Annotated in this window: 114 protein-coding genes and 3 tRNA genes (1 of these 117 cut by a window edge); 90 read left to right on the forward strand and 27 right to left on the reverse strand. The window is 65.3% G+C overall.

What is annotated here, in order from left to right; translation table 11 throughout:
- Together trpE and ACO2Q4_RS02985 are read left to right on the forward strand one after the other, a co-directional pair.
- A protein-coding gene (gene trpE, locus ACO2Q4_RS02980; RefSeq protein WP_423317181.1) for an anthranilate synthase component I crosses the window boundary here: on the forward strand, positions 1–283 show its 3' end. The gene continues 1220 nt to the left of window position 1, outside the view; 283 of the gene's 1503 nt are visible here — the last part of the coding sequence; its start codon lies off the left edge, out of view; the stop codon is at positions 281–283.
- A 95-nt stretch (positions 284–378) separates the two neighbouring features.
- Complete coding sequence (locus ACO2Q4_RS02985) at positions 379–1590, forward strand: MFS transporter (RefSeq protein ID WP_423317183.1); 1212 nt, start codon at positions 379–381, stop codon at positions 1588–1590.
- A gap of 76 nt (positions 1591–1666) precedes the next feature.
- On the opposite strand, the gene gpt is transcribed toward ACO2Q4_RS02985, so the two are convergent.
- Genes gpt through fabI form a run of 3 tightly spaced genes read right to left on the reverse strand, consistent with a single transcriptional unit; the run spans position 1667 to position 3620 of the window.
- Positions 1667–2167, reverse strand: coding sequence for a xanthine phosphoribosyltransferase (gene gpt / locus ACO2Q4_RS02990; RefSeq protein ID WP_311760113.1), 501 nt, complete (start codon positions 2165–2167; stop codon positions 1667–1669).
- Positions 2168–2180: 13 nt separating this feature from the next.
- Positions 2181–2783, reverse strand: coding sequence for a LysE family translocator (locus tag ACO2Q4_RS02995; RefSeq protein WP_311760112.1), 603 nt, complete (start codon positions 2781–2783; stop codon positions 2181–2183).
- A gap of 9 nt (positions 2784–2792) precedes the next feature.
- Positions 2793–3620: an enoyl-ACP reductase FabI gene (fabI, locus tag ACO2Q4_RS03000; protein ID WP_311760111.1), complete on the reverse strand. Its 828-nt coding sequence runs from the start codon at positions 3618–3620 to the stop codon at positions 2793–2795.
- Between the two features lie 82 nt (positions 3621–3702).
- Here fabI and pdxH point away from each other — a divergent pair, with 82 nt between their 5' ends.
- On the forward strand, positions 3703–4365 hold the full coding sequence (gene pdxH / locus ACO2Q4_RS03005; RefSeq protein ID WP_311760110.1) for a pyridoxamine 5'-phosphate oxidase: 663 nt from the start codon (positions 3703–3705) through the stop codon (positions 4363–4365).
- A 101-nt stretch (positions 4366–4466) separates the two neighbouring features.
- On the opposite strand, the gene ACO2Q4_RS03010 is transcribed toward pdxH, so the two are convergent.
- Positions 4467–4625, reverse strand: a complete 159-nt coding sequence (locus tag ACO2Q4_RS03010; protein WP_423317187.1) for a hypothetical protein — start codon at positions 4623–4625, stop codon at positions 4467–4469.
- Here ACO2Q4_RS03010 and ACO2Q4_RS03015 point away from each other — a divergent pair.
- The 6 genes from ACO2Q4_RS03015 (at position 4587) to ptsP (ending at position 10874) form a co-directional block, all read left to right on the forward strand.
- Positions 4587–5102 (forward strand): cold-shock protein, encoded by a 516-nt coding sequence (locus ACO2Q4_RS03015; protein ID WP_423317189.1) that lies wholly within the window; start codon positions 4587–4589, stop codon positions 5100–5102. The genes ACO2Q4_RS03010 and ACO2Q4_RS03015 overlap by 39 nt on opposite strands.
- Positions 5099–5596 carry a DUF192 domain-containing protein gene (locus tag ACO2Q4_RS03020; protein ID WP_423317191.1) on the forward strand — a complete coding sequence of 166 codons (498 nt, stop codon included), beginning with the start codon at positions 5099–5101 and terminating at the stop codon, positions 5594–5596. The genes ACO2Q4_RS03015 and ACO2Q4_RS03020 overlap by 4 nt, the downstream gene beginning before the upstream one ends.
- A gap of 57 nt (positions 5597–5653) precedes the next feature.
- A tRNA-Pro gene (locus tag ACO2Q4_RS03025) sits at positions 5654–5730 on the forward strand.
- A 204-nt stretch (positions 5731–5934) separates the two neighbouring features.
- Positions 5935–7089 (forward strand): Hint domain-containing protein, encoded by a 1155-nt coding sequence (locus ACO2Q4_RS03030; protein ID WP_423317193.1) that lies wholly within the window; start codon positions 5935–5937, stop codon positions 7087–7089.
- A gap of 255 nt (positions 7090–7344) precedes the next feature.
- On the forward strand, positions 7345–8601 hold the full coding sequence (locus ACO2Q4_RS03035; RefSeq protein WP_311760106.1) for an aspartate kinase: 1257 nt from the start codon (positions 7345–7347) through the stop codon (positions 8599–8601).
- A gap of 29 nt (positions 8602–8630) precedes the next feature.
- Complete coding sequence (ptsP, locus tag ACO2Q4_RS03040) at positions 8631–10874, forward strand: phosphoenolpyruvate--protein phosphotransferase (RefSeq protein ID WP_423317195.1); 2244 nt, start codon at positions 8631–8633, stop codon at positions 10872–10874.
- 208 nt (positions 10875–11082) lie between these two features.
- On the opposite strand, the gene ACO2Q4_RS03045 is transcribed toward ptsP, so the two are convergent.
- Positions 11083–11159 (reverse strand) — tRNA-Arg (locus tag ACO2Q4_RS03045).
- 93 nt (positions 11160–11252) lie between these two features.
- Complete coding sequence (locus ACO2Q4_RS03050) at positions 11253–12683, reverse strand: sensor histidine kinase (protein WP_311760104.1); 1431 nt, start codon at positions 12681–12683, stop codon at positions 11253–11255.
- Between the two features lie 242 nt (positions 12684–12925).
- On the opposite strand from ACO2Q4_RS03050, the gene rpmH reads away from it, so the two are divergent.
- From rpmH to ACO2Q4_RS03100, 10 genes are all read left to right on the forward strand, one after another.
- Entirely contained in the window at positions 12926–13063 is a 138-nt protein-coding gene (rpmH, locus tag ACO2Q4_RS03055) for a 50S ribosomal protein L34 (RefSeq protein ID WP_017998233.1), read from the forward strand.
- Between the two features lie 29 nt (positions 13064–13092).
- Entirely contained in the window at positions 13093–13548 is a 456-nt protein-coding gene (gene rnpA, locus ACO2Q4_RS03060; protein WP_423317198.1) for a ribonuclease P protein component, read from the forward strand.
- Positions 13545–13781 carry a membrane protein insertion efficiency factor YidD gene (gene yidD, locus ACO2Q4_RS03065; RefSeq protein WP_311760102.1) on the forward strand — a complete coding sequence of 79 codons (237 nt, stop codon included), beginning with the start codon at positions 13545–13547 and terminating at the stop codon, positions 13779–13781. The genes rnpA and yidD overlap by 4 nt, the downstream gene beginning before the upstream one ends.
- A gap of 59 nt (positions 13782–13840) precedes the next feature.
- Complete coding sequence (gene ttcA / locus ACO2Q4_RS03070) at positions 13841–14740, forward strand: tRNA 2-thiocytidine(32) synthetase TtcA (protein ID WP_423317200.1); 900 nt, start codon at positions 13841–13843, stop codon at positions 14738–14740.
- A 58-nt stretch (positions 14741–14798) separates the two neighbouring features.
- Positions 14799–15665, forward strand: coding sequence for an EAL domain-containing protein (locus ACO2Q4_RS03075; RefSeq protein ID WP_423317202.1), 867 nt, complete (start codon positions 14799–14801; stop codon positions 15663–15665).
- 184 nt (positions 15666–15849) lie between these two features.
- Positions 15850–17751 (forward strand): membrane protein insertase YidC, encoded by a 1902-nt coding sequence (gene yidC / locus ACO2Q4_RS03080; RefSeq protein WP_395135026.1) that lies wholly within the window; start codon positions 15850–15852, stop codon positions 17749–17751.
- Positions 17748–18512, forward strand: coding sequence for an MOSC domain-containing protein (locus ACO2Q4_RS03085; protein ID WP_423317204.1), 765 nt, complete (start codon positions 17748–17750; stop codon positions 18510–18512). Before yidC ends, ACO2Q4_RS03085 begins: the two co-directional genes overlap by 4 nt.
- Complete coding sequence (yihA, locus tag ACO2Q4_RS03090; protein ID WP_311760097.1) at positions 18509–19159, forward strand: ribosome biogenesis GTP-binding protein YihA/YsxC; 651 nt, start codon at positions 18509–18511, stop codon at positions 19157–19159. Before ACO2Q4_RS03085 ends, yihA begins: the two co-directional genes overlap by 4 nt.
- 92 nt (positions 19160–19251) lie before the next feature.
- Positions 19252–20151: an acetylglutamate kinase gene (argB, locus tag ACO2Q4_RS03095; protein ID WP_311760169.1), complete on the forward strand. Its 900-nt coding sequence runs from the start codon at positions 19252–19254 to the stop codon at positions 20149–20151.
- Positions 20152–20239: 88 nt separating this feature from the next.
- A complete protein-coding gene (locus tag ACO2Q4_RS03100; RefSeq protein ID WP_311760096.1) occupies positions 20240–20758 on the forward strand; it encodes a SixA phosphatase family protein in 519 nt (172 codons plus the stop codon).
- Between the two features lie 100 nt (positions 20759–20858).
- Here ACO2Q4_RS03100 and ACO2Q4_RS03105 read toward each other — a convergent pair.
- Positions 20859–20935: transfer RNA gene (locus ACO2Q4_RS03105), tRNA-Met, on the reverse strand.
- Between the two features lie 237 nt (positions 20936–21172).
- The gene (gene gltX / locus ACO2Q4_RS03110; RefSeq protein ID WP_423317207.1) at positions 21173–22498 is read right to left on the reverse strand and encodes a glutamate--tRNA ligase; all 1326 of its coding nucleotides are present in this window, start codon (positions 22496–22498) and stop codon (positions 21173–21175) included.
- A 77-nt stretch (positions 22499–22575) separates the two neighbouring features.
- On the opposite strand from gltX, the gene ACO2Q4_RS03115 reads away from it, so the two are divergent.
- The 6 genes from ACO2Q4_RS03115 to ACO2Q4_RS03140 all read left to right on the forward strand — a co-directional run bounded on the left by ACO2Q4_RS03115 (position 22576) and on the right by ACO2Q4_RS03140 (position 27522).
- Positions 22576–22983: a metallopeptidase family protein gene (locus ACO2Q4_RS03115; protein ID WP_311760094.1), complete on the forward strand. Its 408-nt coding sequence runs from the start codon at positions 22576–22578 to the stop codon at positions 22981–22983.
- A gap of 94 nt (positions 22984–23077) precedes the next feature.
- Positions 23078–23509: a hypothetical protein gene (locus ACO2Q4_RS03120; protein ID WP_395135029.1), complete on the forward strand. Its 432-nt coding sequence runs from the start codon at positions 23078–23080 to the stop codon at positions 23507–23509.
- 35 nt (positions 23510–23544) lie between these two features.
- Entirely contained in the window at positions 23545–24522 is a 978-nt protein-coding gene (locus ACO2Q4_RS03125; protein WP_423317209.1) for a copper chaperone PCu(A)C, read from the forward strand.
- The gene (locus tag ACO2Q4_RS03130; RefSeq protein WP_311760091.1) at positions 24509–25123 is read left to right on the forward strand and encodes an SCO family protein; all 615 of its coding nucleotides are present in this window, start codon (positions 24509–24511) and stop codon (positions 25121–25123) included. The genes ACO2Q4_RS03125 and ACO2Q4_RS03130 overlap by 14 nt, the downstream gene beginning before the upstream one ends.
- Positions 25124–25417: 294 nt before the next feature.
- Positions 25418–26707 carry a PQQ-dependent sugar dehydrogenase gene (locus tag ACO2Q4_RS03135; RefSeq protein WP_423317211.1) on the forward strand — a complete coding sequence of 430 codons (1290 nt, stop codon included), beginning with the start codon at positions 25418–25420 and terminating at the stop codon, positions 26705–26707.
- 110 nt (positions 26708–26817) lie between these two features.
- Positions 26818–27522: a DNA alkylation repair protein gene (locus tag ACO2Q4_RS03140; protein WP_423317212.1), complete on the forward strand. Its 705-nt coding sequence runs from the start codon at positions 26818–26820 to the stop codon at positions 27520–27522.
- On the opposite strand, the gene ACO2Q4_RS03145 is transcribed toward ACO2Q4_RS03140, so the two are convergent.
- Positions 27510–28043, reverse strand: a complete 534-nt coding sequence (locus ACO2Q4_RS03145; protein WP_395135032.1) for a hypothetical protein — start codon at positions 28041–28043, stop codon at positions 27510–27512. The two genes, ACO2Q4_RS03140 and ACO2Q4_RS03145, sit on opposite strands and share 13 nt — an antisense overlap.
- Before the next feature lie 152 nt (positions 28044–28195).
- Between ACO2Q4_RS03145 and moaA the strand changes: the two genes are divergently transcribed.
- Positions 28196–29203, forward strand: coding sequence for a GTP 3',8-cyclase MoaA (moaA, locus tag ACO2Q4_RS03150; RefSeq protein ID WP_311760087.1), 1008 nt, complete (start codon positions 28196–28198; stop codon positions 29201–29203).
- On the opposite strand, the gene ACO2Q4_RS03155 is transcribed toward moaA, so the two are convergent.
- A complete protein-coding gene (locus tag ACO2Q4_RS03155; protein ID WP_423317215.1) occupies positions 29204–29704 on the reverse strand; it encodes a molybdopterin-dependent oxidoreductase in 501 nt (166 codons plus the stop codon). It abuts the gene before it with no gap.
- A 137-nt stretch (positions 29705–29841) separates the two neighbouring features.
- Between ACO2Q4_RS03155 and uvrA the strand changes: the two genes are divergently transcribed.
- From uvrA to aroA, 28 genes are all read left to right on the forward strand, one after another.
- Complete coding sequence (gene uvrA / locus ACO2Q4_RS03160) at positions 29842–32706, forward strand: excinuclease ABC subunit UvrA (RefSeq protein ID WP_423317217.1); 2865 nt, start codon at positions 29842–29844, stop codon at positions 32704–32706.
- Complete coding sequence (locus tag ACO2Q4_RS03165; protein WP_423317219.1) at positions 32703–33077, forward strand: DUF4260 domain-containing protein; 375 nt, start codon at positions 32703–32705, stop codon at positions 33075–33077. The genes uvrA and ACO2Q4_RS03165 overlap by 4 nt, the downstream gene beginning before the upstream one ends.
- Positions 33078–33272: 195 nt before the next feature.
- Complete coding sequence (locus tag ACO2Q4_RS03170; protein WP_311760083.1) at positions 33273–33638, forward strand: NADH-quinone oxidoreductase subunit A; 366 nt, start codon at positions 33273–33275, stop codon at positions 33636–33638.
- The gene (locus tag ACO2Q4_RS03175; RefSeq protein WP_172645167.1) at positions 33629–34162 is read left to right on the forward strand and encodes a NuoB/complex I 20 kDa subunit family protein; all 534 of its coding nucleotides are present in this window, start codon (positions 33629–33631) and stop codon (positions 34160–34162) included. The genes ACO2Q4_RS03170 and ACO2Q4_RS03175 overlap by 10 nt, the downstream gene beginning before the upstream one ends.
- A gap of 3 nt (positions 34163–34165) precedes the next feature.
- Positions 34166–34783 carry an NADH-quinone oxidoreductase subunit C gene (locus ACO2Q4_RS03180; RefSeq protein WP_311760082.1) on the forward strand — a complete coding sequence of 206 codons (618 nt, stop codon included), beginning with the start codon at positions 34166–34168 and terminating at the stop codon, positions 34781–34783.
- Positions 34784–34835: 52 nt separating this feature from the next.
- Positions 34836–36074: an NADH-quinone oxidoreductase subunit D gene (locus ACO2Q4_RS03185; protein WP_311760081.1), complete on the forward strand. Its 1239-nt coding sequence runs from the start codon at positions 34836–34838 to the stop codon at positions 36072–36074.
- Positions 36074–36817 (forward strand): NADH-quinone oxidoreductase subunit NuoE, encoded by a 744-nt coding sequence (nuoE, locus tag ACO2Q4_RS03190; RefSeq protein WP_311760080.1) that lies wholly within the window; start codon positions 36074–36076, stop codon positions 36815–36817. The genes ACO2Q4_RS03185 and nuoE overlap by 1 nt, the downstream gene beginning before the upstream one ends.
- 25 nt (positions 36818–36842) lie before the next feature.
- The gene (locus tag ACO2Q4_RS03195; protein WP_423317222.1) at positions 36843–37613 is read left to right on the forward strand and encodes a hypothetical protein; all 771 of its coding nucleotides are present in this window, start codon (positions 36843–36845) and stop codon (positions 37611–37613) included.
- The gene (locus tag ACO2Q4_RS03200; protein WP_311760078.1) at positions 37613–37867 is read left to right on the forward strand and encodes a DUF5337 domain-containing protein; all 255 of its coding nucleotides are present in this window, start codon (positions 37613–37615) and stop codon (positions 37865–37867) included. The genes ACO2Q4_RS03195 and ACO2Q4_RS03200 overlap by 1 nt, the downstream gene beginning before the upstream one ends.
- A 16-nt stretch (positions 37868–37883) precedes the next feature.
- Positions 37884–39179: an NADH-quinone oxidoreductase subunit NuoF gene (nuoF, locus tag ACO2Q4_RS03205; RefSeq protein WP_311760077.1), complete on the forward strand. Its 1296-nt coding sequence runs from the start codon at positions 37884–37886 to the stop codon at positions 39177–39179.
- A 174-nt stretch (positions 39180–39353) separates the two neighbouring features.
- On the forward strand, positions 39354–39758 hold the full coding sequence (locus tag ACO2Q4_RS03210) for a DUF5333 domain-containing protein (protein ID WP_395135037.1): 405 nt from the start codon (positions 39354–39356) through the stop codon (positions 39756–39758).
- Positions 39759–39766: 8 nt separating this feature from the next.
- A complete protein-coding gene (locus ACO2Q4_RS03215; RefSeq protein ID WP_311760075.1) occupies positions 39767–40201 on the forward strand; it encodes a hypothetical protein in 435 nt (144 codons plus the stop codon).
- A 139-nt stretch (positions 40202–40340) separates the two neighbouring features.
- Positions 40341–42359 carry an NADH-quinone oxidoreductase subunit NuoG gene (nuoG, locus tag ACO2Q4_RS03220; RefSeq protein ID WP_423317225.1) on the forward strand — a complete coding sequence of 673 codons (2019 nt, stop codon included), beginning with the start codon at positions 40341–40343 and terminating at the stop codon, positions 42357–42359.
- A gap of 7 nt (positions 42360–42366) precedes the next feature.
- Positions 42367–43143 (forward strand): hypothetical protein, encoded by a 777-nt coding sequence (locus ACO2Q4_RS03225; RefSeq protein WP_311760073.1) that lies wholly within the window; start codon positions 42367–42369, stop codon positions 43141–43143.
- Positions 43144–43161: 18 nt separating this feature from the next.
- Positions 43162–44199: an NADH-quinone oxidoreductase subunit NuoH gene (nuoH, locus tag ACO2Q4_RS03230; RefSeq protein WP_311760072.1), complete on the forward strand. Its 1038-nt coding sequence runs from the start codon at positions 43162–43164 to the stop codon at positions 44197–44199.
- Positions 44200–44202: 3 nt separating this feature from the next.
- On the forward strand, positions 44203–44385 hold the full coding sequence (locus ACO2Q4_RS03235; protein WP_311760071.1) for a hypothetical protein: 183 nt from the start codon (positions 44203–44205) through the stop codon (positions 44383–44385).
- Complete coding sequence (gene nuoI / locus ACO2Q4_RS03240; RefSeq protein ID WP_011748524.1) at positions 44385–44876, forward strand: NADH-quinone oxidoreductase subunit NuoI; 492 nt, start codon at positions 44385–44387, stop codon at positions 44874–44876. Before ACO2Q4_RS03235 ends, nuoI begins: the two co-directional genes overlap by 1 nt.
- Positions 44873–45277 (forward strand): carboxymuconolactone decarboxylase family protein, encoded by a 405-nt coding sequence (locus tag ACO2Q4_RS03245; RefSeq protein WP_311760070.1) that lies wholly within the window; start codon positions 44873–44875, stop codon positions 45275–45277. Before nuoI ends, ACO2Q4_RS03245 begins: the two co-directional genes overlap by 4 nt.
- Positions 45274–45876: an NADH-quinone oxidoreductase subunit J gene (locus ACO2Q4_RS03250; protein WP_311760069.1), complete on the forward strand. Its 603-nt coding sequence runs from the start codon at positions 45274–45276 to the stop codon at positions 45874–45876. The genes ACO2Q4_RS03245 and ACO2Q4_RS03250 overlap by 4 nt, the downstream gene beginning before the upstream one ends.
- A gap of 100 nt (positions 45877–45976) precedes the next feature.
- Positions 45977–46282: an NADH-quinone oxidoreductase subunit NuoK gene (gene nuoK / locus ACO2Q4_RS03255; protein ID WP_155064184.1), complete on the forward strand. Its 306-nt coding sequence runs from the start codon at positions 45977–45979 to the stop codon at positions 46280–46282.
- Positions 46283–46288: 6 nt separating this feature from the next.
- Positions 46289–48436: an NADH-quinone oxidoreductase subunit L gene (nuoL, locus tag ACO2Q4_RS03260; RefSeq protein WP_423317230.1), complete on the forward strand. Its 2148-nt coding sequence runs from the start codon at positions 46289–46291 to the stop codon at positions 48434–48436.
- A 1-nt stretch (position 48437) separates the two neighbouring features.
- The gene (locus ACO2Q4_RS03265) at positions 48438–49979 is read left to right on the forward strand and encodes an NADH-quinone oxidoreductase subunit M (RefSeq protein ID WP_311760067.1); all 1542 of its coding nucleotides are present in this window, start codon (positions 48438–48440) and stop codon (positions 49977–49979) included.
- 9 nt (positions 49980–49988) lie between these two features.
- Positions 49989–51491 (forward strand): NADH-quinone oxidoreductase subunit NuoN, encoded by a 1503-nt coding sequence (gene nuoN, locus ACO2Q4_RS03270; RefSeq protein ID WP_311760066.1) that lies wholly within the window; start codon positions 49989–49991, stop codon positions 51489–51491.
- Complete coding sequence (locus tag ACO2Q4_RS03275; RefSeq protein ID WP_423317232.1) at positions 51484–52242, forward strand: biotin--[acetyl-CoA-carboxylase] ligase; 759 nt, start codon at positions 51484–51486, stop codon at positions 52240–52242. The genes nuoN and ACO2Q4_RS03275 overlap by 8 nt, the downstream gene beginning before the upstream one ends.
- 3 nt (positions 52243–52245) lie before the next feature.
- On the forward strand, positions 52246–53025 hold the full coding sequence (locus ACO2Q4_RS03280; protein ID WP_311760064.1) for a type III pantothenate kinase: 780 nt from the start codon (positions 52246–52248) through the stop codon (positions 53023–53025).
- A complete protein-coding gene (locus tag ACO2Q4_RS03285) occupies positions 53018–54694 on the forward strand; it encodes a ribonuclease J (RefSeq protein WP_311760063.1) in 1677 nt (558 codons plus the stop codon). Before ACO2Q4_RS03280 ends, ACO2Q4_RS03285 begins: the two co-directional genes overlap by 8 nt.
- Before the next feature lie 36 nt (positions 54695–54730).
- Positions 54731–55432, forward strand: coding sequence for a tRNA (guanosine(46)-N7)-methyltransferase TrmB (gene trmB, locus ACO2Q4_RS03290; RefSeq protein WP_423317235.1), 702 nt, complete (start codon positions 54731–54733; stop codon positions 55430–55432).
- Positions 55433–55487: 55 nt separating this feature from the next.
- On the forward strand, positions 55488–56819 hold the full coding sequence (gene aroA / locus ACO2Q4_RS03295) for a 3-phosphoshikimate 1-carboxyvinyltransferase (RefSeq protein ID WP_423317236.1): 1332 nt from the start codon (positions 55488–55490) through the stop codon (positions 56817–56819).
- A gap of 83 nt (positions 56820–56902) precedes the next feature.
- Here aroA and ACO2Q4_RS03300 read toward each other — a convergent pair whose 3' ends face one another.
- The gene (locus tag ACO2Q4_RS03300; RefSeq protein WP_423317238.1) at positions 56903–58807 is read right to left on the reverse strand and encodes a propionyl-CoA synthetase; all 1905 of its coding nucleotides are present in this window, start codon (positions 58805–58807) and stop codon (positions 56903–56905) included.
- Positions 58808–58926: 119 nt separating this feature from the next.
- A complete protein-coding gene (locus ACO2Q4_RS03305; protein ID WP_395135043.1) occupies positions 58927–61206 on the reverse strand; it encodes an NADP-dependent malic enzyme in 2280 nt (759 codons plus the stop codon).
- Positions 61207–61352: 146 nt separating this feature from the next.
- Here ACO2Q4_RS03305 and ACO2Q4_RS03310 point away from each other — a divergent pair, with 146 nt between their 5' ends.
- From ACO2Q4_RS03310 to ACO2Q4_RS03335, 6 genes are all read left to right on the forward strand, one after another.
- On the forward strand, positions 61353–61748 hold the full coding sequence (locus ACO2Q4_RS03310) for a cytidine deaminase (RefSeq protein WP_311760058.1): 396 nt from the start codon (positions 61353–61355) through the stop codon (positions 61746–61748).
- Positions 61745–63028, forward strand: coding sequence for a thymidine phosphorylase (locus ACO2Q4_RS03315; RefSeq protein ID WP_423317240.1), 1284 nt, complete (start codon positions 61745–61747; stop codon positions 63026–63028). The genes ACO2Q4_RS03310 and ACO2Q4_RS03315 overlap by 4 nt, the downstream gene beginning before the upstream one ends.
- A complete protein-coding gene (locus ACO2Q4_RS03320; RefSeq protein ID WP_423317242.1) occupies positions 63025–64218 on the forward strand; it encodes a phosphopentomutase in 1194 nt (397 codons plus the stop codon). Before ACO2Q4_RS03315 ends, ACO2Q4_RS03320 begins: the two co-directional genes overlap by 4 nt.
- Positions 64215–65183: an adenosine deaminase gene (locus tag ACO2Q4_RS03325; protein WP_423317244.1), complete on the forward strand. Its 969-nt coding sequence runs from the start codon at positions 64215–64217 to the stop codon at positions 65181–65183. The genes ACO2Q4_RS03320 and ACO2Q4_RS03325 overlap by 4 nt, the downstream gene beginning before the upstream one ends.
- Positions 65180–65815 (forward strand): uracil phosphoribosyltransferase, encoded by a 636-nt coding sequence (upp, locus tag ACO2Q4_RS03330; protein ID WP_311760054.1) that lies wholly within the window; start codon positions 65180–65182, stop codon positions 65813–65815. The genes ACO2Q4_RS03325 and upp overlap by 4 nt, the downstream gene beginning before the upstream one ends.
- Before the next feature lie 96 nt (positions 65816–65911).
- On the forward strand, positions 65912–66880 hold the full coding sequence (locus ACO2Q4_RS03335; RefSeq protein WP_423317246.1) for an SPOR domain-containing protein: 969 nt from the start codon (positions 65912–65914) through the stop codon (positions 66878–66880).
- Positions 66881–66889: 9 nt separating this feature from the next.
- On the opposite strand, the gene ACO2Q4_RS03340 is transcribed toward ACO2Q4_RS03335, so the two are convergent.
- The 3 genes from ACO2Q4_RS03340 to ACO2Q4_RS03350 all read right to left on the reverse strand — a co-directional run bounded on the left by ACO2Q4_RS03340 (position 66890) and on the right by ACO2Q4_RS03350 (position 70127).
- Positions 66890–67909 carry a hypothetical protein gene (locus ACO2Q4_RS03340; RefSeq protein ID WP_423317248.1) on the reverse strand — a complete coding sequence of 340 codons (1020 nt, stop codon included), beginning with the start codon at positions 67907–67909 and terminating at the stop codon, positions 66890–66892.
- Positions 67910–68117: 208 nt separating this feature from the next.
- A complete protein-coding gene (gene rpoH / locus ACO2Q4_RS03345) occupies positions 68118–69023 on the reverse strand; it encodes an RNA polymerase sigma factor RpoH (RefSeq protein WP_311760051.1) in 906 nt (301 codons plus the stop codon).
- 45 nt (positions 69024–69068) lie between these two features.
- Positions 69069–70127 (reverse strand): pseudouridine synthase, encoded by a 1059-nt coding sequence (locus ACO2Q4_RS03350; protein WP_423317251.1) that lies wholly within the window; start codon positions 70125–70127, stop codon positions 69069–69071.
- On the opposite strand from ACO2Q4_RS03350, the gene ACO2Q4_RS03355 reads away from it, so the two are divergent.
- Positions 70126–70440 carry a DUF6476 family protein gene (locus ACO2Q4_RS03355; RefSeq protein WP_311760049.1) on the forward strand — a complete coding sequence of 105 codons (315 nt, stop codon included), beginning with the start codon at positions 70126–70128 and terminating at the stop codon, positions 70438–70440. The two genes, ACO2Q4_RS03350 and ACO2Q4_RS03355, sit on opposite strands and share 2 nt — an antisense overlap.
- On the opposite strand, the gene ACO2Q4_RS03360 is transcribed toward ACO2Q4_RS03355, so the two are convergent.
- A complete protein-coding gene (locus ACO2Q4_RS03360; protein ID WP_311760048.1) occupies positions 70416–70682 on the reverse strand; it encodes an accessory factor UbiK family protein in 267 nt (88 codons plus the stop codon). The genes ACO2Q4_RS03355 and ACO2Q4_RS03360 overlap by 25 nt on opposite strands.
- Positions 70683–70804: 122 nt before the next feature.
- Between ACO2Q4_RS03360 and lgt the strand changes: the two genes are divergently transcribed.
- From lgt to ACO2Q4_RS03385, 5 genes are all read left to right on the forward strand, one after another.
- The gene (gene lgt, locus ACO2Q4_RS03365) at positions 70805–71695 is read left to right on the forward strand and encodes a prolipoprotein diacylglyceryl transferase (protein ID WP_423317253.1); all 891 of its coding nucleotides are present in this window, start codon (positions 70805–70807) and stop codon (positions 71693–71695) included.
- Positions 71692–72750: a class I SAM-dependent methyltransferase gene (locus tag ACO2Q4_RS03370; protein WP_423317255.1), complete on the forward strand. Its 1059-nt coding sequence runs from the start codon at positions 71692–71694 to the stop codon at positions 72748–72750. The genes lgt and ACO2Q4_RS03370 overlap by 4 nt, the downstream gene beginning before the upstream one ends.
- Positions 72734–73498, forward strand: coding sequence for a peptidoglycan editing factor PgeF (pgeF, locus tag ACO2Q4_RS03375; RefSeq protein ID WP_395135051.1), 765 nt, complete (start codon positions 72734–72736; stop codon positions 73496–73498). Before ACO2Q4_RS03370 ends, pgeF begins: the two co-directional genes overlap by 17 nt.
- 73 nt (positions 73499–73571) lie before the next feature.
- Positions 73572–74390 (forward strand): hypothetical protein, encoded by an 819-nt coding sequence (locus ACO2Q4_RS03380; protein WP_423317258.1) that lies wholly within the window; start codon positions 73572–73574, stop codon positions 74388–74390.
- Positions 74387–75394 carry a hypothetical protein gene (locus ACO2Q4_RS03385; RefSeq protein ID WP_423317260.1) on the forward strand — a complete coding sequence of 336 codons (1008 nt, stop codon included), beginning with the start codon at positions 74387–74389 and terminating at the stop codon, positions 75392–75394. Before ACO2Q4_RS03380 ends, ACO2Q4_RS03385 begins: the two co-directional genes overlap by 4 nt.
- Here ACO2Q4_RS03385 and ACO2Q4_RS03390 read toward each other — a convergent pair.
- Positions 75391–75891, reverse strand: coding sequence for an Lrp/AsnC family transcriptional regulator (locus tag ACO2Q4_RS03390; RefSeq protein WP_311760042.1), 501 nt, complete (start codon positions 75889–75891; stop codon positions 75391–75393). The genes ACO2Q4_RS03385 and ACO2Q4_RS03390 overlap by 4 nt on opposite strands.
- A gap of 164 nt (positions 75892–76055) precedes the next feature.
- On the opposite strand from ACO2Q4_RS03390, the gene trxB reads away from it, so the two are divergent.
- The 5 genes from trxB to ACO2Q4_RS03415 all read left to right on the forward strand — a co-directional run bounded on the left by trxB (position 76056) and on the right by ACO2Q4_RS03415 (position 81039).
- Positions 76056–77075: a thioredoxin-disulfide reductase gene (gene trxB, locus ACO2Q4_RS03395; protein WP_311760041.1), complete on the forward strand. Its 1020-nt coding sequence runs from the start codon at positions 76056–76058 to the stop codon at positions 77073–77075.
- Positions 77076–77141: 66 nt separating this feature from the next.
- Positions 77142–78851 carry a bifunctional sulfate adenylyltransferase/adenylylsulfate kinase gene (locus tag ACO2Q4_RS03400; RefSeq protein WP_423317263.1) on the forward strand — a complete coding sequence of 570 codons (1710 nt, stop codon included), beginning with the start codon at positions 77142–77144 and terminating at the stop codon, positions 78849–78851.
- A 90-nt stretch (positions 78852–78941) separates the two neighbouring features.
- Complete coding sequence (locus ACO2Q4_RS03405) at positions 78942–79721, forward strand: hypothetical protein (protein WP_311760039.1); 780 nt, start codon at positions 78942–78944, stop codon at positions 79719–79721.
- Positions 79718–80527: a glycosyltransferase family 2 protein gene (locus ACO2Q4_RS03410; RefSeq protein WP_423317265.1), complete on the forward strand. Its 810-nt coding sequence runs from the start codon at positions 79718–79720 to the stop codon at positions 80525–80527. Before ACO2Q4_RS03405 ends, ACO2Q4_RS03410 begins: the two co-directional genes overlap by 4 nt.
- 80 nt (positions 80528–80607) lie before the next feature.
- The gene (locus ACO2Q4_RS03415) at positions 80608–81039 is read left to right on the forward strand and encodes a hypothetical protein (RefSeq protein ID WP_395135058.1); all 432 of its coding nucleotides are present in this window, start codon (positions 80608–80610) and stop codon (positions 81037–81039) included.
- A 51-nt stretch (positions 81040–81090) separates the two neighbouring features.
- Here the strand turns inward: ACO2Q4_RS03415 and ACO2Q4_RS03420 are convergent, their stop codons facing one another.
- Positions 81091–81327: a DUF1150 family protein gene (locus ACO2Q4_RS03420; protein ID WP_423317267.1), complete on the reverse strand. Its 237-nt coding sequence runs from the start codon at positions 81325–81327 to the stop codon at positions 81091–81093.
- A gap of 13 nt (positions 81328–81340) precedes the next feature.
- A complete protein-coding gene (locus tag ACO2Q4_RS03425; protein ID WP_311760035.1) occupies positions 81341–81751 on the reverse strand; it encodes an Hsp20 family protein in 411 nt (136 codons plus the stop codon).
- 185 nt (positions 81752–81936) lie between these two features.
- Between ACO2Q4_RS03425 and ACO2Q4_RS03430 the strand changes: the two genes are divergently transcribed.
- From ACO2Q4_RS03430 to ACO2Q4_RS03440, 3 genes are all read left to right on the forward strand, one after another.
- Positions 81937–82155, forward strand: a complete 219-nt coding sequence (locus ACO2Q4_RS03430; protein WP_311760034.1) for a YdcH family protein — start codon at positions 81937–81939, stop codon at positions 82153–82155.
- 74 nt (positions 82156–82229) lie between these two features.
- Positions 82230–82715, forward strand: coding sequence for a 5-(carboxyamino)imidazole ribonucleotide mutase (purE, locus tag ACO2Q4_RS03435; RefSeq protein ID WP_311760033.1), 486 nt, complete (start codon positions 82230–82232; stop codon positions 82713–82715).
- Complete coding sequence (locus tag ACO2Q4_RS03440) at positions 82708–83751, forward strand: 5-(carboxyamino)imidazole ribonucleotide synthase (RefSeq protein ID WP_395135060.1); 1044 nt, start codon at positions 82708–82710, stop codon at positions 83749–83751. Before purE ends, ACO2Q4_RS03440 begins: the two co-directional genes overlap by 8 nt.
- On the opposite strand, the gene cobD is transcribed toward ACO2Q4_RS03440, so the two are convergent.
- The gene (cobD, locus tag ACO2Q4_RS03445) at positions 83735–84712 is read right to left on the reverse strand and encodes a threonine-phosphate decarboxylase CobD (protein WP_423317270.1); all 978 of its coding nucleotides are present in this window, start codon (positions 84710–84712) and stop codon (positions 83735–83737) included. The genes ACO2Q4_RS03440 and cobD overlap by 17 nt on opposite strands.
- 191 nt (positions 84713–84903) lie before the next feature.
- On the opposite strand from cobD, the gene ACO2Q4_RS03450 reads away from it, so the two are divergent.
- From ACO2Q4_RS03450 to ACO2Q4_RS03470, 5 genes are read left to right on the forward strand one after another with little or no spacing between them, the layout of a single operon-like run.
- The gene (locus ACO2Q4_RS03450) at positions 84904–85407 is read left to right on the forward strand and encodes a YbjN domain-containing protein (RefSeq protein ID WP_311760030.1); all 504 of its coding nucleotides are present in this window, start codon (positions 84904–84906) and stop codon (positions 85405–85407) included.
- Between the two features lie 47 nt (positions 85408–85454).
- The gene (gene proC, locus ACO2Q4_RS03455; RefSeq protein WP_423317272.1) at positions 85455–86261 is read left to right on the forward strand and encodes a pyrroline-5-carboxylate reductase; all 807 of its coding nucleotides are present in this window, start codon (positions 85455–85457) and stop codon (positions 86259–86261) included.
- Positions 86258–86620 carry a tRNA-binding protein gene (locus ACO2Q4_RS03460; protein WP_395135063.1) on the forward strand — a complete coding sequence of 121 codons (363 nt, stop codon included), beginning with the start codon at positions 86258–86260 and terminating at the stop codon, positions 86618–86620. Before proC ends, ACO2Q4_RS03460 begins: the two co-directional genes overlap by 4 nt.
- Complete coding sequence (locus tag ACO2Q4_RS03465) at positions 86620–87570, forward strand: 2-hydroxyacid dehydrogenase (protein ID WP_311760027.1); 951 nt, start codon at positions 86620–86622, stop codon at positions 87568–87570. The genes ACO2Q4_RS03460 and ACO2Q4_RS03465 overlap by 1 nt, the downstream gene beginning before the upstream one ends.
- Complete coding sequence (locus tag ACO2Q4_RS03470; RefSeq protein ID WP_423317275.1) at positions 87570–88796, forward strand: glycerate kinase type-2 family protein; 1227 nt, start codon at positions 87570–87572, stop codon at positions 88794–88796. Before ACO2Q4_RS03465 ends, ACO2Q4_RS03470 begins: the two co-directional genes overlap by 1 nt.
- Before the next feature lie 2 nt (positions 88797–88798).
- On the opposite strand, the gene ACO2Q4_RS03475 is transcribed toward ACO2Q4_RS03470, so the two are convergent.
- The gene (locus tag ACO2Q4_RS03475) at positions 88799–89950 is read right to left on the reverse strand and encodes an alkylphosphonate utilization protein (protein WP_423317277.1); all 1152 of its coding nucleotides are present in this window, start codon (positions 89948–89950) and stop codon (positions 88799–88801) included.
- Between the two features lie 155 nt (positions 89951–90105).
- Between ACO2Q4_RS03475 and ACO2Q4_RS03480 the strand changes: the two genes are divergently transcribed.
- Positions 90106–91071, forward strand: a complete 966-nt coding sequence (locus ACO2Q4_RS03480) for a magnesium transporter CorA family protein (protein ID WP_311760024.1) — start codon at positions 90106–90108, stop codon at positions 91069–91071.
- Here ACO2Q4_RS03480 and ACO2Q4_RS03485 read toward each other — a convergent pair.
- Complete coding sequence (locus ACO2Q4_RS03485) at positions 91049–91747, reverse strand: DUF1045 domain-containing protein (protein ID WP_423317279.1); 699 nt, start codon at positions 91745–91747, stop codon at positions 91049–91051. The genes ACO2Q4_RS03480 and ACO2Q4_RS03485 overlap by 23 nt on opposite strands.
- A gap of 111 nt (positions 91748–91858) precedes the next feature.
- On the opposite strand from ACO2Q4_RS03485, the gene ACO2Q4_RS03490 reads away from it, so the two are divergent.
- Positions 91859–92920, forward strand: a complete 1062-nt coding sequence (locus tag ACO2Q4_RS03490) for a DUF475 domain-containing protein (RefSeq protein ID WP_423317281.1) — start codon at positions 91859–91861, stop codon at positions 92918–92920.
- Between the two features lie 76 nt (positions 92921–92996).
- On the opposite strand, the gene ACO2Q4_RS03495 is transcribed toward ACO2Q4_RS03490, so the two are convergent.
- The 5 genes from ACO2Q4_RS03495 to cobS form a co-directional block, all read right to left on the reverse strand.
- Positions 92997–94811 (reverse strand): aminopeptidase P family protein, encoded by a 1815-nt coding sequence (locus tag ACO2Q4_RS03495; RefSeq protein WP_423317283.1) that lies wholly within the window; start codon positions 94809–94811, stop codon positions 92997–92999.
- Positions 94812–94832: 21 nt separating this feature from the next.
- Positions 94833–96098, reverse strand: a complete 1266-nt coding sequence (epsE, locus tag ACO2Q4_RS03500; protein WP_311760021.1) for an exopolysaccharide biosynthesis GT4 family glycosyltransferase EpsE — start codon at positions 96096–96098, stop codon at positions 94833–94835.
- 87 nt (positions 96099–96185) lie between these two features.
- Complete coding sequence (gene cobT, locus ACO2Q4_RS03505; protein ID WP_311760020.1) at positions 96186–98054, reverse strand: cobaltochelatase subunit CobT; 1869 nt, start codon at positions 98052–98054, stop codon at positions 96186–96188.
- Positions 98055–98058: 4 nt separating this feature from the next.
- Entirely contained in the window at positions 98059–98475 is a 417-nt protein-coding gene (locus ACO2Q4_RS03510) for a hypothetical protein (protein ID WP_395135069.1), read from the reverse strand.
- Entirely contained in the window at positions 98475–99449 is a 975-nt protein-coding gene (cobS, locus tag ACO2Q4_RS03515) for a cobaltochelatase subunit CobS (protein WP_311760019.1), read from the reverse strand. Before cobS ends, ACO2Q4_RS03510 begins: the two co-directional genes overlap by 1 nt.
- A 157-nt stretch (positions 99450–99606) precedes the next feature.
- Here cobS and ACO2Q4_RS03520 point away from each other — a divergent pair, with 157 nt between their 5' ends.
- From ACO2Q4_RS03520 to ACO2Q4_RS03560, 9 genes are all read left to right on the forward strand, one after another.
- The gene (locus tag ACO2Q4_RS03520; RefSeq protein WP_395135070.1) at positions 99607–100161 is read left to right on the forward strand and encodes a sigma-70 family RNA polymerase sigma factor; all 555 of its coding nucleotides are present in this window, start codon (positions 99607–99609) and stop codon (positions 100159–100161) included.
- Positions 100158–100895, forward strand: coding sequence for an anti-sigma factor (locus tag ACO2Q4_RS03525; protein ID WP_423317286.1), 738 nt, complete (start codon positions 100158–100160; stop codon positions 100893–100895). The genes ACO2Q4_RS03520 and ACO2Q4_RS03525 overlap by 4 nt, the downstream gene beginning before the upstream one ends.
- A gap of 107 nt (positions 100896–101002) precedes the next feature.
- Positions 101003–101974 carry a DUF808 domain-containing protein gene (locus tag ACO2Q4_RS03530; RefSeq protein WP_311760016.1) on the forward strand — a complete coding sequence of 324 codons (972 nt, stop codon included), beginning with the start codon at positions 101003–101005 and terminating at the stop codon, positions 101972–101974.
- An 89-nt stretch (positions 101975–102063) separates the two neighbouring features.
- Entirely contained in the window at positions 102064–103443 is a 1380-nt protein-coding gene (locus ACO2Q4_RS03535; RefSeq protein ID WP_423317288.1) for an FAD-binding oxidoreductase, read from the forward strand.
- 29 nt (positions 103444–103472) lie between these two features.
- Positions 103473–104156, forward strand: a complete 684-nt coding sequence (locus ACO2Q4_RS03540; protein ID WP_423317290.1) for an alpha/beta fold hydrolase — start codon at positions 103473–103475, stop codon at positions 104154–104156.
- Between the two features lie 232 nt (positions 104157–104388).
- Positions 104389–105174 (forward strand): glycoside hydrolase family 25 protein, encoded by a 786-nt coding sequence (locus ACO2Q4_RS03545; RefSeq protein WP_311760167.1) that lies wholly within the window; start codon positions 104389–104391, stop codon positions 105172–105174.
- The gene (locus tag ACO2Q4_RS03550; protein ID WP_423317292.1) at positions 105150–105806 is read left to right on the forward strand and encodes a type II CAAX prenyl endopeptidase Rce1 family protein; all 657 of its coding nucleotides are present in this window, start codon (positions 105150–105152) and stop codon (positions 105804–105806) included. Before ACO2Q4_RS03545 ends, ACO2Q4_RS03550 begins: the two co-directional genes overlap by 25 nt.
- A gap of 61 nt (positions 105807–105867) precedes the next feature.
- Entirely contained in the window at positions 105868–107643 is a 1776-nt protein-coding gene (gene aspS / locus ACO2Q4_RS03555) for an aspartate--tRNA ligase (protein ID WP_311760012.1), read from the forward strand.
- A 151-nt stretch (positions 107644–107794) separates the two neighbouring features.
- Positions 107795–108788, forward strand: a 994-nt coding sequence (locus ACO2Q4_RS03560; RefSeq protein ID WP_423317294.1) for a DUF1800 family protein, incomplete at its 3' end; no start/stop codon positions are given.

Here is a 108788-nt window from a genome sequence, read left to right on the forward strand (position 1 = left end):
CGCGCCGAAAGTCCGGGCGATGGAGATCATCGACGAGCTGGAGCCGGAAAAGCGCGGCGTCTATGCGGGTGGCGTGGGCTATTTTGCCGCGAATGGCGAGATGGACATGTGCATCGCGCTGCGCACCGGCGTCATCAAGGATCACACCCTTTATATCCAGGCGGGCGGCGGCGTCGTCTATGACAGCGACCCCGAGGCCGAATTCGTCGAGACCGAGAACAAGAGCCGTGCGCTGAAGCGGGCGGCCGAGGAAGCGGCGCGGTTCGTGCGCGGCAACGGCTAGCGACCGGGGTGGGAAGGCGTGGGGGCGGAGCGCGCCCCTGGCCGTCCCGCCCGACATGCCCTGCTTGCGCGTAACCCAGTCAAAGGGGCCCGGAGATGCAGAATGCTTCGCAGGGGCCCGTGGCGCCCGGTCGCCCGCGCCCCGCGATCCCGGCCACGGTCTGGATGCTGGGCGTCGTCAGCCTGCTGATGGATGTCTCGTCCGAGATGATCAACACCCTGCTACCGCTGTACCTGGCGGGCGGGCTGGGCGTTTCGGCGCTGGCGATCGGCTTCATCGAGGGTCTGTCCGTCGCCATCGCGACCGTCACCAAGTTCCTGTCGGGCGTTCTGTCGGACTGGAGCCGCCGCGCCAAGCCGCTGGCCGTGCTGGGATACGGTCTTGGCGCGTTGTCGCGGCTGATCTTTCCGATGGCGGTGACGCTTGACCAGATCGTGCTGGCCAAGGCGATGGACCGCGTCGGCAAGGGCATCCGGGGCACCCCGCGAGACGCCATCGTCGCGGCGGTGACCCCGCCCGGGATCCGCGGCGCAAGCTTTGGTCTTCGCAAGTCGTTGGACACGGTCGGCGGATTTGTCGGGCCGCTGATCGCGGTCGGCGCGATGCTCCTGCTGGCGGGGGATATCGCCCGCGTCTTCTGGATCGCCACGATCCCCGCAGTGCTGGCGGTGGTGGTCCTGATCCTTGGCGTCCGGGAACCCGAGGGCGAGCGCGACGTGAAGCGGCCGGACTTCCGTCTTGCCGATGCGTTCCGGCTGAACCGGGCTGTCTGGGTGGTGATCGCGCTTGCCTCGGTCATCATGCTGGCGCGCTTCAGCGAGGCATTCGTGCTGCTGAAATCACTTGAGGCGGGCTTCTCTCCGGCTTGGGTGCCGCTGTCGATGGTGGTGATGCACGCGGTCTATGGCCTGACGGCCTGGCCGGTCGGCGTCATGTCCGACAGGATCGGAACTGGGGGGCTGCTGCTGGTCAGCCTGGGCTTTCTGCTGGGCGCGCATCTGGTGTTGGCCTTCGCGGGAACTGTCTGGATCTTTCTGCTGGGCACGGTGCTTTGGGGCCTGCACATGGGATTTTCGCAGGGACTTCTGGGCGCGATGATCGCGGGCGCAACGCCCGATGCCTTGAAGGGCAGTGCATTCGGCACCTTCAACCTGGTGACGGGCGTGGCCGTCCTGATCGGGAATACCGCTGCGGGATGGCTGTGGCAAAGCGCGGGTTCGGCGATGCCCTTTCTGGTCGGGGCGGGGTTGACCCTTGCCGCCATGACCTGCATCGCCATCGGCCGGCATAGATTTTTCCGCACCTGAAGAAGCGGCGGGCTCGCCAAATGAAAAACCCCGGCCGGGCCGGGGTTTTGGCGCGTTCCGGCAGTGCCGGGGTGGATCAATCTTCGCCGCGATAGGGCTGGACGTATTGCAGCGCCATGTCCCAGGGGAAGAAGATCCAGGTGTCCTGGCTGACCTCGGTCACATAGGTCTGGACCATCGGCCGGCCTTTGGGCTTGGCATAGACGGTGGCGAAATGCGCCTTGGGATATAGCTTGCGCACATGCTCCAGCGTGCGGCCGGAATCGACCAGATCGTCGATGACCAGGATGCCGTCGCCATCGCCCATCAGGTCGTGGTCCGGGGCCTTCAGGACCTGGATTTCGCCCTGTCCAGCCTCGGTCCCCACGCCTTTGTAGGATTTGACCGAGATCGTGTCGATGGTCCGCACGTCCAGTTCCCGCGCGACGATCATCGCGGGGACCAGCCCGCCGCGGGTAATCGCCAAGATGGCGCGCCATTCCCGGCCATCCAGCCGCCATGCCAGCGCGCGCGCATCGCGGTGCATCTGGTCCCAGCTGATATGAAACCCGCGTTCATGAGGCAGGCGGTCGTTCATTTACTCGATCCTTTCAGTGCTTCACGATCAACATCAGGCCCAGCAACGTCATGGCGACGGCCGCGGCCCGGTCGATCCAGAATTTCGCGCCAAAATAGCGCCTGCGCATGGCCGCTGTCGACATCAGAACGGCAACCGACGCATACCAGAACAGCTCGGTCGCAAGACAGATCGCATAGATCAATGCCTGACGCTGCGGCGCCAGCGGCTCGGGAAACACGCTCAGGATCAGGGCGGCGTAAAACAGCGCTGGCTTGGGGTTCGACAGGTTCAGCGCGATCCCGCTGCGAAAGCCCCGCTTTGTCCCCGATGCGGCATCTGGCAGCGGCTGGGTCGATGCCCGCCACAGGCCCCAGGCGAACCACAGCAGATAGCAGCCGCCGAAGATCTTCATGGTGACGAAAAGCTGAGGATGCAGTCGGAACACCACCGCCAGGCCCGCCAGCGCGAAGATGCACCACAGCGAGGCGCCGGCGGCCAACCCCAGCGCATAGGGCAGGGCACGGCCACGGCCATGCGCGAAGGCGGTCTGAACCGTCGCGATCATGGCCGGGCCGGGCGACAGGATCGCCAGCGTAAGCGCGGATACAAGCGCGATGACCTGCTCGACGCTCATGATGCCGGATCAGTCTTTTTTCGTCGTGGCGATATCGGGTGCGTCGACGGCCTTCATGCCGACGACATGATAGCCGGCGTCGACGTGATGGGTCTCACCCGTCACGCCCGAGCCCAGATCCGACAGCAGGTACAGGGCGGACTTGCCGACCTCATCCTGGGTCACGTTGCGACGCAGCGGCGAATTCAGCTCGTTCCATTTCAGGATATAGCGGAAATCGCCGATGCCCGAGGCCGCGAGCGTCTTGATCGGACCGGCCGAGATGCCGTTCACGCGGATGCCGTCCTTGCCCAGATCCTCGGCCAGGTAGCGGACGCTGGCCTCCAGCGCGGCCTTGGCGACTCCCATGACGTTATAGTGCGGCATGACGCGCTCTGCGCCGTAATAGGTCAGGGTGACCATGCTGCCGCCATTCGTCATCATCGCGGCAGCGCGGCGTGCCACGGCGGTGAAGGAATAGACCGAGATGTCCATGGTCATCAGGAAATTGTCGCGTGTGGTATCGGCATAGCGCCCGCGCAGTTGATCCTTGTCGGAAAAACCGATGGCGTGGACGATGAAGTCGATACTGTCCCAACGCTCGGCGATCGTCGAGAACAGGCCATCGATCGACGCCTCGTCCGAGACGTCGCATTCGGCCAGAAGGTCCGATCCGACCTGAGCAGCCAACGGCTCGACTCGGCGCTTCAGCGCCTCGCCCTGATACGAAAACGCCAGCTCGGCGCCGTGGTCCGCCAACGCCTTGGCAATGCCCCAGGCAATGGACTTGTCATTGGCGAGACCCATGATGAGGCCGCGACGGCCTTTCATCAGCCCCATACCGGCTTCACTTGACATGATGCTGCCCCTCGCGCTTCTTCGATTTTGGCAGGATTAGGACAACTGCAAGGGGGCATCAAGTGTCGGCAATCGCAACGCCATGACGGACAGGACCGGAATCTTCGCGGGGGACGACCCCTTCGACATCGCGCGAGCATGGCTCGAGGAGGCTGTGCGAACCGAACCGAACGACCCCAACGCCATCGCTTTGGCCACCGTGGACGGAGATGGCCTGCCCGATGTCCGCATGGTGCTGCTGAAGGATATCGAGGGGCAGGGTGCCGATGGCGCCTTCGTCTTCTACACCAATTTCGAAAGTGCCAAGGGCCTTCAGATCGACGAGACGGGCGTCGCCGCCTTCGTCATGCACTGGAAGTCGCTGCGCCGGCAGATCCGGGTGCGGGGCCATGTCTCGCGCGTCGAATCCGAGGTTGCTGATGCCTATTATGCCTCGCGCGCCTTGCAGTCGCGGATCGGTGCCTGGGCCTCGCATCAAAGCCGTCCGCTGGAAAGCCGGGCCGCGCTGATGGCCGAGGTCGCAAAGCAGGGGATCAATCTTGGGTTGCGCCCGCGGCGTCCGGATCATTGGGGCGGCTACCGGATTCGGCCTGTCCAGATCGAGTTCTGGGCCGACGGCGCGTTCCGCCTTCACGACCGCTTTCAGTGGCGCAGGCGCAATTCTGCCAAGGAAGGCAGCAACATGGTCGGCGGATCTGCGTCAGCGGGGGAAACTTTGTGGAGCGTCCGGCGTCTTAGCCCTTGATGCGGAAGATCGTTTTATCCATGGTATGGAAAACCTGACTGATTACTGAGCCGGTCCGTCCAGTTCATCCCTGCGTTGTCAAGGCATGAAGGCGGAACGGTTTAGCCATTGGCCGGCTTGTCACTTGGGGATAAGTAAGCGAAATGACTGATAACGACGATCAGCAGCGGGAAGTCGCCGGGGTCGTGAAATGGTTCGACGGCAGCAAGGGCTTCGGATTTTTGACCGATCCCGATGGCGGCGCCGATATTCTGCTTCATGCCAACGTCCTGCGCAATTTTGGCCAGAGCTCGGTGGCGGAAGGCGCGCATGTCCGCGCCATGGTGCAGAAGACCCCGCGCGGCATTCAGGCTGTCGAGATCCTCGCGATCGACGCCCCCGCAAGCGAACCGATGCCCGCCATAGCCGATCTTTGCTCGGCCACGCCCGAAGAGGTCGCTCGCCTTCCCCTGCTGCCGGCCCGCGTGAAGTGGTTCGACAAGGCCAAAGGGTTCGGATTTGCAAATATCTTCGAGCAGAAGGCCGATGTCTTCCTGCATGTCGAGGTGCTGCGTCATTCGGGCTTTTCCGATCTGGCCGTGGGTGAAGCGATCGCCATTCGTGTCGTTGATGGCCGCCGTGGGTTGATGGCCGCGCAGATCCTCTCCTGGGAAAGAGCAGTGACAGAGGCGCGTGGTACACAACCGGGGGGGGCGGCCGCGCTCGCTAAACTGCGGCTGGTTGCGGGCGCGGTATGAAATGGCAGGCCGCAGCTGTTGTTCTGATCTTCACGACATCCACGAGTGCAGGTTTCGCCGCCTCGCTTGACTGTGCCGAAGACAAGGCCGTTTTTCTGGGGGGTGATTCCCCGGTCCAGGTTTCGGTCGAAATCGCTGACGACCCCGACGAGCGGGCGCAGGGACTGATGTTCCGCAAGAGCCTGCCACAAGGGCATGGGATGCTGTTCGTCTATGAGCATCCCCAGCCCGTCAACTTCTGGATGCGCAATACGCTGATTCCTCTGGACATGATCTTCATCGACCAGAGGGGCGAAGTGCGTCATGTCCACCCCATGGCCCGCCCGCTGGACGAGACCTCGATCTCGGGCGCTGCAATCGGTGACCCCGCACCGGATAGGCTTATGGTCCTTGAGGTCGCCGGAGGAGAGGCCGCGCGTCTGGGACTGCGGCCGGGCATGGTATTGGCCCATCCCCGCGTCCCATCTGCCGACGCAATCGCCCACTGCAACTGAATCCGGTTCGTTTTCCCCTTCCCCCCGCCAAGACGAGCGGTTAGACAACCCGTGGTCCGGGGCGTAGCGCAGCCTGGTAGCGCGACGGTTTTGGGTACCGTAGGCCGGAGGTTCGAATCCTCTCGCCCCGACCAGATTTTACCCTGATTGCCACACTAGCCGACCGTGCCGTCACAGGCGCTCACGGATGGCATTCGGACTGGGCACCTGCAAACGGTTTCAGCATATTCCACCCAATCACGATCGGCGGACTGCCGCGATGGCTGGCATGTTTTCGTTTACGGCTGGTCAGGCGCTCACTAGCATCTCACGCAGGAGTGAATCGAGAGGAGTGTGCGATGGCAACCTTAACATTCGATACCGACACGATTGCGACGGGCAACAACGTCGGCGGTGGGTTGGAGGTCTCCTCCCTTCCCATCAACGATTTTCTGGCCAGCCAGGGGATCACGGATACATCGAATGCAGAATTCATCCTGGAGATTCCGGACGAAGATCTGGAATACTCGGACGTTACCGGAGACGGCAACCCTGAATACTGGGTGCCCAGCGGTACCCAGCCGACGGCCATGTATATCGACGTGGATGGCGATGGGACGCCGGAATATCAGGTTGTTGATCCGAACAACAACTCGCCCATGACGCGTGATGGCCAGAGCGGCGCGCACATGGCCAAGATCAACCAAAGCTTGAACGTCTACACCTACCCCTATGATCCGGATAATCCGGGCACGCCGTTGGGCACCACGGGCGGGAACATGTATTTCGCGACCGACGGCCAGCCCTTTACCGAGGGCGAGATCCGGCCGGTGGTCGACGATACGACCGGTGACGACAACCAGCTTATCATGGACGCCACCATCGTCTGCTTTACCCGCGGGACACTGATCGCGACGCCCACGGGACCGCGCAAGGTCGAGGATCTGCAGGTTGGCGACCTTGTCGAGACGCTGGATCACGGGCCGCAGCCGATCCGCTGGATCGCCTCACGCAAGATCGACGGGGGATCCCTGGATCTGCGCCCCGAACTTCGCCCGATCCGCATCCCTGCGGGTGCCTTGGGCAAGGGCTATCCTCAGCAGGATCTGCTGGTATCGCCGCAGCATCGAATCGCGCTTGCCTCCTCGGTCATCGAAGGGTTGTTCGGCGAAGACGAAGTGCTGGTTTCCGCCAAGATGCTGATCGGGCACCGCGGCATCGCGGCGGAAGCGGCTTCCGAGGTCGAGTATTTCCACTTCATCCTGGACCAGCACGAGCTTGTCTGGGCGAATGGGGCGCTGACGGAAACCATGCTGGCCGGTCCCATGGCGCTGAAGGCGCTGGGGGCAGAGCAGTGCCGCGAGCTTGCGTTGATCTTCCCTGAAATCGCGATGCCCGGTTTTGTGCCCACGCCTGCGCGACGGGTTTTGAAGCGGCACGAAAACAAGAAGGCCCTGCGCCAGCACGACGCAAGTGGCGAGAGCCTTTATGAAAGGAAGGCCGTGGCGGTCTGATCGCGGCCGCCAGCCCGTGCCCGCCGCATGGGGCAGGGGATCGGTGACATGCGGCGCCCGGTCGTGTCTGGGCGCTGCATCCCCGGCGCGACGGATGGCTGCGTAGCGTTGCGGCCCCGTCCGCCAGCGGACGCCATTCTTCGCGCCGCGGTAAAGCTTGGCCAAATCCGCGGACAAGTCCTTTCCGCCCTTGCCCTTTCCCGGCGCGCCCCCTAGAACGCGCCCCTGAAATCCTGTGGCTGCTGGGGGCATGGAATGCCGCTTCTGGTAATGAAATTCGGCGGCACTTCGGTGGCCGACCTGAACCGCATCAAGAATGCCGCGATGAAGGTCAAGCGCGAGGTTGAACGCGGCTATGACGTCATCGTCATCGTCAGTGCCATGTCCGGCAAGACGAATGAGCTAGTCGGCTGGGTCGAGGCGACCTCTCCGCTGTTCGATGCGCGCGAATACGACGCCGTTGTCGCCTCGGGCGAGAATGTGACGGCGGGGCTCATGTCACTGACCTTGCAGGAAATGGACGTGCCCGCACGCTCCTGGCAGGGCTGGCAGGTGCCGATCAACACGACGTCGCAGCATTCTTCGGCGCGTTTCGTGGACATTCCGCGCAAGAACATCGACACGAAATTCGCCGAGGGCATGAAGGTTGCCGTGGTCGCGGGCTTCCAGGGCATCTCGCCCGAGGGACGCATCACCACGCTGGGCCGGGGCGGTTCGGACACGACCGCCGTGGCCTTTGCGGCCGCCTTCGGGGCCGAGCGTTGCGATATCTATACCGACGTGGACGGGGTCTATACCACCGATCCGCGCATCGCCTCGAAGGCGCGTAAGCTTGAGAGGATCGCTTTCGAGGAAATGCTGGAACTGGCCAGCCTGGGCGCCAAGGTCCTTCAGACCCGCTCGGTCGAGCTGGCGATGCGCTACAAGGTCCGCCTGCGGGTGCTGTCGTCCTTTGAGGATACGGACGAAACCAGCGGCACTCTGATCTGCGATGAGGATGAAATCATGGAATCGAAAGTCGTCAGCGGCGTCGCCTCTTCCCGAGAGGAGGCCAAGATCACCCTGGTCACGGTCGAGGACAAGCCGGGCATTTCTGCCGCGATCTTCGCACCGCTGGCAGAACTGGGTGTGAACGTGGACATGATCGTCCAGAACATCTCGGAAAAGGATTACGAGGATCACCCCGGCGCGGTGACCGACATGACCTTTTCCTGCCCGGTGAACCAGGTCGCCCGCGCCCGCAAGGCGATGGAGGATGCCAAGGCCGCCGGCCACATCGCCTATGACGACCTGGTCGTCGATACCGAGGTCGCCAAGGTTTCGGTCGTGGGCATCGGGATGCGCAGCCATGCCGGGGTCGCCGCGCGCATGTTCAAGGCGCTTGCCGACGAGAACATCAACATCAAGGTGATCTCCACCAGCGAGATCAAGATTTCGGTGTTGATCGACCGCAAATATATGGAACTCGCGGTTCAGGCGCTGCATGATGCCTTCGAACTGGAACAGGCCTGAGTGAGCTTCGGGCCGTGATCGGAGGATCCGTGCCCGAACGCAAGGACAGCGACTCGCGCAAGCTGCTGCTGCGGTTGCGCGAGATTTTGGCGGCTCCGGGCGATGGCCAGGACCGCCTTGACAGGATCACCCATCACATCGCGGATTCGATGGGGACGCAGGTCTGCTCGATCTATCTGTTCCGCGATTCCGAAACGCTTGAGCTTTGCTCGACCGAGGGTCTGAAGGCGGCATCCGTTCACCAGACCCGCCTGCGCCTGGGAGAGGGGCTGGTCGGCCGCGTTGCCCGCTATGGCCGCCCGCTGAACACTGCCGACGCGCCTTCGGAACCCGGTTTCCGTTATATGCCCGAGACCGGCGAAGAGGTCTATTCCAGCTTCCTTGGCGTTCCGATCCAGCGCGTGGGCGAAAAGGTCGGCGTGCTGGTCGTGCAGTCCCGTGACGCCCGCCTGTTCAGCGAGGACGAGGTCTATGGCCTGGAAGTCGTCGCGATGGTTCTGGCCGAGATGGCCGAGCTTGGCGCCTTTCTGGGCAGCCAGTCCGACAGCATGCCCCTGCGCCATCGTTTCCCGGTCCTGTTCCGCGGCACCACCGGACAAGAGGGTGCGGCCGAAGGGCGCGTCTGGCTGCACGAGCCGCGCGTGGTCGTGACCAATCCGGTCGGAGAGGATCCGCAAAAGGAAAGGGCGCGGTTGGGCGAAGGCGTCGCCATGCTGCGGACCACCGTGGATTCGTTGCTGGCCGGAAATCAGATGGGATCGGGCGACAGCGCCGAGGTTCTTGAAACTTATCGCATGTTTGCCAATTCGCGCAGCTGGCTGCGCCGGATGGAGGAGGCCATCGATCTTGGCCTGTCGGCCGAAGCGGCGGTCGAGAAAGAGCAGAGCCAGGCTCGTGCGCGATTGGAAAGCGCTGCCGATCCCTATCTGCGCGACCGCCTGCATGATCTGGACGACCTCTCCAACCGCCTGCTGCGCATCCTGACGGGGCAGGGCAAGGACACCGGCGCCGAGATGCCCGAGAACCCGATTCTCGTTGCGCGCAATATCGGACCTGCCGAGCTTCTGGATTATGGCCGCAAGCTGCGTGGCGTCGTGCTTGAGGAGGGATCGGTTGGCAGCCATGCCGCCATCGTCGCCCGCGCGCTGTCGATTCCGCTTGTCATCCATGCCGAACGCATCACGACCGAGGCGCTGAACGGTGATCAGATCCTGGTGGATGGCGACATGGGCGTCGTTCACCTGCGCCCCGAGGAAACCGTCGCCAATGCCTTCCGCGACAAGATGGCGATGCAGGCCGAGGCGCAGCAGCGCTATGCCGGTCTGCGCGATCTGCCCGCGACCGCGCGCTGCGGGACGACGATCCAGCTTTACATGAATGCTGGCCTGATGGCCGACCTGCCCAGCCTGGAAAGTTCGGGTGCCGAGGGTGTGGGGCTGTTCCGCACCGAGCTTCAGTTCCTGGCCCGGACCCGCGTTCCGCGCCGGGGCGAGCTTGCCTCGCTTTACACCAAGGTCTTGGACAACGCGCAGGGCAAGCCGGTGATGTTCAGGACGCTGGACATCGGCTCGGACAAGGTCCTGCCCTATATGAAGCCGCAGGATGAGCCGAATCCGGCCATGGGCTGGCGTGCGATCCGCGTCGGGCTGGACAAGCGGGGCGTGCTGCGGATGCAGCTGCAGGCCCTCATACGCGCCTCTGCGGGGCGGCCGCTGCATGTCATGTTCCCATTCATCACCGAGATGGGCGAGTTCGAGGAAGCCCATCGCCTGCTGATGGAGCAGATCGCCCGCGAACAGCGACTTGGACATGCCATGCCAACCGATGTTCGCGTCGGCGCGATGCTGGAAACCCCGTCTCTGGCCTTCGCGCCGAAGAAATTCTTCGAGATGTGCGATTTCATCTCGGTCGGTGGCAACGACCTGAAGCAGTTCTTCTTTGCGGCCGATCGCGAGAATGAGCGTGTCCGCCGCCGCTATGATTCGCTCAACATTACCTTCATCAGCCTGCTCGAGCAGATTCTCCAGCGCTGCAACGATGCGCGTGTCCCGGTGTCGTTCTGTGGAGAGGATGCCGGCCGCCCGATCGAGGCAGTGACCTTTGCCGCGCTGGGATTCCGCAGATTGTCGATGCGCCCGGCCTCGATCGGTCCCGTAAAGCACCTGATCCGCCGCGTGGATCTGGGCGAATTGAGGCAGGTGATCGACGACGCGCGCGAACAGGGCGAGACGAACCTGCGCCACTGCGTCACTGACTGGCTGGCCCGGCAATAGGCTGCCCCCCAACGGCAAAGGCCTCAGTGGCCCTTCCAGGCCCCGCTGAAGGGTTCTGTGCGCATTTCTGCTGACCTCCAGTCAAATCCACCCCGAGGCGCGGACGCCCCCGGACGGTTTTGTCGATCTGCCGGAACTGCTTGAAGCCAAACAGCAAAACGCCGAGCCTTGCTGTGCAAGGCTCGGCGTTTTTGCCGGTTTAGTCTAATGGCGGACCCGGAGCGATTCGAACGCCCGACCCCCAGATTCGTAGTCTGGTGCTCTATCCAGCTGAGCTACGGGTCCGCTGTGAGGCGGTTATCTAGAGACAGTGGCGGGGGGGTGCAAGGGCGAAAATGCAGTTTCTGGAAATTTGGTGTGAAAAACTTTTCCACAAGCTCATTCGACCAATTCTCCGGGTATGATCGACACCCCCGCCAGCTCGCGCGGCAGCTTCAGGCAGAACTGGCTGCCATCTTCGTCACTGCGCAGCAGCTCCAGACGGCCTCCGTGATTCCTGACGAGGTCGGCGGCGATGGCAAGGCCAAGCCCCGTGCCGCCCTTGCGGGATCCGCCCGAAAAAGGCTGGAACAGGTGATCGCGTGCCTTCTGCGGCAGACCGGGGCCGGTATCGCCGACTCGGATGAACCATTCCGCTTCGTCCTCGCCCGCGCCGATCTCGATGGTGCCGGGGCGGCGCGTCGCTTCGATCGCCTGCCGGGCGTTGCGCACAAGGTTCGACAGGACGCGGAACAACTGGTCGCGGTCGGCGCGGATCACCAGTCCGGCCGGCACGTCGGTCAGGAACTCGATCGGCTCGGCGCCGTCGATTCGGTCGGCGGCGAGCGCCTCGGCCTCGGTCACCTCGGCGACAAGGTTGGCCAGGTTGAACCGGGACAAGGATGGCGCCGGTTCCTCGGCCTTGCCGAAGGCCAGCGTCGTTTCGCACAGGTTCACCGCGCGGCTGATCGAGTTCACAAGCTTCGGGGCGGCGCGGCGCACGGCCGGGTCCGCGCTTGTCTCAAGCCGGTCCGCGAAGATCTGCGAGGTGGTCAGGATATTGCGCAGGTCGTGGCTGATCCTTGCGACGGCCTGGCCAAGCTGGGCCAGCCGCTCTTTCTGCTTCAGGGCCGAGGTCACGGTTCGTTGCATGGCGGCCAGAGCGGTCTCGGCCTCGTTCAGCTCGGCCAACCGCGCGGTGGGCGTGATGATCGAGCGCGCATCCTCGGGCGCGTTGGCATAGGCGGTCATGTGGTTGATGACGCGCCGGATCGGGACCAGCAGCATCCGCTGCGCCGCGACGTTCAGCAGCAAGGCCGTCAGGATCGAGAACGCGGCCGAGATCAGCAGCAGGCGCAACCCGTAATCGATCATCTCGCGGCGCAGAAGCTGCGTATCCATCGTGATTTCGATCAGTTGTCCGGCCTGGTTCACCGGCGCTCCGATCACCCGGATCACCCGCTTCTGGCGATCGGCAAGCTGCGCCATCGCGTCCCGCGCTGAGGTCCAGAAGGGTTGTTCGCGCAGGTCATAGGTGGCGGCGATGGGGCCGGGGATGGGCGAGGACAGCACGAGTTGGCGCACGTCGTTGCGCCGCAGCACCACGTTGAACACGCCCGCATTCTCAAGCAGCTCGGATTCCAGGTCCGAGGCAAGCGACTCATCCGTCGCCAGAAGCGCAAGACTGGCGATCTGCGCCCGCTCAAGGCGCGATTCCAGAAAATCCAGGCGATAGTTCGCAAGTGCCGGCAAAAGGATCAGCAGTTCAGCCAGAACCACGAAGATCCCCGTCAGAAGTGCGAATCGCCCGGAAAGGGTATTCAGGGACATGTTAACCTTTTATATTCCACCCTCGTCCGCGGCGTTCGCGACGCAGCACAAGGTTGCATCGCCTGTGTTCAAACATGCGTGACCGGGTGCTGGTTCCCGGCGACAGCACCCTGCGACGAATTGTCGGCATTGTGGTTGACTCGGGCTCGGGCTCCGACTATGCACCGGGCCTCGAATAGACCGGCGCGTCTTGCGTGGGCCGATTGCCCATACCCTGACACGCCCTGACCCGGAGTTACAAGATGTCGAAACGCACCTACCAGCCGTCGAACCTGGTTCGCGCCCGCCGTCACGGCTTCCGCGCGCGCATGGCGACCAAGGGCGGCCGCCGCGTCCTGAACGCGCGCCGCGCCAAGGGCCGCAAGTCGCTCAGCGCGTAAGCTTCGCGCCGCAAGGCGTGAGCGAACGGATGGAGCGAGCAGCCGAAGACGCCGCCGCTGACCGGAACGCCCCGACGGGGCAACCGGACAGGGCGGCTTCCGGCATTTCCGGGGATGTGAAACCCCCGAAGCCGGAGATCCTGCGCAAGCGGGCGGATTTCCTGCGCGCCGCCTCGGCCCGCCGTCAGGGCGCGCCGGGCTTTCTGCTGCAGGCCCGCCAGCGCGGGGAGGGCGAACCGCAGGACGTGGTTCGCATCGGCTTCACCTGCTCGAAGAAGATTGGCAATGCCGTGTTCCGCAACCGGGCCAAGCGCCGGCTGCGGGCCTTGGCACATGAAATCCTGCCGGGGCGTGCGCGTCCGGGCTGGGATTATGTGCTGGTGGGGCGTCCGGGCGCCACGATCGAGCGCGACTTCGCCGACCTTCTGCGTGAACTGGAAGAGGCCCTGACGCGCGTCCATTTGCAGGGTCGGGACCGGAAATGACCCCCTTGGCCCGCATCGTTGCCTTGCCGGTCCGCGCCTATCGGCTGGTGGCCAGTCCGTGGGTCGGTCATGGCTGCCGTTTTCAGCCGACCTGCTCGGCCTATGCGCTTGAGGCGCTGGAACGGCACGGCGCGATCAGGGGCAGCTGGCTGACATTGCGCCGGATCGGACGCTGCCACCCATGGGGCGGGCAGGGCTATGACCCGGTGCCGGGCAGCGAAGCGCAGGACTGACGCCGGGCGTCACTCGTGATATGAACCGGCGCGACAGCGCCAAGATCAGGATCTGACCGATGCGGGACGAACTCGACGCCCAGGACGATACTCTGGAAGACATCCACCCGCTGTTCCGGGGCGCGCCTTCCTCGACCGAGTTTCGCAAGCTGAGGAAGCGTCTTGTGCGCGAAACCCGCGCCGCGATCGAAACCTATGACATGGTGCGTCCCGGCGACCGCTGGCTGGTCTGCCTGTCGGGTGGCAAGGACAGCTATACGCTGCTGGCGGTCCTGCATGAGCTGAAATGGCGCGGCCTGCTGCCCGTCGAGTTGCTGGCCTGCAATCTTGATCAGGGCCAGCCCGGCTTTCCGGCGACGGTGCTGCCCGAATTCCTGACTGACCGTCAGGTGGCACACCGTATCGAATACCAGGACACCTATTCCATCGTGAAGGAAAAGGTGCCCGAGGGGCGGACCTATTGCGCGCTGTGTTCCCGCCTGCGCCGCGGGAACCTGTATCGGATCGCGCGTGAAGAGGGCTGCCAGGCGATCGTCCTGGGCCATCACCGCGACGACATCCTGGAAACCTTCTTCATGAACCTGTTCCACGGCGGCAGGCTGGCGACGATGCCGCCGAAGCTGCTGAACGAAGAAGGTGACCTGAACGTGCTGCGTCCGCTGGCCTTCATCGCCGAGGCGGATTGCGAGCGGTTCTCGCGCGCGATGAACTATCCCGTCATTCCCTGCGACCTGTGCGGCAGCCAGGAGGGCCTGCAGCGGATGCAGGTCAAGAAGTTGCTGGACGAATGGGAAAGCCGCAGCCCCGGCCGGCGGCAGGTCATGTTCCGCGCGCTGATGAATGTGCGCCCTTCGCACCTGCCGGATCCAAAGCTGTTCGACTTCACCTCGCTGATCCCGGGTATGTCGGATTTTAAGGATAAATCCCCGACGGATATTCCCGTTCTGCGGGAACGTTAACCGAACGGGAAGTTCGCCCGGCCTAGGCTTTTCCCGTGATCGACGATTCGGGGGCGGCATGGGTTACGCGGCAAGGGCACTGGCGCAGCTTGGGGCGCTTTTCCGTCCTGGACGGCGCAAGGGGACGAGTGATCCCGCGAACCCGCCCCGGTTCGGGCCCGACCAGATCGATCTGCAGTTTGAGCCGCAGCTTTGCTGCGATACCGGCCGCGTGAGCGGGTTGCGGCTCCTGCCGCAGTTCCGGCAGGTGGACGGGCGTGTGCATGGGCTGGCAGAGGTCGCGCCGATCCTGACAGACGAAGCGCTTAGCGATTGCATCATGGCCGGGCTCAGGCTGGCGCTTGTCGCGCTGCGCCGGTGGGACCGGTTGGGTGTCGGGCCTGACGTGTTGACCCTGGCGCTGCCCGACCGCGCGCTTGCCGATGCCTTTCTGATGCAGGAACTCGTCTGGGAACTGGACCGCAAATGTGTCGAGCCCGCGCGGATCGAGGTCGAGTTTGCCGAAACCGGGGATGACCAGGCTGCACGGGGCCATGTGCTGGAAGGGGTGCGTATCCTGGCCCGTGCGGGATGCCGCATCGCGATAGGAGAGTTCGGGACGGGCAGTGCCGGTCCCTCGGTCCTGCGCAGCCTGCCCATCCACCGGGTTCGCATCGGGCGCTTGTTCGTTGCCGGATGTGACCGCGATGGTGCGCAGCAGCGCATGATCCTGGCCTTGCTGGCGCTGGCCGAACATCTGGGGCTGGACAGTCTGGCCGATGGCGTCGTCTCGGTCGAGGAGCGCTCGTTTCTGACCCAGATCGGGTTCGGGGCGGTGCAGGGGATGGGCGTCCTGCCGGTGATGGCGGCACCCGCGATTGACGACATCCTGCTGGGGCAGCGTGAGCGCGCGCCCTTGCCCGCGCACCTGTTGCGTATCGGCTGAAGCAGGAACGTCGCGTCCCGATCCCGTGAACCCGCCCCCTTGGTCAGCGCCCTGCACAAGACATAATCGCGCGGGACGTGGTGGAAAGCGGGGATTCGGCCAAATTCCCTTGACCTTTGGCGGTCGCTTCTGTTGAAGCGGCCCGAACCCGTTGGGGTCGTGGACGACGAAGGGCTGAACCGGAATGGAAGACAACAACCGCAATCTCATCCTGGCGATGGTGCTTTCGGCCCTCGTCATTCTCGTCTGGTCGGTCTTCTTCGCCCCCGAACCGCCACCACCGGCGCCTGAAACCGCGCAAACCCAGGTTGCCGAGGGTCAGGCCCCCGGCGCAGCGGCACCCGGCGCTGCCGGGCAGGTCGCGGGCAGCCCGGCGCTTGCCGGCGCGAATGGCGCCTCGACCGATCCCTCGGCCCAGGCTGCGCGCCTGCCGATCGAATCGCCCTCGCTGAAAGGGACGATCTCGCTGGCTGGCGGTCGCATCGACGACCTGGAGCTGACCGGCTATCACGAGACGCTGGACCCGAACTCGCCCTATGTCCGGCTGCTGTCGCCGACCACGGGCGCAAAGGCCCAGCCCGAGGGCACGCCGCTCGCGCCGGGCGGGGCCGTGGCTCCGGTCCAGCAGAAGCCCTATTACGCCGTCTATGGCTGGATGCCCGCCGCCGGGACCGATCCCGCGCTGGTGCCGGGCCCGGCCACTGTCTGGCAGATCGAATCGGGCGACACCCTGTCGCCGGGCAAGCCGGTCACGCTGCGCTGGGACAACGGCGCGGGCCAGATCTTCCGCCGCACCTATGCGCTGGACGACAAGTTCCTGTTCACCGTCACCCAGTCGCTGGAGAATACCGGCAGCGCCCCCTTTGCCGCTGCGCCCTATGGCATCTTGGCCCGTCATGGCCGCCCGGACACCCAGAACTATTATGTTCTGCACGAAGGCGCGGTCGGCATGACCGACGGCAAGCTGCTGGAAAAGAAATACAAGGACATGGCGAAGCTTGATTCTGCCGAGGGCGAAGGCCCGTCGCAGCGGATCGACGTCGCCGAGAACGGCTGGATCGGCTTTACCGACAAGTACTGGATGACGACGCTGGCGCCCGCGCCCGGCACGCCCTTTACCGCCGTCGTGAAATACGCCCCCGGCGTCGACATCTACCAGGCCGAGACGCGGATGGCGGTGCAGACCGTCGCCCCCGGCGCGACCGGCACCTCGTCGAGCTACCTGTTCGCTGGGGCGAAGGTCTGGGAAACCATCAAGGGCTACCAGGAGAACCCCGGCATCGACCGTTTCGTCGACTCGATCGACTGGGGCTGGTTCTATTTCCTGACCAAGCCGATCTTCCGCCTGCTGCACTGGCTGCACGGCTTCATCGGCAACATGGGCTGGTCGATCATCGGCTTGACCTTCATCCTGAAGCTGCTGGTCTTCCCGCTGGCGCGCAAATCCTACATCTCGATGGCGAAGATGAAGGAACTGCAGCCCCAGATGGAGGCGATCAAAGAGCGTACCGGCGACGACCGGATGAAGTACCAGAAAGAGGTCATGGAGCTTTACAAGCGCGAGAAGGTGAACCCCGCCGCGGGCTGCCTTCCGGTGCTGCTGCAGATCCCGATCTTCTTCTCGCTCTACAAGGTGATCTTCGTCACGATCGAACTGCGCCACTCGTCCTGGATCGGCTGGATCCATGACCTGTCCGCGCCCGATCCGACCAGCCTGTGGAACCTGTTCGGGCTGATGCCTTGGGCCACGCCCGGTGCCGGCAGCTTCCTGCACAGCTTCACCCTGCCGATCCTTGCGATCCTTCTGGGGATCTCGATGTGGATGCAGCAGAAGCTGAACCCGGCCCCCGCCGACCCGGCGCAGAAGATGATCTTCGCCTGGATGCCCTGGATCTTCATGTTCATGCTGGGCGGCTTCGCCTCGGGTCTGGTGCTGTACTGGATCACCAACAACACGATCACGATCGTGCAGCAGTACACGATCATGTCGATGCACGGCCACCGGCCCGACCTGTTCGGCAATATCAGGTCGAGTCTGCCGTCGCGGTCCAAGAAGGCCGGTGACAAGCCGAAAGGCGGCAAATGACAGGCCACATCGCCCGGATCCGTCGCTATCCGATCAAGTCGATCGGGGGCGAGGACCTGACCGGCGCGTCGCTTTCCGCGGCGCGGCGGCTGCCGGGGGACCGGGTCTGGGCGGTGCTGACCGAATCCGGGGAAAGGCACGCGGGCGAAGGCCCGCAGCCCGAACGCTGGCTGCCCAAATCCTGCTTCCTGCGCGGCGTGGCCTCGGCCACGCTGCAAGCCGTTTCGGGGGGCTGGGGGCAGGGTGCGCCCGAAGGACCGATCCGCCTGACCCATCCCGACCGGACCGAGCTTAGCTTCGATCCCGAATCCGAAGGCGCGCGGCTGATCGAGTGGTTGCGTCCGCTTTGGCCGGAGGACAAACCCGCGCCCACGCGGCTGGTGCGCGGCCCGACCGGTTGGACCGACGTGAACCAGCCCTGGCTGTCGATCCTGTCGCTGTCCAGCCTGCGCGATCTGGAATCCCGGATGGGCCAGCCGCTGGGGGTGGAACGCTGGCGGGCGAATCTGTGGGTCGACGGGTGGGAGCCCTTTGCCGAGCAGGACATGATCGGCCGTATCCTGACCATCGGCGATGTCGAGTTGCGCGTGACCGAAGCCATCGGCCGCTGCGCCGCGACCAGCGCCAATACCGAAACCGGCCATCCTGATTGCGACATGCCCGCGGCGCTTGCCGGGCAGTTCGGTCATCAGAATTTCGGCGTCTATGCCGAGGTGGTCACGGGCGGCCAGATCGCCCTCAACGACGAGATCCGCGCATGAAGGTTTCCTTTCCCGTCGCCCCCGAACCCGATCCCGAAGTGGCCGAGGCCGCGCGCAAGCTGTTTGCCGGGCCGGTCGACTTCCTCAAGGGCGTCGTCGCGATGGACGGGCTGCCGCCCGCCGATCGCCCCGAGGTCTGCTTTGCGGGCCGTTCGAACGTGGGCAAATCCAGCCTCATCAATGCGCTGACCGGCAGGAACGGGCTTGCCCGCGCCTCGAATACGCCGGGCCGCACGCAAGAGGTGAACTATTTCACCCTGGGCGAGAAATCCTATCTGGTCGACCTTCCGGGCTATGGCTTCGCCAAGGCCCCCGTCGCGGTCGTCGCCAAATGGCAGGCGCTTCTGAAGAAATATCTGTCGGGCCGTCCGACCCTGCGCCGCGCCTTTGCGCTGATCGACTCGCGCCACGGCGTCAAGGACGTCGATCACGAGATCATGAAGCTTCTGGACCGCGCGGCCGTGCCGTTCCAGGTCGTGTTGACCAAGGCCGACAAGATCGGTGCCCAGGCGATGGACGCGACCATCGCCCAGGTCGAGGAAGCGCTGCAGAAACACCCCGCCGCCTATCCCGAGTTGATCGTGACCAGTTCGGACAAGGGGCAGGGGATTGCCACGCTTCGCGCGATCATCGCCGGGCTTGACTAAGACGTGAGCGCCAGGCTCGGGTCTGGACCTTGGGGGGATGTGGTCCTAGGGTCCGGGACCGAGAACAGGGGCTCCTGATGAGAAAGCAAAACATGAACCGTGACTGGATCGCCACCGCACGCACCCTTTCGGAGGCGCTGCCCTATATGCAGCGCTATTCCGGCGCGGTCGTCGTGGTGAAATTCGGTGGCAATGCCATGGGCGATGACGAGGCCATGGCCGAATTCGCCCGCGACATCGTCCTGATGCGTCAGGTTGGCATCCATCCGGTCGTGGTCCATGGCGGCGGCCCGATGATCAACGAGCTTCTGGGCAAGCTGGGCATTGAAAGCCGCTTCGTCCGCGGCAAGCGCGTCACCACCCGCGAGACTGTCGAGGTGGTCGAGATGGTGCTGTCGGGCCTTGTGAACAAGCGCATCGTGCAGGCGATCAACGACGCCGGGGGCCGCGCCGTCGGCATCTCGGGCAAGGACGACGATCTGATGGTCTGCGAGGCGGACGATCCCGAACTGGGCTTCGTCGGTCGGCCGGTCGAAATGAACGTCCAGATCATCCGCGACCTCTACAATGCCGGGCTGATCCCCGTCATCGCCCCTGTGGCGACCGGGATGGAGGATAACGAGACCTTCAACGTCAACGGCGACACCGCTGCGGGCGCGATCGCCGGTGCCCTGAAGGCCGACCGGCTGCTGCTGTTGACCGACGTATCGGGCGTCAAGGACGCGTCTGGCGAGGTTCTGACCCAGATGCATCCCGATCAGGTCCGCGCGATGATCGCCGACGGCACCATCGCGGGCGGCATGATCCCCAAGACCGAGACGGCGCTGAAGGCGGTCGAAGAGGGCGTGCGCGCCGTGGTTATCCTGGACGGTCGCGTGCCCAATGCCTCGCTGCTGGAGCTTTTCACCGAGCATGGAGCGGGTTCGCTGATCCGCTCGACCGAGCCGCGGGTGAAGCCGCGCGGGTTGCGCCAGGGCGGCAGCGGACTGTAATTTCCGTATTCCCAAACGAGCGCTTGCCCGGCCGCCGAAAGCTGTGGCAGGCTCGCCTCACACAATCTCTGGCCGCAAAGGCATATGCATGACTCCGCTTGGATACTGCCGGTTGATCCTGACCCGTCATGCCAAGTCGTCTTGGGACGATCCGGCGCAGGATGACCATGACCGGCCATTGAATGATCGGGGCCGGCGGTCGGCACGCGCCCTGGGGGACTGGCTGGCAAGCCGCGGCTATGAGCCCGAGGAAGTCTTGTGTTCGACCTCGACGCGGACGCGCGAGACGTGGGAACGGGTGGCCGTGGCGCCGCTTGAGGTGCGGCCCAATCTGCGCTTCGAACACGGGCTTTATCACGCCTCTCCGGAAGAGATGCTGTCGATCCTGCGCTCGGCCCAGGCGTCGACGGTGATGATGCTGGGTCATAATCCCGGCATCGCCCAGTTCGCGGCCCAGCTTCCGGCACGTGCGCCGCTTGACCCCGACTTCCGCCGTTATCCGACTTCGGCGACGCTGGTGGTCGATTTTCAGGTCGACCACTGGTCGAAGGTCCAGCCGGGACAGGGCAGCGTCCTTGACTTCGTGCGGCTGGACGGCAGGGACTAGACCGCAGCGGGCACTCCGTCTTCCCAACATTGCAGCAGAAAAGCGAAACAGGCCGGTCCCGAAGGACCGGCCTGTTTCGCGTTTTCCCTGAAGGGGGAAATGGTAGCGGAGGAGGGATTTGAACCCCCGACACAAGGATTATGATTCCTCTGCTCTAACCAGCTGAGCTACTCCGCCACGGAGTGCGCGCTAACTACGGCGAGTGGCGGGAAGCGTCAAGGGCATTCGCGACACTTTTTTCGCCGCGGCGCAATTCCTTGTGGATAGTTGTCAAATGATCCGATCGCTTCATGGAGCGCGCGAAAAAGGACCCTTGTTCATAGGTCGATCAGGATGTGAGCAGCGGGGCTGTGGGCAAAGAAAAAGGGGCGAACCAGCGGCCCGCCCCCTTTCCTTGTAGTCATCATCCCGGCGTCAGGCGCGGGCGCGGACGACCTGCAGCAGCGGCATCACGTCCGACATGTCCGGGCCATGGGCCTGACCAGTCAGCGCCTTGCGCAGCGGCATGAACAGCCCCTTGCCCTTGCGGCCGGTCGCTTCCTTCACCGCGGTGGTGAACTCGCTCCAGGTCGTGTCGGAATAGGGCGGCGGCGGCAGCAGGGTCATCGCCTGCGCAATGAAATCGGCGTCCTCGGGATCGATCTGCGGTTCCGCACCCTTCGAGAAGATCTCCCACCAGCCGGCAAGATCGTCGAGCTTGGTGATGTTCTGCGACGCCACGCGCCAGAACCGTTCGGCCTGGTCGGCGGGAACGCCAAGCGCCGCGATGCGGTCCTTGACCTCGGCGAAGGGGCGGGACTGGTTCGCTTCGCGGGTCAGCGGCCACAGGTCTTCGGCGTCGAACTTGGTGGGCGAGGCCCCGAACTGCGACAGTTCGAACCCTTCGGCCAGCTCGTCCAGCGACATGCGCAGCTCAACCGGCTGCGAGGAACCCAGACGCGCCATCAGCGACAGCAGCGCCTCGGGCGCAACGCCGTTCTCGCGCAGATCCTTGATCGCCAGCACGCCAAGGCGCTTCGACAGTTCCTCGCCCTGTGCGCCCGTCAGCAGGCTGTGATGCGCAAAGGCCGGGGGCGTGCCCCCCAGCGACTTGATGATCTGGATCTGGGTCGCGGTATTGGTGACGTGGTCCGCGCCGCGCACGATATGGGTGACGCCCATGTCGGTGTCATCGACCGAACTGGCAAAGGTGTAAAGCACCTGGCCATCCGCGCGGATCAGCACCGGGTCCGAGACCGAGGCCGCATCGATCGAGATGTCGCCCAGGATGCCGTCCGGCCATTCGATGCGTTCCTGGTCCAGCAGGAAGCGCCAGTAACCGTCGCGGCCCTCGGCGCGCAGCTTCGCGATCTCGTCAGCGGAAAGGTTCAGCCCGGCGCGGTCATAGACCGGGGGCTTGCCCATGTTCAGCTGCTTCTTACGCTTCAGGTCCAGCTCGGTCGGGGTCTCGAAGACCTCGTAAAGGCGGTTTGCAGCGCGCAGGCCATCGGCGGCCTCGGCATATCGGTCCAGACGGTCGGACTGGCGTTCGATCCGGTCCCAGGTCAGGCCGAGCCATTCCAGATCGCGCTGGATGCCGTCTGCATATTCCTGTTTCGACCTTTCGCGGTCGGTATCGTCCAGCCGAAGGATGAAGGTCCCACCGCTTTTGCGCGCGATCAGATAGTTCATCAACGCGGTGCGGAGGTTGCCGACATGGATATGGCCGGTGGGGGAGGGAGCGAAGCGGGTGGTTGTCATCGGAGGTCTCCTGTCGGCTTCGCTCTTTCACAAACTGTGGTTTTTGTCCATATCGGGACCAAAGACGAGGTTAGCCGATGCTTGACTGGAAGAACGCCGAATCCCCCGACGCCACCGTGATCGAGGAGCTGGCTCGAGAGGCGATCGCGGGCCTGCCCCCGGAATTCGCCGGTCCCGCGGCCCAGGTCGTCCTGCGGATCCAGGATTTCGCATCCGAGGAGTTCCTGGACGAGCTGGAGATCGACGACCCGTTGGAATTGACGGGCCTCTATGACGGCGTGCCCATGACCGAAAAATCGGCCAGCGACCCGCAACATTTCCCGGACACGGTCTGGCTTTTCCGGCGTGCCATCCTGGATGAATGGGCCAGCCGCGGGAATGTGAGTCTGGGGGCGCTGGTCTCCCATATCGTCGTTCACGAATTCGCCCATCATTTCGGATGGTCGGACGCCGATATCGCCGCCATCGACCGCTGGTGGGAATAATCCCGCGCGCGGACCGGTTGGTGCGACAATCGTATACCTTTCCATGGCGGTGTTTTTCTGGCAGCAGGTGGCGATCCAAGGGGCAGGGACAGGGATGAGGAACGGCCGCACCCGCATAGCACGAACCAACGCGTGGCGCCTGCCGGTGCTGCGTGCGGTCGCGCTGGCGCTGCTGTGGCCCTTTGCCTGTTTCTCGCTGGTGCAGGCCGATACGATGCTGGCCAGCGACGCGAATGGCCGGATCACAATGATCCTGTGCGGCAGCGACCTGCCCGTCGACATGGCGGTCGCGCCGGATGGCACCGTCTTTCCAGTCTCGGAACTGGATCGCCATCGAGAACTTGCCCTGCATGGGGCCTGTGATTGGGCACCCCATGCGCAGGCGCTGCACGATTCCGCGCCCGCTGCCCTACCGGCGCCGGTGGCGCTGGTCCATCCGTTCGATCCCGGCAGGACACCGCGCGGCCCGGCCGTGTCGCTGGCCCCGCTGCCGCCGGTGGCAAGGGGGCCGCCCGCATCCGTCTGATGATCCCAAATCTCTTTCATCGAATGGATGCCCAAATGAAGACTCATATCCTTGCTGCTTTGGCTGGCGGCGCGCTGCTTTTGACCTCGGCCCCCGTTCTGGCCCATGCCGGGCTGGAAAAAACCGAGGCGCCTGCCGGCTCGACCTACAAGGCCGTCATCAAGATCGGTCACGGCTGCGACGGCAAGCCGACCAAGACCCTGCGCGTCAAGATCCCCGACGGGTTCTATGACGCGAAGCCGATGCCCAAGCCCGGCTGGCAACTGAAGACCGTGACCGGGGATTATGCCCGGCCCTTCGACAATCACGGCACCGAGATGCGCAAGGGCGTGCGCGAAATCGTCTGGTCGGGCGGCGAGTTGCCGGATGAATGGTATGACGAATTCGTGTTCCGCGGCACTGTCGGTCCGGAACTCGTTGCCGGCAGCACGATCTATTTCCCGACGATCCAGGAATGCGGCAGCGCGCGCGAGGCTTGGATCGACGTCACCGGATCGGACGAGGCCAAGAATCCGGCCCCGGCGCTGATGGTGACAGAGGCCAAAGGCGGCGGTCATGGCCATCACGCGGCGGCAGCGGAAACAGTCCCGGTCGCCGCGGGCCATGATGTGCAACTGGGCGATCTGTCCATCACCCAGCCCTATTCGCGGGCCACGGCCCCGAAGGCCCCCGTCGGGGGAGGTTACCTGACGGTGACGAATGCGGGTCAGTCCGACGATCGGCTGGTCTCGGCCACCTCTCCGTTGGCTGGCAAGGTCGAGATCCACGAGATGACGATGGATGGTGACGTGATGCGGATGCGCCCCCTGACGGATGGCCTGCCCTTGCCCGCAGGCGCCAGCGTCGAGATGAAGCCCGGTGGCACCCATCTGATGCTGATGGAGCTGAAGCAGCCCTTGGCCGAAGGCGACAGCGTGCCCGTGACGCTGACGTTCGAAAAGGCTGGCACGGTCGAGCTTCAGCTTCCGGTCGGCCCGATGAATGCCAAGGGGGATGGTCATGGCCAGCACTGATCCCCGCTCGCTGCGTCCGCTGCGCATCGTTCTTTGGGTGCTGGTCGCGGTCGCGGCGTTTGCCTTGGCATGGTTCCAGCTGATCTCTCCACGCCTGCAGGTCCTGTCCGAATCGGGCACCGACAACATGGGCCGGGGCGAGTATCAGCTGATTGCCAGCGACGGCTCGACGTTTACGCAGGACAGCCTGAAGGGGCAGCCCTCGGCAGTGTTCTTCGGCTTCACCCATTGCCCCGATGTCTGCCCGACCACGCTGGGCGAGGTCGCGGGCTGGCAGGAAGAGGTTGCGAAGAAGGGGCAGAGCCTGCGGGTCTTTTTCGTCACCGTCGATCCCGAACGCGACACGCCCGAAGTGATCAAGGACTACGTCTCGTGGGTGCCGGGCGTGATCGGCGTCAGCGGCTCGCCCGAAGAGGTCGGCAAGGCGATCAAGGCGTTCCGCGTCTATGCCCGCAAGGTTCCTGGCGAGAACGGTGATTACAGCATGGACCATTCGGCCATGACCCTGCTGTTCGACAAGGATGGCCGCTATTCCGGCTTGATCGGGTATCAGGAAGCGCCCGAGCGCGTGCAGGCAAACCTGGCGAAGCTGGTGGAATGAACTGGAAATGCCGATGCCGGGCCCGATGGTCCGGTATCGGCACATGCGCGATCCTGGCTTGACCTGGCTTGCGGCTGGGACGGGCGGGGATGCGGGGTGGAAAAGGCTGGCTGGCGTCGTCGCTGGCTCGCGTTCCTGGACCCGAGGTAGGGACGACGCCGCGGCATGTCAAGAAAGAACATGCAAATCAAATAGTTGATCAATTTGCTTGGATTTACCCCCGGGTGTTTTCCCCGGGGCCTTGACCCTTGGCCGTGCATGGCTAGCTTGGCGCAAACAAGCGGAGGGCCGGAGATGGATCTGATGGCAAAGGCGACGGCTGCGGTCGGCGCGATCATGGTGGCGCTGCGGCGCAAGGATTCTCCGCAGAAGCCGGCCTTCGGCGCCAGCCCCGCGATTCCGGTGGCGAAGCAGCAAGGCATCATGACGCTGAAAATGCCGACCGGGCGCGGTTGGGCGCCGGGCCAGACGCCAGTCGCGGCACCGGGGCTGAAGGTCAATGCCTTCGCCACGGAACTGAAACACCCGCGCTGGATCGAGGTTCTGCCGAATGGCGACGTGCTGGTTGCCGAGGCATTGCAGGCGGACCGCAAGCCGCGCTCGCTGATGGATCATGCGATGATCTCGACCATGCGCCGTGCGCGCGCGGTCGGTGTCAGCGCGAACCGCGTGACCCTGTGGCGCGACAAGGATGGCGACGGCGTGGCCGAGCATCGCGAGGTCTTTGTCGAGAACCAGAACCAGCCCTTTGGCATGGCGCTGGTGGGCGACACCTTTTATCTGGGCAATACCGACGGGATCGTTGCCTTTCCCTATGACCACGCCTCGGCGCGGTTGACGGGTGCGGGCAAGCGGCTGGTCGAGTTCAAGCCCGGCGGTCACTGGACCCGCAGCCTGATCGCGTCGAGCGATGGCAAGCGGATCTATGCGGGTGTCGGTTCGCAAAGCAATATCGGGGATGAGGGCATGGCGGCCGAAGAAGGCCGCGCCGCGATCTGGGAGCTGGACTTGGAAAGCGGCAAGGCCCGGATCTTTGCCGGAGGCCTGCGCAATCCCGTGGGTCTGGCATGGGAGCCGCAGACGGACGCGCTGTGGACGGTGGTGAACGAGCGCGACGGGCTGGGTGACGAAACGCCGCCCGACTACCTGACTTCGGTGCGCGACGGCGGGTTCTATGGCTGGCCCTATTGCTATTGGGGCAAGACGGTCGATGACCGGGTCGCGCAGGACCCGCGTCTGGTGGCCAGCGCGCTGCAACCGGATTACGCGCTGGGCGGGCACACTGCCTCGCTGGGGCTGTGCTGGATGCCTGCGGGCACGCTGCCCGGATTCCCAGACGGTATGGTGATCGGCCAGCACGGTTCGTGGAATCGTTCGATCCTCAGCGGCTACAAGCTGATCTTCGTGCCCTTCGCGGACGGCAAGCCCTGCGGCCCGTCGCGGGACATCCTGTCGGGATTCCTGTCCGAAGATGAAAAGGTCTCGTATGGCCGCCCGGTTGGGGTGGCGGTCGGGCCGGACGGCAAGTCGCTGCTGATGGCCGACGATGTCGGCGATGTGATCTGGCGGGTTACAGGCGCCTGATTTCTGCGCCTTGGGGAGCCTTCGGTCGGGCGCGACGTTGCGCCCGGCGTTGACATTTGCCGTCGCAGGGAATTTCAGGCAGGTTCCGACCGGGCACCAAGGAGGCAACGATGACGGAACTGCAGCAGATTGCCGAATTGCGCGCATTGGGCGATGAAACCAAGGCGGCCGAGATGGCGGCCTATCACAAGGCGCCGCGTGTCTATCTTGGCGTCGCGGTGCCGACAATCGACGAACTTGCGCGCACCTGGCGGGCCGATCTGGACGTGGCCGGGCGGGTCGCGCTGGCAAGCGCCCTGTGGGACAGCGACATTCACGAGGCGCGGGTTGCCGCATCCAAGCTGCTGGTGCAGGCCCGCATTCGCCCCGATGACGAGGTATGGCGGCTCATCGCCTCATGGGTGCCGCAATTCGATGCCTGGGCGATCGCGGATCACGCGATGAAGGCGGGTGAGCGGCGGCTGCTGGCCGATCCCGACCGCCTGGACGAGGTAGAAACGTGGCTGGATCACCCCGTCTTCTGGGTGCGCCGCGCGGCGCTGGTCGGCACCTTGCCCTGGACGCGCCTGCGCAACCCCAAGCCCGCCGATCTGGCGCGGCGCGAGCGCGTCCTTGGCTGGCTGGAGCGCCTGGCGGACGACCGCCAGCCGTTTATCCAGAAAGCCATCGGCTGGTGGCTGCGCGACTTGTCGAAGCACGATCCGCAGCGCGTCACCGAATGGCTGGATGCCCACGGCGCGCGCCTGAAGCCCTTTGCCCGGCGCGAGGCCGGGCGCTGGATCAAGAAGCGGGAAAACCCGGCTCAGCCTTCGTAAACCTCAATCTCGGGCAGGTCGGTCAGGCTGACGCCAAGCATCTGCAGCGCCGGAAGCGAGACCTGGCTTCCGCCGCTGGCCGGACCGCCCAGGGGGATCAACCGCACATTCGCCGATTTCCCATTGGCCGGGTTCACGATCCGGCCACCGGTTTCGGTCTTCACCAGCGGTGTCTTGATCCAGAAGCCCGATTCCGAAGGATCGCCCAGCGACGCGATGGTCACGCCCAGCTTGCGGCCCGCCGTTGCGGGGGCCGCGGCCCTGGCCTGTTCCGCGCCGGTGGTGGTGTCGAGCTGCGCGACGCTTTGCGCACCGCCCACGCCGATGCTTGAGACGCCCACCGTCTTGCCCGAACTGCGCGGCGCGGTCGCCCCGGCGATGGCCGCGGATTCGGTCGTGACACCGATATCATCCGCCGCAGTTCCGCCCGAACCGGGGCGCCGGGCGCTGTCCCCCTGGTTGCAAGCCGCAAGGGCCAGGGTCATCAGGATGCCGCAGAAGCGCAGGAACGGCTTGGTCATGGTCGATGGCCCCCGTCAATCGTCGTTGAAATCCCGAAAAAGGCTAGCCTTTCGACCGCCGCCCTGTCCACCGCAACCCATCAACTTGGTTGCAACACCGTTAACCGATCGGCCGGGTTGTGCCGATACGACCCCGTGCCTATCTTGTGGCCATGGACGCGCATACCCCCCTGATCGACCCCTTTGCCCGACCGATCACCTATCTTCGGGTCTCGGTCACGGACCGCTGCGATTTCCGCTGTACCTATTGCATGACCGAGCACATGCAGTTCCTGCCCAAGCGTGACCTTCTGACGCTGGAGGAACTGGATCGGCTGTGTTCAGCCTTTGTCGGACTGGGCGTGCGTAAGCTGCGCATCACGGGCGGCGAGCCTTTGGTCCGGCGCGGCGTCATGGAGTTCTTCCGCGCCATGTCCCGCCATCTGGGGCGGGGGCTGGATGAGCTGACACTGACCACCAATGGCAGCCAGCTTGCGCGTTTCGCCGATGAGCTTGCGGCCTGCGGTGTGCGGCGGGTCAATGTCTCGCTCGATACACTGGATGCCGAGCGTTTCGGCCGCATCACCCGGTGGGGGCGGCTTCAGCAGGTGATGGAGGGCATCGAGGCCGCGACGGCCGCCGGGCTGCGCGTCAAGATCAACACCGTCGCCCTGAAGGGTTTCAACGAGGATGAGCTTTTCCCCTTGCTGGACTGGTGCGCGCGGAACGACCATGACCTGACCTTCATCGAGGTCATGCCGATGGGCGACATGGAGGAAACCGACCGGTTGGGCCAATATTGGCCGCTTTCCGATTTGAGCCGGAAGCTGGAGGACAGATTCACCCTGACTCCGCTGGCCGAGCGCACCGGTGGTCCTGCGCGCTATGTCCGGATCGAGGAAACCGGGCAGAAAGTCGGCTTCATCACGCCGCTTACGCATAATTTCTGTGAAAGCTGCAACCGCGTCCGCGTCACCTGCACCGGCGAGCTGTTCATGTGCCTGGGGCAGGAGGATCGCGCCGACCTGCGCGCGCCGCTGCGCGCCAGCGAAGACGACGCCGCCCTTGTCGCGGCGATCCGCGACGCGATTACGCGCAAGCCCAAGGGGCATGATTTCGACTATTCGCGTCAACAGGTCGCGGGGCAGATGAGCCGCCACATGAGCCATACCGGCGGCTGATCAGCGCCAGTCCAGCGTGGTGATGTCCTTGATGTGACGCGCACCGCGCAGATCGCCCGGAACCACCATGCGCAAGCCGTCGGGAATCGGCGCGCCATTCATCTCATAGGCCAGCAGGATCGGGCGGTTGCCGAAATCGGGGGCAATCTCTCCGATCGAGAAGGCGACCTGATGACCGTCGCCCGCCGTCACCAGCAGGACATGGCGAAGCGCCGTCTTGTGGTCCTGATCCAGAATGCCCTCGGCTTGCAGCAGATCCCACAGCAATACGCCCTTGTAGACGCCCGCTTCGATTCCCTTCGAACTGCGATAGGCCGTCGTGGCCTCGGTCGGGGGCAGGGCGGCAAGCATGGTCGCGGTCAGGTTCACGACCTTGCCATCCGGCCCGTTCAACACGGCCTGTTCCGCCGCCCAGGCACTGCCCGCCCAAGGGACCCCCGCAAGGGTCAGGGCGAGCAGGCCGGGGAGGAACGCGCGGATTCGATGTGTCTGACGGTGCATAACGAAACGCTAGCAGAAGCCCACGGGCCGGGCAACAGGTTTGCGAAGAGCGAAAATGTTCCCGAGTTGTTCCGGTTTGGGTTGCCATTTCCCGTGTGATGCCTATCTCATTCGCTTGGCGGAATCAGGACGTGACGATGGAACAGAAGTTCATCGAGGTTCGCGGCGCGCGCGAACACAATCTGAAGAACGTGGACATGGACATCCCGCGCGACAAGCTGGTGGTGATCACCGGTCTGTCGGGCAGCGGCAAGTCCAGCCTGGCATTCGACACGATCTATGCCGAAGGGCAAAGGCGCTATGTCGAAAGCCTGTCTGCCTATGCGCGCCAGTTCCTGGACATGATGGGCAAGCCGGACGTGGACCATATCAGCGGTCTTTCCCCGGCGATCTCCATCGAGCAGAAGACGACGTCCAAGAACCCGCGCTCGACCGTGGGCACGGTGACAGAGATCTATGACTATCTGCGGCTTCTGTTTGCGCGCGCGGGCACCCCTTATTCACCCGCGACCGGCCTGCCGATCGAGGCGCAGCAGGTGCAGGACATGGTCGACCGCGTCATGGAAATGGCCGATGGCACGCGCGCCTATCTGCTGGCCCCGATCGTTCGCGACCGCAAGGGCGAGTACAAGAAGGAATTCCTTGAGCTGCGCAAGCAGGGCTTCCAGCGCGTCAAGGTGAATGGCGAGTTCCATGAACTGGACGAGCCGCCGACCCTCGACAAGAAATTCCGCCACAATATCGACGTCGTCGTTGACCGGATCGTCGTGCGCGAGGGGATGGAGACTCGGCTGGCCGACAGTTTCCGCACTGCGCTTGATCTGGCCGATGGGATTGCGTTGCTGGAAACCGCACCCTCGGAGGGGGAGGGCGAGCCCGAGCGCATCACCTTCAGCGAGAATTTTGCCTGTCCGGTTTCGGGTTTCACCATCCCCGAGATCGAGCCGCGGCTGTTTTCCTTCAACGCGCCCTTCGGGGCTTGCCCCGCTTGCGATGGGCTGGGGGTCGAACTGTTCTTCGACGAACGGTTGATCGTGCCGGATCAGGCGCTTTCCGTCGCGCAGGGTGCACTTGCTCCCTGGGCCAAGTCGAAATCGGCATATCTGACGCAGACCATCAATGCGCTGGCCAAGCATTACGGGTTTGACCGCAAGACTCCGTGGAAGGATCTGTCCGAGAATGTGCAGCAGATGTTCCTGCGCGGCTCGGGCGACGACGAGATTCCCTTCCGTTTCGACGACGCGGGGCGCGTCTATGAGGTCACCCGCCAGTTCGAGGGGATCATCCCGAACATGGAGCGACGCCTGCGCGAAAGTGATTCGTCCTGGGTGCGCGAGGAGTTCGAGAAGTATCAGAACAACCGCCCCTGCGGCGTCTGCGAAGGGTTTCGCCTGAAACCCGAGGCGTTGGCGGTGAAGATCGCGGGCGCCCATATCGGTAATGTCACCCAGCTTTCCATCCGCGAAGCGCTGGCCTGGGTCGAGAGTGCGCCGAACCACCTGACGAAGCAGAAGAATGAAATCGCCCACGCCATTCTCAAGGAAATCCGCGAGCGGCTGGGTTTCCTGGTGAATGTGGGGCTGGATTACCTGACCTTGTCGCGGGCTGCGGGCACGCTGTCGGGCGGGGAAAGCCAGCGTATCCGGCTGGCAAGCCAGATCGGCAGCGGGCTGACCGGCGTGCTTTATGTGCTGGACGAACCCTCGATCGGGCTGCACCAGCGCGATAACGACCGCCTTCTGGCCACGCTGAAGGGGCTGCGCGACCAAGGCAACTCGGTTCTGGTGGTCGAGCACGACGAGGATGCGATCCGCCATGCAGATTACGTCTTCGACATGGGGCCGGGCGCGGGCGTGCATGGTGGCGCGGTGGTCGCCAAGGGAACGCCGGCCGAAATCGCTTCGAACGCGGACAGTCTGACGGGGCAATACCTGTCCGGCATGCGCGAAATCCATGTCCCGGACGAGCGTCGCAAGGGCAAGGGCAAGTCGATCAAGGTGGTCGGCGCGACCGGCAACAACCTGAAGAACGTCACCGCCGAATTCCCGCTGGGCAAGTTCGTCTGCGTCACCGGCGTCTCAGGTGGCGGCAAGTCGACCCTGACGATCGAGACGCTGTTCAAGACCGCCAGCCTGCGCCTGAACGGCGCGCGCCAGACACCCGCCCCCTGCGAGACGATCAAGGGGCTGGAGTTGCTGGACAAGGTGATCGACATCGACCAGCGCCCGATCGGACGGACGCCGCGGTCGAATCCCGCGACCTATACCGGCGCCTATACACATATTCGCGATTGGTATGCGGGGCTGCCGGAATCAAAGGCGCGCGGATACAAGCCGGGGCGGTTCAGCTTCAACGTCAAGGGCGGGCGCTGCGAGGCCTGTCAGGGCGACGGCGTCATCAAGATCGAGATGCACTTCCTGCCCGATGTCTACGTCACCTGCGAAACCTGCAAGGGCAAGCGCTACAACCGCGAGACGCTGGAGGTCCATTTCAAGGGCAAGTCCATTGCCGACGTGCTGGACATGACGGTCGAGGATGCGCAGGAATTCTTCCGCGCCGTGCCCTCGATCCGCGAAAAGATGGATGCGCTGGTCGAGGTGGGTCTGGGCTATGTCAAGGTCGGCCAGCAGGCGACCACCCTGTCCGGGGGCGAAGCGCAGCGGGTGAAGCTCAGCAAGGAACTGTCGCGCCGCGCCACGGGCAAGACGCTTTACATCCTGGACGAGCCGACCACCGGCCTGCATTTCGAAGACGTGCGCAAGTTGCTGGAGGTCCTGCATTCGCTGGTCGACCAGGGCAACACGGTCGTGGTGATCGAACATAACCTGGATGTGATCAAGACCGCCGACTGGATCATCGACATCGGTCCCGAGGGGGGTGACGGCGGCGGGCGCATCGTCGCGACCGGCACTCCCGAGCAGGTGGCCGAGATCCCCGAAAGCCATACAGGCCTGTATCTTGGCCCCATGCTGGAAGCCGCGCGTCGCCGGGCGGCCGAGTGAGCGTGCGCGTCTGGCAGCGGGCCGAAGGGGCGGGAATCGCGCTGGGCGGGGTGCTGGCGGCGGGATTCGCCTCTCCGGGTTGGCCGTGGTGGGCGTGGCTTGTCGCTTTTCTTGCGCCGGACCTGTCGATCGCGGGTTCTCTCGCGGGGAACCGGATCGGGGCGGTGGTCTATAACGCGGCGCATCTTTACGCCTTGCCCTTTCTGCTGATGATGCTGGGCGTGGCCGCAGGATCGACTGCACTGATTTCGGCCGGGGGGCTTTGGCTTGCCCATATCGGTGCAGATCGCGCCCTGGGTTATGGCCTGAAACTGCCAAGCGGCTTTCGCGACACCCATCTGGGTCGGATCCAGGGAACCGGTTCCGACTGAAAAACTTGGTTTCTGTCCCGTTTTGCGGCGCAGGCCCGCGGCTTGGCTGTGGTGCGCGGCAGGGCGGATCGCTACAATGTCGAACGTGGCGCCCTCACCGTTGACCCTGCCCGCGGGCGGGGCTAAAGGGGCGTCAGCCAAACCCATCGCGGGGCGCCAACCGGGTTCCTGCGAGTGAAAGGGAGCCCAACTCCAGTGGAATACCTGCTGCAAGAATATCTGCCGATCCTGGTCTTTCTGGGAATGGCCTCGGCTCTGGCGATCGTGCTGATTCTGGCCGCCGCCATCGTAGCCGTCCGTAACCCGGACCCGGAGAAGGTCAGCGCATATGAATGCGGGTTCAACGCCTTCGACGATGCGCGGATGAAATTCGACATCCGGTTCTACCTGGTCTCGATCCTGTTCATCATCTTCGACCTGGAAGTCGCGTTCCTGTTCCCCTGGGCCGTCAGCTTTGCCGGCCTGACCGAAGTCGCGTTCTGGTCGATGATGGTTTTCCTGGCGGTCCTGACGGTTGGCTTTGCCTATGAATGGAAGAAAGGGGCGCTGGAATGGGCGTGATGACCGGTGCCAACACGGCCGGTGCGGATCGTGAATTCGCCACTGCGGAACTGAACCGTGAACTGCAGGACAAGGGCTTCCTGCTGACCACGACCGAGGACATCATCAACTGGGCGCGCAACGGCTCGCTGCACTGGATGACCTTCGGCCTGGCCTGCTGCGCGGTCGAGATGATGCAGACCTCGATGCCGCGTTATGACCTTGAACGCTTCGGGACAGCGCCGCGCGCCTCTCCGCGCCAGTCGGACCTGATGATCGTCGCGGGTACGCTGACGAACAAGATGGCCCCGGCGCTGCGCAAGGTCTATGACCAGATGCCCGAGCCGCGCTATGTCATCTCGATGGGCAGCTGCGCCAATGGCGGCGGCTATTACCATTATTCCTATTCCGTGGTTCGTGGCTGCGACCGCATCGTACCGGTCGATATCTACGTTCCGGGCTGCCCGCCCACCGCCGAGGCGCTGCTTTACGGCATCCTGCAACTTCAGCGCCGCATCCGGCGCACCGGCACGTTGGTGAGGTAAGCCATGGTCGATATTTCTGCCTTGGCCGAATTGGCCGAGCATATCTCTTTGCGCCGTTCGAACGACGTCATCTCGACCGAGATCGCGTTCGAGGAACTGACGGTCACGGCAACTCCTTCGGGGATCGTCGGGCTGATCGAGTTCCTGCGCAATGACGCGAATTGCCGTTTCTCGACGCTGATCGACATCACCGCGGTCGACAACCCGTCGCGCCCGGCGCGCTTCGACGTGGTCTATCACCTGCTGTCGATGTATCAGAACCAGCGCATTCGCGTGAAGATCCAGACCCGCGAGGACGAGATCGTCTCCAGCCTGTGCGGGGTCTTCCCCGGCGCGAACTGGTACGAGCGCGAGATTTTCGACATGTTCGGCATCCTGTTCTCGGGCCACCCGGACCTGCGGCGCATCATCACCGACTATGGCTTCCGCGGCCATCCGCTGCGCAAGGACTTCCCGACCACGGGATATGTCGAAGTGCGCTGGAACGACGATGAGAAGCGCGTGGTCTATGAGCCCGTGAATCTTGTTCAGGAATATCGCCAGTTCGACTTCCTGTCCCCGTGGGAAGGCGCGAAATACGTGCTTCCGGGTGACGAGAAGGCGCCCGAGGCGAAGAAGTGACCGCAGCGGCGCAGCATTCCTGCGCGCCACGCATCGCATGTAAGGGATGACCATGGACGGCGACATCCACAAGAACAGCTATGACGACGGATCCGTGGACGCCCTGACCGGCGAACAAAGCATCCGCAACTTCAACATCAACTTCGGTCCCCAGCACCCGGCGGCGCACGGTGTGCTGCGCATGGTGCTGGAACTGGACGGCGAGATCGTCGAACGCGCCGATCCGCATATCGGCCTGCTGCATCGCGGCACCGAGAAGCTGATGGAAAGCCGCACCTATCTGCAGAACCTGCCCTATCTGGACCGCCTCGATTACGTGGCCCCGATGAACCAGGAACATGCATGGTGCCTGGCGATCGAGCGTCTGACCGGCACGGTCATTCCGCGCCGCGCCAGCCTGATCCGGGTGCTTTTCTCGGAAATCGGCCGGATCCTGAACCACCTGATGGGCCTGACCACTGGTGCGCTGGACATTGGCGCGCTGACCCCGCCGCTTTGGGGCTTCGAGGCCCGCGAAGAACTGATGATCTTCTATGAGCGGGCCAGCGGTGCACGCCTGCACGCAGCCTACTTCCGTCCGGGCGGCGTCCATCAGGATCTGTCCCCGGATCTGCTGGACGACATCGAGGAATGGTGCGAACGCTTCCCGCGTCTGGTCGACGACCTTGATACGCTGCTGACCGAGAACCGGATCTTCAAACAGCGCCTGGTCGATATCGGCATCGTGACCGAGGAAGACTGCCTGCAATGGGGCTATACCGGCGTGATGGTGCGCGGTTCGGGCCTGGCCTGGGACTTGCGCCGCAGCCAGCCTTACGAGTGCTACGACGAGTTCGACTTCCAGATTCCGGTCGGCAAGGCCGGCGACTGCTATGACCGCTTCCTGTGCCGCATGGCTGAGATGCGGGAATCGACCAAGATCATGAAGCAGGCCATCCAGAAGCTGCGCGCGGAACCCGCGGGCGACGTGCTGGCGCGCGGCAAACTGACGCCGCCGAAGCGCACGGACATGAAGCGCGACATGGAAAGCCTGATCCACCACTTCAAGCTTTACACCGAGGGCTTCAAGGTTCCGGCGGGCGAGGTCTATGCCGCGGTCGAGGCGCCCAAGGGCGAATTCGGCGTCTACATGGTCTCGGACGGCACCAACAAACCGTGGCGTGCCAAGCTGCGGGCACCGGGTTTTGCCCATCTCCAGTCGATCGACTGGATGTCGCACGGTCACATGCTGGCCGACGTTCCGGCGATCATCGCCACTCTTGATATCGTTTTCGGAGAGGTTGACCGCTGATGCTGCGCCGTCTTTCCCCCATTCAGCCGGACTCGTTCGAGTTCACGCCTGCAAACCTTGAATGGGCCCGCGCCCAGATGACCAAGTTCCCGGAAGGCCGCCAGCAATCGGCGATCATCCCGATCCTGTGGCGTGCGCAGGAACAGGAAGGCTGGCTGTCGCGGCCGGCGATCGAATATTGCGCGAACCTGCTGGGCATCGCCTATATCCGCGCGCTGGAAGTCGCGACCTTCTACTTCATGTTCCAGCTGTATCCGGTCGGGACCGTCGCCCATATCCAGATCTGCGGCACCACGACCTGCATGATCTGCGGGGCCGAGGATCTGATCCGCGTCTGCAAGGAAAAGATCGCACCGTCCGCACACACGCTGTCGGCCGATGGCCGCTTCAGCTGGGAAGAGGTCGAGTGTCTTGGTGCCTGCACTAACGCGCCGATGGCCCAGATCGGCAAGGATTTCTATGAGGACCTGACGGTCGAGAAACTGTCGGCGCTGATCGACAGCTTCTCTGCTGGCGAGGTTCCCCAGCCCGGTCCGCAGAACGGCCGCTTCTCGGTCGAGCCGCTGGGTGGTCCGACCACGCTGAAGGGCGAGTCGGGCGAGGCCCATAACGCCAGCGTCGCGCTGGCGGTCAAGCTGGGCGACACGATCAAGCGTATCGACGGCACCGAGGTCGAGCTGACCACGCCCTGGCTGGGCAAGGGGGACAAGACCGGTGCGGCAAAGGATGGTATGAACGGCTGACAAAGCCGGCAGGAAGGCGGAAACGATGGCACGATCGGACTGCTACAGGAATTGCTGGATCTTGGGGGCGATCGCGGGCGTGATCGTTCTTCTGTTCACCTCTGGGATCGGTGATCTCGGTTGGGCGGGCGGCCTGTTCCTGGGCTTTGTCACCTTCCTTCTGTTCGGCGCGATGATGGTCTGGCTTCTTTGCGACGAGCGGCTTGAGTTTCCGGCGACCAGGGACGGTGCGAATGCCACCGATTGGGACCGTCGGGTGGCGGATCGCCAGCCGGGCGCGCTGTTGGCATCGGGCCCGCTGGGACCGGAAGCGCCGACCTCGCTGACGCAGATGCCGATTGTCGCAGGCGCGATGCCAAAGGACTGGAGCGAGTTCAGCGCTGGTGGCCAGAAGCCCGCGCCGAAGCCCGTGGCGGCAGCACCTGCCCCCGCGAAGGCAGAGGTTGCCGCTGCCGCCGCGCCGCAAAAGGTTCAGCCCGCGAAGGCAGCGGCCAAAAAGGCCGCACCTGCGAAACCCGCCCGGGCCAAGGCCGAGGCCGTGGTTGCCGCGCCGGATGACCTGAGGCGGATCAAGGGCATCGGCCGCAAGCTGTCGGTCTGGCTGAACGAGCAGGGCGTGACCCGGTTCGACCAGATCGCGGCCTGGGACGCCAAGACCGAGGCGGGATTCGCCCGTCGGCTTGGCAATCGGGGCGGCCGGATCAAGTCGGATGACTGGGTCGGTCAGGCCCGCATCCTGGCCGCCGGGGGCGAGACGGAACATTCGCGCGCGGTCGACCGCGGCGAAGCGACTTGATGCCCCGCGCGGCAAAGGATAGCCCGTCGGGCGCGACCGGAACGCGCCGGGCGGATGCGGGCCAGATGCGGCTGGTGGCGGTGGTGATCGCCGCGACGATGCTGGCATGGCTCGCCGTGCAATGGTTGGGGGGCCAGATGGGCTGGCCCGCGAAATACGCCTTTCTCGCCGATCTTGTGGCGATGGGGGCCATGATCTGGTCGCTTCTGGTGACCTGGCGGATCTGGCGGCGGCGCAATGCGCCCTCGCAGTGACAAGGATGAATTTGGGATGCTGAACGATCAGGACCGGATCTTTACGAACATCTACGGCATGGGCGATCGCAGCCTGGCCGGGGCGCGTAAGCGCGGCCACTGGGACGGCACTGCCGGAATCATCCAGCGCGGACGCGACAACATCATCAACGAGATGAAAGCCTCGGGGCTGCGCGGTCGCGGTGGCGCGGGCTTCCCGACCGGCATGAAATGGTCCTTCATGCCCAAGGAATCGGACGGGCGCCCGTCCTATCTGGTCATCAACGCCGACGAATCCGAACCCGCGACCTGCAAGGACCGCGAGATCATGCGCCACGATCCGCATACGCTGATCGAAGGCGCGTTGATCGCCAGCTTCGCCATGGGCGCGCATGCGGCCTATATCTATATCCGCGGCGAATTCATCCGCGAGCGTGAAGCGCTGCAGCTGGCCATCGACGAATGCTATGACGCGGGCCTGCTGGGCCGGAACGCGGCAGGTTCGGGCTGGGATTTCGACCTGTATCTGCATCACGGCGCCGGCGCCTATATCTGCGGCGAGGAAACGGCGCTGATCGAGTCGCTGGAAGGCAAGAAGGGCATGCCCCGGATGAAGCCTCCGTTCCCGGCTGGCGCGGGCCTTTACGGCTGCCCGACCACGGTGAACAACGTCGAATCGATCGCGGTGGTCCCGACCATCCTGCGGCGCGGCGGCGAATGGTTCGCGGGCTTTGGCCGTCCGAACAACGCGGGCGTCAAGCTGTTCGGCCTGACCGGCCACGTCAACGCCCCCTGCGTCGTCGAAGAGGCGATGTCGATTCCCATGCGCGAGCTGATCGAGAAGCATGGCGGCGGCGTCCGCGGCGGCTGGAAGAACCTCAAGGCCGTCATTCCCGGTGGTGCATCCTGCCCGGTGCTGACCGCCGAGCAATGCGAAAACGCCATCATGGACTATGACGGGATGCGCGAGCTGCGTTCGTCCTTTGGCACGGCCTGCATGATCGTGATGGATCAGGACACCGACATCATCAAGGCGATCTGGCGGCTGTCGAAGTTCTTCAAGCATGAAAGCTGTGGCCAGTGCACTCCCTGCCGCGAAGGCACCGGCTGGATGATGCGCGTCATGGACCGCCTGGTCCGCGGCGAAGCCGAGGTCGAAGAAATCGACATGCTTTTCGACGTGACCAAGCAGGTTGAAGGCCACACCATCTGCGCTCTCGGCGACGCGGCGGCATGGCCGATTCAGGGCCTGATCCGCAATTTCCGTGAGGAGATCGAGGATCGCATCAAGGCGAAACGCACCGGGCGCATGGGCGCCATGGCGGCGGAGTAAAACCGGATGGTCCGTTCCTTCCTTCAGCTTTCGGCAAGGCGGTCCCCCTCGGGGGACCCCGCGCGTTTGCGCGCCTGCCGGAACGGGAGGATCACGGATGTATCGCGCCTTGGTGAGCCGGGTGCGAATGGCCCCCATGTTATGACGAAGCGCCATGACAAGGAGGCATTTGCCATGAAACCCATCGCTGCCGCATTGATCGCCGCGACGCTTTTGACCGCTGGCCCGGCTTTCGCGCTGGAACCGCTGAGTCAGGAAAAGCATATCAACGACCGCCTGATCTCGGCCCGCATCGCAGACAGGATCCGGCGCGAATGCCCGACCATTAATGCGCGGATCATTTACGCCTATGGCGAGGCGCGCAAGCTGAAGCGCTATGCCCAGGACAAGGGCTATTCCACCAAAGAGATCGATGCCTTTCTTGACAGCAAGGCAGACAAGAAGCGCATCTATGCCGTGGCTGAGGACTATCTGACCCAGAACGGTGCGAAAAAGGGCGATCCCGAGAGCTTTTGCGCCATTGGCCGCAAGGCGATCGCCGACAAGAATTTGATCGGCAGCTTCCTGGTGGCGAAATGAAAAAGTGGATGAACCGGATCGGACTGGGCCTGATGGCTGCATCGGCCGCCGCGATGATCGCGGGGGATGCCTTCGCCGGTCCCTTCACGCCGACCTCGCAGAAGTTCTACCTGAGCTTCTCAACCTTCGCGCCCACCGACATCAAGTGCAATGCCGAGGGGCCGGGCGTGCGCACCAACGTCACCCGCAACGTGGCGGGCAAGCCGATGCTGCGTGTGACCGGAAATGCCAAGGGCGCGCTGATCACCTGCTGGCGCGCCGATGGCACCCGCTACACGACCGACGCCAACCGGCGCGTGAAATACAATACCGCCTCGCCGGTCTACGCCATGGTCTATTTCGACGGGGGGAGCGACGAGATGAGCGTCGAGATCACCCGTGACAATCTTGACGACCGTGCGCTGCCAACCATCCTGCCCCGCGCCTTCACGCGGGTGAAATGATGGATGCGGGGCACATGACCACAACGACGGCACAGAAAACCGGGCCAGCCTTCGGCCAGCATTTACATCGTGCGGAAACTGCCGGACATGGTGCCGGTCAGGCGATGCTTCGCCACCGCGACGGATAAGGAAAGACAAGATGGCAGATCTTCGCAAGCTCAAGATCGACGACAAGATTATCGAGGTCGATCCGAACATGACCCTGATCCAGGCCTGCGAGCAGGCCGGGATCGAGGTGCCGCGCTTCTGCTATCACGAGCGGTTGTCGATCGCCGGCAACTGCCGCATGTGCCTTGTCGAAGTGGTCGGCGGCCCGCCGAAGCCCGCCGCCTCTTGCGCGATGCAGGTCAAGGACCTTCGCCCCGGCCCGGATGGCGCACCGTCCGAGATCAAGACGAATTCGCCCATGGTCAAGAAGGCCCGCGAGGGGGTGATGGAGTTCCTGCTCATCAACCACCCGCTGGACTGCCCGATCTGCGACCAGGGTGGCGAATGCGACCTGCAGGACCAGGCGATGGCCTATGGCGTCGATTTCAGCCGCTACCGCGAGCCGAAACGCGCGTCCGAGGACCTGAACCTGGGTCCGCTGGTCGAAACCCACATGACCCGCTGCATTTCGTGCACCCGCTGCGTGCGCTTCACGACCGAGGTCGCGGGCATCACCCAGATGGGCCAGACGGGTCGTGGCGAAGACAGCGAGATCACCAGCTATCTGAACGAGACGCTGGTTTCGAACATGCAGGGCAACATCATCGACCTGTGCCCGGTCGGCGCGCTGGTCAGCAAGCCCTATGCCTTCACCGCCCGCCCGTGGGAACTGACCAAGACGGAGTCGATCGACGTCATGGACGCGCTCGGCTCGAACATCCGGGTCGATACCAAGGGTCGCGAAGTCATGCGCATCCTGCCGCGCAACCATGACGGCGTGAACGAAGAGTGGATCAACGACAAGACCCGCTTCGTCTGGGACGGCCTGCGCCGCCAGCGTCTGGACAAGCCCTATATCCGCGAAAACGGCAAGCTTCGTGCCGCCACCTGGCCCGAGGCGCTGGATGCCGTCGCCCGCGCGATGAAGGGCAAGAAGGTTGCGGGTCTCGTCGGCGATCTGGTTCCGGTCGAGGCTGCCTTCAGCCTGAAGCAACTGGTCGAGGGGCTGGGCGGTAAGGTCGAATGCCGGACCGACGGCGCGCGCCTGCCCGCCGGCAACCGCTCGGCCTATGTCGGCAATGCCGCGATCGAGGATATCGACAGCGCCAAGCGCATCCTGCTGATCGGCACCAACCCGCGTGAAGAAGCACCGGTGCTGAACTCGCGCATCCGCAAGGCCTGGGCTGGCGGCGCGCAGATTGCGCTGATCGGCGAGGCTGTGGATCTGACCTTCGACTATGCCCATCTGGGGACCGACCGCGCCGCGCTGGCCGACCTGCTGAAACAGGACCTGGCCGACAAGAATGGCGCGCCGGGCATCGTGATCGTCGGGCAGGGCGCCTTGAACGAGGCGGATGGCGAGGCTGTGCTGGCCCATGCGATGCGGATCTGCGAACTGGGCGATTGCAAGTTGCTGGTGCTGCACAGCGCCGCGAGCCGCGTTGGCGCGCTGGACGTGGGTGCGGTGACCGAAGGCGGGCTCAGCGCCGCCATCGACGGTGCCGAGGTGATCTATAACCTTGGCGCGGACGAGATCGACATCGCGGCTGGTCCGTTCGTGATCTATCAGGGCAGCCACGGCGACCGCGGCGCGCATCGTGCCGACATCATCCTGCCCGCTGCCTGCTATACCGAGGAAAGTGGCCTGTTCGTGAACACCGAAGGTCGCCCGCAGCTTGCCATGCGTGCGAACTTCGCGCCGGGCGAGGGCAAGGAGAACTGGGCGATCCTGCGCGCGCTATCGGCCGAACTGGGCAAAACCCAGCCTTGGGACAGCCTGGCGGGTCTGCGCCGCAAGTTGGTCGAGGCCGTTCCGCATCTGGCGCAGATCGATCGTGTGCCCGCGAACGAATGGCAGCCTCTTGAACTGCGCGACATGGGCAAGGCCGGGTTCCGGCTGGCCGTCGCCGATTTCTACCTGACGAACCCGATCGCGCGCTCGTCGCCGCTGATGGGAGAGCTTTCGGCGATGGCAGCGGCGCGGAAGGCGCCCGCACTGGCAGCGGAGTGAACACTGAATGGCGAGCCGCATCGGGGGACTGCTTGGCTTTGGTCTGATCGCGTCGATGCTGGCGGGCTGCGGCTCGGATCACAGCGTCGATTCGCGGCCTCCGGCCAAGCCGCAGCAACTGAATGTCGCGGTCCTGCAAAGTGATGCGGGCGCGCCGGACAAGCAGGTGCTGACGCGTGGGCGGATTTCGACCAAGTCCGGCGACATCCTGATTCTCGAACCCGACGGGTCGGTGTCCGAGATGACGCTGGACAGTCCCGAAGGCCGCGATGCCTTTGCCGTGACCGAGGCGGATCTGGCAGCTCTGAACGACAACCTGGGGCTGGATCTGTCGGGCGTCGCCTCGCTGGGGCCGGTCAGCCCTCGTGGTCCGACCGCGCAGGAAAAGGCGCTGGCCGAGTTCAAGGCGCGGACGAAACCGATGCGGCTTGGCCTGCCCACAACCTTCAAGGCGGATCCCAAGGATTTCGAGGGGGCCATGGTCAAGGCCTATCCCAGCCGGAAGAAATCGGGGGACAGCCTGGTGGAAGTGACCGCAAATCTTCGTGGTGGGGTGGACGCCGACACGGCGTTCGCCTATGCCACATGCGCGCTGGCCAATTGGGCGGATGCGAATGGAACCCCATTCGCCCGCCACATCCGGACCCTGCGCGAAAAACGCAATGGCAAGATGGTCGTCGGTTCGGTTTTCACCCTGTCAGGGGCGAAGCCGATGGGGCTGACGGTGATGACAACGAAAGACACCTTGCAGGAATGCAAGTCGCGCGGCATTCCCGCAGCGTGATGAGAGGGACGAAAGATCATGGCTGAATTCTGGGCCTCATCCTACGGTTTCGCGCTTAGCCTGCTTCTTCAGGGCCTGGCGGTGATCGCCTTCGTCATGGGCTCGCTGATTTTCATGGTCTATGGCGACCGCAAAATCTGGGCGGCCGTGCAGATGCGCCGCGGACCGAACGTGGTTGGCCCCTGGGGCCTGCTGCAGACCTTCGCCGATGCGCTGAAGTATATCGTCAAGGAAATCGTGATCCCGGCCGGTGCCGACAAATTCATCTTCTTCCTTGCGCCGTTCCTTTCGATGATGCTGGCGCTATTCGCCTTTGTCGTGATCCCCTTCGACGAAGGCTGGGTCATGGCCAACATCAATGTCGGCATCCTGTTCGTCTTCGCGGCCTCCTCGCTTGAGGTTTATGGCTCGATCATGGGCGGTTGGGCGTCGAACTCGAAATATCCGTTCCTGGCGTCGCTGCGGTCGGCCTCGCAGATGATCTCGTACGAGGTCTCGATGGGCCTGATCATCATCGGCGTCATCATCTCGACCGGGTCGATGAACCTGACCGAGATCGTCCATGCACAGAAGGGCAGCTATGGCCTGCTGAACTGGTACTGGCTGCCGCACCTGCCGATGGTCGTTCTGTTCTTCGTCTCGGCCCTGGCCGAAACGAACCGCCCGCCCTTCGACCTTGCCGAGGCGGAGTCGGAACTGGTCGCCGGCCACATGGTCGAGTATTCGTCCACGCCCTACCTGCTGTTCATGGCAGGTGAATACATCGCCATCTATCTGATGTGCGCGCTGCTTTCGCTGCTGTTCTTCGGCGGCTGGCTGTCGCCCGTCCCGTTCATCGCCGACGGCTGGTGGTGGATGGTCATCAAGATGTGGTTCTGGTTCTACATGTTCGCGATGGTCAAGGCGATCGTGCCGCGCTACCGCTACGACCAACTCATGCGGATCGGCTGGAAGGTGTTCCTGCCCCTGTCGCTTGGCTGGGTCGTGCTGATCGCCATCCTTGCCCGTTACCAAGTCCTTGGCGGTTTCTGGGCCCGCTTCGCGGTCGGAGGGTAAGCCATGTATTCGAACAAGCTAGCCGAGGCATTTGCCCGAGCCAGTGAGACCGACAAGATCGAACTGGCCCATTTCCTCGCCAACAATCTCGACACGGCGGAACATGCGAAGGATGGCGCGCGGGTGCGCGAATACGTCGCCGCATTCGACCGCTTCGCGGCACCCAGGAAAGGGGAGCAATTCTGATGGCCTTCGATTTCGCGCGGGCGACCAAGTATTTCCTCATGTGGGATTTCATCAAGGGTTTTGGCCTTGGGATGCGCTATTTCGTGTCGCCCAAGCCGACGCTGAACTATCCGCATGAGAAAGGCCCGCTGTCGCCTCGCTTCCGGGGCGAGCACGCGCTGCGTCGCTATCCGAACGGCGAAGAACGCTGCATCGCCTGCAAGCTTTGCGAAGCGGTCTGCCCGGCCCAGGCCATCACCATCGACGCCGAACCGCGCGAGGACGGCAGCCGCCGCACCACGCGCTACGACATCGACATGACGAAATGCATCTATTGCGGTTTCTGCCAGGAAGCCTGCCCGGTGGATGCCATCGTCGAAGGCCCGAACTTCGAATATGCGACGGAAACCCGCGAAGAGCTGTTCTATGACAAGCAGAAGCTGCTTGCGAACGGCGAACGCTGGGAAGCCGAGATCGCCCGCAACCTGCAACTGGATGCGCCCTACAGATGAGTGATGCGTTCACCAAGCTTTTCGCGCAGATGATGGCCTCGAGCCAGGAGATGGCGCGTGCGTGGAACCCCGCACTCGAACATTTCGACATGCGTGCCGTTGAAAAGCTGGTGCCCATCATGCCGGCCGACATGCTTGAGATGTGGTTCGGCAAGACTTTCAACCGCGAGGGGCTAGACGCGAAGACGCGCCTGCTTCTCACCATCGGCGCGATTACCGTTCAGGGCGCGCTGGCCGAGCCGCAGCTTCGCCTGACCATCCGTCAGGCACTTGCGGCCGGTGCCACGAAACGCGAGATCGCCGAGACGATCTTTCAGATGAGCATGTTCGGCGGGCTGCCTGCGATGCAGAAGGCACTCGAGATCGCCAAAAGCGTCTATGCCGAGGAGGACGAGGAATGATGACCTTCGCTTTCTACCTGTTTGCGATCACCGTCTGCATAGCAGGCTTCGGGGTCGTGATCGCCCGCAACCCGGTCCATTCGGTGTTGTGGCTTATCCTTGCCTTCCTGTCCGCTTCCGGCCTTTTCGTCCTGCAGGGTGCCGAGTTCGTCGCCATGCTGCTGATCGTCGTCTATGTCGGCGCGGTCGCGGTGCTGTTCCTGTTCGTCGTCATGATGCTTGACGTCGACTTCGCGGAATTGCGGGGCGAGCTTGCGCGGTCCTTGCCGCTGGCGCTGATGATCGGGATCGTCCTGCTGGCACAGCTGGCCATCGCCTTTTCCGGCTGGGCGCCTTCGGACGCGGCCGAGGGGCTGCGCGCCGCGCCGATCCTTGCCGATGTCCATAACACGCAGGGCCTGGGCATGGTGATCTATGACCGCTACCTGCTGAACTTCCAGATCGCCGGCCTGATCCTTCTGGTCGCGATGATCGGGGCGATCCTGCTGACCATGCGCCACCGCCGCGACATCAAGCGCCAGAACGTGCTGGAGCAGATGTGGCGCGATCCGGCGAAGACCATGGAAATGAAAGACGTGAAGCCGGGGCAGGGGCTTTAAGCCCGTCCCGCTGCGACCGAAGCCAAATCGGGACCGCCAGCGGGCGGTCCGCCTAGCGAACGGATATTTCAACGGGCGAAGGCCCGGAGGGACCAGGAAGATGATCGGATTGACACATTATCTTGTCGTGGGGGCGATACTTTTCGTCACCGGCATTTTCGGGATATTCGTGAACCGAAAGAACGTCATCGTCATCCTGATGTCGATCGAACTGATGCTCTTGGCGGTGAACATCAACTTCGTCGCCTTTTCGACCCATCTGGGCGATCTGGCGGGGCAGGTCTTCACCATGTTCATCCTGACGGTCGCGGCGGCCGAGGCGGCGATCGGCCTTGCCATCCTCGTGGTCTTCTTCCGCAACCGCGGCACGATCGCGGTGGAAGACGTCAACGTGATGAAGGGTTAAGACGGCATGGAAAAGATCGTCCTTTTCGCGCCACTTCTGGCCTCGATCGTCGCCGGCTTCGGCTGGCGGTTGATCGGCGAGAAAGCCGCGCAATATCTGACCACCGGGATCCTGTTCCTGTGCTGCCTGCTCAGCTGGATCCTGTTCCTCGGCTTCGACGGCGTGCCGCGCCATATCCCGGTCATGGACTGGGTGGTGTCGGGTGACTTTGTCACCGAATGGGCCATCCGCCTGGACCGCCTGACCGCGATCATGCTGATCGTGGTGACGACCGTCTCGGCGCTCGTGCACCTGTACTCGATCGGGTACATGGCGCATGACGACAACTGGGGCCATCACGAGCATTACAAGGCGCGCTTCTTCGCCTATCTGTCGTTCTTCACCTTCGCCATGCTGATGCTGGTGACGGCGGACAACCTGCTGCAGATGTTCTTCGGCTGGGAAGGCGTGGGCGTCGCGTCCTATCTGCTGATCGGCTTCTACTACAAAAAGGAAAGCGCGAACGCCGCCGCGATGAAGGCATTCATCGTCAACCGCGTCGGCGACTTCGGCTTCCTTCTGGGCATCTTCGGGCTTTACTGGCTGACCGGGTCGATCAACTTCGACGCCGTCTTCGCCCAGGTCCCCGAGATCGCGCAGACGCAGTTGCATTTCCTGTGGACCGAGTGGAACGCCGCCAACCTGCTGGGCTTCCTGCTGTTCGTGGGCGCGATGGGCAAGTCGGCGCAGCTTCTGCTGCACACCTGGCTGCCGGACGCGATGGAAGGCCCGACCCCCGTTTCAGCCCTGATCCACGCCGCGACCATGGTGACCGCGGGCGTGTTCCTGGTCTGCCGCATGTCGCCCCTTTATGAATTCGCGCCGCATGCGAAACATTTCATCGTGATCGTCGGTGCAACCACGGCCTTCTTCGCCGCGACCGTCGGCCTGGTGCAGAACGACATCAAGCGCGTCATCGCCTATTCGACCTGTTCGCAGCTGGGCTACATGTTCGTGGCTGCGGGTGTCGGCGTCTATTCGGCGGCGATGTTCCACCTGCTGACCCACGCCTTCTTCAAGGCGATGCTGTTCCTTGGTGCCGGTTCGGTCATCCACGCGATGCATCACGAACAGGACATGCGGAACTACGGAAACCTGAGGAAGAAGATCCCGCTGACCTATTGGGCGATGATGATCGGCACCTTCGCCATCACCGGCGTCGGGATCCCGCTGACCCATATCGGCTTTGCCGGCTTCCTCTCCAAGGACGCCATCATCGAAAGCGCCTGGGCAGGCAACACCTATGCCTTCTGGATGCTCGTGATCGCGGCCTGCTTCACCAGCTTCTATTCCTGGCGGCTGATCTTCCTGACCTTCTTCGGCAAGGAACGCGGCGATCATCATGCGCATGAACATGCCCATGAAAGCCCTGCGGTCATGACCGTTCCGCTGGTTGTCCTGGCGATCGGCGCGACCTTTGCCGGCATGATCTGGTATGGCCCCTTCTTCGGCGACCACCACAAGGTCACAACCTTCTTCCACATGCCCGCAACGCATGAGGCCAGCGCCGAGGGTGAGGCCGCACCGGCCGAGCACGGCACCGCCGAGGTCGAGAAGGTCGGGACTGAGACCGCTGCCGCCGACACTGCGACCGAGCACGCCGCCCCGGTGGCCGAGGGCGAAGCCGCTGCCGCCGAAGGCGAGCATGCTGCCGTTGCGGCCCCGGTCGGAGGCGCGATCTATATGGGCGCCGACAATCATATCATGACCGAGGCGCACGAAGCCCCGGCATGGGTGAAGGTCTCTCCCTTCATCGCCATGCTGCTCGGCCTGTTCACTGCCTGGATCTTCTACATCCGCAGCCCGGAAACGCCGGCGCGCCTCGCCAAGGCCCAGCCCGCGCTTTACCGGTTCCTGCTGAACAAATGGTACTTTGACGAAATCTACAACTTCATCTTCGTCCGCCCGGCGCTTTGCCTTGGTCGCATCCTTTGGAAAAAGGGCGACGGGGCCACGATCGACGGGGCGATCAACGGGGTTGCCATGGGCCTTATCCCGCGCCTGACGCGCGCGGCGGTCCGGGTGCAATCGGGCTACCTGTTCCATTATGCCTTCGCCATGGTCGTCGGCATCGTGGGGCTGCTGATCTGGGTGATGATGCGGGGCGCGCACTGATATGACGAACCTTCTTTCCATCATCACCTTCCTGCCCATCGTCGCGGCGGGCATCATGGCCCTGTTCCTGCGGGGCCAGGACGAGGCGGCGGCGCGCAATGCCAAATGGCTTGCGCTGCTGGCGACCACGGCCACCTTCCTGATCTCGCTTTTCGTGCTCTTCGGCTTTGACCCGGCCAATACCGGCTTCCAGTTCGTCGAGGATCACGCCTGGATCATGGGCCTGCGCTACAAGATGGGCGTCGACGGGATCTCGGTCCTGTTCGTGCTGCTGACCACCTTCATGATGCCGCTGACCATTCTGTCGTGCTGGACGGTCGAGACGAAGGTCAAGGAATACATGATCGCCTTCCTGGTTCTGGAAGGGCTGATGATCGGCGTGTTCACCGCACTTGACCTGGTGCTGTTCTATCTGTTCTTCGAGGCAGGCCTGATCCCGATGTTCCTGATCATCGGCATCTGGGGCGGCAAGGACCGCATCTATGCGGCCTTCAAGTTCTTCCTGTACACCTTCCTCGGCTCGGTCCTGATGCTGGTCGCGATGATCGCCATGTATCGCATGGCGGGCACCACCGACATTCCCACCCTGCTGACCTTCGACTTCCCGCACGAGACCTATCGCCTGCTGGGCATGACGGTCGTCGGCGGCACGCAGACCCTGCTGTTCCTGGCCTTCTTTGCCAGTTTCGCGGTCAAGATGCCGATGTGGCCGGTCCATACCTGGCTGCCCGATGCGCACGTTCAGGCGCCGACCGCCGGTTCGGTCCTGCTGGCCGCGGTGCTGCTGAAGATGGGGGGCTACGGCTTCCTGCGCTTCAGCCTGCCGATGTTCCCTGTCGCGTCCGAGATCCTGCAGCCGCTGGTCTTCTGGATGTCGGCGATCGCCATCGTCTACACCTCGCTGGTCGCACTGGCGCAGTCGGACATGAAAAAGGTCATCGCCTATTCGTCCGTCGCCCACATGGGCTATGTCACCCTGGGGATCTTTGCCGCGAACCAGCCCGGTGTCGACGGCGCGATCTTCCAGATGCTGTCGCACGGCTTCATCTCGGGCGCGCTGTTCCTTTGCGTCGGCGTCATCTATGACCGGATGCACACGCGCGAGATCGACGCCTATGGCGGGCTTGTGAACCGGATGCCGGCCTATGCCGCGGTCTTCATGTTCTTCACCATGGCGAACGTCGGGCTGCCGGGCACTTCGGGCTTCGTGGGCGAATTCCTGACGCTCTTGGGCACGTTCCGCGCCAATACTTGGGTTGCCTTCGTCGCTGCCACGGGCGTGATCTTCTCGGCCGCCTATGCGCTTTACCTGTATCGTCGGGTCACGCTGGGCCAGCTGATCAAGGAAAGCCTGAAGTCGATCACCGACATGACGCCGCGCGAGCGCTGGATCTTTGTCCCGCTGATCGCGATGACGCTGCTCCTCGGGGTCTATCCGCGCCTTGTGACGGATGTGACCGGGCCCGCGGTTTCCGCGCTGCTCAATGACTACAACCAAAGCCAGCCGGTGGTCGAAACCGCCGCGGCTGAGACAAGCCACTAGGGGGCGGACATGACCTCGCTCGATTTCACGACCATTCTGCCCGAGGCGCTGCTGGCCGCTTACGCGCTGGCCGCCCTTTTGGTCGGGGCCTATCTCGGCAAGGACAAGCTGGCGCGCCCGCTGGTCTGGGCCACCGTCGCCGTCTTCCTGCTGGTCGCCGCAATGGTCGGCCTTGGCGGACGCGCGGACGCCACCGCCTTCTATGGCATGTTCATCGATGACAGCTTCTCGCGCTTTGCCAAGGTCGTGATGCTGGTCGCCGGTGCGGCAGTGTTGGCGATGAGCATCGATTACCTCGAACGGCGGCGGATGCTGCGGTTCGAGTTCCCGATCATCGTCTCGCTGTCGGTCATCGGCATGATGCTGATGGTTTCGGCGGGCGACCTGCTGACCCTGTACATGGGGCTGGAACTGCAATCGCTGTCGCTTTACGTCGTCGCGGCGATGCGTCGCGACTCGGCGCGGTCGTCGGAAGCGGGCCTGAAATACTTCGTGCTGGGCTCACTCAGCTCGGGCCTGCTGCTTTACGGCGCCTCGCTGGTCTATGGCTTCGCGGGCACCACCAGCTTCGCGGGCATCATCACGACCATGCAAGGCGGCCAGTTGTCGCTTGGCGTGCTGTTCGGGCTGGTGTTCATGCTGGTTGGTCTGTCGTTCAAGGTTTCGGCCGTGCCGTTCCACATGTGGACGCCGGACGTCTATGAAGGCTCGCCCACGCCTGTGACGGCATTCTTTGCCACCGCGCCCAAGGTTGCCGCGATGGCGCTGATCGCTCGGCTGGTCTTTACCGCCTTCGGTCAGGTCATCGACGACTGGAGCCAGATCATCGCGGCGCTGGCCGTCATGTCTATGTTCCTGGGGTCCATCGCGGGGATCGGGCAGACGAACGTCAAGCGCCTGATGGCCTATTCCTCGATTGCGCATATGGGTTTTGCGCTGGTCGGCCTGGCCGCTGGCTCGACCCTGGGCGTGCAGTCGATGCTGATCTACATGACCATCTATGCGGTCATGAACGTCGGTACCTTCGCCTTCATCCTGTCGCTTGAGCGCGACGGCACCCCGGTCACCGACCTTGCGGCGCTGAACCGCTTTGCCTGGACCTCGCCGGCCAAGGGTCTTGCGGTGCTGGTGCTGATGTTCAGCCTGGCGGGCGTTCCGCCGACGCTTGGCTTCTTCGCGAAGTTCGGCGTGCTGAACGCGGCGGTCGATGCGGGCATGGGCTGGCTTGCGGTGCTGGGCGTCATCGCCTCGGTCATCGGTGCCTTCTATTACCTGCGCATCGTCTACTACATGTATTTCGGTGCCGAGAGTGATGGCGTGACCAGCCGCATGGGGGGCGTGCAGTATCTTGCCCTGATGATCCCGGCGGCGATGATGCTGTTCGGCGCGATCAACATGCTGGGCGTCGACACCGCAGCCGGTCGCGCGGCCGAAACCCTGGTCGCGCCCGCCCATGCGGCTGTCGCCGTCCCCGCCGCAGACCTGCCGGCCGAGCCCGATCGCGTTGAGTGAAACCTGGCCGCAAGGCGTGGGCCGGGTGATCCTGGCCCGCACCGACAGCACCAATGCCGAAGCGATGCGTCAGGCGCCGTCGCTGACCGGCCCGACCTGGATCATGACCCATGAACAGGTCGCCGGGCGCGGGCGGCGCGGACGCGGATGGGTCATGCCGGCGGGGAACTTCGCCGGCACTCTCGTCTTGCGACCCAAGGGCGACCCCGAGGCCGTGGCGCAACTGTCCTTCGTTGCCGCGCTTGCGCTTTATGACGCGTTGTCAGATGCCTGTGGTCCGGCGGCGCGGCTTGCAATCAAGTGGCCGAATGACGTGCTGCTGAACGGCGGCAAGATCGCGGGCATCCTGCTGGAAAGCCTGGGATCGGGACGCAGCATCCAAGCCGTCGCCGTCGGGATCGGGGTCAACCTGGCCGCGGCCCCCACGACATCTGCGGTCGAACCGGGCGCCGTCCGTCCGGTTTCGGTGCGTGAAGAGACCGGCTTCACCGTCGCTGCCGAGGATTTCCTGGACCTGCTGGCCCCGGCTTTCGCACGCTGGCTGGCTCAGTTCGAAACCTACGGCTTTGCGCCGATCCGCAACGCCTGGCTTGCACGAGCCGCACGGCTGGGCGAGACGATCATTGCCCGGACCGGCCAGAACGAGACCCGCGGCGTCTTCGACGGCATCGATGAAACCGGTGCCCTGGTCCTGACCACGCCTTCCGGCCGCCGGGTCCTGCCCGCCGCCGACGTCTTCTTTGGAGGTTGAGCGATGCTTCTTTGCATCGACACTGGCAATACGAACACCGTTTTTTCGGTCTGGAACGGGGAACGGTTTCTGGCCATGTGGCGGATCTCGACCGACCATCGGCGCACGGCGGATGAGTATTTCGTCTGGCTGTCCACGCTGATGTCGGTCCAGAAGTTCGAGCTGGACATCACCGACTGCATCATCAGCGCGACAGCACCCCGCGTGGTTTTCAACCTGCGGGTGCTCTGCAACCGCTATTTCGACACGCGCCCGCTGGTCGTCGGCAAGCCGGATTGCCTGTTGCCCGTCACGCCCCGCGTCGATCAGGGCACCACGGTCGGCCCAGACCGGCTGGTCAATACCGTGGGCGCATTCGACCGCCATGGCCCGGACCTGATCGTCGTCGATTTCGGCACCGCGACCACCTTTGACGTGGTCGATACGGATGGGGCCTATGTCGGGGGGGTGATCTCTCCGGGCGTGAACCTCAGCCTTGAGGCATTGCATATGGGTGCGGCCAGTCTTCCGCATGTCGACGTGACGATGCCCCCGAAGGTCATCGGAACGAATACCGTTGCCTGTATCCAGTCAGGCATTTTCTGGGGCTATATCGGCCTCGTGCAGGGGATCGTCGAAAAGATCCGCGAGGAACGCGGCCGTGCGATGAAAGTCATCGCCACGGGCGGGCTTGCACCCCTCTTCGATCAGGGGTTTGATCTTTTCGATGCAATCGAGGATGACCTGACCATGCACGGGCTGCGCCTGATCCACGATTACAACAAGGAGATGGCCCATGGCTGAACGCCTGATCTATCTGCCGCTGGGCGGCGCGGGCGAGATCGGCATGAACGCCTATGTCTATGGCTATGGCGAGCCGGGGCGCGAAAGGCTGATCGTCATCGATCTGGGCGTGACGTTCGGCGACATGGATACGGCGCCGGGCATCGACCTGATCATGGCCGATGTCGCCTGGCTTGAGGACAACCGCGACCGGATCGAGGCGATCTTCATCACCCATGGGCACGAAGACCATGTCGGCGCGCTTGGTCTGCTTTGGGGCAAGATCCAGAAGCCGATTCATTGCCGCCGCTTCACTGGCGCGCTGGCGCGCCTGAAGATGGAAGAGATGGGCCAGCCCGTCGAGCATATCCATATCCACGCCCCGCGCCCCGAGGTCGTCTCGGCAGGTCCGTTCCAGGTGCAATTCGTTCCGGTCAGCCACTCGATCCCCGAAAGCTCGGCGCTGATCATCGACACGCCCGCTGGTCGGATCGTGCATACGGGCGATTTCAAGCTGGACGGAACGCCGGTCGTCGGCGAACCCTTCGATCCGATCACCTGGCACGAGATCGCCAAGGAAGGGCAGGGCGTGCAGGTGCTGACCTGCGATTCCACCAACATTTTCTCGCCCAATCCCGGCCGGTCCGAGGCGGTTCTAGCGAACCCGCTGCTGGATTTCGTCATGTCCCAGCGGCAGCTTGTCGTCGCCACGACCTTCGCCAGCAACATCGCGCGGCTGCGCACCCTGGCCGAGGCGGGGGTTGCCGCCGGGCGCAAGATCTGCCTGTTGGGCCGCGCCATGCGCCGCATGGTCACCGTCGGGATCGAGACCGGTGTCCTTGACCGCTTTCCTCCGGTCGTCAGCCCCGAGGAAGCCGCGGACCTGCCGCGGGACAAGGTCATGCTGGTCGTCACCGGCAGCCAGGGCGAACGCCGCGCCGCCAGCGCGCAACTGTCGCGCGGCCGTTATCTGGGGATCGAGTTGAAGGAAGGCGACAGCTTCCTGTTCAGCTCGCGCACCATTCCCGGAAACGAGCGCGGTGTGATCCGCATCCAGAACCAGTTGAGCGAGATGGGCGTCGACCTGTTCGATGCCGATGACGGAATGTATCACGTCTCGGGCCATGCCAACCGCCCCGACATCCAGGCCGTGCACGACCTGCTGAAGCCTCGCATGGTGATCCCGATGCATGGCGAGCACATGCACCTGCGCGAACACATGAAGCTGGCCGAGGCGCGTGGCATCCCCTCGATGGTGGTGACGAACGGCACCATGGTCGAGATTTCGGGCGCGGCGCCGCGCGTCGTCGACCATATCGATACCGGTCGGCTGTATCTTGACGGCACCGCGCTGATCGGCGCGATGGACGGCATCGTCCGTGACCGTATCCGCATGGCCCTGAACGGTCACGCGATGGTCTCGATCATCATCGACGAGGATGACAATCCGCTTCCCGATGCCTGGGTCGAACTGTCCGGCCTGCCGGAACGGGGTCGCGCGGGCGTGCCGCTGGCCGGGAATATCGAAAGCGAGCTGGCTGAGTTTCTGGAACGCGCCGACGACCGCACGGTGATGAACGATGACCGCCTGGAAGAGGCGGTGCGCAAGATCGCGCGGCAGGTCTCGATGGAAGAGATCGGCAAGAAGCCCGAAGTGACCGTCATCATTTCGCGACTCGCTGCGGAATGACTTGACCTTCAGCCGCGCCCTTTCTATGGGCGCGGCATGAGCGAATTCGATCCCAATCCCCCGCGCCGCAATTTTTACGGCCGCCGCCACGGCAAGACCCTGCGCCAGTCGCAAAAGGGTTACCTGTCCGAGGATCTGGGCACCCTGCGCCCGCGCGGCATCACGCAGGCCGACAATCCCGAACGCACGCCCATCGCGCCAAGCGCGATCTTCGGCGACGACCGCCCGGTCTGGCTGGAGGTCGGGTTCGGCGGGGGCGAGCACATGGTCCACATGGCCGCCACCTATCCCGAGATCGGGATCATCGGCTGCGAGCCCTTCATCAATGGCGTCGCGATGCTTCTGGGCAAGATTCGTGCCGCCGGGGTCGAGAATGTCAGCGTCCATCCGGGCGACGCGCGCGACCTGATGGACGTGTTCCCGGAAAACTCGGTCGACAAGGCGTTCCTGAACTATCCCGACCCCTGGCCCAAGGCGCGCCATCACCGCCGCCGCTTCGTGACGCCCGAGCATCTGATCCCGCTGGCGCGCGTGATGAAGCCCGGCGCCGAATTCCGCGTGGCGACGGATATTCCAGACTATATGCGGCAGACGCTGGAAGAAGTCCCACCCGCCGGTTTCGATCTGGTCCATGAGGGGCCGGAGCCTTGGGACGACTGGTTCAGCACGCGTTATGAACAAAAGGCGCTGCGCGAGGGTCGCGTGCCGCATTACGCGACCTTCCGCCGTCAGGGTTGATTGCAAGCCCCTTGCGTGACCGCTATCACCTAGCCGATCACATGAGGGGCCTGCCATGTCACATTCCGCCGAACCGATCCCGATGACCGCCCGCCGCTCGGGCCCGCTGAAGGGCGAGGCAAAGGTGCCGGGCGACAAGTCGATCAGCCACCGCGCGCTGATCCTTGGCGCGCTGTCGGTGGGGGAAACCCACATCACCGGCCTTCTGGAAGGGCAGGACGTTCTGGACACCGCCAAGGCCATGCAGGCTTTCGGCGCGCAGGTCGAGCGCCTGGGGACCGGCGAATGGAAGGTCAACGGGGTCGGCGTCGGCGGCTTTGCCGAACCTGAGGGCGTCATCGATTGCGGCAATTCCGGCACCGGGGTGCGGCTGATCATGGGCGCGATGGCGACGACGCCTGTTACCGCGACCTTCACCGGCGATGCCAGCCTCAGCCGTCGCCCGATGGGCCGCGTGACCGACCCGCTGGAGATGTTTGGCTGTGAGGTCACGGCGCGCGAAGGCAAGCGCCTGCCCGTGACCATCAAAGGCGCGGCCGAGCCTGTCCCGGTCCGCTACAAGACCCCGGTCGCCAGCGCCCAGATCAAGTCGGCGGTGCTGCTGGCCGGTCTGAACGCGCCGGGCGAAACCGTGGTCATCGAATCCGAACCGACCCGCGACCATACCGAGCGAATGCTGGCGGGCTTCGGTGCAACCATCACGACCGAAGTCACAGACGAAGGCCGCGTGATCACCCTGAAGGGCCGCCCGGAGCTGGTGCCCCAGCCGGTCGCAGTGCCGCGCGATCCCTCCAGCGCGGCATTCCCGGTCGCCGCGGCACTGATCGTGCCCGGATCCGAGATCCGCGTGCCGGGCGTCAGCCGCAACCCGACCCGCGACGGGCTTTACGTCACGCTGCTGGAAATGGGCGCCGACATCACCTTCGAGAACCCGCGGGAAGAGGGTGGAGAGCCCGTCGCCGACCTGCTGGTCCGCCACGGTCCGCTGAAAGGCGTCACGGTCCCGCCCGAGCGCGCCGCCAGCATGATCGACGAATTCCCGATCCTGTCTGTGATCGCGGCATTTGCCGAGGGGACCACCCTGATGCAGGGCGTCCACGAATTGCGCGTCAAGGAAAGCGACCGCATCGCTGCCATGGTCGCGGGCCTGCGCGCCAACGGGGCCAGCGTCGAGGATACCGACGACACCATGACCGTCCACGGGACCGGTGGCCTTTCGGGTGGGGCGACGGCGGTCACGCATCTGGATCACCGCATCGCGATGTCGTTCCTGGTCGGCGGGTTGGCTTCGGAACAGCCGATCTCGGTCGATGACGGCAGCCCGATCGCGACCTCCTTCCCGGACTTCCTGCCGCTTATGACCGGGCTGGGCGGTCAGATCGGCTAGGCGCGCCGGGTTTCACCGTTTCTCAAATACCCGAACGCGGCGCCCGACAGGGACGCCGCGTTTTCATTTCCGGGCAAAGCGGTTCAACCCGCCCGCGCGGCATTTGGAAAGCCAAGACCGTGCAGGGCCTCTCGTATCTCGTCCAGAATGGCGGGATCGTCGATGGTGGCGGGAACCTTGAATGCCTCGCCATCCGCGATCTTTGCCATGGTCGAGCGCAGGATCTTGCCCGATCGTGTCTTGGGCAGGCGGTCGATGATGCAGGCATGCTTGAATGCGGCGACGGGGCCGATCCGGTCGCGGACAAGCGCCACGACCTCGCGCAGGATCTGGTCACCCGGTGTCGTGACCCCCACTTTGAGGCATAGCAGGCCCAGCGGAATCTGTCCGCGCAGTTCATCCGCGACGCCGATCACCGCGCATTCCGCCACAGCGGGATGCGAGGCCAGCACTTCCTCGATCGCGCCGGTGGACAGGCGGTGGCCGGCAACGTTGATGACGTCATCGGTGCGCGCCATGACGTAAAGATAACCGTCATCGTCGACATAGCCCGCATCGCCGGTCTCGTAATAGCCGGGGAAGCGCTCCAGATATGATTTGCGGAAGCGGTCCTCGGCATTCCACAGGCCGGGCAGGGTTCCGGGTGGCAAAGGCAGGCGGATCGCGATGGCCCCCAGCGTGCCCGCGGGCGCCGGGTTCCCCTCATCGTCCAGCACCCGCACGTCATAGCCCGGCATCGGGACCGAGGGGCTGCCGGGCTTCGTGGGCAAGGTCTGGATCCCGATCGGATTGGCGGCGATGGGCCAGCCGGTTTCGGTCTGCCACCAATGATCTACCACGGGAACGCCCAGGTGCTTTTGCGCCCATTGCACCGTTTCGGGATCGGCGCGCTCTCCGGCCAGGAACAGGGCCTGCAACTCGTGCAACTTGTAGCGGCGAATCCAGTCGCCCTCTGGATCCTCGCGGCGGATGGCGCGCAGCGCAGTCGGAGCGGTGAAGAAGCTCTTGATCCGGTGGTTCTGGATGGTGCGCCAGAACACGCCCGCATGGGGCGTGCCGACGGGCTTGCCCTCGAACACGACGGTCGTGGCCCCGGTCAGCAGCGGGCCATAGCAGATATAGCTGTGGCCTACGACCCAACCCACGTCCGATGCGGTCCAGAACCGGTCCCCGGCCCCGATCTTGTAGATGTTCTTCATCGACCATTGCAGCGCCACAAGATAGCCGCCGGTATGGCGCACGACGCCCTTGGGCTGGCCGGTCGTCCCCGAGGTGTACAGGATATAGGCGGGGTGGTTCCCTTCGACGGGCACGCATTCAGCGGGTTTCACCCCGTATTGAAAGCCGTGCCAGGCGAAGTCGCGGCCCGGGGTCAACTGCGCGACCTCTTCTTCGCGTTGGAAAATGACGCAGAATTCGGGCTTGTGGCGCGCGATCTCGATCGCCTCGTCCAGCAGCGGCTTGTAGTGGACGACGCGCTTCGGCTCCAGGCCGCAAGAGGCTGCGATGATCGCCTTGGGCTGGCAATCGTCGATCCGCACGGCCAGTTCGTTCGCGGCAAAGCCGCCAAAGACGACGCAATGGATCGCGCCCAGCCGCGCGCAGGCCAGCATGGCCTCGACCGCCTCAGGGATCATGGGCATGTAGATGATGACGCGGTCGCCCTTTTCGACGCCCCGCATCCGCAGCGCGCCTGCAAGCGAGGCGACGCGGTCCTGCAATTGCCGATAGGTGATGCCCTTGGTCGACAGTGTCACCGGGCTTTCATGCATGATTGCGACCTGATCACCGCGCCCGGCCAGCACATGGCGGTCGACGGCGTTCCAGCAGGCATTGACCATGCCGTCCGAAAACCACTCGTAGATCGGTGCCTTTTCGTCGAACAGCGCCTTCGAGGGCTTGCGGGTCCAGTCGATCGCCTCGGCGGCCTGCATCCAGAAATGCTCGGGGTCCGCCTGCCAGGCCGAATAGACGTCGCGGTAGCTCATGGATTCCTCCTCCCAAAGGCATGGGAGGAGTTAGGCAAGGCGCGGCGGGTCAGGCAAGAGCTTCCTGCGCCATTCGTCCGGGCCGCAAATCGGGCGGCCCGGATCAACCGGGGTGCGGGTCAGCCGTAATGGCCGACCGGGGTACCTGCCAGAACGCTCATGTTCAGCAGACCGCGCGTCGTGACCGAGGGGGTGACGATATGGGCGCGGTTGCCCATGCCCATCAGGATCGGCCCGACCTCAAGCCCGTTGGCCTTCAGCTTCAGCGCGTTGCGCACGCCCGAGGCGGCGTCGGTGCCAGCGAAGATCAGGATGTTCGCCGCCCCGTCCAGACGCGAATGCGGCATCAGCCTTTCGCGCACGGTCGGATCGAGCGCGGCATCGACATGCATTTCGCCGTCGAACATGAAGTCGACCTCGCGCGCCTGCAGGATCTCGATCGCCTCGCGCATCCGCTTGCCGGAATCGGTCTCGAGATTGCCGAATTGCGAATGGCAGCACAGCGCGATCTTGGGAGCGAGGCCGAAGCGTCGCACATGCCGCGCCGCGCCGATGGCGGTTTCGGCGATCTGCTGCGGGGTCGGGACGTGGTGAACCTGCGTGTCCGCGATGAAAAGCGGACCATCCTCTAGGATCATCAGCGACAGCGCGCCATGCGGGCGCAGGCCGTCACGCGCCAGCACCTGGCTGATATAGTTCAGGTGCCAGCTGAATTGACCGAAGGTGCCGCAGATCAGGCTGTCCGCCTCGCCACGATGGACCATGACCGCGCCGATGGCGGTGGTGTTCGTGCGCATGATCGCGCGGGCGACTTCGGGCGTGACGCCACGGCGCGCCATCAGCTCGTGGTAGGTGCCCCAATAGTCGCGATAGCGCGGGTCGTTTTCCGGGTTCACGATCTCGAAATCGCGGCCGGGACGGATCGGCAGGCCGGCGCGCTCGGCGCGGACCTCGATCACCTCGGGACGACCGATCAGGATCGGAACATCGGTGGTTTCCTCAAGCATGGCATTCGCCGCGCGCAGCACCCGCTCATCCTCGCCCTCGGCAAAGACGATGCGGCGCTTGACCGTCGCCGCCGCTTCGAAGACCGGGCGCATGATCATGGCCGACCGGAAGACCGAGCCGTCCAGCTTGCGCTTGTAGGCGTTCACATCCTCCAGCGGGCGGGTGGCGACGCCGGTTTCCATAGCGGCCTTCGCCACGGCGGTCGAAACGACCCCGATCAGACGCGGGTCGAAAGGCTTCGGGATCAGGTATTCCGGGCCAAAGGTCAGCGTCTCGCCGCGATAGGCCATCGCGGCCTCGGCGCTGGTGGTGGCGCGGGCAAGTGCGGCGATTCCCTCGATGCAGGCCAGCTGCATATCGTCGTTGATCGTGGTCGCACCCACGTCCAGCGCGCCCCGGAAGATGAAGGGGAAGCACAGGACGTTGTTCACCTGGTTCGGATAATCCGACCGCCCGGTCGCGATGATCGCGTTCGGGGCGACGGTGCGCACGTCCTCGGGCAGGATTTCGGGCGTCGGGTTCGCCAGCGCGAAGATGATCGGCCGGTCTGCCATCTTGGCGACCATGTCGGGGGTCAGGACGCCGGGGCCGGACAGACCCAGGAACAGGTCGGCCCCACCGATCACGTCATCCAGCGTGCGCAGGTCGCTTTTCTGCGCATATTCCGCCTTTTGCGGCGTCATCTGTTCTTCGCGGCCCTCATGGACAAGGCCCGCGATGTCGCACAGCCAGACGTTCTCGCGCTTGACGCCCAGTTTCAGCAGCATGTTCAGGCAGGCGATGCCGGCCGCGCCGCCGCCGGTCGAGACGACCTTGATGTCTTCGAACTTCTTGCCAGCGATCAGCAATGCGTTGGTCGCCGCGGCGCCGACGACGATGGCGGTGCCGTGCTGGTCGTCGTGGAAGACCGGGATGTTCATCCGCTCGCGGCAGATCTTTTCGACGATGAAGCAGTCGGGAGCCTTGATGTCCTCAAGGTTGATCGCGCCGAAGCTGGGTTCCAGCGCACAGACGATCTCGGCCAGCTTTTCCGGGTCAGGCTGGTCCAGCTCGATATCGAAGCAGTCGATATTGGCGAATTTCTTGAAGAGGACGGCCTTGCCCTCCATCACCGGCTTCGAGGCGAGCGCCCCGATATTGCCAAGGCCCAGAACCGCCGTGCCGTTCGAGACGACGGCCACAAGGTTGCCGCGCGCGGTATAGCGTGCCGCCGTGGTCGGGTCGGCCTTGATCTCCAGACAGGCCTCCGCAACGCCGGGGGAATAGGCCCGGCTCAGGTCGCGGCCGTTGGCCAGGGGCTTCGTCGCGCGCACCTCAAGTTTGCCGGGGCGGGGAAACTCGTGATAATCCAGCGCGGCCTGCCTTGCACTGTCCTGCCTGCGTTCTTCCATGACGCGACCTCCTCTCAAGATGGTTCAGCGTTAAACTATTTTTTGCGCGGGGAACAGGGGGCCCGCCAGAATGTGTCGGACTTGCATCACGATGGGCCCAAGCGCAATGATGGACTGGCAAATGACGGCGATGTGAAAGGTGGGCCATGACGCTTCTTGATGCGGCACGCGACGTGCGCGAACGTGCATATGCACCCTATTCCCGCTTCAAGGTGGGCGCGGCGGTGCGTGGCGTTTCGGGCCAGATCTATCGCGGCTGCAATGTCGAGAACGTGGCCTATCCCGAAGGCACCTGCGCCGAGGCAGGGGCGATCGCGCTGATGGTGGCAAGTGGCGAGACCGAGTTGATCGAGGTCGCGGTGATCGCCGACAGCCCCAGCCCGATCCCGCCCTGCGGCGGCTGTCGCCAGAAGCTGGCCGAGTTCGGCAAGCCCGATACGCCGGTGCTGCTGGCCACGACCTCGGGGCGGACGCTGGCCACCACGATCGGCGAACTGCTGCCCGGCCGCTTCGACATGTCGCACATGTCGGGCATCGAATGAGCCCAGCCGATCCGCGCCCGGTCATTGCGGGCGTCCGCGACGGGCGTGGACTGGATGAGGCCGGGGCGGCGCTGATCGCCACCGGGCTGGCCGACGGCTCGGTCAGCGATGCGCAGGCGGGCGCCTTTGCGATGGCCGTCCTGCTTTCCGGGCTGGACGAGAACGGGCGGGTCGCGCTGACTCGCGCCATGCGCGATTCGGGCCATGTCCTGCGCTGGGATCTGCCCGGTCCGGTGGTCGACAAGCATTCGACCGGGGGCATCGGCGATACCGTCAGCCTGGTCCTTGCACCCGTTGTCGCGGCTTGCGGGGCCTTTGTCCCGATGATCTCGGGACGGGGGCTGGGCCATACCGGCGGCACCCTGGACAAGCTTGAGGCGATCCCCGGTTTCCGCAGCGCGCTGCCCGAAAATGAGTTTCGCCAGATCGTGGCCGCGCAGGGCTGTGCGATCGTCGCTGCGGGCAAGGATCTGGCTCCGGCGGATGCGCGGCTTTACGCGATCCGCGACGAAAGCGCGACGGTGGGCTCGATCGACCTGATTACCGCCTCGATCCTGTCGAAGAAGCTGGCGGCGGGGCTTGATGCGCTGGTTCTGGACGTGAAACAGGGCACAGGAGCCTTCCTGCGGTCGCCGGAGGCGGCATTGCAGTTGGCGCGCGCGCTGGTCGACACCGCGAACGGGGCCGGTTGCCGCACGCGCGCCTTTGTAACGGACATGGACCAGCCATTGGCGCGCGCCGCGGGCAATGCGCTGGAACTGTACGAGGCGATTGCCGTCCTGAAGGGTGCCGGAGGCGCGCTGGCCGAACTGTCGCTGGCGCTGGCGGAGGCGTGCCTGTCGGTCGTGCACCTTGACGGGGCCGGGCATGCGCTGGCCTCGGGCACTGCGGCCGAACGCTTCGCGCGCATGGTCGTTGCGCAGGGCGGACCTGCCGACCTGCTGGAGCGCCCCGAGGCATATTTGCCCCCTGCGCCTGTCATCCGTCCCATTCCCGCGCGCGGCCGCGTCGCCGCCATCGACACCGAGGCGCTGGGCCATGCCGTCGTCGCGTTGGGCGGCGGGCGGCTTCATGCTGGGGACCGGATCGATCCGCGGGTCGGCCTTGCAGCTCTGCTGCGCATCGGCGAAGAGGCTGGCCCGGACCAACCGCTGGGCTTTGTCCATGCGGCGACCGAGGCCGCGGCCGAGGCCGCCGTCGCCACTGTTCAGGCGGCCTATCTGATGGGCGACGGTCCGGCGCCCGGTCCCCTGATCCGATGCGAGGTTCTGCCCGAATGACCGACCCGACCCAAGGCCGTGCCTTTCTGATCGTGATGGATTCCGTCGGCATCGGCGGCGCGCCGGACGCCGCGGGCTTCTTCAACGGCGATGTCCCGGACAGCGGCGCGAATACGCTGGCCCATATCGCCCGGACGCGCCCGCTTGCCATGCCGCATCTTGATGCGCTGGGGCTTGGGGCGGCGCTGCGCCTGGCCAGCGGACAGGGCGCCCCGGGTCTGGGGGCTGCGCCACAGGGGCTTTGGGGTGCCGCGAACGAAGTGTCGCCGGGCAAGGACACTCCTTCGGGCCATTGGGAGCTGGCAGGCGTGCCGGTGCCCTGGGACTGGCACTACTTCCCCGATACGCGTCCCAGTTTTCCCGCCGACCTGTCGCGGCGCATCGCCGCTGCCGCCGGAACCGGGGGCATCCTTGGCGATGAGCACGCGTCGGGGACCGAAATCATCGCCCGCCTGGGCGATGAGCATCTGCGGACGGGCTGGCCGATCTGCTATACCTCGGCTGACAGCGTATTGCAGATCGCCGCGCATGAAGAGGCCTTCGGACTGGAGCGGCTTTACCGTCTTTGCGTCGAGGTCGCGGCGATGGTTCATCCGATGCGCGTGGGCCGGGTCATTGCGCGGCCCTTTGTTGGCGGCCCCGGCAGCTTTGCCCGCACCCCGAACCGGCGCGATTATGCCATCGCGCCGCCGGGTGACACGCTGCTTGACGCCGCGATGCGGGCGGGGCGCGCGACCCATTCGGTGGGCAAGATCGGCGACATCTTCTCGCATCGCGGGATCGGGGCCGAGCACAAGGGCAAGTCGGATTCCGATCTTGCCGCACAGCTGCTGACGCTGGCCGAGACAGCCGAGCCGGGCAGCCTGACCTTTGCCAATTTCGTCGAGTTCGACAGCCTTTACGGTCATCGCCGCGATATCGAGGGGTATGCCCGTGCGCTGGAATGGTTCGACGGCGTCGCCGGGCAGGTGATGGCCCGCCTGCGGCCGGGCGACCTTGCGATTTTCACCGCCGATCACGGCAATGATCCCAGCTGGACCGGGACGGATCACACCCGCGAACGGGTGCCGGTGCTGGGCTGGGGCCTTGGCCCACGCGCGATCGGGCAGGTGGGTTTTGTCGATGTCGCGGCCTCCATTGCCACGCATCTTGGCCTTCAACCGGTCGGGCCGGGAAAGTCATTCCTATGAAAACCATGAAGAAGATCGAACTGCACCTGCATCTGGAAGGTGCGGCTCCACCGGGGTTCATCCGCGGTCTTGCGGCCGAGAAAAGGCAGGATCTGGGCGGTCTTTTCGATGATCGCGGCGCCTATGCCTATCGCAGCTTTGCCGAGTTCCTGCGTGTCTATGAGGCGGCGACCGGCGTACTTTCCGGCCCTGCCGATTACGCCCGGCTGCTGTCCGCGGTGCTGTCGGAATGTGGCGAGCAGGGGGCGATCTATGTCGAGCTGTTCATTTCCCCCGACTTCTGCGGCGGAGGTGATCTGTCGGCCTGGCGCGATCACGTCGCCGCAATGGAGGAGGTCGCGCGCGCCTATGCGTTGAGCGGGGTGGAAAGCCGGGCCGTCGCGACCTGCATCCGCCACTATGGCCCGGACCGTGCCAGGCGGTCGGCGATCTGCGCCGCGGAAACCGCGGGGACGTGGGTCAGCGGTCTTGGCCTTGCGGGCGCCGAGGATTCCGGCCACCCCTCAGATTTCGCCTGGGCCTTCGATTGTGCCCGAGAGGCGGGACTGGGCCTGACCGTTCACGCTGGCGAATGGCGCGGCCCCGAATCTATCCGCGGTGCGCTGGACCTTGGGGCGACGCGGATCGGCCACGGTATCCGCACCATCGAGGACGCGACCCTGGTCCGCGACCTTGCCGATCGCGGCGTGACGCTGGAGGTTTGCCCCGGCTCGAACGTTGCGCTGGGCGTGGTGGCGGACTGGAAAAGCCATCCCATCGCCCGGCTTGCCGATGCCGGGGTGCGCGTCACCGTCTCGACCGATGACCCACCGTTCTTCCACACGACGCTCTCGCGTGAATACGAGATGCTTGCAGAGACCTTCGGCTGGGCCGAAACAGAGTTCAGACAGATGAACCTGTGGGCCGCCGAGGCGGCCTTCTGCGACCCCGAAACCAGGGACCGCCTGAAAAAGGAGCTTACATGAGCCAGCCCCACCTGACCGTCGTCGACCATCCGTTGGTCCAGCACAAGCTGACGCTGATGCGGGACAAGACGACTTCGACCGCCAGCTTCCGTCGTCTTCTGCGCGAGATCAGCCTGCTTCTGGCCTATGAGGTCACGCGCGAGCTGGAGATGACGACCACCACCATCGAAACCCCCCTGACCTCGATGGAGGCACCTCTGCTGGAGGGCAAGAAGCTTGCGTTGATTTCGATCCTGCGGGCGGGGAACGGTCTGCTGGACGGCATCCTTGAACTGGTCCCCGCCGCGCGCGTCGGCTTCATCGGCCTTTACCGCGACCCCGAGACGCTTCAGCCCGTCGAGTATTACTGCAAGGTGCCGAAGGAGCTGGATTCGCGCATGACCATCGTCGTCGATCCCATGCTGGCGACGGGAAACTCTTCGGTTGCGGCCATCGACATGCTGAAGAAGCAGGGTGCCAAGAATATTCGGTTTTTGTGCCTGCTTGCCTCGCCCGAGGGCGTCCAGCGGATGCGCGAGGCCCATCCCGACGTGCCGGTCGTCACCGCCTCGCTTGACGAACGGCTGGACGATCACGGCTATATCGTCCCTGGTCTTGGCGATGCGGGCGACCGCATGTTCGGGACGAAATAGCGCCGCGTTAACCCGCGCTTCAGTCCTTGCACCCTATCACCCGATGCGGGAACCGGCAGCGCCCGGCCCGAATCGGGAATGGACGCGGGGACGGGCATGGGACGAAGGCTGCTTTCGGTGCTGATCTGGGCGGTCCTGTCATGGCCCGCGTCGGCCGCGGACCTGCGCCCGGCAGAAGAGCCCCCCGCCGATTTCGCCGGACGGCAATATGTCGACAGCCGTGGTTGCGTGTTTCTGCAGGATCAGGGGGGGCGCTGGCAGGCCAGGCTGGCGCGGGACGGCAGCGCGGTCTGCGGCTTTACCCCGACATCCTCGATCCGCGGCGCGAACGGGCAGGCCCGCCTGAGGGCGCTGGACCCCGATGCCGGGAAAAGCCGCGCGCAGCTGATTGAGCAGGCGATCACTGACGCAGTCATTCCGAACCTGAGGCCGGGAGAATTGGCCAGCGATCCGCGCCCACCCGAGGAACTGCCCGACATGGGACCGGAACCGATGGCGAGTGCTGCGCTGGATACGTTGCGCGCCTCGGTTCGTGCGGCGCCCGCGCTGCGCGAGGCGATGGGGCGCGACCTGCAACCCAACCGTCGGCTGTGTCGCCTGCTGGGCTATGACGGACAGCCGTCGGCCGCCGGGGGCGGGGCCGATCCGACGTCGGGCTATTGCGGTGCAGCCCCGGCCTCAACACTGTCGCGGCTGGCCTTTGTGCGGCCGGTGGCGGTGGCCAGCGCGCCTGCCGCGCCCGAAATCAAGGTGGCGACCCCGGCAAAGGCCGTCGCGCGCAAGGTCGCGTTGCCTGCTCGCGGGGCGCAGATGCCCCGCGCTGCCCGGATCGGGCTGATTCCGGCATCGGCTCGTTATGTCCGGCTGGGAAGTTTTGCCGCTGGGGCCGAGGCCCAGCAGGTCGCGCGCCGCGTTTCGGATCTTGGCTACCCCGTGCAGCGCGTGAGGTCCGATCCTGCGGGGCAAGCGGTTCTGCTGGCGGGACCCTTCGACACGCGCGAAGCGATCGTGCGCGCCCTTGACCGGCTCCGCCGGAACGGGTTCGGGCAGGCGGTCCCGCGCTGACGGCCGCGCCTACTGGTCGCAGATTTCCTGCAAGGCAACCCAGTCGCGCCCACTCAGCACCTGCTTTGGCTGGGCGGTGCGGAAGGGGTCGGCCTCGATCAGTCCCAGCACCGCCTCTCCGGTCGGATCGAGCGAGCGGGCATAGGGTTCACTGGAAACCGAGGCGCGGGCGAAGAAGCCCAGCACGGTTTCATCCTCGGCCCGTGGCGGAGGATTCGAAAGCAGCCTTTCGCCATAGCCCGCCAGCGCGGATTCCGGCAACGTGCCCTTGGTCAGCAATTCGAAAGTGGCCCGCGTCCCTGCATAGCGCAGCGCGGCGAGCAGGGGATCGTCCGAGGAAGCGGCGGCCTGTGCGGCCAGCACATGGCCCGCGACGATCTCGGGCGCGGCGGACTCTCCCGTGATCAGGTCTTGCCCGATGATGGTGAGCGGGCCGGGCAGGCGGCGCGCGCCCTTCAGCGCCGTGGGCAGCACGGCAATGTCGGCATCCGGCCCGATCAGGCGCGCTGCCAGGCGGTGGCGGGCCATGTCCCCGGACGGACGCGAACAGGTGCCGCCCGCGGATTTCTCGATGTCGGACAGGATGGCGCGGCCGATCTCGGCCCGTTGGGCGGGCGGCGCGATATCGGCGGCATGGCGCAAAAGCGCAGGGGGAACCCAGAAGACCGCGCCCACGACCATCGCCCCCAAAGCCAGCAGCACCATCCATCCCCGCAGCCAGGCCGAGGGCGGGCGGTTAGCCTCGATGACGTGGTGGACCTTCTCGATCGCTGCGATCATCAGGGGATCGTCCAGCTCGACCATTTCGGCATCGTTGGGGCCGGGGGCATAGCGCGCGGGGGACTGACCGGGGTTGAGCCGCATCACCGCGGGCAGCGACCAGTGCGAGACCGGCACCTCGGTGCGAAGATCGGTCAGGACAAGAGTGGCGTCCCCCAGCGAAGCGATGATCTCGCGTGGCGAGGCGCCGGGCTTTTCCCGCCAGGTTCCTGCGGCTTCTAGCCGTTGATATTGGTTTAGCGCCGTCATGCTTGCGCCACGGGCTCCCGCTGCACGTGGCCGAGCATATCCCGCCGCCCTTGCCGGTCAACCAAGCAGCTGCGCGCCTCTCGGGGAATTGTCGCAAGCGGGGGGATGCAAAGACGGTTGCCGCCGCGCCCGGGATGGGCGCGACGTCGACGGGCGGGGTTGCCCGCAGGTTCCATGCCGACGTGACGGGACAAATCCGGGTTCCGTCTCAGCCCTTTTCGGGAACCGTGATCCCGCGGGCGCGGGCCAGTTCGCGAATGCGGTTCTGCAGCTTTTCGAAAGCCCGGACCTCGATCTGGCGGATGCGTTCACGCGAAACATCGTAGCGCGTCGAAAGATCTTCCAGCGTCATCGGATCGTCGCGCAGGCGACGCTCCATCAGGATGTCCTTTTCGCGATCGTTCAGGACATCCATCGCGGCGATCAGCATCTGGCGTCGGGCCGACAGCTCATCCGCCTCGGCGAAGGCTTCGGCCTGGTTCGCGGAATCGTCTTCAAGCCAGTCCTGCCATTGCGCGGCGGAATCACCCTCGCCACTGCCGACCTGCGCATTCAGCGACGCATCGCCGCCCGACAGGCGGCGGTTCATGTCGATGACTTCCTGCTCGGACACGTTCAGATCATGCGCGATCTGGGCCACGTTCTCCGGGCGCAGGTCGCCTTCCTCCAGCGCACCCAGCTTGGACTTGGCCTTGCGCAGGTTGAAGAACAGTTTCTTCTGCGCCGAGGTCGTGCCCATCTTCACCAAGGACCAGGACCGCAGGATATATTCCTGGATCGAGGCGCGAATCCACCACATCGCATAGGTCGCCAGCCGGAAACCCCGTTCCGGGTCGAAGCGCTTGACCGCCTGCATCAGGCCGACATTGGCCTCGGAGATGACTTCAGCCTGAGGCAGGCCATAGCCGCGATAGCCCATGGCGATCTTGGCGGCCAGACGCAGGTGGCTGGTCACAAGCCGTTGGGCGGCCTCGGGGTCTTCGTGGTCGACCCAGGCCTTGGCCAGCATGTATTCCTCTTCCGGCTCCAGCAGGGGAAACTTGCGGATCTCCTGCAGATAGCGGTTCAGCCCCTGTTCGGGGCTGGGGGCGGGAAGGTTCGCTAAATTGGCCATCTCAAAATCCCTGTCCCGCAACTGGGCGGGTAATTGAAAACTCGATCATGACGCCCCCGGTTCCGCGAGGGAAGGGCCTTCGGCGCGGCGGGTCCGCAAACGGTCCAGCAGTTCCGCCATGTCGGCGGGCAGTGCGCTGGCAAAGTTCATCCTGTCACCGGTCGCGGGATGTTCGAACCCCAGCTCGGCCGCATGCAGGGCCTGGCGCGGGAAGGCCGCAATCGCGGCCGCGGCATCCGCCCCCAGTGCCTTGGCCGAGGGCTTTCGCGCTCCACCATAGACCGGGTCGCCGACCAGACCCAGACCGGCATGGGCCATATGCACGCGGATTTGATGCGTGCGCCCGGTTTCCAGCTGACATTCCACCAGCATGGCGGCCGGTGGGTGGCCATAGCTTTCCAGAAGCCGCGCCCGCGTGACCGCGTGCCGCCCCCGGTCAAAGCTGACCGCCTGGCGCTGCCGGTCCGAAGGATGGCGGCCCAGAAGCGTGGTGATCCGCAGGACGCCGCCCGCCTCGAAGGCCAGGCCCTTCAGCCCGCGCAGCCGGGGGTCGGCGGCGTCGATCAGCCCATGCGCAATCGCAAGATAGCGGCGATGCGCGGAGTGGTCGGCGAACTGGCGGGCAAGGCCCTGATGCGCGCGATCTGTCTTGGCGACGACAAGCAGGCCCGAGGTCTCCTTGTCGATGCGGTGGACGATCCCCGGTCGCGCCGCGCCGCCGATCCCGGACAGGCTGTCGGCGCAATGCGCCAGCAATGCGTTGACCAGCGTGCCGCTGGGCGTGCCCGGAGCCGGATGCACGACCATGCCGGCGGGCTTGTCGACGACGATCAGGTCATCGTCCTCATAGGCGATGTTCAGCGGGATAGACTCGGGCAGGGCTTCCAGCGGCTCGGGCTCGCCGATGGCGATGCGATAGGTGCCCGGCTCGGGGCGGGCCTTGCCGTCGCTTACCGGGCCCAGGGGGCCGCTGACCGCGCCGTCGGCGATCAGTTTCGCAAGGCGCGAGCGTGACAGTGCCGCCTGCTCTGGCGCGAGGCTGACAAGGGCCTTATCAAGTCGATCTGACAGTCCTTCGGGGACGTGGATTAGGATTTCTGGCATGGGACGGGATGATAGGGCGGAACCGGGGGCCGAGGAAGCGCTGCCGATGCTGCGCTGGCTGCGAATCCTCGTGACCTCGCTGGCCGCGGTGATGGGGATCGGCGTTCTGGCGATCGCGGCGCTGCTGTGGCTGCGGCTGTCCGAAGCGCCGCTGCCCCAACTGCCCGAGCAGATCACGCTGCCGAGGGGAGAGACGCCCGCCGCCATCACATTCGCCCGCCACTGGGTGGTGGTGGTGACGGAAACGGGCCAGATCCTGCTTTACGACCAGCAGGGAAGGCTGAAGGATCAGGCCTCGGTTCCGGCGCCCTGAGCGCCCTTGCCGTCCAGCGCATCCAGTCTGGCACGCAGCTCGGCATTCTCGGCGCGGGCCTTGATCGCCATCTCGCGCACGGCCTCGAATTCTTCGCGGGTCACGAAGTCGCGCTCGGCCAGCCAGCGGTCGATCCAGCTGTTGAACGCGGTCTGTGCCTCGTCCTTGGCGCCTTGTGCGACTCCCATGGCATTGGTCATCAATTTCGAGAGATCATCGAATAAACGGTTGTTCGCGGTCATGGCGGGCCTTTCGTATAGATGTTGCCGCCTATATGGCCCCGGCAGGGCCGCGGTTCAATCGGGGCGCGCATGTTGACACACCCGCCCCTGCCGCTAGCCTGCCCCCGGCTGATGAGGACCCCATGATCCCCTTTCCCGACATTTCGCCCGAAATCTTCACCATTCATCTGTTCGGCCTGTCCCTGTCGCTGCGCTGGTATGCGCTGGCCTATCTGGTCGGGCTGATCCTGGGCTGGCGGATCATCGTCGGGCTGATGCGGCGTCCGGCGCTGTGGGGAGACTCCGCCCCCATGCGCCCCGAACAGGTCGAGGAATTGCTGTCCTGGGTCGTGGTCGGCGTGGTCGCGGGCGGGCGGCTGGGGTTCGTCCTGTTCTATGAGCCGGCCTATTACCTGTCCAATCCCGGGCAGATCCTGCAGCTTTGGAATGGCGGCATGTCGTTTCACGGCGGCTTCCTGGGGGTCGTCCTCGTCTCGTGGATCTATTGTCGGCGTCACGGCATCGCGCCCCTGCGGCTGTCAGATGCGATGGCGGTTGCCGCCCCGATCGGGCTGGGGCTGGGGCGGCTGGCGAATTTCATCAATGCCGAGCTATGGGGCCGGCCGACCGACCTGCCCTGGGGCGTGATTTTTCCGGGCGCCGCGGCGCAGGATTGCCCCGGCATCACCGGCCTTTGCGCCCGCCACCCCAGCCAGCTTTACGAAGCCGCGCTTGAAGGCGTGCTGCTGGCGCTGGTCCTGTTCCTGCTGGTCCGTCGCGGCGGCCTGCGCCGGCCGGGCCTGGCGCTTGGCACCTTCGTCATGGGATATGGCCTGTCGCGCTTCGTGGTCGAGTTCTTCCGCCAGGCCGATGCCCAGTTCATCACCCCCGACAACCCGCTGGGCCATGTTCTTGGCGGCGCGGTCTGGGGGCTCAGCATGGGCCAGCTTCTGTCGTTGCCGATGGTGCTGATCGGTCTGGCCTTCGTCATTCACGCGCGGCGTCGTCCCGCGATCGGGCAGGCCCTCGCATGACATCGCTGGCGCGGTTGATCGCGTCGCGCATCCGTCTGTCGGGGCCGTTGCGGCTGGATGAATACATGCAGCTTTGCCTGCTTCATCCTCAGCACGGCTATTACGCGACCCGCGATCCCTTTGGCCGCGCGGGCGACTTCATCACCGCGCCCGAGATCAGCCAGATGTTCGGCGAGATGATCGGCCTGGCGCTGGCGCAGACCTGGCTGGACCAGGGCCGCCCCGCGCCCTTCACCCTGGCCGAGATCGGGCCGGGTCGTGGCACGCTGATGGCCGACATCCTGCGCGCGATCCGCATCGTGCCCGGCATGGCCGAGGCCGCGCAGGTCACGCTGGTCGAAGCTTCGGCCCATCTGCGGGGCGTGCAGCGCGCGCGGCTGGGCGACATCGTCCATGCCGGCACCGCGGCAGAACTGCCCGAGCAGCCACTGTTTCTGGTCGCGAACGAATTCTTCGACGCCTTGCCCATCCGGCAGTTCCAGCGCATGCCCGAAGGCTGGGCCGAGCGGATCGTGGCGCTGGACCCGCAGGGACGTCTGACCCTTGGTCTTGCCGCGCCAGAGCCCGGCCCCGACGCGCCATTGGGAGAGGTCCGGGAAACCTGCCCCTCGGCGCTGCCGGTCATCGCCGAGATCTCGGGTCGCATCGCGCGGCATGGCGGGGCGGCGATCCTGATCGACTATGGCAACTGGAACGGGCGCGGTGACACCTTCCAGGCGCTGCGCCAGCACGCGCCGGAAGACCCGCTTGCCAATCCCGGAGAGGCGGACCTGACCGCGCATGTCGACTTCCTGCCACTTGCCCATGCGGCGCGGGCAGAAGGGGCGCAGGTGTCGCGGATGATCCCGCAGGGACCGTGGCTGGAACGGCTGGATATCGGCACGCGCGCCGCGCGGCTTGCGGCGGCCGGGGATGCCGGGGCAGGGGCCGCGCTTCATCGCTTGACCGCGCCCGGCGAAATGGGCCAGCTATTCAAGGTGCTGGCGCTTTGGTCGCCGACGGCCCCGGCGCCACCCGGCTTCGACCCCCTGGAGACCCATGCAGACAACGCTTGAGATCCTGACCCATCCGCTGCTCGAACCCGTTCGGCACGGCTTCTTCACGCGCCGTGGCGGCGCATCCTCGGGCCTGTTCGCCGGTCTGAACTGCGGCTACGGCTCCAGCGATCAGGCCGAGATGGTGTCGATCAACCGGGGCCGGGCCGCGGACGCGATGGGCGTCGCGCCGACCCGGCTTGCCACGGTCCATCAGGTGCATTCGGCCGAGGTGGCGACGCTGCGCGCAGGCGACGATCCGCTTTCATTCGCCAAGATCCGTGCCGACGGGCTTGTCACGAACCAACCCGGCGTCGCGCTGGCGGTGCTGACGGCGGACTGCCAGCCGGTGTTGCTGGCCGATCCTCAGGCCGGGGTCATCGGCGCGGTCCATGCCGGCTGGCGCGGCGCGCTGGCCGGGGTGCTTGAGGCAGCGGTGGGCGCAATGGCCGATCTGGGCGCGACCCGCATCCGCGCGGTCATCGGGCCCTGCATCAGCCAGCGCCATTACGAGGTCGGGGACGAGTTCATGGACGAGGTTCTGGCCGAGGACCCGGATCATCATCGCTTTTTCTCGGGCGGTCCGAACGGGCGCCCGATGTTCGACCTGCCCTCATTCGGGCTGGCGCGGCTGCGCGAAGCCGGGGTCGAGGCAGAGTGGAGCGGGCATTGCACCTATGCCGATCCGGATCGCTTCTATTCCTATCGCCGCAGCACGCACCTGCACGAGGCGGATTACGGGCGGTTGATCTCGGTCATCACGCTGTGACCCGGCGCGGGGCTGCGCCGGTCGTGCGATACCGGAGGCAGGCCCCCGGATCGCCGTCGGATGCATCCGCGACATGCGCGACCGGCGACCGCGCCGCACGGACATGACCCAGCATTCCAGCAATGTCGCCGGAGCGGTGGCAGAGATCGCGCGGGCGGTGATGGTTCTGCTGGTGCCGCTGGCGCTGTGGCGACTGGCCTTTCCGCTGACGGAATGGGCGGCGCTGGCGCTGCTGCCGCTGGCCGTGGCGATCTGGATGGGCATCTATCGTCCGCTTCGCGATCGACGCCGGGCCGAGCTTGCGGTCGTCATCCTGCCCGGTGCGCGACTTGGGCGCTGGTTGACCGGACGCATGGGCGCGCGTCTGAACGCGACCCTTGCCACCCTCGTCAGCCTGCCCGTGCTGGCGTGGCAGGCGTTGGCTGCCCCGGCGCCGGTGCTGGGGCTGCTGGGTGCGGTCTGTCTGCTGGCGGGGTTGCTTTCGATGGGCGTGACAGGGGTTCTGGGACGGGGCCTCAGCCCGCCCTATGCCCGTCTGGCGGGACATCGGATCGCATGCGCCACCGCCGCGCTGATGGCGCTTGCGCCTCTGGTCTGGATCAACTGGGCGGTGATCCCGGTCCATCACGACATCACCAGTCTTGGCCTCAGCGAGGCGATGGCTGCGACGCTGGATGCGCTGCCGGGGCGTGAAAGCTGGCCGCGCGAGGTGATGGGCGCATTCGCCGCGCTGGATGCGGGCAAGCTGTGGCTGGCCGCGCAATATCGGGATGCCGTCTGGGTCGGGCTGCTTTTCAGTCTTGATGCCGCGCTGGTCGTGTTCGTGACCGCCCGCGCGATGGTCGCGGTGCAGGACTTCACCCGCCACGCCGTCGAGCAGGTCCCGGCATGAAGCGCAGCCTGTTCCAGCGCAGCTTCTGGATTGCCATCCTGCTGATGGCGGCGGCGGTCATCGGCCTGTCGGTGCTGGCCATGCTGCGCGATCATCCTGTGGTCAGCCGCAACCCGCCGCCGGCCGCACCCCAGACGCGCGAGATCCCGGAAAGCCAGCTTGGACAGATGATCCGCAAGGCGGGGGATGCCGCCTTCCAAGCGCAGGAACAGCGCGTTGATGGTCTGCTGGCGGCGGCCTATGGCCCGGTCTATGCCGCGATCCCGGCCTATGCCGATTTTCACTACAGCGTGCTTGGCGAATACAGCGAGCTTGGCACCGCGGCGCTTGGCCGCATGAGCGAGGGGATGGAGGCGCGGCTGTTCCCCGAGCTTGCACCTGCGCTGGTCAAGGTTGCGCAGGATCTGGACCGGGGGTTCATGGACAATTTCCGCGCCAGTCTTGACCGGCAGGTCGGCGAGGAACTGGCCGGTTCCGGCGCATCTGTCGGACCGGGAGAGGTGACGCGCCACATCCAGCGGGACGCAATCGCCCGGATCGGCGTCACCGCGCCGGTCGCCGTGACGATGACACTGGCCGCGCAGCCCGCCGTCAAGGCAGCGGCGGGATTGATGGCAAAGAAGCTGGCGACGAAGATCGCGGGCAAGGCTGCCGCCAAGGGTGCGGTCAAGGCCACGGGCGTCGGCAGCGGTGCGGCGGGGGGTGCCGCGATCTGTTCCCCCGGTGGACCGGTCGCCAGCATCCTTTGCGGTGCGGGCGCGGCCGCCGTGATCTGGTTCGGCACAGACGCCGCCATCGTCAATCTGGACGAATACTTCAACCGCGAGGAATTCGAGGCCGAATTGCACGCGATGATCGACGACAACCGGGCCGAGGCGCGCCATCACCTGCTGGGCGCGCTTGAGACTCGCCGCGTCGCGACCGAGGATTTTACCTTTCGCGGCGCGGCGGAAGGTGCGGGGCAGGAGGCGGCCGGATCAGTCCCGCGCGACGGGGGGAATTAGCCGACTGCGGCCGCGCGGCGTTCGACCACGTCGAAGGGCACGCCGGGTTCGTCCTTGGCGCAGCGGATGACCAGGCTTGTCTTGACCGAGGCGACGTTCGGGGCAGCGGTCAGGCTTTCGGTCAGAAACCGCTGGAAGCTGGGCAGGTCGGGCGCGACGCATTTCAGGATGAAGTCGATCTCGCCGTTCAGCATGTGGCATTCGCGGACCAGCGGCCATTCGCGGGCCAGCGCCTCGAAGGCGGAAAGATCGCGCTCGGACTGGCTGACCAGCCGGACCATGGCGAAGACCTGCACCTCGAACCCCAGTTCGCGCGCGTCGATATCGGCGTGATAGCCGCGGATATAGCCCATCTCTTCCAGCGCGCGAACACGGCGCAGGCAGGGCGGGGCCGAGATGCCGACCCGTCGCGCAAGTTCGACGTTGGTCATGCGCCCGTCGGCCTGAAGCTCCGCAAGGATTTTTCGGTCGATCTCGTCAAGTCGGGCGCCGCTCATACTTTTCCTCTTGGCCTGCCTGTGGGCCTTTTTCATGCCGGAAGCTATCTTGCCAGGCACTTCCGCGCAACATTCTTTCCGCCGCCTTGCGGCGCTGGGGCGCGCATTGCATGAGGCAGCGGGGGTGATTACCTAGGGCGCGAAACGCAAAAGGTCCAGTTGCCATGTCCCACGCCCCCGCAGATTCCGCCACCCCGACGCTTCCGTCCCACAGCCGCGTCCTGATCGTTGGATCGGGGCCGGCGGGTTATACAGCCGCCGTCTATGCCTCGCGCGCAATGCTGGAGCCGGTGCTGATCCAGGGGATGCAGCCGGGCGGGCAGTTGACCATCACCACCGAGGTCGAGAACTGGCCGGGCGAGACCGAGATTCAGGGCCCCGACCTGATGGTCAAGATGGAGGCCCATGCCCGCGCGATGGGCGCGCGCATCTTCATCGACACGGTAACGAAGCTGGACCTGCAGGTGCGGCCTTTCGTCGCCCATCTGGATTCGGGCGCGAAGATCACGGCGGACGCGGTCATCCTGGCGACCGGCGCGCAAGCCCGCTGGTTGGGTCTGGACAGCGAGGAGAAGTTCAAGGGCTTCGGGGTCTCGGCCTGTGCCACTTGCGACGGCTTCTTCTATCGCAACCGCGAAGTGGCGGTGATCGGCGGCGGCAACACCGCAGTCGAGGAGGCGCTGTTCCTGACCAACTTCGCCAGCCGCGTCACCCTGGTTCATCGCCGCGACAGCCTGCGAGCCGAGAAGATCCTGCAAGAACGCCTGTTCAAGCATCCCAAGGTCCGCGTGATCTGGGATCATGAGCTGGTCGAGGTCCAGGGCGACAGCGACCCGCTGGGCGTGACCGGCATCCGCCTGCGCCATGTCGGCAATGGCGCCGAGCAGGTGGTCGCGGCGGATGGCGTCTTTATCGCGATCGGCCATGCACCGTCCTCGGAACTGGTGCAGGGGCAGCTTGAGTTGCATCACGGCGGCTACGTCAAGGTCGAGGCGGGCAGCACGCGCACCTCGATTCCCGGGGTCTTCGCTGCGGGCGACCTGACCGACCACATCTATCGTCAGGCCGTGACCAGCGCGGGCATGGGCTGCATGGCGGCGCTGGACGCCGAGCGCTGGCTGGCCGAGCATCACATGGCCGGTGCACCCAATCCCGACACGGCGGAAATCCCCGCCGAGGCCTGAGGCCGGGGTTGCGCGGGAAAAGCCCGGCGGCATAGCCTGAGCTTTTCCCCGAGGCCCGAGCCCAAGATGACCCAGCCGAACCATGCGCCCGTCCCCGAGCTTTACGTCAGCCCGGAGGCGGCCGAGTCCCTGAAGCACGAGGCGGGCAAGCTGCCCTCGTGGGATCTGACGCTGCGACAGGTCTGCGATCTGGAACTGCTGATGAATGGCGGATTCCTGCCCCTCAGGGGCTTTCTGACGCAGGCGGATTACGACAGTGTGGTCAGTGACATGCGGCTGGCCTCGGGCCTGCTGTGGCCGATGCCGGTGACGCTGGACGTCTCGCAGGACTTCGCGGACCGGATCGAGCCGGGCGATGACATCGCGCTGCGCGATGCCGAGGGGGTGGTGCTGGCGATCCTGTCGGTGACGGACAAGTGGACGCCCGACAAGTCGCTTGAGGCGCGAATGGTCTATGGCGCCGATGATCCCGCACACCCGGCCGTGCATTACCTGCACCACGTTGCCGGGCCGGTCTATCTGGGCGGGCGGGTCAAGGGTCTGCAGGAGCCAACCCATTACGATTTCCGGGGGCATCGGAACACGCCGAACGAGTTGCGCGCCCATTTCCGCAAGCTGGGATGGCGGCGGGTGGTCGCGTTCCAGACCCGGAACCCGCTGCATCGCGCGCATCAGGAACTGACCTTTCGCGCCGCGCGCGAGGCGCAGGCGAACCTGCTGATCCATCCCGTCGTCGGCATGACGAAGCCCGGCGATGTCGATCACTTCACCCGCGTGCGGTGTTACGAGGCGGTGCTGGACAAGTATCCGCATGCCACCACGCATCTGTCGCTTCTGAACCTTGCGATGCGCATGGGCGGCCCGCGCGAGGCGGTCTGGCACGGCATCATCCGCCGCAACCACGGCCTGACCCACATGATCGTCGGCCGCGACCATGCCGGGCCCGGCAAGAACAGCCAGGGCCAGGATTTCTATGGCGCCTATGACGCGCAGGAACTGTTCCGCCGCCACCAGGACGAAATCGGCATTGAGATGGTCGACTTCAAGCAGATGGTCTATGTCCAGGATCGCGCGCAATACGAACCCGCCAACGAGGTCGAAGAGGGCGCGGTCGTTCTGGACATCTCCGGAACCGAGCTGCGCCGCCGCCTGCGCGAGGGGCTGGACATCCCGGAATGGTTCTCTTTCCCCGAGGTGGTCACGCAGCTTCGTCGCACCTCGCCCGCGCGGAACCGGCAGGGCTTCACCGTCTTCTTCACCGGCTTTTCCGGTTCGGGGAAGTCGACCATCGCCAACGCGCTGATGGTCAAGCTGATGGAGATCGGGGGCCGTCCCGTCACGCTGCTGGACGGGGATGTGGTGCGCAAGCACCTGTCGAGCGAGCTTGGCTTTTCCAAGGAACATCGCGACATCAACATCCGCCGCATCGGCTATGTCGCCTCCGAGATCACCAAGAATGGCGGCATCGCCATCTGTGCGCCGATCGCGCCTTATGCCGCGACCCGTCGGGCCGTGCGCGACATGATCGAGGTCAGCGGGGCTTTCGTCGAGGTCCATGTCGCGACCAGCCTTGAGGAATGCGAGCGGCGCGACCGCAAGGGGCTTTACAAGCTGGCGCGCCAAGGGCGGATCACGGAATTCACCGGCATATCGGACCCCTACGAGATTCCCGCCAACCCCGAGCTGCGGGTCGAGACCGAAGGGTTCGATGTCGATTACGCTGCCCAACAAGTTCTGCTGAAGCTTGAGCAGATGGGTCTGATCGGGCTGGAATAAACCGGTCGTGACGCCACGCGGGGTCTTGCCGGCGTTGACCGGCGCGGCCCCTTCGCCTATCGCGGGACAGGCTGAACCAGAGGATTGCAGATGACCGAGCCTGTCCTGATCCTGACCATGAAATGGGGCACGATTTACGGCGCAGACGACGTGAACCGCCTGTTCCGGCAGGTCCGCCGCCATCTGGACCGGCCGCATCGCTTCATCTGCTTCACCGACGACGCCACTGGCATCGACCCCGGTGTCGAGGCGTTGCCGCTGCCCGAACTGGGACTGCCCAAGGGGCATGGAGACACGCGCTGGCGCAAGCTGGCGCTGTTCCGCCACGACCTGGGCGGCTTCACCGGAATGACGGCGCTGTTTCTGGATCTCGATCTGGTCGTGGTCGATGACTTGTCACCGTTTTTCGATCTGCCCGGCGAATTCTTCATCATCCGCGACGACGACCTGTTCCGGTCGAAGCCGCTGCGCAAGATCAATCCGGAACGGGACCGCTTCCTGAACTCGGTCGGCAACTCCTCGGTGTTTCGCTACGTGGTGGGTGCGCATTCCTATATCCTCGACGCTTACCTCGCCGATCCCGAGGCCGCGACGCAGGATTACGAGATCAGCCAGCAATTCCAGAGCGCCCAACTGGCACTGCATGGGCACTTGCACTACTGGCCGCAAGGCTGGTGCGTCAGCTTCAAGAACGACTGCGTGCCCCGCAATCTGCTGAGCTATTTCGGCGATCCGAAACTGCCCGAGGGCGCGCGGATCGTCCTGTTCGCCGGCGCGCCGAAGATGGAGGACGTCTTTGGCGGGCGCGGCAGTACCTGGTATCGCCGGATCGGCAGAATCGACTGGCTGCGCACGGCGTGGCAGGGATGATCGCCGACGCGTTCCGGCGCTGGAAGCAGGGCCGCCGCATCGCCCGCGCCGAGGCAGAGATTGCCGCCCGCGCAGTGGTGCCCCGGCCGCATGGACTGGAAGCACCGCTGGTCGTCAGCCTGACCAGCTATGCCGCGCGCTTCGCCTCGTTGCCGCTGGTGCTGCGTTCGCTGACGCGCCAGACGGTGCGGCCGGACCGGGTGATCCTGTGGCTGGACAAATGCGACGAACAGGCGCTGCCGCCCGAGGCCCGGGGGCTGGGTGTCGAGGTCCTGACCTGCCCGGACATGCGATCCTACAAGAAAATCGTGCCGACGCTGGCCGAAGCGCCGGGCGCCTATGTCGTGACGGCCGATGACGATGTCTATTACGGTCCAGACTGGCTGGAGGGGCTGGTCCGTCATGCGGGGCAGGGCGTCGTCTGCCATCGTGCGCATCGCGTCTCGCTGGCCCCCGACGGGCAACCACGCAGCTATGGCGACTGGCAAAGGAATATCTCTGCCCCCGACCGCTCAGCCTTGATCTTTCCGACGGGGGTGGGGGGCGTGCTTTACGCGCCGGGCGTGTTTCACCCCGATGTCGCGCGCGTCGATCTGTTTCAGGAGCTTGCGCCCTCGGCCGATGATGTCTGGCTTTACTGGATGCACCGGCTGGCCGGCTCACAACCCGCCAAGGTCGGTGGACGTTTTCGCATCACGGAATGGCCGGGCTCTCAGGCCCAGAACCTGCGCGGGCAGAATCTGGCCGGCGACGGCAATGACCGGGCCGTGCGAGCGATGATCGGCCGATACGGTTTTCCGGGCTGAAACTTCCTTGGCTGTCAATTGACGCAAACGTGATCCTTTGCAATCCTGTGTGTTCATCACGCTGATTTCTGGGGCACATCATGCTTTCAATGAATCTGACTGGGAAATTTTCGAAGCACTCGTATACCGGCATGGGTCTTGCCCTGCTGTCCTGCGCCATGCTGGCGGCCTGCGCCACGACCGAGGAAAAGACCGAGGCGAACCCCGACCATCTGGTCGTCAACGTCGCTGACGGAAACCTGACCGGTTCGTTCAATCCTGCGGGCTTCGATGACGAGGTGGTGAAACAGGCGCTTGCAGCCAATTGCGTTGGCGGAAAGGTCGCGACCTATTCCTCGACCCCCGCTGACGATGGCCTGACCAGCTTTACCGCGACCTGCGACGGTGGGACGAAACAGGCGACCGGCACCTTTACCTATCAGCGCGCCTCGACCGCGCCGGCGGCTGATACCGCCGCCGCCGCTCCGTCGGGCAGCTCGTCGGGTGGTTCGTCCGGCGGGGGCAGCTACTAAGGGCATGCCCTTGGCACCGCCGCTTCGGGTGAAGCGGCGGTGCATTCCCGTTCAGTGGACGCTGACCGGGGTCAATTCGTTCTGGCGGGCCAGCATGAAGGCCATGCTGCGGTCTTTCACCAGCGCCAAGCGTTCGCCATCGGCACCGTGGACCGCGTAAAGCGCATCCGCATCCGGTACCTGCTTGCGGACGTCGTCGGGCAGCGTGTCAAGCTCGACCCGGCGGATATAGACCAGATTGCCCGAAGGCTCCGAGGCTTCCGGTCCGAATTCAAATTTCTCGTTCATCTGCGATCCCCTTTCATTTGCGGCTGATCGGAATGGTCTGCACGATGCTGTCGGGCACCGAACGGCACAGGTCGACGTTCAGCAACCCGTTCTCAAGCCCGGCCGAGACGACCTCGACCCCGTCGGCCAGAACGAAGCTGCGCTGGAACGCGCGGGCGGCGATGCCACGGTGCAGAAAGACGCGGCCTTCGTCCGGTTCGGCCTGTCGGCCCCGAATCACCAGCTGCCGATCCTCGAGCGTGATCGAGAGATCGTCATCCGAGAACCCGGCTACGGCCAGGGTGATGCGGAACCCGTTCGGGCTCAGGTGTTCGATGTTATAGGGCGGATAGCCCTCGGCCCCCTTGGCGGCCCGTTCGGCCAGGCGCTCCAACTGGTCGAACCCCAGCAGGAACGGATGTGTGGCCAGACTGATCTTGGTCATTTCCCCAAGCCCTTTGCATCAAAGCGACTGTCGGCCGGACCCCGGTATGGCGATCCGGCTGATCCAATATGTGGGCGGCATCGGCACGGCGCAAGGGCGGGGCGCCATTCACGATCAATGCGCTGCCCCATTAACAGTGCGGATTCGGTGGGTTATAAGAAGGGCAGTCCAGCCCGAGGCCCGACATGAACGCCCACCACGAAATGTCCCACGAGGAGATCGCGCGCACCCGCCTTGAGGTGCTCAAGCGCGAACACCGGGACCTGGACGCCGCCATTGATGCGCTGTCGAGCCAAAGCCTGACCCATTCCCTGACGTTGCAGCGTCTGAAGAAGCAGAAACTGTCGCTGAAGGACCGCATCGCCCGGCTGGAAGATGAACTGACCCCCGATATCATCGCCTGAAGACCGGGCGCGATTGCATCGCTGCTCCGCCCGCGCTAGGGCGGGGGCAACAGGTGCGAACAGGGGGCTTTGCGTTGGAGAAACCCGTCGGAATCATCATGGGCAGCCAGTCGGACTGGCCCACCATGCGCGAGGCTGCCGCCATTCTGGACGAATTGGGGATTGAGTATGAGGCCCGGATCGTCAGCGCGCATCGCACGCCCGACCGCCTTTGGGATTATGGCAAGACCGCCGTTTCGCGCGGCCTGAAGGTCATCATCGCGGGGGCGGGCGGGGCGGCCCATCTGCCCGGCATGATGGCGTCCAAGACGCGGGTGCCGGTGATCGGCGTCCCGGTCCAGACGAAGGCGCTGTCCGGCGTCGATTCGCTCTACTCGATCCTGCAGATGCCCAAGGGCTATCCGGTGGCGACCATGGCGATCGGCGCGGCGGGCGCGGCCAATGCCGGACTGATGGCGGCGGGGATCCTTGCGATCACCGATCCCGCTCTGGCCGCGCGGCTTGATGCCTGGCGCCAGGCCCTGTCCGATTCCATTCCCGAGGAGCCGAAGGATGACTGAACTGAAACCGGGCGCGACGATCGGCATCCTGGGCGGCGGACAATTGGGGCGGATGCTGTCCGTTGCGGCCAGCCGGCTGGGTTATCGCACCCATATCTATGAACCGGGTGCGGCCCCGGCGGGTGATGTGGCGCATCGCGTGACGAATGCGCCCTATGAGGACGAGGCCGCTCTGAGGGCCTTTGCCGGTTCGGTGGACGTCATCACCTATGAATTCGAGAACGTGCCGACGGCGGCGCTGGATCTGCTGGAATCGATCCGTCCGATCCGCCCGAACCGCCGCGCATTGGCCGTGTCGCAGGATCGGCTGACGGAAAAGGACTTCCTGACCGGTATCGGCCTGACCACCGCGCCCTATCGCAATGTCGAGACCGAGGCCGATCTGCCCGCCGCGCTGGCCGAACTGGGTGCGCCCGCGATCCTCAAGACGCGGCGCATGGGCTATGACGGCAAGGGGCAGATCCGGTTCAAGGATGCGGACAGCCGCGACTGGACCGGTGCACCCTCGGTCCTGGAAGGCTTTGTCGATTTCTCGGCCGAGATCAGCGTGATCGTTGCGCGCGGCGCGGATGGACAGGTCGCGGCCTTCGATCCCGGCCTGAACGTCCATCGCGAGGGCATCCTGCGCACGACAACCGTGCCCAGCGGATTGCCGCAGGCGCTGCTGACCGATGCGGTGCTGATGGCGGCGCGGATCGTCAACGCGCTCGATTATGTCGGCGTGATGGGGGTCGAGCTGTTCGTGACGCCGGGCGGCCTGATCGTCAATGAGATCGCGCCGCGGGTCCACAACTCGGGACACTGGACGCAGGCGGGTTGTGCCGTCGACCAGTTCGAGCAGCATATTCGCGCTGTTGCGGGGCTGCCTTTGGGCGACGGCCAGCGCTATGCCGATGTCGAGATGGAAAACCTGATCGGCGAGGACATGGACCGCGTGCCCGAATTGCTGCGCGCGCCGCGTGTGCAGGTTCATCTTTACGGCAAGGGCGAGGCGCGCCCCGGCCGCAAGATGGGCCACGTCAACCGGCTGCTGTAAGCGCCGCGCGAAGCCGGTCGAATTCGTCCCGGTCCGCCGGGATGCCCAGCCGGACCCAATGCGGATGCCAGGGAAAGATCCGGCTCCAGATTCCGGCGCGGGCCAGACGGTCCCGCGCCGATTGCGCATCCGGCGTCCTGTAAAGGCGGAACAGATGGGTGCCGCCCTGGGGCTGCCAGCCCGCGGCACTGACGATCTGGTCAAGGTGCAGGCTGGCCTCGGCCAGCCAGGTCACGGTCGCATCATTCCAGGCATCGTCCATAAGCGCGGCCGTCCCGGCCTGGATCGCGGGACCGGAAACGGACCAGGGTCCGGCCCGCTCGGCCAGTCGGGCCAGCAGGCCCGGTTCCGAGATCGCAAAGCCCAGCCGCAGGCCCGCCAGACCCCAGAATTTGCCGAAGGACCGCAGCACGGTGACATTGGCCGGCCGCACCGCCGCGACCGACAGGTCGGGACGGGCATCGGCGAAGCTTTCATCCACGACCAGATGCCCGACGCGATCCGCGATCCGCGCGATAAGGTCAGGCGTCAGGCTGCGCCCATCGGGATTGTTGGGGTTCACCACCACCGCAAGCTCGCCAGTCAGCGATTCGGGGTCGGTGGTCTCGGCCACGTCCCATCCCGCTGCCCGCAGGCTTGAGGCATGTTCGTTATATGTCGGCGACAGGACCGAGGCCCGGCGACCCGCGATGACATGCGGCAGAAGCTGGATCGCTGCCGAGGCCCCGGCCAGAGGCAGAATCTGGGATTCGGGCGCGCCATAGCGGCGGGCGGCGGCGCGGATCAGCCCAGCCTCGTCGGCGCGGGTCGGCAGCGCAGTCAGGGCGTGGGCCGACATCGCGGGGACCGGCCACGGCCGGCGGTTGATGCCGGTCGACAGATCGATCCAGTCCGCGCCTCCGAAGACCTGTGCGGCGCGATCGATATCGCCACCGTGGTCGCGTGCCGTGCCATCCGTCATGCCCGGTTCTCCTGCCCGCTGCGGGGGGAATGCAATTGCAGCAAAACTGCGGCGTGTAGCATCATTTCCTCTTTACACCCAGATGGAACGGTAACACGATATATTGTAGGCGCGCCCGGAGACAACGCCGGGTGTAGCTGGGGTCCACCAAGGTTGGGGTGGGCTCACCCTACTCTGGAAAGGCAGGGAAAATGGCGCAGCTTGGTGACTTCATTCACAGTGACGAGATCCATCCCATCGACATCGTCGAGACGGTCGCGACCCATCACGAATGGGATTTCGATCGCCTGGCCGAGGACCAGATCGCCATGGCGGTCGAAGGGCAGTGGCGCAACTATTCGATCACGCTGGCATGGTCCCCGCGTGACGAGGTGCTGCGTCTGATCTGCACCTTCGACATGGACCCGCCCAGCGACCGGCTTCCCGCGCTTTACGAGGTGCTGAACCTTGCCAACGATCAGGTCTGGGATGGCGGGTTCACCTTCTGGGTGCCGCAAAAGCTGATGGTCTGGCGTTATGGTCTGGTTCTGTCGGGCGATGCCATCGCGAGCCCCGAGCAGATCGACCAGATGATCCGCAACGCCATCGATTCGGCCGAACGGTTCTATCCCTGCTTCCAACTGGCCTGCTGGGGGGACTCGACACCTGCCGCAGCTATGGACATCGCGATGTCCGAGGCCTACGGACGAGCCTGAGGAGCCGCCCCTGAAACCGGTTCGGGCGGCCAAGCAGGGGGAATGCAATGGATATTTCGGCGTTGAATGCCCGTGGGCTGGTCCTGGTCGGTTGTGGTCGCATGGGCGGGGCGCTTCTGGATGGCTGGCTGAAGAACGGGCTGGAACCGGGCGCGGTGTATGTGGTCGATCCCAATCCGCGTGCGGAACTGTCAGGGCTGGGTATTTCCATAAACGGTGAATTGCCGAAGTCTCCGGCCGTTCTGGTGATTGCGGTCAAACCGCAGATGATGGCGGGCGTGCTGCCCCAGTTGGCCGGCTATGGCGCAGACACGCTGGTCCTGTCGGTCGCGGCGGGCGTCACCATCGCGGCCTATGAGGCGGCGTTTCCGACCTCTCCCATCGTGCGCGCCATGCCGAATACGCCCGCTGCGATCGGGCAGGGCATCAGCGCGATCATCGGCAATGACAAGGCCTCGGCCGCCGATGTCGCGCTGGCCGAGGCGCTGCTTCTGGCCGTTGGCCGCGTCGTGCGGCTTGATCGCGAGGATCAGATCGACGCGGTAACGGCGCTGTCGGGATCGGGGCCGGCCTATGTCTTCCACCTGATCGAGGCGATGGCCGCCGCCGGCGTGGCCGAAGGCCTGTCGCCGGATCTGTCGCTTGCACTGGCGCGAGCGACCGTCGCTGGCGCCGGCGCGCTGGCTGTCCATGCCGATGAGGATCCGGCGAAGCTGCGCGAGAATGTCACCTCGCCGGGGGGGACCACGGCTGCGGGGCTGCGCGAATTGATGGATCCCGAAACCGGTCTGCCGCCCTTGATGCGCCGCACCATCGCCGCCGCGGCCGAACGCGGGCGGGAGTTGGGGAAATGAGCGTGGAAGAAAACGGCGCCAGCGCACAGATCGGCTGGGACGATTTCGCGGCGGTGGATATCCGCACCGGCCGGATCACCCGTGCCGAACCCTTCCCCGAGGCGCGACGTCCCGCCATCAAGCTGTGGGTCGATTTCGGCCCCGGGATCGGAGAGCGCAAATCCTCGGCCCAGATCACCCGGCATTACTCACCCGAAGGGCTGGTTGGCAAACAGGTGCTGGCCGTGGTCAACTTCCCCCCGCGCCAGATCGGACGCTTCATGTCCGAGGTTCTGGTGCTGGGCCTGCCCGATGAATCGGGCGAGGTCGTGCTGATCGCGCCGGACAAGCCGGTGCCCGTCGGGGGAAGGATGTATTGATGAAGCTTCTGGTGACACGCCGCATGACGCTTGCGGCCGAACAGGCCCTGGCCGAGCGGTTCGAAACGGTTGTTCTGGACCGCGAAGGCGGGCTTTCCCCCGAAGAAGCCGCGACCGCGATGCGCGATTTCGACGCGGTGATGCCCACCTTAGGCGACCGCTTCGCCGCCGAGGCGTTTCGGGGCGACCTGCGCTGCAAGCTGATCGCCAATTTCGGTGCGGGCTTCAATCATATCGACGTGGCGGCTGCGGCGAATGCGGGAATCATCGTGTCGAACACGCCCGATGCCGTGACCGAGGCGACTGCGGATATTGCCCTGACCCTGATCCTGATGACCGCCCGTCGCGCGGGCGAGGGAGAGCGGCTGTTGCGTCGCGGCGAATGGCGCGGCTGGCAGCCGACGCAATTGCTGGGCCGCCATGTCACCGGGGCGACGGTCGGCATCATCGGCATGGGTCGTATCGGCAAGGCCATCGCGCGCCGCTGCCATTTCGGTTTCGGGATGGAAGTGCTGTTCCACAACCGCTCGACCGTCTCGGCGCTGGACTTCCCGGCGCGGCAGGTCGAGGGGCTGGACGAGCTGCTGCGCAGCTCGGATTTCGCCGTGGTTGCCGTGCCGGGGGGCGCGGGCACACGTCATCTGATCGGTGCGCATGAGTTGGCTCAGCTGGGCCCGCATTCGTTCCTGATCAACATCGCCCGCGGCGATGTGGTGGACGAGGCCGCGCTGGTCGAGGCGCTGCAACAGGGCCGCATCGCGGGCGCGGGACTTGATGTCTACGAACGCGAGCCGCAGGTCTCTCCAGCCCTTTGCGCGATGGAGAACGTGACGCTGCTGCCGCATCTGGGCACCGCTGCCGAAGAGGTCCGCACCGCGATGGCGATGCGTGCGATGAACAACCTGGTGGCCTTTTCCGAAGGACGGCCCTTGCCCGACCGGGTGAACTGATGCGGCCGGTCGATCGGGCGATGGGCCTGATCCGCGCGGGCATTGCTGCGGCGGATCCCGCCGCGGCCGTGCGCCGTGGCATGGCCGAGGTGCTGGCCGACCCGCCCGGTCCGGGCGGGCGTTGGCAGGTGATCGCGCTGGGGAAGGCGGCCCGCGCCATGGCCGAAGCCGCGCTTGCGATCCTGCCGGGCGCGGGGGCGCTGGTCGTTACCAATGCCGGAAACGATGCGCCGCTGGACGGGGCGCGGGTCTTGCGTGCTGGCCACCCCCAGCCCGACGCGGAAGGCGCCGCGGCCGCGGCCGAGGTCGAAGACCTGCTGCGCGCGACGACGCCGCACGACCGCGTGCTCGCGCTGATCTCGGGTGGAGGATCGGCCATGCTGCCCGCCCCGTCGCCGGGCATGACGCTTGCCGACAAGCAGGAAGTGAACCGCCTGCTGCTGGGTTCGGGCGCGGATATCGCTCAGGTGAACCTGATCCGCCAGAACCTTTCGCGGCTGAAGGGTGGGGGCTGGTTGCGCCTGTCCCCTGGGCCGATTGTGGCGCTGATCCTGTCGGACGTGCCGGGGGACGACCTGCGGGTCATTGCCTCGGGACCGACCGTGGCCCCGGTCGGAGGCCGGGCCGAAGCGATGGCATTGGCGCGGCAATTGGGTATCTGGGACCGGATGCCGGAAACGGCCCGCGCCGCATTGCTGCGGCCCGATGGAAACCCGGCCTTGCCGCCGGCGCGCAATATTCTGGTCGGATCGAATACGATCTCGGTCACCGCGATGGTTGAAGGCGGCGCGACCGCCGCGCCGATCCCGCTGGAGGGCGACGTGCAGGAATGCGCCGCGGAGATCTGGCGCCTTGCCCCCAGCCTGGCGCCGGGACAGGCGCTGGCCCTGGGTGGAGAGACCACCGTGCGCCTGACCGGGGACGGCATGGGCGGTCGCAACCAGGAACTCGCCCTGCGTCTTGCGCTGCTGGCCGAGGCGCGACCCGTGGATTTCGACTGGGCCTTTGCCTCGGTCGGCAGCGACGGGCGCGATGGGCCGGGCGAGGCCGCGGGCGGGCTGGTCGGACCGGGCACCCCTGCCGCCATCCGCGCGGGCGGAATCGATCCGTTGGCAGCGCTGGCGCGAAACGATTCCACCCCCGCGCTGCAGGCCGGGGGCGCGCTGGTCATGACAGGTCCGACCGGCACCAATGTCGCCGACCTGGCGGTGTTGGTCAGGGCCTGAACCTATTCGGCGGCGATGCCCGGCCCCTCGATCACGGGGCCTTCGTCGGTGCGCCCCGAGCGACGCAGCAGATGAGAGAACCGCGACCTTGCCTCGCCGCCCAGATAGGCAAGGCGGCCGGCGCAGATCGTTGCCTCGACTTGCCCGGTCCGGCGCGACAGGATGATCATGTCGGCTCGGCAGCCCTGATCCAGCCTGCCGCGATCGGCCAACCCCATGATCTCGGCCGGACGGGTCGAGAACAGCGGCCAAATCCGGGGCAGGGCGGCCAGATCGCACCCGGCCAGTGACAGGGCGACGGGCACCATGCGGTGCGGTGAACCGTCAGAGACGATGGCATCCCCCAGCCCCGCGCGCAAAAGGTCGTGCAGCCGGTCTTCGTCCGCAGCCGACAGCAGGACCGGATCGCCCATCGCCCGCGCCGCCGCCGCCGCGGAATGGGCGGCGGGGCAGGCGGCCAGACCTGCGCCGATCATGGAATGGGTCTCGCGCATGGCACCGCCGGTATCGCCGATGCTGCCATAGCGGGCGCGGATGTCGTCAAAGGCTTCGGCCAGACGGCACAGGTGCCGCGGAACCTCGCGCCGCCGTGTGGCGGCTTCCTCGATGTCGCGCGACAACGCGGGGATGGTCATGCCCAGCCGCGCGGCGGCCTGTGCAAAGGCCTCCGGGTCGTGCTGCAGCAGGTTGTGAAGCCGCGCGAAGTCGCTTTCGAACCACCCCGCCTCGATCCGCAGGCGCTGGCACAGGTCGGCCAACCGCTGCGTGCAATCCGTGCGATAGCTTTCGATCCGCAATGCGGGGCGCAGATCGGGCAGGGACTGGCGCGGCATCGCGGCCAGCAGCGCCTCGGCCGCATCGGGGCTGTTTACACTGCCATCCCAGGACCAGGACGGGGCCAGCCACGCGGTCGTGATCCCTGCCGCTGCCGCCCGCTCGGCCGAGGCGCGCAGCCGCTGGCGGGCACTTCCCTGCACCTCGGGGCGATACAGCAGGTCGACGATCCCCGGCAGGATCAGGTAGCCGTCCAGATCGACGCCCGGCAACGGCCCCTTGCCGATCCGGCCGCCGATGATGGCGACCGACCGCTGGCGCAGCTCTCCTTCACGCAGGATGGTGGCGCCGACAAGGCGCAGAGGTGGCAAGTGGGGCATGGCAATACTCGGGCCGGTTGTCCCATGAAGAATGCCGTGACGGTGTGAAATGCGCATGACATTCCTGTCTGTCGCAAAAACCTTGCTTGCGATGCCACGCTTGACCCCGGCGGGCGCGCCCAGCAGTCTGGCGCGACGGCGCAAGGACGAAACGAATGCTGCATGCCTATGTCCGGTCGGGAACCGGCCTGACCCTTCTGCAACCGGCCGAGCCGCTGGACGCTGCGCTGTGGATAGACCTTTACCGCCCGCTGGCCGAGCAGGTCGAGGCGGTGAACGCGCTTGGCTATGACGTGCCGACGCTGGCCGACATGGAAGAGATCGAGATCTCGAACCGGCTGTATATGGAAAACGGGACCTATTACATGACCGGCGTCCTGCCGGGCCAGCTTCCCGATGGCAGCCCCGTGGCCATGCCTGTGACGTTCATTCTGGATGGCAAGCGGCTGGTTACGGTCCGTCACCACGCGCCGCGTCCCTTCGTGACCTATCCGGCCCGCGCCGACCGCTCAAGCAGCGGCTGCACCAGCGCCGAGCGCATCTTCCTGGGTCTGGTCGAGGAAATCGTGGGCCGGCTTGCCGATATTTCCGAAGGGGTGGGGCGTGTCCTTGACGCGACTGCGGCGCAGGTGCTGGGCAAGACGGCCAGCGGCAATTCGGCAGATCTGGAAACGGCGCTGGTCACCATCGGCCAGCAGGCCGAATTGATGGGGCGCGTGCGCATGGGGCTGCTGTCGATGGACCGAATCCTGGTCTATCACCGCGCCGGAACCGGGCAGGACCGCGAGAAAGAGGACGCCGGCACCCGCGCGGTCCGGTCGGCCGTGCAGCGTGACATTCAGGCGCTGGAGGTCCATGCCGATTTCCTGACCTCGCGCATCGGCATGACCATCGACGCCACGATGGGCATGATCGGCCTGCAGCAGAACGAACGAGTGCGTCTGCTGTCGGTGGTGACGGCGCTGTTCCTGCCGCCGACGCTGATCGCCAGCATCTATGGCATGAACTTCCAGCACATTCCCGGCCTGCAGCGCGTCCTGGGCTTTCCGATGGCGCTGGTCCTGATGGTCGCCTCGGTCGGAGGGGTAATCGCGCTTCTCAGGTGGAAGAAGTGGTTCTAGCGCGCAACGGGAAATCTTCGATCCGGTGCATGCGGCCCTCGGCGTCCTCGCCGACCAGCGAGACCGCCCGGACCTCCATCGGTGCCGCGATAAGCGGTTTTACCACGGGGGCAAGTGCCGCGACCAGCGCCGTGGCCCGGTCCTGATCCAGTCCGCCCGACAGGGTCAGGTGATAGTTGAACAGGTCAAGGACAAAGGGATAGCCCCAATGATCCAGATGCGCCCGTGCCTGCGGGGGCAGGGCGTCCGGGCGACGGCGGTCGCGCTCGGCTGCGGTCAGGGGCGCGCGCAGATCGTCCAGCCGCGTCACCAGCGCCTGTTCAAGCGCATGCAAGGCGGGCGGCTGTGCCTGCGGTCGCAGGGCGACGAAACCCCAGTCCAGGCTTAGCCGCAGGTCCAGCAGGAAAGGTGACAGGTGGTCGCAGACCAGTCCGCAGCGCAGGATCAGGTCGTCCACCGAATGCCCTTCGGCCAGCCGGAAGGGTGCCTTCAGCGTCGCGTGGAAGCCGTAGCGGCGCGGGACGTCGGTCAGCGCCTCGGCCGTGTCGGGCAGGCCAGCCACCGCCGGCCGATCAGCCGCTTTCACCCCGCGTGCGTCCCAGCCCAGCCATGCCGCACCGAAATCGCCAAGCGGGCCCTCGGGCAGGTGATAGATCGCAAACCGCCTGAAATTCATCCGCTTCTCCTGCTCGTGCCGCAATTCCGGCAAATTTGCGCCACCCCGGGTTGTCCGGTGGGCGCCTGCAGCTTATGGCTGCATATGCTGGTCCACAATCGGGGACGACGGATGAAATCCACACTCCGCTACATGACCTGGCCCTTCGTCGTCACCGCAATCGGGCTGGTGCTTGCGGGGCTGATCGGCCTGCAATACCAAAGCACCGCGGGGGGCGCGCTGTCCTTTTTCCTGATCGCCGCCGTGCTCGCGGTGCTTGAGATCTCGCTCAGCTTCGACAACGCCATCGTCAACGCGAACAAGCTGAAACAGATGACGCCGCGCTGGCAGCGCCGCTTCCTGACCTGGGGCATCGTAATTGCGGTTTTCGGGATGCGGGTCCTGTTTCCGCTGCTGGTGGTGGTCATCGCCGCGCGCCTTGGCCCGATCGAGGCCCTGCGTCTTGCCGCGACCCAGCCCGTCGAATATTCCCGCATCATCCACGAGGCCCATTTGCCCATCGCGGGCTTCGGCGGCGCCTTTCTCATGCTGGTCGCGCTCAACTACTTCTTCGACCAAAGCAAGGATGTTGACTGGATCGCGGGCGTCGAAGGGGCGCTGCGCAAGCTCGGAGAGATCCGCGGCATGGAGGTCGGCTTCGTCCTTGTCTGCATGATGACAGTCATGCATTTCCTGCCCGCGGAAAAAGAGCACAGCTTCGTCATCTCGGCGATCTGGGGCGTCATTACCTATCTTCTGGTCGAGGCGCTGGGCCATATCCTGGACCGCTGGGGTGGCGGCGCGCCCTCGGCCGGCGACGTGGCGCGGGGTGGCTTCGGCGCCTTCTTATATCTCGAGGTGCTGGACGCATCATTCAGCTTTGACGGCGTGATCGGCGCCTTCGCCCTGACACAGAACCTGTTCCTGATCGCCATAGGCCTTGGCATCGGCGCGATGTATGTCCGCTCGATGACGGTGATGCTGGTCGAAAAGGGAACGCTGGCCCAGTTCCGCTATCTTGAACATGGCGCGTTCTGGTCGATCTTCGTGCTGTCGATCATCATGTTCGTCCAGACCCTGCGCCCCATCCCGGAATACATCACCGGCCTTCTGGGCGCGGCCTTCATCGCGGTCGCCTTCGTGAACTCGCTCAGCTGGCGGCGCCGCCACCCGGATCGGATCAGGCCGGACTAGCGCAACCGCCGGGCTTTCACCGTTTTTCAAATACCCGAAAGTCGGTGCGCCGCGACCTGCGCGGCGCCCGATGCCTTCAGCCTCGCGCCAGCGGCCGGGTGGCCGCGTCCAGCCAGGGGCGCGTGGTCTCGGCCACCAGGGGGCCGATCTCGGCCCGGACGCGGGCGTGATAGGCGTCCAGCCAATCCATCTCGGCCGGGGACATCAGCGCGGGATCGATCAGGCGGCGGTCTATCGGACACCAGGTCAGCGTCTCGAACCCCAGCATGTCGCGCCCGTCCGGACTTTCCGCCGGCTCGACGACGATCAGGTTCTCGATGCGGATGCCGTATTCGCCCTCGCGGTAATAGCCCGGCTCATTCGACAGGATCATCCCGGGTTGCAGGGGAATGTCCGACACGCGCGAGATGCGGACCGGCCCCTCATGCACGGACAGTCCCGCGCCGACGCCGTGTCCGGTGCCGTGATCGTAATCCATGCCCTCGGCCCACAGGGGCGCGCGGGCCAGTGCGTCCAGGTGCCCGCCCGCGACGCCGCGCGGAAAGCGAGCGCGCGAAATCGCGATCATGCCCTGCAGGACACGGGTATAGGGCCGGCGGACGGCCGGATCGAAATTGCCCATCGGCAGCGTCCGGGTAATGTCGGTCGTCCCGTCCGGGTATTGCCCGCCCGAGTCGATCAGCACGATATCGCCGGGCAGGATGCGCCGGTCGCTTGCATCCGAGACGTGGTAATGCGTGATCGCCCCGTTCGGACCCGAACCCAGGATGGTGTCGAAGCTGATGTCGATGATGCCGCGTGCCAGCCGCAACTCTTCCAGCTTGCGACAGACATCGATCTCGGTCAGCGGATCATCGGCAAGGCTGGGCGCGCGCGTCTCCAGCCAGCACAGCAGATCCGCGACCGCCGCCCCGTCGCGCAGATGCGCGGCGCGCATCCCCGCGATCTCGGCAGAGTTCTTCGTGGCCTTGGGCATGATGACCGGATCCGCGGCCTCGCGGATCGGGGTGTCCATGCTTTCGATCAGGCGAAAGACCAGGTCGGGCGCCGTGGCCGGATCGACGATGACCGGCCCGGACAAGTTGGTCAGCGCCGGGATCAGCGCATCGGGTGGAAGCACCGTCACCTGGTTGCCCAAGGCCGCCCGGATCTCGGGGCCCAGCTTTGCCGGATCGGTGAAGACGGCGACGCGCCCGTCATCCTCGATGATGGCGAAGGACAGCATGACCGGGTTCTTCGGCACATCCGCGCCGCGAATGTTCAGAAGCCACGAGATCGAGTCGGGCAGGGTCAGGACCGCGGCCTGCGCTTCGGACCGGTTCAGCAGGGCGGCGATGCGCGCGCGCTTATCCGCCGCGCTTTCGCCCGCCAGTGCGTCGGGCCACAGCCGGACCTGCCCGACAGGGGGCGCGGGCTGATCCTTCCAGATCGCGTCGACGGGGTTCGTCTCGACAGGAACCAGCCCGATTTCGGACCCGAGCAGGCCCCGCTCGATCTCGTTGATCTCGCGGCGGGTATGCAACCAGGGGTCATAGCCGATGCGTCCGCCCTCGGGCAGCGCTTCGCGCAGCCAGGCCGCCGTCTTGATTTCCGGCCAGTGAACCGGGGTGAAATGGCCCAGGTCGATTTCGGACTTCACCTGCACGCGATAGCGCCCGTCGATGAACACGCCCGCACGATCTTGCGTCACCACGGCAAACCCGGCGCTGCCGGAAAAGCCGGTCAGCCAGGCCAGCCTGGCGTCGTGGGCGGCGACATATTCGCTTTGATGGGCATCGGCGCGTGGAACGATGAAACCGTCAAGCTCGCGTTTTGCCAGCTCGGCGCGCAGCGCGACCAGTCGCGGCACATGCTGCGTCGGATTCGAATGGCTGTCGAAGCTCTGGAACATGTTCACCTCTTTTTCTTGTTCTCAGGTGGTTCTTGCCTGCCGCAGGCGAAGCTCTGCGCCCGGAAGGGTGCGGGCCAGGCCGTCGGCGACGGCCTCGGCGCTGCGGCGATGATGGAACGCCTCGGCCACCCGCGCGCGCGAGGCATGGGCCAGGCGCTGCGCCGTCTCGGGATCGGCCAGCAACCCCGCAATGGCATCGGCCATCAGGTCCGGGCGTTCGGGCGGCAGCAGGATGCCGTCCTGCCCCGACGTGATCAGTTCGTGGTTCCCCCCGACATCGGTGACGACGACCGGCATCTCCATCGCCATCGCCTCCATGATCGCGACCGAGATACCCTCGTTCAGGCTGGCTAGGGCAAAGACATGGGCGCGTTCCAGCGCATCGCGGACCGCGCCTTCGCTGACCGCGCCCAGCAGCCTGACCGCATCGCCAAGACCCTTGGCGGCGATCAGGGCCTGCAATTCACGATGATATCCGCTGCCGCCCTGCTCGTCCTCTCCGGCGATTTCCAGATGAGTGTCGATGCCCCTGGCCCGAAGCAGGGCGACCGTCTCGACCAGGTGGTCATGCCCCTTGATCGCATTCAGGCGACCGCAGCTGAACAGGCGCAGCGGCTTGCCGGGGGCGGGCGGATGCCAGGGATGGCTGCGGCGGATCTGGGACAGGTCCACGCCCATCGGCGCGATATTGACCACCGCCGGCAGGTCGGGGCCAATCTCGCGCGTCGCGACCCCGGCCAGCAGGCGAGAGATGATCGTGGCAAAGCGGGCATGGCGCCATTTCTGGCGCTGGTTCGGGCCATAACCCTCCAGTGTCGGGCCATGCAGCGTCAGGCTGTAGCTTGGCCCGCCCAGCCGCTGGGCCAGCATGGCGATATTGGCGCTGTCGGCGCAGGAATGGACATGGACGTGATCCCAGCCGCGTTCTCGGGCAATCATCTTCAGCCGTGCGGCCATTGCCAGCAGGCCCAGCATCCGCAATCGCTGCTTGGCGCCCCCCCGCGTTTCGGCCGCCAGTGCCGCCGAGACCCCGCGCGCCAGCCCCGTGGGTGCGCGCAGCGCTTCGACCCCGGCCGAGGCCAGCCCGGCGGTCGAGACGGGCATCAGATAGCGCGTCTGGCGCTGCGCCTCGGCCGCCCAGCTATGCGAGGCAACCGCGCGCGGCGGCGGCCGGGTCGAGACGAGATCCGCCTCGATCCCCATTTCCGCCAACGCCTGTCGTTCACGCCACAGGAAGATATGGGTCTGACCCGGAAATTCCGGAATGAAGAAGCCTATTCGCAGCACGTCGCGCCTCCACCGATGTCGCAGTGGTCGCATGAGGCGCGAGGCCAAATCAAGCGATCACAGCGCATGGCACGGCGCGCGAGGGGACTAGCCCCGACGCGCCGCATTCATGCCAAGGACGCGGGCCCGCTTCCTGGGATCGGCTTCAAACAGGGCGGCAAGCTGTTCGGTGATGGCGCCCGCCAGCTGCTCGGCATCGGTGATCGTCACCGCGCGCTGGTAATAGCGGGTGACGTCATGGCCTATGCCGATCGCCAGCAGTTCCACCTGACGGCGCTTTTCGATCATGGCGATCACGTCGCGCAGGTGCTTTTCCAGGAAATTCGCCGGGTTCACCGACAGCGTGCTGTCATCGACCGGCGCCCCGTCCGAGATCACCATCAGGATGCGCCGCGCCTCGGGGCGGCGGGTCAGGCGACGATGGGCCCATTCCAGCGCCTCGCCGTCGATGTTTTCCTTCAGCAAACCCTCTTTCATCATCAGACCAAGGTTCGGGCGCACGCGCCGCCAGGGCGCATCGGCGGCCTTGTAGATGATGTGGCGCAGATCGTTCAGCCGACCGGGATGGGCGGGACGGCCGTTGGCCAGCCATTGTTCGCGGCTTTGGCCGCCCTTCCATGCGCGGGTGGTGAAGCCCAGGATCTCGACTTTGACCTGGCTCCGTTCCAGCGTGCGTGCCAGAACGTCCGCGCAGATCGCCGCGATGCTGATCGGACGCCCCCGCATCGAGCCGGAATTGTCCAAGAGCAGCGTCACCACGGTATCGCGGAACTCGGTATCCTTTTCGATCTTGAAGGACAGCGGCATGGTCGGGTTCGCGACCACGCGGGCAAGGCGACCCGCGTCCAGAACGCCTTCTTCCTTGTCGAATTCCCAGCTGCGGTTCTGCTGCGCCTGCAGGCGGCGTTGCAGCTTGTTGGCAAGGCGGCTGACCGCGCCGCGCAGGGGCTCAAGCTGCTTGTCCAGATAGGCGCGCAGACGTTCAAGTTCCTGCGGGTCGGCCAGATCCTCGGCCCGGATCTCTTCGTCGAAGATCTGGGTATAGACGCGATAGTCGGGACTGGCTTCGCTGACGGGCGGAGGGATGTCGGGCGGGCTTTCCGCCTCGGACATCTCGGCTTCGTCGGCCATTTCCTCGTCGGACTGGTCGTCCATGCTGACCTGGGCCTGACGCTCGTCCTGGGTCTGTTCCTGGCTGCGCTCGGGCGCGGCCTCGGCCTCATCGTCCTCGCTCTGGTCGCGGGACTGGTTGTCGCCGGCTTCCTCGTCCTGCTCGGCGTTCTCCTCGGCGTCGTCATCCTGCGGCTCGTCCGGGTCTTCGCCCAGCTGGTCGCCATAGCCAAGATCCGCGATCACCTTGCGCGCAAGGCGGGCGAAACCGGCCTGGTCGGCCAGCGCCCTGGACAGATCGTGAAGATCGCCGCCGGCCTGCTGCTCGACAAAGGGGCGCCACAGGTCCGCCACATGCTGGGCCGAGGGCGGCAGCGCGCGTCCGGTCGCGATCTGGCGCAGCAGATAGCCCGCCGCGACCGAAAGCGGCGCATCGGCGGGGGATTTGATCTGGCCATAGCCCTTGCGGTCGGCTTCCTGCCCCAGCTTGGCGTCGATGTTGGACAGCGCGCCGGGCATGTCGCGGGCGCCAAGCGCCTCGCAGCGCGCGGTCTCCATCGCCTCGTAAAGATCGCGGGCCATCGGACCGGCGGGCGCATATTTCGCGTGGGTCGCCACATCATGATGGCGCAGCTTCATCGCCAGCGCATCCGCCGTGCCGCGCGCCAGCAGCACCTCGTCCCGCGTCATGCGGCGGCTGACCTGCGGCAGACGCATGGTGTCGCCCGAGACGCCCGAGGGGTCGGCGCTGAAGGTGACGTTCAGCTCATGCTCCTCGGCCATGGCGCGCGTCGCCTCGGTCAGGGCCTTCTTGAACGGATCGGCGGGGTTGTCGGATTTTTTCATGGTGTCACCTGCTGGAACCCAAGGTTTCCTTGCAGTTCAGGAAAAGCTGGATGAAATCGCGTCCTCCCCCGGAAAGGGGACGGGCGGGTTCGTTCTCGATCGCGGGCACAACTGTTGCCTGCACGTATTCGATCGCGGCGGGGGTAAGCCGTTCCGTTAGACGGGCAAGAATGTCCTCGTCCTCGGGCGCGACCTCAAGATGGGGGCCGACGGGATTGCCGAGCGAATAGCTGGCGCCGGTTGAATTGACAAAGGTCCGGTCTTGAAGCGTCGCGAAGCCTGCATCGAGTGCCTGCTGGACTGCAACGCACCGCACGTGAAGAGAGGGCATGTCGCCTTCGGGTCCGGGCAGTGCGGCCGCGCCATCGGCCAGCAACAAACTGGTCACGGTCAACAGCGCGTGCCGGACCCCCGTGCCCATCACCCCGCCTTGACCGCCGCGCTTTCGGGCAGTTCCTCGTCGAACAGGCGCTGGTAGAACTCGGCGACGGTCTGGCGCTCAAGTTCGTCGCATTTGTTCAGGAAGGTCAGGCGGAAGGCGTAACCCACATTGTCGCCGAAGATGCGCGCGTTCTGTGCCCAGGTGATCACCGTGCGCGGCGACATCACCGTGGACAGGTCGCCCTGCATGAAGGCGGTGCGGGTCAGGTCGGCCAGCGTCACCATCTGGCTGATGACCTTGCGGCCCTTTTCGGTGTTGTAGGTCGGGTTCTTGGCCAGCACGATCGCGGTTTCGGCATCGTGGCTGAGATAGTTCAGGGTCGAGACCAGCGACCAGCGGTCCATCTGGCCCTGGTTGATCTGCTGGGTGCCGTGGTAAAGGCCGGTCGTGTCGCCCAGACCCACGGTGTTGGCGGTGGCGAACAGGCGGAAATACGGATTCGGCGTGATGACTTCGTTCTGGTCCAGCAGGGTCAGCTTGCCGTCGGCTTCCAGCACGCGCTGGATCACGAACATCACGTCCGCGCGGCCCGCGTCGTATTCGTCGAATACGATGGCGGTCGGGTTCCGCAGCGCCCAGGGCAGGATGCCTTCGTGGAAGACCGTGACCTGCTTGCCGTCGACCAGCTTGATCGCATCCTTGCCGATCAGGTCGATCCGGGAAACATGGCTGTCGAGGTTGACCCGCACGCAGGGCCAGTTCAGGCGCGCCGCGACCTGTTCGATATGGGTCGATTTTCCGGTGCCGTGATAGCCCTGGATCATCACCCGGCGGTTATAGGCAAAGCCCGCCAAAATCGCCATGGTGGTGTCGGGATCGAATTTGTAGGTCGGGTCGATCTCGGGCACGCGATCGGTTCGGTCGGCAAACCCCTTGACCTTCATCTCGCTGTTCAGACCAAACGTCTCGCGCAGGTCGATTTCTTCGGTGGGTTTGGCGTTCACGTCCAGCATCACTCGGGCCCTTTTGTCGCAACATCGTCTTGATTGCGCATTCGGGCAGGACGTGCAAGCACCCGCGCATGGGCGGAACTTCGCCTGTGGCCTTGATTGACGGCCCGGCGCGCTGTTTCTAAGCTTTCGCGAATTGCTGGAAGAAGGACCCGCCCGCTTGACCGACGCGCGCCGGATCGCATTGGAAGGGTTGATCATGCGTGTCGCACAGGGCGACCGGTCGGCCTTCGACGCGCTTTATGATGCGACCTCGGCCAAGCTGCATGCGGTCTGCCTGTCGCTGCTGAAGGACCGCCCCGAGGCGGAAGAGACGCTTCAGGAAGTCTATCTCAACATCTGGCGCGGGGCCTCGCGCTATTCGGCGAACGGGTTGTCGCCGATGACCTGGCTGATCACCATCGCCCGCAACCGCGCCATCGACCGGCTGCGGGCGCGCGATGCCCGTCCCGCCTTTGCCCCGGCCGAGGCTGCCGCGTCGATCCCGGCCTTGGGCGCTTCGCCGGAACAGGCGGCGATCCGCGGGCAGCAGCACAGCCTGCTGGCCGCCTGCCTGGACGAGCTGGAGCCCGGACAGGCCGGTGTTGTCCGCGCCGTCTATCTTGAGGGGCTGACCTATGCCGACCTGGCCGAGCGCCAGGGCGTGCCCCTGAACACCCTGCGAAGCTGGCTGCGCCGGGGCCTGCTGCGGCTGAAGGAATGCGTGAACAGATGAGCGAGGATGCGCCCCCGGATCCCGGCCAAGAACCGGACCTGACCCCCGAGCAGCAGGACGATATCCTGGCCGCCGAAATCGCTCTTGGCCTGGCTGCCCCGGACGACGCGCAGCAGGCCGTGGCGCGCCTTGCCGCCGATCCCGCATTCGCCCAGCGCGTCCGCGACTGGCAGGAACGGCTGGCGGTGCTTGCCGAGGAACTGACCCCGGTCATGCCCCCGGTGCGCGCGCGTCAGCGCATCCGCGAGGATCTGGGTCATATCTCTGCGCCGCTGAGCCATATGATCGACAGCCGCATCCGCTGGTGGCAGCGCCCGCTGCCGCTGATTTCCGCGGCCGCGGGCGCAGTCGCGGCCGTGGCACTGGTGGTGATGCTGGCGCTGCCCGTGCTGCGGGGGCCGGAGCTGCCCAGCTATCAGGCCGCGCTGGCCTCGTCCGATGCGACCATGCGCGTCGATGCCCGCGTGGACGGGCGCGAGGTCGAGGTAATGCTGATGGATGGCACCGTGCCCGAGGGGCGCGACTGGCAGGTCTGGTGGATCAGCCCGGACGGCTCGGCCCCGGTCTCGCTGGGGCTGGTGGCGCGCAAGGGGCCGATGCGCACAAGCCTGCCCGAAGGGATCGATATGGTCGAGGGCGTGCGCATCGCGCTGTCCGAGGAGCCGGCAGGCGGCTCTCCGACCGGTCAGGCGACCGGGCCGATGTTCGCCATGGCTCCGCTGCGCCGGTCCTGACTTTCGGGAAAATGCGCGGCGCGGCGAACCGCACTTGCGCGCCCTGCGTTCGTTTCGCACAAGGGCATCACAGGGCCGTGAACGGCCGCAGGCGAAAAGGATGACGGATGAGCGGTTTGCTGGCGCTGCTGGATGATGTGGCGGGAATCGCCAAGATTGCGGCGTCTTCCGTCGACGACGTGGCGGGGCAGGCGGCCAAGGCGGGCGCCAAGGCCGCGGGTGCGGTCATCGACGATGCGGCGGTGACACCGAAATACGTCCACGGCTTTTCCGCCTCGCGCGAGGTGCCGATCGTCCTGCGCATCGCGCGAGGATCGCTGATCAACAAGCTTGTGATCCTGCTGCCGGTGGCGCTGCTGCTGTCTGCCTTTGCCGACTGGGCGATCACCCCGCTTCTGATGCTGGGGGGCAGCTATCTTTGCTTCGAAGGTGCCGAGAAGGTCATGCATGCCCTTGGCCATCACAAGGTGAACGAGCCGCAGTTGCAGACGACCGAGGATGGCGCTGCCGGGCTTGAGGAAGAGCGCGTCAAGGGCGCGATCAAGACAGATTTCATCCTGTCGGCGGAGATCATGACCATCGCGCTGGCCGCGATCCCCGATGGCGACCCGATCTGGAAAGAGGCGCTGATCCTGGCCATCGTCGCCGTCGGGATCACGGTGGCGGTCTATGGCTTTGTCGCGATCATCGTGAAGGCCGACGATTTCGGCCTGCACCTGGTCGAACGGGGTGGGGCGCTGGCAGGCTTCGGGCGCGGGCTTGTCCGCTTCATGCCGGGCTTCATGAAGGTGCTGACCGTGGTCGGCACCGCCGCGATGATCTGGGTCGGCGGGCAGATCGTGGTCCACGGGCTGCACGAACTGGGAATGCACCAGCCCTATCAATGGGTGCGCGAGCGGTCCGAGGCCGCGGCACAGGCATTGCCGCAGGTCGCGGGGGCTGCCGGCTGGGCCACGACGGCGTTTCTGGACGGGATATTCGGTCTGGTGCTGGGCTTTATCCTGATTCCGCTGGTCCAGCATGTGATCTCGCCCGTGATCGGCGCGGTCAGGGGGATTTTCGGCGGCGCGCGCGCCTGACTCCTCTTTCACTGCCGGGGATGCGCATGGCCCGCTTGTCCTTGGGGCACGCGCGGGATTATGACCGGCCTGCAATCAGGAGGGACACCATGCCGATACCCGTTCAGGCCGCCGAGGCGCTCAGCCAGCTTCTGGGCGCGCGCTTTTCCCAGTCGCAGGCCGATCGCGATTTGCATGGCGTCTCCGAAACCTTTCACCGCGCCCCGCCGCCTGACGCGGTCGTCTGGCCCCTTTCGACCGACGAGGTCGCGGCCGTCATGCGCATCTGCCATCAGCACCGCATTCCGGTGATCGGCTGGGGTACCGGCACGTCGCTTGAGGGGCATGCGCTGGCCATTCATGGCGGCATCGTCATCGACCTGATGAAGATGGACCGCGTGATCGAGGTGCGTGCCGGCGACCTGCAGGCCAGCGTCCAGCCTGGCGTCACGCGCGAGGCGCTGAACACCGAATTGCGCGCGACAGGCCTGTTCTTCCCGGTTGATCCCGGTGCCAATGCCAGCCTGGGCGGCATGGCGGCGACCCGTGCCAGCGGCACCACCGCCGTGCGCTATGGCACCATGCGCGACAACGTCCTGGCGCTTGAGGTCGTTCTGGCCGACGGGCGTGTCATCCGCACCGGAACGCGGGCGGCGAAGTCCAGCGCGGGCTATGATCTGACCGCGCTGTTCGTCGGATCGGAAGGCACGCTGGGCATCATCACCGAACTGACCCTGCGCCTGCACGGCCAGCCCGAGGAAATGGCCGCGGCCGTCTGCGCCTTTGGCACGCTGGAGGAGGCGGTCGAATGCGTGACCGCGACCATCCAGTCGGGGATTCCGATGGCGCGGATCGAATTCGTCGATGGTGATGCCGCGCGCGCCTTCAACCAATATGCGGGCACGCATCTGCACGAAGGCCCCCACCTGATGGTCGAGTTCCACGGCTCGCCCGCGACGGTCAAGGAGGACGCCCAGAAGTTCGGCGAGCTTGCGGCCGAATTCGGCGGGCAGGGCTTTGACTGGGCAACCACGCCCGAGGATCGCGCGGCCCTGTGGAAGATGCGCCACGGCGCCTATCGCGCCTGCCTTGCGCTGCGTCCGGGCGCGACGGCGGTCGTGACCGATGTCTGCGTGCCGATGTCGCATCTGGCCGAGGCCGTGGCCGCCGCCGCCGCCGATATCCGGGCCGAGGGGCTGATTGGCCCGATGGTCGGTCATGTCGGCGACGGCAATTTCCATTCGCAGCTTCTGATCATGCCGGGGGACGAGGCCGAACTTGCCGCCGCGAAACGCGTCGCGACCCGCATGGCGGAACGCGCGTTGGCCGTCGGCGGCACCATCACCGGCGAACATGGCGTCGGGGTTGGCAAGCGCCCGCTGATGCGCGCCCAACATGGCGAGGGGGTCGCGGTGATGGCGGCGATCAAGCAGGCGCTGGACCCCGAAGGGATCATGAATCCCGGCAAGCTGATTCCCGACGCGAACTGACGCGGAAAAGCCAAGGACAGAGAGGGACAATGGCCCTGACGCTTGTTCCCGGCTTCATGCTGGACCGCGAACTTTGGACCGATGTCGCCCCGGCGCTGCAGCGGATCGGACCGCTGACCCATGCCGATCCGGCCCGGGCGACCACGATTGCCGAAATGGCCCGGGACACGCTGGACGCCGCGCCCGCCCGTTTCGCGCTGATCGGCTTTTCCATGGGCGGCTATGTCGCGCGCGAAATGGCACGGATCGCGCCCGAGCGTGTCTCGCGACTGGTCCTGATCGCGACCTCGTCGCGAAGTGACAGTGAGTTGCAGGAGCGTCGGCGCGCGGTCGCGTTGGGGGCAAACCCCGCCGTGTTTCGGGGCGTCTCGCGCCGTTCCATCGCGCAGTCCCTTGCGCCCGAACACGAGGGCGATTCCGCCCTGATCTCGCGCATTCACGACATGAGCCTGCGGCTGGGAGGCGAGACCTTTCGCCGCCAGGCCATGTTTCGCCGCGAGGGCGACCTTGACCAGCTGGCGTCGATCCGTTGCCCGACGCTGGTTGTGGCCGGGGACCGCGACCGCCTGCGCAGCGTCGAGGAATCGGTGGAAATGGCGCAGGCCATTCCCGGCGCGCGGCTGGAAATCCTGCCCACTGGCCACATGATCCCGCTTGAGGCCCCCGATCTGTTGGCCCGGTTGCTGGTAGATTTCCTGATAGAAGCCGCCTGAGCCCGGTCGCGAGGCGGGTTGTCTTCGCAGGTCCCAGCCATGGACCGGCGGCACCGCTGCCCGACAGGGAGAGGCCGTATTCCGCCGATGCCGTGCGCTGGGTCCTGCCTGCAACACTCCAAGCGAGATCGACTGACATGATCGTGACTGTCACGGCATCGTGACAGAACTCTGTGCCTTTGCGATAAAGGTCCAAAGCTCCGGCAAGACGGGCAAAGGACAGAGGGCAGTGATGAATATTCTGGGCAAGTTCCTGTGCGTGGTTTTACTGGTCAGTCTCGCGGCCTGCGGCGGTGGCCGCAGGGGACCGTCGGCGGTGACCGTGGGTTACGGGGCGGGGCCGCAATTCGGCGATTCCCAACCCCATGCCTGGGTCGGTGGTCATCCTTATGACCACCCGGTCCACGGCATCGACATCTCGCGCTATCAGGGCAATATCGACTGGGGCAGGGTGCGCGGATCCGGGGTCAGCTTCGCCTTCATCAAGGCGACCGAGGGCGCTGACCATGCAGACCCGAACTTCCGCCGCTATTGGTACGAAGCCGGGCAGGCGCGCATTCCGCGCGGCGCCTATCACTATTTCTACTTCTGCCGCTCGGGCGCGCAGCAGGCGGCGTGGTTCATCGCCAATGTTCCACGTGAACGCGGAGCGATGCCGCCGGTCATCGACCTGGAATGGACCGCGTCCAAGACCTGCCCCCGCCGTCCGCCCAGCGACGAGGTGCTGCGCGAGGCCAAGATCTTCAAGGACATCCTGCATCGCCATTATGGCCAACGGCCGATCATCTATACCACGGTCGACTTCTACCGGGACAACAACCTGGGCAGCTGGCCCGAGGAGTTCTGGCTGCGCTCGGTCGCGGGCCATCCCCGTATCGTCTATCCGGGCCAACCCTACAGCTTCTGGCAATATACCGGCACCGGCATCGTGCCCGGCGTGCAGGGCAACGTGGACCTGAACGTCTTCGCGGGCGGGGCCAAGCAATGGCGTCTATGGCTGAGCAGGCGACTTCAGTAAGCCGGCGCCTGCTTTGGGCCGAGTTCGGGGCGCTCTATATCGGGGCGCCCCTGGGCATCGCGCTGTTCATGCCCGGCCACATGCTGTTCCGGGCGCTGGCCGTCTTCAGTATCATCGGGCTTGGGCTTCTGTGGCTGACCGGCGGGTTCGCGTGGCGGGGTCTGGTGCGGGGCTGGAGGGCCTTGCCCTGGCGCGAGCTTCTGGGAATGGCCGTCGCCAGCTTTGTCATCGGGGTCGCGCTGCTGTGGTGGTTCCATCCTGGCGCGTTGTTCAACATGGTGCGCAACCGCCCCGAATTCCTGCTGGTAGTCTGGACCTTCTATCCGATTCTGTCCGCGCTGCCGCAGGAACTGATCTTTCGCCCGCTGTTCTTCCACCGTTATGCCCCGCTGCTGCCGCAGGGGCATCCGGCAATCGCGCTGAACGCGGCGATCTTTTCCTTTGCCCATCTGATGTACTGGTCCTGGGTGGTCGCGATCCTGACCTTCATGGGCGGATGGTTCTTTGCCCGCGCCTATCTGCGCCACGGCTTCCCCTCGGCCTGGCTGCTGCATGCGGTGGCGGGGAACGTGCTCTTTGCCGTGGGGATGGGCACCTATTTCTATTCCGGCAACGTGGTCCGGCCCTTCTGAAAGCTTGACTTCCCCCGGCACAAGCGGTTCATGCGTGCGCTGATACCAAGGGGAAAAGATGATGAGCGTCTATCGCAGCCACACCTGCGGCGAGCTGACCGCCGCCAATGCCGGTTCCGAAATCCGACTGTCGGGCTGGGTCCATCGGGTCCGTGATCATGGCGGCGTGCTTTTCATCGACCTGCGCGATCATTACGGCATCACCCAGGTGATCGCCGACAGCGACAGCCCGGCCTTTGCCGCGCTGGAAAAGCTGCGGGCCGAGACGGTGATCCGCATCGACGGGCGCGTGAAGCTGCGCGATGCCAGCCTGATCAACCCCAAGCTGCCGACTGGCGAGATCGAGGTCTATGCCACCGCGACCGAGGTGCTTGGCCCTTCGGATGACCTGCCGCTGCCGGTCTTTGGCGAGCAGGACTACCCCGAGGAAACGCGGCTTGCCTATCGCTTCCTCGACCTGCGCCGCGACAGCCTGCACCAGAACATCATGCTGCGGTCCAAGGTGATCCGCTCGATCCGCAACCGGATGTGGGATCAGGGCTTTACCGAATTCCAGACCCCGATCATCACCGCCTCCAGCCCCGAGGGCGCGCGCGACTTCCTCGTGCCGTCGCGCCTGCATCCGGGCAAATTCTACGCGTTGCCGCAGGCGCCGCAGCAGTTCAAGCAGCTGATCATGGTCGCTGGCTTCGACAAGTATTTCCAGATCGCGCCCTGCTTCCGTGACGAAGACCCGCGCGCCGACCGCTCACCCACCGATTTCTACCAGCTTGACCTGGAAATGTCCTTTGTCGAGCAGGAGGACGTGTTCGCAGCGATCCAGCCGGTCATTCAGGGCCTGTTCGAGGAATTCGGCAAGGGCCGTCCAGTCGATGCAGAGTGGCCGCGCATCCCCTATGCCGAGTCGATGCTGAAATATGGCAGCGACAAGCCCGACCTGCGCAACCCGATCGAGATGCAGATCGTCAGCGACCACTTCCGCGACTCGGGCTTTGCGATCTTCGCGAAACTGCTGGAGCAGGACGGGACCGAGGTTCGCGCCATTCCCGCGCCGACCGGCGGTAGCCGCAAGTTCGCCGATCGCATGAATGCGTTTGCCCAGGCGCAGGGTCTGCCGGGCATGGGCTATATCTTCTGGCGCAAGGCCGAGGATGGCTCGACCGAGGCTGCCGGCCCGATCGCCAAGGCGCTGGGCGCAGAGAAGACCGAGGCGATCCGTCTGCAACTGGGTCTGGGCGAGGGCGATGCCGCCTTCTTCCTGGGCGGCAAGCCCGAGAACTTCGAGGCCGTCGCCGGTCGCGCCCGCAACGAAATCGGTCGCGAACTTGGCCTGACCGACGAAAACCAGTTCAGGTTCGCCTGGATCGTCGACTTCCCGATGTATGAAAAGGGTGACGAGGGCCGGATCGATTTCAGCCACAACCCCTTCTCGATGCCGCAGGGCGGGATGGAGGCGCTGTCGGGCGACCCTCTGACGGTCAAGGGCTATCAGTATGACCTGGCCTGCAACGGTTATGAGCTAATCTCGGGCGCGATCCGCAACCACAAGCCGGAAATCATGTTCAAGGCCTTCGAACTGGCCGGCTATGGCCATGACGAGGTCGAGAAGCGTTTCGGCGGCATGGTCAAGGCCTTCCGCTATGGCGCGCCGCCCCACGGTGGCTGCGCGGCCGGCATCGACCGCATCGTCATGCTGCTGGCGGATGAGCAGAACATCCGCGAGGTCATCATGTTCCCGATGAACCAGCGCGCCGAGGATCTGATGATGGGCGCGCCGAGCGAGCCCACGAACGAGCAGATGCGCGAACTGCGCCTGCGTGCGCTGCCGCGCGAATGATCGCGGCCTGACCATGTGCTTGCCGGGGGCGCAAACCCTCGGCAAGACTCCGCGGCCGCGCCGCCTGCTGTCGAAAGCGTGTGCTGACCTTGCCCGCCGGGCATGAGATAAACTGCGCCGGGACATTTCTTCCCGGGTTGCAGGTTCTCGCATGGTATTCGATTCTCCTCAGGCTGCGGCGATCCGGCTTGGCTATGGCCTGTCGCCGCTGACGCCGCCGCCCCCAAGCCCCGAGGCGCTGCTTCAGGGCATCGCGGCCAGCACGCGGACGGGCGCTGAAGCGGTCTCGACGGCGCAGGCGCAGAAGCGGGCCTTGCGCCTGAACGAGCTGCGCAAGGCGCGCGACAGCGGCGAAGCCGCGAAAGAAGAGTTCCAGGCTTATAACGTCGAAAACAGCCGCCTGACCGTGCGCGACCTGCAGCGGCGGCTGGCACGCGCCGTCGAGGATCCGACCGGATTCGGCGAAAGGCTGGTGCAGTTCTGGTCCGACCATTTCACGGTTCGGCCCGATGGCGTGCAGACGAACGCACTGGCGATGGCCTTTCACGACGAGGCGATCCGGCCGCATATCAATGGCCGTTTCGAGGATCTGTTCTTCGCCGCCGATACCCACCCGATGATGCTGGTCTATCTGAACCAGAACACCAGCCGCGGGCCGAATTCGCAGATGGCGCGGCGCCGCGCCGAAAAGGCCTTTGGCCTGAACGAGAATCTGGCGCGCGAAGCGATGGAGCTGCATTCGCTGGGCGTGGGCGCGCCCTATACCCAGCGTGACGTGCGCGAGCTGGCCGAGCTGATGACCGGGTTGAGCTATTCCGCGAAAGACGGCTTCTCCTATCGTCCGCAGATCGCCGAACCGGGGGCCGAGACCGTGCTGGGCAAGTCCTATGGCGGGAAGGGGCCGGGCGAGCTGCGTGACATCCGCGCCGCCTTTCGCGACATCGCACGCCGGCCCGAAACCGCGCAATTCGTGTCGCGCAAGCTGGCCGTGCATTTCGTCTCGGACAGCCCGTCGCCCGAGCTGGTCGATGCAATGGCCGCGACCTGGCGCGACACGAACGGGCAATTGCCGCAGGTCTATCGCGTAATGCTGACCCATCCCGAGACGATGGCCAGCCTGCGCGCCAAGGTGCGCCAGCCCTTTG

It is taken from the genome of Paracoccus sp. KR1-242 (assembly GCF_049446195.1).
In the GTDB taxonomy this organism is placed as follows: Bacteria; Pseudomonadota; Alphaproteobacteria; order Rhodobacterales; family Rhodobacteraceae; genus Paracoccus; species Paracoccus broussonetiae.

Bases quoted from the DNA above. Each gene is read 5' to 3' on its own strand.
- ACO2Q4_RS03415 (WP_395135058.1), top strand. From the start codon at position 80,608: ATGCTTTCAATGAATCTGACTGGGAAATTTTCGAAGCACTCGTATACC.
- ACO2Q4_RS03035 (WP_311760106.1), top strand. From the start codon at position 7,345: ATGCCGCTTCTGGTAATGAAATTCGGCGGCACTTCGGTGGCCGACCTG.
- ACO2Q4_RS03485 (WP_423317279.1), bottom strand. From the start codon at position 91,747: ATGAATTTCAGGCGGTTTGCGATCTATCACCTGCCCGAGGGCCCGCTT.
- ACO2Q4_RS03525 (WP_423317286.1), top strand. From the start codon at position 100,158: ATGAGCGAGGATGCGCCCCCGGATCCCGGCCAAGAACCGGACCTGACC.
- gltX (WP_423317207.1), bottom strand. From the start codon at position 22,498: ATGACAACCACCCGCTTCGCTCCCTCCCCCACCGGCCATATCCATGTC.
- yidC (WP_395135026.1), top strand. From the start codon at position 15,850: ATGGAAGACAACAACCGCAATCTCATCCTGGCGATGGTGCTTTCGGCC.
- yihA (WP_311760097.1), top strand. From the start codon at position 18,509: ATGAAGGTTTCCTTTCCCGTCGCCCCCGAACCCGATCCCGAAGTGGCC.
- ACO2Q4_RS03370 (WP_423317255.1), top strand. From the start codon at position 71,692: ATGACATCGCTGGCGCGGTTGATCGCGTCGCGCATCCGTCTGTCGGGG.
- ACO2Q4_RS03310 (WP_311760058.1), top strand. From the start codon at position 61,353: ATGACGCTTCTTGATGCGGCACGCGACGTGCGCGAACGTGCATATGCA.
- ACO2Q4_RS03280 (WP_311760064.1), top strand. From the start codon at position 52,246: ATGCTTCTTTGCATCGACACTGGCAATACGAACACCGTTTTTTCGGTC.
- ACO2Q4_RS03140 (WP_423317212.1), top strand. From the start codon at position 26,818: ATGACGGAACTGCAGCAGATTGCCGAATTGCGCGCATTGGGCGATGAA.
- nuoI (WP_011748524.1), top strand. From the start codon at position 44,385: ATGGCCTTCGATTTCGCGCGGGCGACCAAGTATTTCCTCATGTGGGAT.
- yidD (WP_311760102.1), top strand. From the start codon at position 13,545: ATGACCCCCTTGGCCCGCATCGTTGCCTTGCCGGTCCGCGCCTATCGG.
- moaA (WP_311760087.1), top strand. From the start codon at position 28,196: ATGGACGCGCATACCCCCCTGATCGACCCCTTTGCCCGACCGATCACC.
- aspS (WP_311760012.1), top strand. From the start codon at position 105,868: ATGAGCGTCTATCGCAGCCACACCTGCGGCGAGCTGACCGCCGCCAAT.
- ACO2Q4_RS03335 (WP_423317246.1), top strand. From the start codon at position 65,912: ATGGGACGAAGGCTGCTTTCGGTGCTGATCTGGGCGGTCCTGTCATGG.
- cobT (WP_311760020.1), bottom strand. From the start codon at position 98,054: ATGAAAAAATCCGACAACCCCGCCGATCCGTTCAAGAAGGCCCTGACC.
- ACO2Q4_RS03475 (WP_423317277.1), bottom strand. From the start codon at position 89,950: ATGCCCCACTTGCCACCTCTGCGCCTTGTCGGCGCCACCATCCTGCGT.
- ACO2Q4_RS03155 (WP_423317215.1), bottom strand. From the start codon at position 29,704: ATGCACCGTCAGACACATCGAATCCGCGCGTTCCTCCCCGGCCTGCTC.
- ACO2Q4_RS03530 (WP_311760016.1), top strand. From the start codon at position 101,003: ATGAGCGGTTTGCTGGCGCTGCTGGATGATGTGGCGGGAATCGCCAAG.
- ACO2Q4_RS03195 (WP_423317222.1), top strand. From the start codon at position 36,843: ATGGCACGATCGGACTGCTACAGGAATTGCTGGATCTTGGGGGCGATC.
- upp (WP_311760054.1), top strand. From the start codon at position 65,180: ATGAGCCAGCCCCACCTGACCGTCGTCGACCATCCGTTGGTCCAGCAC.
- nuoF (WP_311760077.1), top strand. From the start codon at position 37,884: ATGCTGAACGATCAGGACCGGATCTTTACGAACATCTACGGCATGGGC.
- ACO2Q4_RS03075 (WP_423317202.1), top strand. From the start codon at position 14,799: ATGGGTTACGCGGCAAGGGCACTGGCGCAGCTTGGGGCGCTTTTCCGT.
- nuoK (WP_155064184.1), top strand. From the start codon at position 45,977: ATGATCGGATTGACACATTATCTTGTCGTGGGGGCGATACTTTTCGTC.
- ACO2Q4_RS03380 (WP_423317258.1), top strand. From the start codon at position 73,572: ATGCGCGACCGGCGACCGCGCCGCACGGACATGACCCAGCATTCCAGC.
- nuoE (WP_311760080.1), top strand. From the start codon at position 36,074: ATGCTGCGCCGTCTTTCCCCCATTCAGCCGGACTCGTTCGAGTTCACG.
- ACO2Q4_RS03385 (WP_423317260.1), top strand. From the start codon at position 74,387: ATGAAGCGCAGCCTGTTCCAGCGCAGCTTCTGGATTGCCATCCTGCTG.
- rnpA (WP_423317198.1), top strand. From the start codon at position 13,093: ATGGAGCGAGCAGCCGAAGACGCCGCCGCTGACCGGAACGCCCCGACG.
- ACO2Q4_RS03125 (WP_423317209.1), top strand. From the start codon at position 23,545: ATGAAGACTCATATCCTTGCTGCTTTGGCTGGCGGCGCGCTGCTTTTG.
- ACO2Q4_RS03490 (WP_423317281.1), top strand. From the start codon at position 91,859: ATGAAATCCACACTCCGCTACATGACCTGGCCCTTCGTCGTCACCGCA.
- fabI (WP_311760111.1), bottom strand. From the start codon at position 3,620: ATGTCAAGTGAAGCCGGTATGGGGCTGATGAAAGGCCGTCGCGGCCTC.
- ACO2Q4_RS03030 (WP_423317193.1), top strand. From the start codon at position 5,935: ATGGCAACCTTAACATTCGATACCGACACGATTGCGACGGGCAACAAC.
- ACO2Q4_RS03430 (WP_311760034.1), top strand. From the start codon at position 81,937: ATGAACGCCCACCACGAAATGTCCCACGAGGAGATCGCGCGCACCCGC.
- ACO2Q4_RS03245 (WP_311760070.1), top strand. From the start codon at position 44,873: ATGAGTGATGCGTTCACCAAGCTTTTCGCGCAGATGATGGCCTCGAGC.
- ACO2Q4_RS03115 (WP_311760094.1), top strand. From the start codon at position 22,576: ATGCTTGACTGGAAGAACGCCGAATCCCCCGACGCCACCGTGATCGAG.
- ACO2Q4_RS03135 (WP_423317211.1), top strand. From the start codon at position 25,418: ATGGATCTGATGGCAAAGGCGACGGCTGCGGTCGGCGCGATCATGGTG.
- ACO2Q4_RS03185 (WP_311760081.1), top strand. From the start codon at position 34,836: ATGGACGGCGACATCCACAAGAACAGCTATGACGACGGATCCGTGGAC.
- ACO2Q4_RS03085 (WP_423317204.1), top strand. From the start codon at position 17,748: ATGACAGGCCACATCGCCCGGATCCGTCGCTATCCGATCAAGTCGATC.
- cobD (WP_423317270.1), bottom strand. From the start codon at position 84,712: ATGACGGATGGCACGGCACGCGACCACGGTGGCGATATCGATCGCGCC.
- ACO2Q4_RS03200 (WP_311760078.1), top strand. From the start codon at position 37,613: ATGCCCCGCGCGGCAAAGGATAGCCCGTCGGGCGCGACCGGAACGCGC.
- pdxH (WP_311760110.1), top strand. From the start codon at position 3,703: ATGACGGACAGGACCGGAATCTTCGCGGGGGACGACCCCTTCGACATC.
- ACO2Q4_RS03405 (WP_311760039.1), top strand. From the start codon at position 78,942: ATGACCGAGCCTGTCCTGATCCTGACCATGAAATGGGGCACGATTTAC.
- ACO2Q4_RS03050 (WP_311760104.1), bottom strand. From the start codon at position 12,683: ATGTCCCTGAATACCCTTTCCGGGCGATTCGCACTTCTGACGGGGATC.
- ACO2Q4_RS03225 (WP_311760073.1), top strand. From the start codon at position 42,367: ATGGCGAGCCGCATCGGGGGACTGCTTGGCTTTGGTCTGATCGCGTCG.
- ACO2Q4_RS02995 (WP_311760112.1), bottom strand. From the start codon at position 2,783: ATGAGCGTCGAGCAGGTCATCGCGCTTGTATCCGCGCTTACGCTGGCG.
- cobS (WP_311760019.1), bottom strand. From the start codon at position 99,449: ATGCTGGACGTGAACGCCAAACCCACCGAAGAAATCGACCTGCGCGAG.
- ACO2Q4_RS03440 (WP_395135060.1), top strand. From the start codon at position 82,708: ATGACTGAACTGAAACCGGGCGCGACGATCGGCATCCTGGGCGGCGGA.
- ACO2Q4_RS03400 (WP_423317263.1), top strand. From the start codon at position 77,142: ATGACCCAGCCGAACCATGCGCCCGTCCCCGAGCTTTACGTCAGCCCG.
- ACO2Q4_RS03210 (WP_395135037.1), top strand. From the start codon at position 39,354: ATGAAACCCATCGCTGCCGCATTGATCGCCGCGACGCTTTTGACCGCT.
- ACO2Q4_RS03175 (WP_172645167.1), top strand. From the start codon at position 33,629: ATGGGCGTGATGACCGGTGCCAACACGGCCGGTGCGGATCGTGAATTC.
- trmB (WP_423317235.1), top strand. From the start codon at position 54,731: ATGAGCGAATTCGATCCCAATCCCCCGCGCCGCAATTTTTACGGCCGC.
- ACO2Q4_RS03350 (WP_423317251.1), bottom strand. From the start codon at position 70,127: ATGCCAGAAATCCTAATCCACGTCCCCGAAGGACTGTCAGATCGACTT.
- ACO2Q4_RS03495 (WP_423317283.1), bottom strand. From the start codon at position 94,811: ATGTTCCAGAGCTTCGACAGCCATTCGAATCCGACGCAGCATGTGCCG.
- nuoH (WP_311760072.1), top strand. From the start codon at position 43,162: ATGGCTGAATTCTGGGCCTCATCCTACGGTTTCGCGCTTAGCCTGCTT.
- lgt (WP_423317253.1), top strand. From the start codon at position 70,805: ATGATCCCCTTTCCCGACATTTCGCCCGAAATCTTCACCATTCATCTG.
- ACO2Q4_RS03450 (WP_311760030.1), top strand. From the start codon at position 84,904: ATGGCGCAGCTTGGTGACTTCATTCACAGTGACGAGATCCATCCCATC.
- gpt (WP_311760113.1), bottom strand. From the start codon at position 2,167: ATGAACGACCGCCTGCCTCATGAACGCGGGTTTCATATCAGCTGGGAC.
- ACO2Q4_RS03180 (WP_311760082.1), top strand. From the start codon at position 34,166: ATGGTCGATATTTCTGCCTTGGCCGAATTGGCCGAGCATATCTCTTTG.
- ACO2Q4_RS03480 (WP_311760024.1), top strand. From the start codon at position 90,106: ATGCTGCATGCCTATGTCCGGTCGGGAACCGGCCTGACCCTTCTGCAA.
- ACO2Q4_RS03540 (WP_423317290.1), top strand. From the start codon at position 103,473: ATGGCCCTGACGCTTGTTCCCGGCTTCATGCTGGACCGCGAACTTTGG.
- ACO2Q4_RS03320 (WP_423317242.1), top strand. From the start codon at position 63,025: ATGACCGACCCGACCCAAGGCCGTGCCTTTCTGATCGTGATGGATTCC.
- ACO2Q4_RS03305 (WP_395135043.1), bottom strand. From the start codon at position 61,206: ATGGAAGAACGCAGGCAGGACAGTGCAAGGCAGGCCGCGCTGGATTAT.
- ACO2Q4_RS03390 (WP_311760042.1), bottom strand. From the start codon at position 75,891: ATGAGCGGCGCCCGACTTGACGAGATCGACCGAAAAATCCTTGCGGAG.
- ACO2Q4_RS03410 (WP_423317265.1), top strand. From the start codon at position 79,718: ATGATCGCCGACGCGTTCCGGCGCTGGAAGCAGGGCCGCCGCATCGCC.
- ACO2Q4_RS03545 (WP_311760167.1), top strand. From the start codon at position 104,389: ATGAATATTCTGGGCAAGTTCCTGTGCGTGGTTTTACTGGTCAGTCTC.
- ACO2Q4_RS03550 (WP_423317292.1), top strand. From the start codon at position 105,150: ATGGCTGAGCAGGCGACTTCAGTAAGCCGGCGCCTGCTTTGGGCCGAG.
- ACO2Q4_RS03425 (WP_311760035.1), bottom strand. From the start codon at position 81,751: ATGACCAAGATCAGTCTGGCCACACATCCGTTCCTGCTGGGGTTCGAC.
- ACO2Q4_RS03100 (WP_311760096.1), top strand. From the start codon at position 20,240: ATGACTCCGCTTGGATACTGCCGGTTGATCCTGACCCGTCATGCCAAG.
- ACO2Q4_RS03265 (WP_311760067.1), top strand. From the start codon at position 48,438: ATGACGAACCTTCTTTCCATCATCACCTTCCTGCCCATCGTCGCGGCG.
- ACO2Q4_RS03215 (WP_311760075.1), top strand. From the start codon at position 39,767: ATGAACCGGATCGGACTGGGCCTGATGGCTGCATCGGCCGCCGCGATG.
- ACO2Q4_RS03315 (WP_423317240.1), top strand. From the start codon at position 61,745: ATGAGCCCAGCCGATCCGCGCCCGGTCATTGCGGGCGTCCGCGACGGG.
- nuoL (WP_423317230.1), top strand. From the start codon at position 46,289: ATGGAAAAGATCGTCCTTTTCGCGCCACTTCTGGCCTCGATCGTCGCC.
- ACO2Q4_RS03535 (WP_423317288.1), top strand. From the start codon at position 102,064: ATGCCGATACCCGTTCAGGCCGCCGAGGCGCTCAGCCAGCTTCTGGGC.
- ACO2Q4_RS02985 (WP_423317183.1), top strand. From the start codon at position 379: ATGCAGAATGCTTCGCAGGGGCCCGTGGCGCCCGGTCGCCCGCGCCCC.
- ACO2Q4_RS03510 (WP_395135069.1), bottom strand. From the start codon at position 98,475: ATGGGCACGGGGGTCCGGCACGCGCTGTTGACCGTGACCAGTTTGTTG.
- rpmH (WP_017998233.1), top strand. From the start codon at position 12,926: ATGTCGAAACGCACCTACCAGCCGTCGAACCTGGTTCGCGCCCGCCGT.
- ACO2Q4_RS03235 (WP_311760071.1), top strand. From the start codon at position 44,203: ATGTATTCGAACAAGCTAGCCGAGGCATTTGCCCGAGCCAGTGAGACC.
- nuoG (WP_423317225.1), top strand. From the start codon at position 40,341: ATGGCAGATCTTCGCAAGCTCAAGATCGACGACAAGATTATCGAGGTC.
- nuoN (WP_311760066.1), top strand. From the start codon at position 49,989: ATGACCTCGCTCGATTTCACGACCATTCTGCCCGAGGCGCTGCTGGCC.
- ACO2Q4_RS03130 (WP_311760091.1), top strand. From the start codon at position 24,509: ATGGCCAGCACTGATCCCCGCTCGCTGCGTCCGCTGCGCATCGTTCTT.
- ACO2Q4_RS03340 (WP_423317248.1), bottom strand. From the start codon at position 67,909: ATGACGGCGCTAAACCAATATCAACGGCTAGAAGCCGCAGGAACCTGG.
- ACO2Q4_RS03285 (WP_311760063.1), top strand. From the start codon at position 53,018: ATGGCTGAACGCCTGATCTATCTGCCGCTGGGCGGCGCGGGCGAGATC.
- ACO2Q4_RS03300 (WP_423317238.1), bottom strand. From the start codon at position 58,807: ATGAGCTACCGCGACGTCTATTCGGCCTGGCAGGCGGACCCCGAGCAT.
- ACO2Q4_RS03470 (WP_423317275.1), top strand. From the start codon at position 87,570: ATGCGGCCGGTCGATCGGGCGATGGGCCTGATCCGCGCGGGCATTGCT.
- ACO2Q4_RS03020 (WP_423317191.1), top strand. From the start codon at position 5,099: ATGAAATGGCAGGCCGCAGCTGTTGTTCTGATCTTCACGACATCCACG.
- trxB (WP_311760041.1), top strand. From the start codon at position 76,056: ATGTCCCACGCCCCCGCAGATTCCGCCACCCCGACGCTTCCGTCCCAC.
- ACO2Q4_RS03355 (WP_311760049.1), top strand. From the start codon at position 70,126: ATGGGACGGGATGATAGGGCGGAACCGGGGGCCGAGGAAGCGCTGCCG.
- ACO2Q4_RS03360 (WP_311760048.1), bottom strand. From the start codon at position 70,682: ATGACCGCGAACAACCGTTTATTCGATGATCTCTCGAAATTGATGACC.
- argB (WP_311760169.1), top strand. From the start codon at position 19,252: ATGAACCGTGACTGGATCGCCACCGCACGCACCCTTTCGGAGGCGCTG.
- ACO2Q4_RS03145 (WP_395135032.1), bottom strand. From the start codon at position 28,043: ATGACCAAGCCGTTCCTGCGCTTCTGCGGCATCCTGATGACCCTGGCC.
- ACO2Q4_RS03325 (WP_423317244.1), top strand. From the start codon at position 64,215: ATGAAAACCATGAAGAAGATCGAACTGCACCTGCATCTGGAAGGTGCG.
- uvrA (WP_423317217.1), top strand. From the start codon at position 29,842: ATGGAACAGAAGTTCATCGAGGTTCGCGGCGCGCGCGAACACAATCTG.
- ACO2Q4_RS03010 (WP_423317187.1), bottom strand. From the start codon at position 4,625: ATGAAGCAGAATATCGGCGCCGCCATCGGGATCGGTCAAAAATCCGAA.
- pgeF (WP_395135051.1), top strand. From the start codon at position 72,734: ATGCAGACAACGCTTGAGATCCTGACCCATCCGCTGCTCGAACCCGTT.
- ACO2Q4_RS03465 (WP_311760027.1), top strand. From the start codon at position 86,620: ATGAAGCTTCTGGTGACACGCCGCATGACGCTTGCGGCCGAACAGGCC.
- ACO2Q4_RS03120 (WP_395135029.1), top strand. From the start codon at position 23,078: ATGAGGAACGGCCGCACCCGCATAGCACGAACCAACGCGTGGCGCCTG.
- ttcA (WP_423317200.1), top strand. From the start codon at position 13,841: ATGCGGGACGAACTCGACGCCCAGGACGATACTCTGGAAGACATCCAC.
- ACO2Q4_RS03250 (WP_311760069.1), top strand. From the start codon at position 45,274: ATGATGACCTTCGCTTTCTACCTGTTTGCGATCACCGTCTGCATAGCA.
- ACO2Q4_RS03460 (WP_395135063.1), top strand. From the start codon at position 86,258: ATGAGCGTGGAAGAAAACGGCGCCAGCGCACAGATCGGCTGGGACGAT.
- proC (WP_423317272.1), top strand. From the start codon at position 85,455: ATGGATATTTCGGCGTTGAATGCCCGTGGGCTGGTCCTGGTCGGTTGT.
- ACO2Q4_RS03420 (WP_423317267.1), bottom strand. From the start codon at position 81,327: ATGAACGAGAAATTTGAATTCGGACCGGAAGCCTCGGAGCCTTCGGGC.
- aroA (WP_423317236.1), top strand. From the start codon at position 55,488: ATGTCACATTCCGCCGAACCGATCCCGATGACCGCCCGCCGCTCGGGC.
- rpoH (WP_311760051.1), bottom strand. From the start codon at position 69,023: ATGGCCAATTTAGCGAACCTTCCCGCCCCCAGCCCCGAACAGGGGCTG.